We start from the raw sequence: 113,473 nt of genomic DNA on the forward strand, positions 1-113,473 counted from the left end.
CCGCGGGTTCCGCTACCCTCGTCGGAGGACTAGGGGAAAATTATGCTGGAAATCGCACTGACCTGCACAAACGCAACCTTGAGCGTGGACGCGGCGGGCACATTCCATCTGAGGTGGATGCCGGGTTCCACGGTCTCGGCAGCCGACGCCGATGCCGTCGTTGCGGCCGTGCAGGGGGTGACCGGAACCGGTTTGCAGCCGATGCTCGTCGAGGTTGTCGACGTGTGTATGAGTCCCGGGGCGAGAGCGACGCTGTTGGGGAAGCGCTTTGTTTCGGCCGTGGCGCTGGTCGGGTCCACGGTCGTGGACCGGGTGGTGGCCGCGTCTCTCCTGCGGGAGCAGGATTGTCCGCACGGATATTTCACCTCCGTGAGTGCGGCCAGGGAATGGCTGAGTCAGCTGCCTGCTGCCCATGCGTTGGCAGGATCCTCCATTTAGCTGCGTCCAATCGCCGGTGCAGCAGGTCCCAGCTGTTAAGCACCACGCGCCTGCCTGAGAAGGATCGGCGCTGGTCGGTCGCCGCAACCGTACAGTGAACATATTTCGTCCACCGTCGCCTGCGCCTCAGAGGGACGCCGCGGCGCCCGATCTACGATTGCGGCGTGCACTCAGCGATGGAAGAGCCCATGAATGAGCCCGCCCGGGGCACGCGGCCCGGAGCCGGAGATGCTGTCTTTGTGCCGCGGCGGGTCACCGGGGCGGTCCTGGCAGGCGTCGTGCCCGGGCAACCACCGGCGGTCGTGCACCGCGCCGCGGAACTTGCGTTGACTCTGAACGTCAAGCTGATCTGTGCTTACGTGGACATTACGACTTATCTTGCCGGGGAGCCGGAGAATGGGCTGGTTGACGACGTTGAAGCCACGAGTGCCGGCATCCGGGAACGTCTCCGGAAAACCCTGGATGGCACCGGAGTCCGTTGGTCCTTCCTGACGCTCACGGGGGAACCGGCCCGGGCACTGGGCCAGTTTGCGGAATCTGTGGACGCATCCGTCATCATCGTGGGGACCCGCGAACGCAGTCTGGGAATCCGGCTGGAACAGCTGCTCGTCAGTTCGGTCGCGGTCGAGCTCACCCACCGCCAGCACCGGCCGGTTCTGGTCGTCCCGCTCCCCCGGCAGGTCCCCCCGGGTACTCTCACTGGCTAACTACCCCTGTTTCGGCCGCCACCCTTGTGAAGGGACGGCTGAGGGGACGGCGACTGGGGGCGCCCAGGTCTCAGAAGGCGGATCGGCGCCCCGTCGATTCGGCGGCTCGCTTTGAGCGGGACAGGGTCCGGCGTTCCTCCCGCCGGGGCGGCACAGACGCCCTATCGTCTGCGTTGGCGGCAGGCGTAGTCTGTACGGAATTCACCTTCATGAAGCCAGACAGGAAGGGGGGCCTGCAGAGCATGAGCATCAAAGACGAGTGGGACCTGCTCGATTCGGAGACCCGGACCTGGCTCCTGGAAAATCCGGGATGCCTGATCCTGCCACGTACTATGTCGACCAAAATGACCAAGGAAGCCGCCGGGGACCTCGAGAGTGACCCGCACGGACAGATCGTACTGTCCCAGGCTGACCACGAATTCATCCGGGAAAAAGCGGAGGCTGCCGGAACAATCCGCGTCCACCCAACGGAATACCAGTTCTTTGACACAGCACCCTTACCTGATACCAGCCGAGCGTCGGCTGGAAGGCATGCCGCAGCTTCCCCCGATGGAGGCTCGAACGGTCATGGTTAAAGGCGGCAGGGCCGGCACGTGAGTGCCGGCCCTGCCTGGTTTTCCCTTGGGCAAAGGAAATCTGTGCTCAAGTCTATAAAAGTTTGGCGACCGGATCAGCGCGGCACTTGGTGGACGCCCGGATGGTCGCGTTCAACGGCGGTCCGTCGCTGGTGAGTGGCTGCGGTGGTTCGCCCTGGGCGGCGGACCGCCCGCGTTACGGGAGGTTCCTGGCCCTTCACGGGGTGAGTGGCCGGGCGGCTGCATTGGGGGATCCAGCCGCCCGGACTCACTGTCACATTACTCGGTTTCGGCGGAGTGCTTGTCGATGATGATCTGCTCGACGGCGCTGGCGGTGTAGCCCCAGGGGACGAGCTGGTTCAGGTAGTGGAAGTGCCGCTTTTCGGCGCTCCGCCATGAGTCTTTCTGGATGGTCTTTTCATAGCCTGCGCAGATCAGGGCGATGAGGGAGAACTCGGGCCGGGCGGTGGTTTTGGCAATGTGGTCCCGCATCGGGTTCCAGCCCCACCGGTCGGTGTCCTCTCCGGTCTTGGCTCCGATCATCTCGGTAGCGACCTTGCCGTCGTAGCCGCTGGCGGTTTCGGGGTCGTGGGTGATGGCGTGGACGGTGAAGTACTGCCAGCCCTTCGGCGCGGTCTTGCGGGAGAGCAGGGTCTTCACGAACTCACGCCTGACCTGGGTCGCGGATTCCATCTCGCGGTTGTTCGCGATCAGGGTCTTCCGCTCGGCTTTCTGCTCGTCGGTCATCGGGCCTTTCTGGGCCTGCGTGCCGCCGTCGTAGCGTTCGTACCTCGGGGTGAAGCCCAGATCCTGCCAGCCGGTGATGACGGGCTTGGCATTGTGCTGGCCCCGGTAGTCGGTGCTGATCAGGTAGGCGTTGGCGTCCTCGTCGGTGGCCGGTTCCCCGTCGGCCCGCTTCGCGGCCGAGACGTACAGGTTCTCTTCGTTGGCGTAGTGCCCGGCGTCCTCGACGATGGTCTTGCCCTCCGCCTCGAGCTCGGCGATGAGTGCGGCGAGGGCTGCGGCGCGGTCGCGGCGGTCCCGGAGCATCTGGGCGACGTGGAGGAGCTGATCGGGTTCGTCCGCGATCACGGACTCCAGTTCCTCGGTCGCGTCCTGGTCCCCGTCAATTATGTGGACAAAATTATTCAGTCAAGACTGAGACGACATTCTCTAGAAGGCCTTGCCACAGAACTTGGACCATGACCTGATTCGCCCGGTGCATGACAGAGCGCCTGGCTGGATTTTGGGATTCAGTCAGTCGTGTGAGTGTCAGTGGTGTGTCATCGCGGGGCTTCGCATTCCGCTGTAGGCTGCCACGACCCCTACCAGGAAAATGAGGACGGCGAGGTAGATCAGGCCGAGGTGCCCAAGCGTGGCCAGACCCCATGGGTAGTGCGCGGGGAGGGCCACGGCGAGTCCGACGACCGGGACGATAACGGCTGTGGCGAAGGCCCACCGTTCTCCGCGGCGCACCCCATACCAGGACAGGCCTGCGACGGCCAGCCCGGTCGCAGCGATGAAGCCGCTGACCGCGATGTGCAGATGGCTGATGTAGTGATACAGCTGCGGGCTGAACGCCTCGATCTCCGCCTTCCCCTTGTCCACTTGATCGGGGCCGATGCCCAGCTCGAGGAAGGCGTCCGTGAAGTTGAGTACCAGGAAGATCACGGCGTACCCCACGAAGGCCAGCCCGGCCAGCGTCATGAGAGCGGCTCCTGTCCGGAGGCGGGACTGTTTCCCTTGGGGAGTTTGGATGGTGGACACGGCCACCACCCCCTTTCTTATTTAAGTAGGTACTTGAATAAGAATCCCCTGACGGTAGGCTTGTCAAGAGAACTCTTGAATAGGAGGCGCGAGTGGGCGACCAGCAGGAAAAGGATGCGCTCTTCGACGCCCTCGCAGAAGCTGCCAAGGCGTTGGGGAACGGCAGGAGGGCGCAGCTGATCGATATCCTTGGGCAGGGCGAGCGGTCGGTTGACGAGCTGGCCGCCGAGATCCACCAGAGTATGGCCAACACATCCCAGCATCTGCAGCGCTTGCTGCGAGCCGGCCTCGCCTGCTCCCGACGCTCGGGGACGCGGATCTACTACTCCCTTGCCAGCCCGGCAGTGGAGCGGCTATGGCGGGCACTTCGGGAGACAGCCGAAGCGCACTCGGGCGAGCTGGGCGATCTCGTCCGTGCCTACGTCGGCGACCGCGACGGGCTGAGCATGATCACGCGCGACGAACTGCTGCTGCGGCTGCGGCAGGGCGACGTCGTTGTGCTGGACGTGCGGCCGCAGCCAGAGTACGAAGCCGGACATATCCCGGGTGCGCTTTCCGTGCCCTTCTCGGACGTTAAGTCTCGACTGCGCGAGGTTCCCCAGGGGAGCGAAATCGTCGCCTACTGCCGCGGACCATACTGCCTATATGCGGACGAGGCCGTGCGGCTGCTCACGGACGAAGGGCGCCTCGCCACAAGGCTTGAGGAGGGCTTCCCCGAGTGGAAGGCGGCAGGGCTCCCGATAGAACACTCGGCCACGTGAGCGGCTTCCATCCAAGACTGAGAACTGCGCATTGTCCACTGGAGAGGCCACTGCACTGGCCACCAAGATCAAAGCTGCCCAGACGCCCGAAATCGAGCAGATGACGGGCTGTGGCTCAAGAACTGGAACGAACCAACCCAGATGGCGGCCGGCCATGGCATGGGTGACGGGATGATGGGCGATGACGACCTTAGACAACCGTCACCGTCGCCGGCCTCATACTTCCCTCGCCGCGGCCGGGCTCTATCCCGCCAAACGGGACTGTCTCAAATGGAATCGGGCTGTTCATCAAGGTCGCTGAGAAGCTGAATAATGCGGCGTTGTGTTGCCTGGTGCCGTTCGACTTCGCGGGGCCAGCCGCGGATCTGGGCGTCGGTGATGAGTTCTTCCTCGCGCTGCAGCCGTATCCGGAGTTTCGGGGCGTATTCGCTGGTCGTGAGGAACTTCGGGCACGAGAGCATCAGTTCGCATTCACAGGGCCCTTCCGCCGGCAGCCGGAGGCAGTGGCCGAGTTCGAGTTCGGTTTTGAGGAAGTTGCTTTGCAGCCAGTGGATGGCCTGGTCATCGAGGCGGCCGCTCAGGAGAGCTTCGGCTGCCGGGCCGGCGATGCGGTTTCCCGACGCCAGTGCGTCTTCATACTGCCGCCGGACTTCGGGGTCGGAAATCCGGCTGTAGATCATCGACATGGACGCGCTCTTGTGCCCCAGGATCGTCATGATGGTCTGGATTCTCGCTCCTCCTTCGGCGAGCTGGGTGCCGAGGGTGTGGCGGAGCCTGTGCGCGCTGACGGTCCGGGTCCCCTTGGAATCGACGAGCCCGGCGGCTGTGCAGGCTTTTTCGAAGGCGTCATCGAAAAGCGTGGCTGAGGACAGGAGCCGGCCTTTGCGGATGAAGACGTAGTCCTCGAGCCGCCCGGTGGTGGGGTCGTGCCGGGGTGCCGCTTTCCTGGTTTTGGCGTGGTTGATTGCTTCCTGCAGTGCGGCGGCCGCGTCGGGGTGCAGCGGGATCAGGCGTTCGGTGTGGCCTTTGCCGACGGGGATCCGCAGCCTGGGGTGGCCGCTGGCGTAGGTGTCCAGGCAGTCACAGGTCAGCCGCCGGATCTCGTCCCTTCGGGCGCCGGACCATCGTAGGAGCAGCAACGCGGTCCGCTGCAGCGGATCGGTGAGTGCACCGATCGCGGCCATCAGGGCGTCCAGCTCGTGTTGGGGCAGGTAGCGGGGAACGGTCTCCGGTCTGCGGGGCGCGTCTCGTGCCGTTAACAGCGGCCTGCCAGGAACGTCGTCCCAACCCCAAATTCCGGTGTCGCGGCAAAACGTGCCGATGGTATTGATTTCGTGTTTGCGGGTCGTTGCCTGCAAGGGTTGGCCGGTGGTCTGACTCAGGTAGGAGGGCAGCCAGCGTAAGTAGTCTTCGATCAGTGCCCGGTCCAGCTGTGCAAGGGAGGTGACGTGCGGGTGTTCGCGTCCCAGCCAGTTCACGAGCCGGCGCAGTCCCTCCCGGGCTATCCGGACGGTTTGCGGACGGTCAAACTGCGCCTCGAGCCGGACAGTGAGGTAGCGTTCGACCACGGCCCGGATCAGGGGCGGGCAGGGTTCGGGCAGCAGGTTCTGCTCCCAACCGACGCGGCGTATCGTCCCTGTCATTGGTGGATCCTTGACCTGACTGATGTTGAACAGCAGGACGTGCAGGGAATGGACCTTCGCCAGATGCGCTCTGATGAAACGTGCGCCGGCGTCCTCTCCGGTCATTTGCCAGGGCGACTTCCGGTAAAGCGCAGCGCGCAACTGTTCAAAGTCCTCCCGCTCACCAAAGACGCGGATCCGCTCAGCAAGATCGAACAAGTCCCCGGCTGTAATGGCTGTGATGTCAGGGTCGCCACGGGACAAGACCAACCGTCCAATGGCCCAAGTGAGGTTGGAGCGGGAAGACTCGGCGCTGTACCCCAATTCCAACAGTCGGGTTGCATGACCGTCAATCAGATCCAGATCCACGCCCAGTCCCCGTCCGCCGCCCTCGACGCTGAAGAGCCGCGCATACTTGCGGACGAACAAGAAGTCATGATCCATGGCGATGCCGCGCACCAGGGCCAGATACACGAGATAGCCGCTGGCACTGAACGTACCAGTACGCCCGGTCGCACGAAGAGGGCCACCTGTAAAGCCAGCCCTGACAAGGAGGGGCGCCTGGAACCACGCATCTAAGTCGGGCCATGCCCGGACGAATCTGCGGTAGGCGGCGATCCGCTCATACCGGGCGGCCTGGTTAGGAACGAACGCGTTGACCCACGCACCGTACTCCGCCTCTGACGCGTGCCTGCGGGGTAACGGAAGAGGAGACCGCTCCAGTGCGCCGGCTTCAGAATTCACTTAAGGCTCCCAGCGCGGTGCGGTACTCGTCACGGACCTGGGCGTCCGAGACTCTGGTATAGATTCGCGTGGACTCCGGTGATGCGTGGCCCAGACGTCTTTGGAGCGCCAGCTCCCGCATGCCGGCCTCCCACATCAGACTCGCATGGGTATGGCGCAGCGCATGCGGTGTTTTATCCGGTGTCCGAAGGCCGAGCCCATCCAGGCGGCGGGAGAACATCCTCACCAACGCGGCGTAGGACAGCGATTCACAGGCCCTGGACCCGTGCCCGCCCACCAGGAACACAAAGGGGCTCACGGACCTGGACGGGCGTTCCCGCAGGACATATCTGTTGACAGCATCGAGGGTTCGGGGCTCCAGCACATCGACGACGCGCTCCTGCCGGGACTTTCCTCTCGTCCCGCCAGGGTGGTCATCGCGTTTGCGGACCGTCACCCGCCGGCGGCCATAGGAAATGTCTTGAAGGTGCAGACCCAGAACTTCGCCGGGACGCAGACCGCCGTCGAGCATCAGCAGCACCATGGCCAGATCCCGCAGGCAGGTCATGCTCTCCAACAGCGCCTCGACAACGGGTTCGGCAAGCGGCCGCGGTAGCCGCAGCGGCAGCTTGACCCTGATTTGCCTCCGGACCGGCTGCTGTCTGCTCGCACCGCCCGTGAACGGGCGGTGGCGCTCAGCCACCCTGGCCAATGCCTGGTCGGGCTGCCGGCGCATCGGGTTCTCCGCATCGAACAATTCGGCGACAATGGCCCACTCATAAAAGCTCGACACAGCCGCCAACACGCGGGCAGCGGTGGCCGCCGCCAGGACCCGCCCCTCAGATCCGGTCACTGCCAGACCCAGCCGCTGCGCCGGCCGCCGACTCGGACGCTTCCTCAACCACCCCAGGAAATTCAAGGCAACGGCAGGCCGGAAGTCCTGCCAGTCCGTGCCGGTCTCGTCCAGGAACTCGAACAAATTCTTCAAATCGAACCCGTAGGCAGAAGCGGTATTCGGGCTCCCGCCGGAGTCCAGGATGTGCTGCAGAAACCTGCACACAGGCGCCACCACTGCCCCGTCCCGGCCATGAAGCGCCACCGAGGAAATCACCCCGGATGATCTGGTCGTTACAACCCGCATCTGCGTCACCTTTCCAGTGCAACATTCGCGAGCCTCACCTGCGGTGAGGCTCGCAGTGTCCACATAACTTCAAATTCGGCCATGATGAGCGCTTCATCGATGGTGTATCCCTTGCCCAGGGCGGCGGCCCCGGCGTCGGAGGATTTGGCCTTCAGCGCGCTCTCGACCGTTGTTTTGGTCCGTCCGGTCTTCTTGGCGATCGCGGCGGCTGAGACGCCGATCAGGGACAGCTGGTGGTAGGCGTCGGCTTCGTCCGCTTCGGTCAGTTCCGCGCGCTGGATGTTCTCCACGACCTGGGTCACGATGCGTTCGGCTTCCTCGGGGGACTCGATGATCATCACAGGGATGCTGGTGCGCCCGGCTTCGACGGCGGCGCGGGTGCGGCGCTGTCCCATCAGGACATGCACGGCCCCGTCGTCCTTGCGGTGGGCGATGACGGGTTCCATCACGCCGTGTTCCTTGATGCTGGCAATGAAATCCGGGGTCAGGGCGGCGTCTTTGCGGACGTTGATGTCCACGGTCAGGGTGGCCGGATCGAGCATTTCAAGGGTGGGTGTGGTGTTCATGGTGTTGCTCCTTTTGCAGAGGATTTCGGTGGGTGGGCGGCTCAGGTGACCGGCCAGCTTCCCCTCTCCCCCAGACGCTTCTATGTCTGTCAAGCGGGTGGAAACGGGTGCGGGCGCGGACCTAGTCGCTTTGCCGGTGGCGGGGCGGTTTAGGTGACCGGCCAGCGTCCCCTCTCCCCCAGTTGTTTTGGCTGCTGGCGAAGCTTGCGGAGCTGTGCCCGACGGAGGCCTGTCTACCCTTGGGCAAGGGCCGGGAAATTCCCGGAGGAAATCAGCGACGCAGGAGCGCCGGAGGGAAATTCCCGGCATGCAGGCCCCGGAGTTCACGGAGGGGCTAGACGGGCCGGAGCGGACACGTACAATCCGTCAGGACAGCAGCCAAAAACAGAAAAACGCTTTTACAGCCCGAGCGGAGCGAGGACCGTTACACAGCGCGCAGCGCTGTGCGCCACCGGAGTCCGCGGGCGCTCTCCATCCAGTCAAGGACACCAGCATTTTGAGGCACTGCTCTTTCACAGCACCCACCGCTCCCACTCCCGCAACCCATTCGGGCGTCAACGCTGGCGCGATATGGCGTCCTTTGTGGGGCTAAATGGCATCCTGCTGGCCGGCAAGGGCTCGTGACCGCCTATAGAAAGTTGCTCGGGACATTCCTAGGTCCCTGGCAACCTGCGCCGCGGGCTCTCCATCTTTGACCAATCGGACAGCATTCTGAATTTGGCTGTCGGTGACCCGGCGGGGCCGGCCACCAAGACCGAGACCCGCCTGGCGACGCTTGTTGATGGAATCCGTGACGCGTTCGCGCTTGATCTCATGTTCCATCTGCGCGAGGGCAGCCATAATCGTGAACAACATGGACCCCATCGGTGTCGCCGTGTCGACATCGCCTCCGCCCAGGTTCAGGACGCGCAGGCCCGCGCCCCTGCTGCGGAGTTCATCGGCGAAGGAGAGCATGTTCTGGGTGGATCGCCCAAGCCTGTCCAGAGTTGTGATGACGAGGGTGTCGCCCTCCATTAGTGCGTCGAGCGCTCGATCGAACTGTGGCCGTGACGCGCGCGCTCCGGAGACGCCCTGGTCGATGTACAGGTCATCGCGTCGGACGCCGGCGGCCAATAGGTCCGCCTGCTGCCGCGCTCGGCGTGGCTCCGCCCACTTGTAGCAGAATCGGGGGTTTGTGGTACGTCCGGAAGACAGAGCTCTCCCTACCGATGGAGGGGTGCGATTTTTGAGCGCTACTTCTTGGAAGCAGCCTTCGCCCGCTGCATGCGAACGACGCGGCGCGCAGCCTTGTCGCTCAGCACCGGCAGCACGTGTCGGATCGCGATCGCGAGGATGTTCATCGCGAGAGCGAAGCCGACCGCGTACGCGGCGACAGCGGGAATCTCAATCGACAGCTGGGGCATGAAACCTCCACCGTTCGATCTGTCAGCATTCAGCTGACTCTCGGCACGCGCAGGGTGCGCGTGTCGAGGACTATGGGCCTCGGGCTCGAGGCGGAGCTGCCGCTACCGGCATGCTCGTTTCCAGAAGCGCGCCGGAGGCGACAGGACATCTGGGCATAAAAAAACCGGCCCGAAGGCCGGCGAATTTTCGCGCACAATGAACGCAGGTCGATCCTGGCACATGTTCCCGCTCACGGCAAGGCCTCGCCGGGGTGTGAATGAGACAATCCCACCCCGGCGAAGCAGCTACGGCCGGTTGACCCCCGAGAACGTCTCGACAACTTCCTCCGCGTGGGCGGCGGCGTCGTAGGGCATGTCGCCGATCCCCTTGACGGCCGGCACCGTGGTGACGGGCTCCCACAGTGCACCGGTGTCCCCGGACGCGAGTGCGAGCAGCGCGTCACGGACGAAGTTGTCGCGGACGATCTGCGCGTCGCTGGCGCCGGGCCGGGTCTGGCCAACGATGCCGTACATCTCGATGCCGTGCACGGCGGGCGCTCCCTCGACGGGGCCGACCGACAGCAGGTGCGCGTTTCCGCCGGCGGCGGCGTGCGCGAGCGCGCCGCGGGTCTGCGGCAACGTGAAGGAGAAGTCGGTGAGCAGCGCACCGCGGACCTCGACGGGTGTGCGTCCGTCGACGTCGTAGACGGCGATGATCTGGCGGGCGCGGCTGCGCGGGATGCGGTTCCGGTTGGCGAACTCCGCAACAAGGGCGTCGATGCTTCCGGGGTCGAAGTCTTCGGTCCTGTGGAGGACCCAGTAGTCGGTCTCGTGGGTGGCGCTGCTGAAGAGGATGTCGACGTCCCGGTGCTGACCGGACTCGAGGACGTGCATGGGATGGTCCGTGAGGACACCATTCGGCTGGGACCGGTCATCCACGATGGCGATAACGTCGTTGTCGACGCCGTGCGCGGCACCAGGGTCTGAGGACTGCGACTTGGCCATTGCCTCGACAAGCAGGTTCGCGTCCACGGTGAGGAGCTGCTCGGGGTCGTCCTGCAGGCCGAGTGCGGTGAGGATGGTGTGGGCGCGTTCCTCTGCGCCCCACGCCGGCACCTGGCGTGATGGCATACCGGAGAACGCGGCCAGGCGATGGTAGAGGCCCTCGGCGGATGGGGCGGCGAGGAGGCTGAGGGCGGAGAACGCGCCGGCGCTGTGGCCGGTGACCGTGACGTTGTTCGGGTCGCCGCCGAATTGGGCGATGTTGTCCTGTACCCACTGCAGCGCGGCGATGATGTCCTTCAGGCCCAGGTTGGTCGCTTCTGCGAGTGCGCCGCCGTATTGGGACAGCGACAGCCACCCGAACGGACCGAGTCGGTAGTTGAGGGAAACGCTGATCGCACGTCCGGTAGCGGCGAGACCCGATGCGTTGGAGGTGGTCTGGGTGTTCGCGCCGAGCATCCACCCACCGCCGAAGATATACACGATGACCGGGAGAGGCTTGTCGCTGGCGTCGACGGGTGCCCAGACGTTGAGGTTCAGGCAGTCCTCGCTAAACCCATTGTCGGCCTCGAGCCAGCTGGTGTCCCCGGCCTGGAGCGGCGCAGGTCCCTTCTGGTCGTAGGGCAGGTCAGGGTCGAAGGGCCTGACCTTCGGGCTGCGGAAGCGGTCGGCAGTGGCGTACGGGATGCCGAGCCACGAGCGCACTGCTGCGCCCTGTTCGGCGGTGTCGGTGTTGGTCATGCGAGAGGGTCCCTTCTGGTCAGGCGTCGTCTGCGGCTGTTGAGTCGTCAGCAGTGGTCGAGTCATTGGCGGCCTCGCGGTCGGATCGCAGCTGCGCCCAGTGGCGGAGCCGCTCCGTGATCGCTCGTTCGTAGCCGCCGGTGGTGGGTTCGTAGAACGTTTCCCGGGGCATGCCTTCGGGGAAGTAGTTCGCGCCGGAGAACCCGGTGTCGGCGTCGGGGTCGTATTGGTACCCCTTGCCGTAGCCGAGGTCCTTCATCAGCCGGGTCGGAGCGTTGAGAATGTGCGCCGGCGGCATCAAGGAGCCGGTGCGTCTCGCGGCTGCGTGAGCTTTGTTGAAGCCGCGGTACACGCCGATCGATTTCGGTGCGGTCGCCAAGTAGAGCACCGCCTGCGCAATCGCGAGTTCACCCTCGGGTGAACCGAGGCGTTGGTACACGTCCCACGCGGCGAGGGCCTGCTGCACAGCTCCTGGGTCTGCCATGCCGATGTCTTCCGTGGCGAACCGGGTGATGCGGCGGGCGATGAACAGCGGGTCCTCGCCACCGTCGAGCATGCGGGCCAACCAGTACAGGGCTGCGTCGGGGTCGGAGCCGCGCATTGACTTATGAAGGGCGGAGATGAGGTTGTAGTGACCCTCCTGTGCCTTGTCGTACAGCGGCGCCCGCTTCTGCACCGCCGCGGCGAGAGCAGCCGAGTCGACGGGCGCGGGCAATGTCTGCACCTGCTCGATCATGTTCAGCAGGTACCGCCCATCCCCGTCCGCCATCGCGAGGACAGCCCGGCGGGCATCGTCGTCAAGGGGCGATGGTGCACCCAGGAGTGTCTCGGCGCGTCCGACGAGCGTGCCGAGAGCCGCGGTGTCGAGGCGATTCAGGACGAACACCTGACAGCGGGACAGCAGGGCGCCGTTGAGCTCGAAGCTGGGATTCTCCGTAGTCGCGCCGACGAGGACGATCGTGCCGTCCTCGACGTAGGGCAGGAACGAGTCCTGCTGGGCCCGGTTGAACCGATGGATCTCGTCGACGAACAGCAGCGTGCCCTGCCCGAGCTCTCGACGTCGCTGCGCTACCTGGAAGACCTTGCGGAGGTCTGCGACGCCGGAGAACGTCGCCGACAAGGGCTCGAAGGCGAGGTTGGTTTGCTCGGCGAGGAGCCTTGCGACGGTGGTCTTCCCACAGCCCGGAGGCCCCCAGAGAACCATCGAGACCAGCCGTTGCGCAGCCACCATGCGCCCGATCGGAGCGTCTTCTGCGAGCAGGTGGTCTTGCCCGACGACATCAGCAAGTGTGCGGGGACGCAACCGGTCGGCCAAGGGCCGGGAAGCGTCGTCCACCTCGAACAGGGACGGCGGCTCGTTCACGAGTCCGCGTCCGGGTGGTGTCCGTCAGCGAGGTCGTAGGAGCCGTGCACCAGATTTTCGATCAGTCGCTTCGTCACCCCGGGTCCCGGACCGACGGAGATCCAGTGGCGCTTATCGAGGTAGCGACCGGGCGTGATCGAGTCGTGGTCGCGTCGGAGCGCGTCAGCGTGAAGCGGGTCCGCCTTCACGGTGATGATTTGCAGGTCCGGGTCGTCCTGGGTGACGATCAGGAACACTTTTTCCCGCACCTTCCACACCTCCAGGTGTGGCGTGAACGGCCGACTGGTGCTGACGTGCTCGAGCGCTGCGGCCGCATCCCGGGCGGTTTGCTGGATCTGCTCACCGGAGAGGATCACTGGTCGTGCCTGCCGAAAGTCGCCGGGTCCACAGGGCGCTTAGCGTGCGGCAGGCCCTCCACGACGAGGAGATAAGACTCGGTTATCAGGTCGTCGACGAGCTGCTTTCGAAGGTCCCCTCCGGGATGCAACGTGATCCAGTGCTGCTTGTTCATGTGATAGCCGGGGGTGATGTCCTTTTGCTGCTCTCGAAGAGCCTCCCCATCCTCCGGTGCAGCCTTGATGATGACGATGGGTTCGCCGGTGACTTCGGTCAGCAGCATGAACACCTTGTCGCGGACCTTGAACACTTCCCACTCCGGGCCGAAGGGATGCTCGAGTCCGGCACCGGGAAGCTCCTGCGCCCGTGCTCGAGCCTGCTCCTGCAGTTTGTCGTCGTTCACGCGGGTTCCTTCCTTGGACTAATCTGGATTCAGTACGTACCAGTGTACGCACTTAATCAGACATCGGAGGAAGCATGCGCCGCGGGAAACCGAATGACCCAGGACGCCGGTCGCGAATCTTGGAGTCCACCCTCGACGTGATCAAGACCGACGGGATCAGTGCGGTGTCGTATCGGGGTGTTGCCGCGCATGCCGAGGTGCCGCTCGGGTCGATGACGTACTACTTCCCCACCCTCGAGGGCCTCATCTTGAGCGCTTTGGACTCGACCCGCAGCGAGCTCGAGCCCCGGTATGCCGCCCCGCTTCGTGATGCTCGCAGCCCCGCCGACGTCGTCGACGCTCTCGTTGACGCGACGATCGGCTCGACCAGCCCGAGCCTTGCCGACATCCGCCTCTACGAGGAGATTCGTCACTACGGCGCGCGGGACCCGAAAGTGGCTGCCGTGCTCCAGGCAGTCGAGGACGATTCCCTCGTGATGCTCCAGCCCGTCGTTCCCACCAGCATCGCCCTCGCCATCAACGCGCTGCTGTGGGGCTGGTGGAGTCACCGCCTGGCGCACCCCGACACGTCGCTCGACGAGGCAACAGTGCGCAGACCCTACGAGGCGATCGTTGGACTCGCCGCACCCGATCACCCATTCCACACGAAAGAGCAAAACCATGCCTAAGACAATGCGAGCCGTCCGGCTGACCGGTCCCGTCGCTCCCCAGGAGCTCACCGTGACGGAGGTGCCGCTTCCAGCGGTCACCGCGGGACAAGTCCGCATCCGCGTGCGAGCGTTCGGCATCAACGAGTCCGAAGTCACCAGCCGCAAGGGGGAGTCCGGCCCCGACTTCTCCTTCCCCCGCATCCTCGGCATCGAAGCCGTCGGCGTCGTTGATGCCGTCGGCGACGGCGTCAACCTGGTTCCAGGGCAGAAGGTCGCCACGATGATGGGTGGCCTCGGCCGCACCATCGACGGCAGCTACGCCGAATACACCGTCGTCGACGCGGCGAACACGATCCCCTTCGAAACCGACCTCGGGTGGGACATCGTTGGTGCGCTCCCAGAGATGCTGCAAACCGCCCACGGGTCGCTAACAGCCGGCCTCCACCTGCAAGCCGGCCAGCAGGTGCTCATTCACGGCGGCACCTCTACCGTCGCTCGAGCGGACCTGCTGCACCACGTTGGCGCCGACCATGTCGTGACCGATGATGACACCCTCCCGGGCGCTGTTCGCGCGATCGCGACGGAAGGTCTTGACGCCGTCCTCGAGTTCGTCAGTGCGGCGGCGCTCCCGGACATGCTGGCCCTGGCGCGTTCCGGCGGCGTCGTCTGCTTCGTCGGCGCTCTCAGCAGTGAATGGACCATCCCGGACTTCTCACCGTTCACGATCCCCAACGGCGTCCACCTCACCAGCTACGCAGGTGAAGCAGCCGACCTCTCCGCTGACGCTCTGAGCAGGTACCTCGGCGCCATCGAAGCCGACACTATGCGCATCATCATCTCCGACACTTACACCGGACTCGACCAAGTCGCTGCAGCCCACCAAGACTTCGACTCGACCCACCGCGTCGGCAAACGAGTCGTCGTCATCCCGGGACGGTGAACCCACCACAAGCATTCGCGAGCCGCTGTTCTCGAGCGTGGCGTGCGACGTCACGTCCTACGCGTCGGAACCAACCCGTCAGCGTCCTGACGACACGCAGCGAGGCCAGAAAGGCGACACCGAACGGCGCTGCTCACAAGTCAGGATCCTACGGAACAGAGCCAGTGAGACGTCTCGTATGCCAAGCGTTTCGAGACAGATAGGTTTCGAGACACCAACTCGGACTAGGAACGCCCGCAAGGTGATCCTTTACCTGACACCACCTGAACCGTCTGCCCCGGCAACGTGGGACGGGGCCGGTTCCGCGGTGGCGTATAGGGAGTTGAGTTGGCGGTAGAGGATTCGGGCGATGTAGCGCTTGAGGGATCTGCGGATTTCGCGGTAGCTGCGGCCTTCTTGAGTGCGCTTGGCGACGTAGTCCCGTGTTCCGGGGTCGTGGACCATCCGGGTCATGGTGATGGTGTGCAAGGCTCGGTTGAGGCGCCTATCACCACCCCGGTTGAGCCTGTGCCGGACAGTGTTACCGCTTGAGGCCGGCAAGGGATTCACCCCTGCCAGCGAGGCGAAGGCAGCTTCGCTGCGAACCCTTCCTGGATGCGACCAAGCTGTCAGGACAGCAGCGACCGTGACAGCCCCGACGCCCACCATCTCCAACAGCGGCGCGGCGGGGCTTTGCTGGATCAGCTCTGTCATGCGCTTCTGGTTCGCCGTCAGCTGAGTGGTCACTTCGAGAACGCGGCGCGCCAACCGAACCGCTTCCTCCCGCGCGATCGATAGTTCGATCTGCTCTTGTCGTTCCCGCCATCTGGTGATCGTGGCAATCTGGGCGGGAACCAATGGTTTACGAGCGTCGATTCCAAGATCATGTGCCCGGAGTAAGGCGATGAGTGCATTGACATTCACCGTTCGTTCCCGGGTCAACTGATCCCGGGCAGCGCTCAAGATCCTGAGTCCGGCACGAGTTCCTTCATCCCGACGCGGAGCTCGGAGCTGGGACTCCTCTAAGCCGATGACAGCGGTTCCGATGGCGGCGGCGTCCAGCGGGTCAGATTTGCCGATCGCCCGGCGCCCGCGGGCGTTCATCCGTGGAGCTTCGGCGACGTCATAGCCGGCGTCGGCTACTGCCCTGGCCAGACCTGCCCCATAAGAGCCGATACCCTCAACGGCCCATAGACAGGCCATATCGCCGTCTGTCCGTCGGCCTACCCAGGCAAGTGCGCGGGAAATCCCTGCCGAGGTGGTCGGGAACTGCTCGCACGCGACCCGTCGCTTGGTATTGGCCTCGATGATGGCGTGCGTGTGTGTGCGGACGTGGCAGTCCACGCCGATGACGAATGGGCGGGTCTGCGCAACGATGGTCAACGCGGCCACCCTCCTTCCTTTCGAACGGGCAAGACTGGTCGCATCACGACCGGCACTGACCTGGGAAGAGTCACTTCGAGGCAATACTGTGATGAGCCACAACCGCAGGGGCTGGGCAAGCTTCTAATCAAGCCACCGACGTGGGACAGGTCAACGCCGGCCGCTCCACCCAGCGCGGACAAGTCGGGGGAAACGCACCCTCAAGGGGCAATTGTTTTTTCGAGTCACGCGCCAGCAGAACAACCGGCATCAACACTGCCAGCTAGTCCCAGACCGGCCACCGCAAGACTCACAGTTGTTTTTTGGATTGCTGGCAAGCTCGCTTGCTCGGCGGCCGACCGAGCCCTGTCTACCCGCAGGGCAAAGGGCAGGAAATTCGTGGAGGAAATCAGCGACGCAGGAGTGCCGGAGGGACATTTCCTGCACCGCAGGCCCCGGAGGAACGGAGGGGCTAGACGGGGTGGAGCGGACGCCTAGAATCCGGAGGAATCTCAATGATGTTGTCAACGGATATTGGTGTGCCGCTCCGGCGTCCCCGCCGGTGGCTGGGAGGTTGTCCGGGCCGTCGGAAGGCGCCCTGGGCATCGCCATGTCCGCGGCAAGGTCCATCGGCACCTACTTCTCCGCCAGATACCGGCGCATCGCTTCCCGACGCGGACCCGTCAAGGCATCTTTATTAGCTTCCTTGGAATTAGGTTCCATGGAAACAAAGTGCTAGGCTCCTTTTATGAACAAGGGCGTCGAAACCTGGTCTCTATACCCTCTCTTCAGCGAACTGACTCGATTGGAAACCGAGCTGTGGGACGCACTCGATAGCAGTCTGCGCAAAGAACATGGCCTCCCGATGAGCAGATTTGAACCGATGGCCGTCGTCGATCGCCTAGGTGCGTGCCGGGTTTTCGATGTGGCTTCGGCTCTTGCGATTACCATCGGAGGCACGAGCAAGCTCATTGACCGGATTGAAGAGGCCGGATATTGCCGTCGGAGAAATAACCCAGTCGATCGCCGGTCCTCCCTCATCGAGCTAACGGCGGACGGGCGCATTCTGCTGGAACGGGCCAGGAAGACGGTTGAAGCCGAGCTGGATCTGCGGCTGAATCCTGTGCTTACCGAGCAGAAAACGGATGATCTCGTGGAACTGCTAGGCCGGCTGCGAAATGCCAGTCGCTCGGCAGGGGCTGCAGAGCGACCGAGCTGATGTGCTTGCGCGGGCCTGAGGTCATCATCCAATAGCCACTAACCAGCGGTGTATGCCGTAGCCAACTAGAGATGTAAAGGAAGCAGCAAATGACTGAAGAACTACGTGGACGCATGGACCGTTTCGTTGAATTCATCAATTCAGCCGACGAGAAGATTGGTGAGGAGATCATCTCACCGTCGGCCACGTTCCACGTGCCCTTTCTGCCCGAGCCGGTGCAGGGTCCAAGCGGCTATCTCGAAATCATCGGGATAATGCGACAGGCGTTTCCCGACGTCCAGTGGTCACTGGAGGAAACCATCATTCAAGGAAACGCGGTAGCCGCACGGTTCATCCTGCGTGGCACACACCGAGGGGACTTCCTCGGCGTATCTGCAACAGGCAAACCGATCCAGACGCAGGCAATGAACATCTATCGATTCACAAACGGTCAAATCATCGAAGAGCACGGTCTCCCGGACCTCTTCGGACTAATGATGCAGATTCGGCCGATCGACGCCTAGAGGACCCCTGCAGTCATTGGAGATCGGTTCTCCTGAAGAACCTGGTCCGCGCTCCGCATGTCTGGGGTACTCGATGCGATCTCCAACTGATTGCACTGCGGAGCAGATAACACCACACGACAAGGCCTTGTCCCAAGTCCCCGTTGCCAACTTCCGCTGCTGACTAACCGAACCGGGAACGATAGCCAACGATCATGAACGATGTGGCAGTTGGACGCTTAGCCGTCGGTGGCTTAAGGCGGCATGTCAGACGCCACTCCATCAGGCCGCCAGAGGGTCAGACCGACAGGCTGCAGGGGTATAGGTTGTGCCGTCGCGGAGCATGGCCCACGGGACGTTGAGCCGGCGGCGGGCCAGGGAGAGCATAGCCTGAATGTGGGTTTTGCCTTCGGTGCGTTTTCGGTCGTAGTATCTCCGGGAGGCGGGGCAGCTCTTCAGCGCCGAAAGCCCCGACAGATAGAAGACGCGGAGCAGCCGGCGGTCGTAGCGCCGGGGGCGGTGGTGGTTTCCGCTGATCCTTCCGGAGTCCCGGGGCGCCGGGGCCAGTCCGACAACGCCCGCGAACCGGTCCGCGGTCTGGAAGACTGTGAGGTCCCCGCCGGTGGCTCCGAGGAATTCCGCGGCCAGGACTGGTCCGAAGCCGGGCATGCTGAGCAGCACCCGGGTGTGCCGGTGTTCGGTGACCTTCTCGCTGATCAGCGCATCGAGCTCGGCGAGTTCTTGATCGAGGGTGATGATTTCCTGTGCGAGTGCTGCGACGATCAGTTCCCCGAGGTGCTGGGCCGGGACGGTCGTGTGCTGGGATTTCGCAGCATCGACGGCGGCCTGGGCGACCGCGGCGGACGAGCGGGTGCCGTGTTTCTTTAGCCACGCGTGGAGCCTGGCCTGCCCGGTGCGGCGGATCCCGTCCGGGGTCCGGTGCTTGGTCAGCAGCAACAGGGCCGCCTTGGAACGGCTGTAGTCAAAGGCCCGCTCCAGTGCCGGGAAGTATTCGAGGAGCTGGGCCTGCAGTCGGTTGATCGCCCGTACCCTGTCCGCGGACTTAGGTCCGAGCGAGACCGGCCGCACGAGAAGGGCCTCGCTCCAGCCCACAGCTGTACTCTGGACGCTTCTGCCGCCATCCACGCAGTCCGTGGCCGGCGGCCCCCATGACCCTAAGGCAGGACTCAAGAAGACAGCCCGAAAGTCAGGTCACTCAGAACTCGTGGCTGCATGAACTCGTGTCAGTGGAAAGTGGCAAGGAGCGAGTCACCGATGAGCCACGGCATACCCGCGTACGTGTGCGGACAATGTGCCCCCCCTTCGGTCGGACATGAAGCCCCAACCGTCTCTCCCAGATCAACACGACGGACCAAAGGGGGTCCAAGAATCTTCAAGAAAACTTCCGTCAGGTCATGTCATCACCACAACCACACGGCATGAATAAGTGAGCGGCCAACCACCGTCACCAAAGCAACCCAGAAAGGAGACCCACGTGACCCGACATCCCAGCAGGCGGAGGGCCCACTAGCCAAGGCTCTGACCCCGCCACCCACAACCGAACAGGCCACCGCGGCGCCAGGCACAGACCGCGGCCAGAGTCAGAGGGACCCGTGGAGGGTCAATGTCAACACCTTAAAAGCAAAAACCCCTCTGACGAGGGGGAATGCTGTGCCCGAGGTGGGACTCGAACTGCATTCCAGCCCTGAAAACACTGGGCCCCCGCGGAAACATGCGGAATCCGGCCCAATCCGACCGATGTACGGCCCAGTCCGAAGCTAAAAGTGTGGACATTGTCCACACTCTCTTTTTGCCATATTCCAGCTCCAAAAAGCGGGCGTCAGGAGGGGCTTCCCCGTTGTGACAAAACGTCGGTTATCGGCGTTTTACGGCGACTTCGGTCTGGGACGGCAACACCACGCTCGGCTATTCGTGTGGAGGCGCATCGCGATCCAGTGGGCGACGAATCAGCAGATATGCTCTAACGCTGGGAACACGGGAACGAGCCGACCACACGACGTGCTGGGAGCCGACGCGGCGGTGTTCAGTCTTGGGTTCCGAACTGGCGAAGCAGTGCTGCCGTGGTGGCTAGGAGCGCTACGATGGCCCCGTACCAACATACGGTGGCAAAGAGGCCGAAAGGAGGCACAAGTAGCCCTGCCACCACGGCCGGCACGCTGAAGGCTGTGTAACAGACTACGAACACCGCTGCCAATACCTCGGCCCGCTCGCCGGGCTGAATGAGCGGCAGGAGAGACTGCAGGGCTCCTGAAAAGGCGGTGCCGAAGCCGGTTCCCGTTATCATCACCGCGACGTAATACATCCACAGCGATCCCACAGCGATCGCCCCAATCGCCAGGGCACTTCCAATGGCAATTGAAGTCGTGCCGTACAGGGAGATGGAGCGCGCCGTGCGGCGGCGCATCAAGAATCCTGCTACGGCACCTGACCCGGCCAGCAGTGCCACCACCAGGCCGCGGGCAAGGTGAGAGTTTTCGTGGAATTGCGTTGCTATGATGACCGGCCCTAGTGAGAGGTACAAGCCGCCTGTCGCCCATCCGGCGAAGATGGCCGGTGCGGCATATAGAAACGCTTTCCGCATACTGTTAGGCAGGGAAGCGCGTGGCCGCAATGACGCCCACACTCCATCATGCCGCGGGGATGTCTCGGGAAGGCACCAGATGGCACCTGCAATCAGCAGGTACGTCACTAAGAGGGTGCCGAATACCATCGTTGCCCCGCGATCTTCGAAGACAAATAGGACGAATCCGGCAACCAGCCCGCCAACCGCCAAGCCGGCCATTGCCGACACCGAGTTCCAAGCAGCGGCGGATCCGGGCTTATGACTGGGTTCCAAATCGACCACCGTGGCCGAAAGGGCAGAAAGCAGCAGTCCACTGGCACCTCCCTGCACGATACGGGAGGCGATGAATGCTTGGGCAGTGTCTGCATGCCAGAACAGAAACACGCTGATGGCCAAGAGCCCGAAGCCTGCCGATAGGACGGGGCGCCGGCCCACGTGGTCAGACAACGATCCGCCGACGAGCAGCAGCGCAAGAAGCGCTACTGCGTAGACGGCGAACACCATCGTGACCGTGACCGGCGCGAATCCGAACTTGGCCTGAAGGACCGGGTAGAAAGGCGATGGAGCGCTGGCGCCGGCCATCATCGCTGTGGTGGCGAACAGTGCGAGACGAAAGCCCCAGCGCTTACGCGGTCCGCTGGTGTCAGTAGGTGTCGAACGCTCGACACCTACAGCGCGGCCAACTTCCAGAACGTTCGAATTATTTGGAACCATCACAGGAGCGTACAACACGTGCTCCCTATGGTTCAACTATTATCGAACTATGATCGAGTCTACAAAGCTACCCCACCCGGCCCGTGAGGACATCGAGCTGACGTTCGTACTCTTCGCTCTCAGCGATGAGGCGCGACTGGCTTTGGTACGTCAGCTGTCGGGGGGACCACTGGACATGGTCGACTGCTCGTCGCTGGGTGCCAACGTCCCCAAGTCCACCCGCTCGCATCAGGTGAAAGTGCTGCGGGAAGCCGGCGTCATCACCAGCGAGTTGCGTGGGCGCAACCGCCAGTTGACGCTCCGACGCTCGGACCTGGACGCTCGATTCCCCGGGTTGCTGGAGGCTGTGCTCGGAGCATAGGGTCGAAGCAAGCGGTGGGTCACGACATCAGTTGCAACCGACGCTCTAGGAGGATTGCCGGAGCAAGAAGGGAATCCCTGCAGGACAGCGGACGCGGAAGCGCATCCATCGTGCGCGAGGGACCTTGCGAATCTGCGCCTTAAGGAACCTGGCCACAGATGAGCGGAAAGCCGGACCCGGTGCGGCGCCGCCCGGCCGCCTGGTCCGAGACCTCGACTGAGGCTCATCGTGCGGCCGAAACCTCACTCCGAACTGAATTCGATCCCCTCGGGTATGATAACTATCAACTCAGGAGTTAGTTCGCTAGATCAGTGATTGAGTCGACCCTAGAAAGGCGTGGGACAATGCGCAGCCGAAGCAGCTTTGACGGAATGAAATGCAACGTCGCCCATGCTCTCGAAGCCATCGGTGACGAATGGAGCGTGCTGATCATCCGGGACGCCGTCTTCAGGGGCAAGAGCCGCTACGACGAATTCCTGGAAAGCCTCTCCATCTCGCCTACGGTTTTGTCTAAGAGGCTGGCCACTCTGGTGGACTCGGGCATTTTCGAGCGCTCCCTGTACAACGAAAAGCCTCCGCGGTTCGAGTACAAGCTGACCTCCGCCGGCAAGGAGCTCGAGGTGCTGATCAAGGTTTTGGATAACTGGGGATACGAACACGCCCCCAGGCCCGAGGCCGCTGACCCCATCACGGTCTCAGGCTATGCCCGGAGCGTCGTATCCCGCTGGTTCAGCGAGCCCGTAGCCGCCGCGCCAGGCGCCTCCAGCCGGTAGCCGGTAGCCGGCGCATCGCACCCGAACAGCATCTACGGCCGGACATTGCAGGACGAAAAAACAGGCGTGGCCGAGCACAAACGACTCATCGAGCGGCGCGACCCGCCATCAGCACCGCCATGCCGACAATGAGCGCCCTCGCTACCTGCACTCAATGACCGGCAGAGAGCTGGCGCCTCCGCCCATGTGCGAACAGCTGAAGGTGACACTGGTCGAGGCGGCAGCGGGCAAGGTCGCCTTCACTTGCCACCCCGTTGAATCCCACTACCACCCCATCGGCGCCGTTCACAGTGGTCTGGTCTGCACCTTGCTGGACTCGTCCTTCGGCTGTGCAGACCACACCCCAAGGCCGGGGCTACACCACCATCTAATTCAAGGTAAACTAACTCGCCCCGTGCGCGTGGGCAGCGGCGTGCTGACATGTGTCATCATCCAAGCCGGGAAGCCGCTAAACCTTCGCGGAGATGCTGAATCTAACCGTTGACAGCCGCGCGGCGACGGAATATCATTGCATGCATCACCATTGACTACTGAAAACGTAGTAACCCTCGAAGTAACTAGCGAAAATGTAGCCATGGCGATCTGCCTGGCATCGCCCGTGCATTCCCAATCACGATATTTGGCAGCGGTGGCGCCCTCAAGGCCATGTTCCCGGCGATTGTTAATTCGCCAGAAGTTCCACCGTCGACGCTATTCAAGCTGAACAACTACAAAGGAAAAATTTATGCCCATATTCCACGCATATATTCCCGCTCAAAAATTCTCAAGCGAGGAGAAGCGAGCTCTTGCCGATGCCTTGAATCTTGCGCTTCATGAAGCGATGGAAACGCCCATGGATGATCGTTTTGTCATCATCAGCGAGCATCGCGAGGATGAGCTCTTCATCCACCCGACGTTCCCGGCCCAAAAGAGATCCGACCGGAGCCTGATCGTGACCGTGACCTTCGGCGACAGCAGGACGATCGAGCAGAAGCGCAAGCTCGCCGAGTTGGTCACGCGCTACGCAGTGGAACGGGCCGGTGTCGACCAAGACGATATAACTTTGCTTATGTATGCCATTCCGTTGGAGAACATGAGCTTCGGCGGCGGTAACCTGGTTTCTGATATCGACCTTTCGATGCCTTGGGTGGAAAAGTAGGAAAGTTCGCGGATGCAGCGGCGCGGTCTCGTCAATTTGGTGCTGGCCGGCAGCGCCTGCGGGATACGGCCGCTGGCTCCGCCACCGAGGTATCGCTAGGGCCTGCGAGGGCTCCTGCCGCGCAACAACGCGCTATTGAGGATGTTGGCGCTTGGCGGCGTGTGGCCCGCCGTTGCCACCGCACCGGCTCCCCCTTGGTTTTCCACTCCACTAAGCACCGAAAGCCAACCTGCGGAATGCTGAATCTAACCGTTGACAGCCGCGCTGCGACGGAATATTGTGGCATGCATCACCATTGACTACTGAAAACGTAGTAACCATTCGAGTAACTATCGAAAATGTAGCCACGGCGATCTGCCGGGCACCCCCCATGCATTCCCAATCTGAAAGGAAAGACATGTCTTCTCTGTACGCTGCCACCCCTGTGAACTCCGTCGACGTTGACGGCACACAGCTGGCATACCGCGAATTCGGAGACCAGTCGGGCGTTCCGCTGGTTTTGTTCAGCCGGTTCCGCGGAAGCATCGACGACTGGGATCCTGCTGTCATCGAACTGCTCTCCCAGGAGCGCCACGTGGTCACCTTCGACAACGCCGGCGTGGGATTCAGCGACGGTGAGGTTGGGGCCAACATTACCGAGATGGCCAAGACCGCCGTCGAGTTCATCAAGACGCTTGGTATTGAGAAGGCTGACCTGCTGGGCTTCTCAATGGGCGGATACATCGCCCAGCGCATCGCCCTGACCGAGCCGGAGCTGGTCCGGAACGTCATCCTCGTAGGTACCGGTCCTGGCGGCGGCGAAGGAGCCACCTACCCCGGGCTGGACGTCGAACACTGGGTGAATGCAATACGTGACCCGGAACTCACCTTCCAGGCCTTGTGGTTCAACGGGAAGCCGACCGGCAAAGCCGCAACCCGCGCCTACATGGAACGCATATACACCCCCGAGCGTCCCGAACGCGCCAACGTCACTGCCGAGGCCGGCGCGAAACTGCGCGCCGCCATCGTTGACTGGTGGGAAGGCAACGGCTCCACCTTGCCGGAGCTGGAAAACATCCAGCACCCGGTCCTGGTCGTCAATGGTTCCAACGACGTCATGGTGCCCACCCCGAACTCCTTCCTAATGGCCCAGCGCATTCCCAATGCCCAGCTGATCATCTACCCCGACTCCGGACACGCCTCACTGTTCCAGTACCCGGAAACCTTCAGCGAACATGTCCTAAAGTTTCTCCGGGACCAGGAAAACGGCGGCCTGAAGTGACCCGATCCCCCTTCGACATGTCGGGGAAAACAGTTTTGGTCACCGGATCCACGCTGGGAATGGGACTGACCATCGCCAAGGGCTTTCATGCCTGCGGCGCCCGCACGATCATCTCCAGCAACATCCAGCAACATCCAGCAGGACCTTGACTCCGCGGTCGGGGAACTGGGCAGCCAAGACACCGCCGTCGAAGGCATCAACCTGTGACCTATGGGATACAGAACACTTTGGACCTGACAAGTGGATTCCTGCCTGGAATGGCGAGTAACGGCGACGGCAGCATCGTTGTCACCTCCAGCATGGCCTCCATCGAAGCCAACCCGCTGCTGGGAGCGTACGGAGCAGCCAAGGCCGCCCCGAACTCCATCGTGCGGAACATTGCCGCCGAACGGGGACCGCACAACATCCGCGCTAACACCATCGCCCCAGGGATCGTCCGTACTGGATTCTCCCAGGCGCTTTGGCAAGACGGGGAGAACGAGGGCCGGCTCAGCGCAAAGATCCCACTCGGACGCATTGCCGAACCCGACGAAGTCGTCGGGGCCGCCCCGCTGTTCGGTACACCAGCAGGAGCCTACATCTCCGGCACCACCCTGATGATCGACGGCGGTCGCCAGGTCATCTAGGACCCCGGGTTCCCGACCGGCCGCCCGGTCGAAACCCCCTTTTATCACTTCTCCTCCATTTAGACAGGACTGGAATTCAATGGAGACTTCCACCTCACCTACAACATCCACCGGCAATGGATACTCAGCCATCGCGAGCGGCCACAAGCCCGCTCTATTCCCTCAACGACGACAGGAACTCTCCGTGCCAATGCGCTCACTGAACCAGGGGGCCATTGCGTCCGGCAGCCCCTTTGAACTCCGCGGCAAGCGCGCCGTGATCACCGGAGCAACCTCCGGTATGGGACTTGCTATCGCTCGAGCCTTTGCGCTGCACGGGGCAGACACCATCATCTCGAGCTTCGACGCCGGAGATGTTCGTAGCACGGTCGAGACGCTGGCCAGCGACGGTATCGAGGTCTCGGGCACAATATGCGACCTCTCAAGTTCGGATAACGTGCGCTCGTTCCCAGCCGCCGTCACCGACGAATTCGGGCCCATCGACATCCTGATTGCGCATGCCACGCCATTTGCGCCAATGGGCCCGATCGAACAAACTACCCGCGACGAACTCGACCGCCTCTTCAGCGGCGTCCTCAACAACTTCGAGCTGATGCGCGGCTTCCTGCCGATGATGTCGAACAACGGCGGCGGTTCCATAGTCACAACTTCAAGCATTGCCTCAGTTCGCGCCAGCATTTCGCTCGGCGCGTACGGCGCAGGCAAGGCGGCCACGGACGCCTTCGTTCGAAGCATTGCGGCGGAGTGGGGCAGTCGCGGCATCCGAATCAACAGCATTGCGCCCTCGATCGTGCGCACACCATTCTCCGCTGCCGTCTGGGACGACGACAAAGGAAGCGAGGCGGCAGCGGGCAAGACCGCCCTCGGGCGCATCGCAGAACCTGAAGAGGTGGTGGGTGCTGTCCTGCTGTTCGCCTCGCCGGCTGGCTCCTACATCACCGGTCAAACACTCGTGATCGACGGCGGCCGTTCCATCCTCTAACGGATCCGCAGTGCACGTCACCTTAGTTAGACGTTCCCTCACACACATCTACCGGGTCAATGTTGATCCCAAGAAAGGCCGATCATGGCTACCGCTGATACAATCTCCGCGAAGACGAACATCCAGGGCTTCCTCGACTCGCAACCCGTCGGAAGAAGACGCTGGTCCATCGTGGTCCTGGCGTTCCTGGTGATCACCCTCGACGGCATCGACGTCCAGGCGTGGAGTTTCGTCTATCCGCAGATTGTGGCCAAGTGGGGGACGCCCCTTGCCGCGATTACCGCAGTGGTTACCTTCGGTGTGGTGGGTATGGCCATTGGCGCGATTCTCGGTGGCCCCCTCGCCGACCGCTTCGGACGACGGACAATCATCTTGGTGGGGACCGCATGGTTCACGGTCTTAACGCTTCTCGGTGCCACCTCGCAGACTGTTGAGATGGTTGGCGCAGCCCGCTTGTTGGCCTGCCTGGGCCTCGGCGCCGTCCTGCCTACAATCGTCACTCTGGTCGCCGAGTTTATGCCGGCCGCGCGACGTTCCACTCTCATTACCATCGCCTTCTCCGGATTCACCTTCGGTGTGATCCTGTGCGGCTACTTGGCAGCCGCAATCATTCCGACCCTCGGATGGCAGGCGCTCCTGGTCACTGCCGGGATACTCTCGCTCGCGATCATCCCCTTCCTCGCGTGGAAAATCCCGGAGTCGGTTACCTTCCTGGCGCTCAAGGAACGCTCCCCCGAGACGGTCAAGCGCACTCTCCAGGCAATTTCGCCATCCGCTGACGTTGAGAACATTAACCTCGGCATCGATCGCACCGAGCCTGTAAGGGAGGGCGGCGTCCGAGTCGTGCTCTCCAAGCAGTTCCTGGCTTCGAGCATCCTGCTATGGGTCTGCTACTTCATTGGGCTTTCGGTCACCTACCTCCTCGTCAACTACTTGCCCCTAATTATCAATGCCTATGGGCTGACCGCCGCTGACGCGGGGGTGATCGTCGCAATGTACGGCTGGGGCGGCACGGTCGGCTCGCTGCTCGTCGGTTTCGCCATGGGCAAGCTCGGCAGTTTCCGAGTGCTCGGTGTCATGTTTAGCCTCGGTTCCCTCTCAATCTGGGCTGTCGCGGCGTTCACACTCGGGTTATCCGGCCTCTTGGCGGCCGCCTTCGCGTGGGGACTGTTCCTCCCCGCGACGAACACGGGCGTCAACGCGCTTGCCGCGCTTGTCTACCCAACAAGGGCCCGAGGTACGGGCGTTTCGTGGATGCACGGCTTCGGTCGCATCGGCACCATTGTCAGCGGCATTGTCGGCGGCGTCATGCTCTCCCTCGGCTGGAGCACCGGGCAGATCTTCTTCGCAATCGGCTTCCCGCTCCTCATAGGAACGATCGCAATGATCCTGCTCGGGGTCGCGTCACGTCGCCGGGAGGCGCGCGCTGGCCGACAACACCCTCAACTAATTCGCGTCGATAAGGAAATTACACCATGAACGAGACAACCGATCGCTTCCGCCTTGACGGCGACGTCGTCGTCGTCACAGGCGGCGGGAGCGGCATCGGCAAAACGTTGGCCGCGGCATATGCCGATGTCGGCGCGACCGTCATCATCACCGACGCCAACGAGGAGGCCGCCGAATCGGCCGCCGCCGAAGTCGGTCATGGCGCAACTGCGGTCGCTATCGATGTCACGAACGAGGCATCCGTAACCGACGGTTTCGCTCGGATCGCCGACGAGCACGGCAAACTCGACGTGCTCTTCAACAACGCCGGCGTCAACCGGCGCGTGAAGACCACTGAGCTCACCATGGCGGACTGGCAGTTGGTGATCGCGGTGAACATGACTGGATCGATGCTCGCCGCCCGAGCCGCGGCCGCGATTATGTTCACCGGTGGCGGTGGCAGGATCGTCAATACTGCCTCGGCGCTGGGGCTGTCTGGCGGGTGGTACCCGAACCTGGCTTACCAGGCCACCAAGGGTGCTGTCGTAAACATGACGCGGTCGCTGGCGGTTGAATGGGGGCCGCAGAACATCCGCGTCAACGCTATCGCACCGTCCCTGGTGCGCACACCGTTCATCAAAGCAATAACGGATCAACCGGACCAGGTGAAGTTCTTCGAGGGACTCTCTCCGCTCGGGCGCATCGGTGATGTCGAGGACATGATCGGGCCCGTGATTTTCCTGTCATCGCGCGCCTCCGATTTTGTGACCGGACACATCCTGCTCGTCGACGGCGGCCTGATGGCCTCGTAGTGATGATGGTCGATAGCGCAGCGGCCGATTCCCCCACCACTGGGCCTTCGAACGATACAGACAGAGCATCGATACGATTTGCGGCGTTGTCTTAAGGAGCAGAATATGACAAGGCTCAGAATATGACCGGACTTCTCGACAGCGCCATCGAGGCACATGGCGGAGGAATAAGAGACAAAGACAAACCAAATCAAACGCGAAGTTTCTGAGAAAAGCTGGACCGGCGCGTTCCCGGCCAAGTCCTAGTCTTTCGGAGAAGCATTTTCGCAGGACGTTGTACTCGAGGCGACGGCCCTCCTGGTCCCAGTCCAAGGGCCGCGCCTATGTACGGAGCGCCACCTCGACAGCCAGCAACTACTACAAAGCCCTTCAGTTCACCCATGAAGCCACGAACGGTCCCCGGACCTATGTCGCTAACTACGCAGGAAGCGGAGACCGCCAGAAATGACTGAGCGTATAAAGATCGCGATTCTCGACGACTATCAGAATGTCGCAACTGGCCTAGCTGATTGGGGGTCGCTTTCCGCTGAAGTGCGTGTCTTCACCAAGCCGTTCGCCGACGCCGACGATGCGGTCCGTAGCCTCGCCGGGTTCGATGTGCTCGTGGCCATGCGGGAACGGACAGGATTCGCGGCCGAGGTCCTGGAGCGCTTGACCGACCTTCGACTCCTCGTGAGTACCGGCCCGGCTAACTCCGTCATCGACGTTGCTGCCGCGCGAAAACTTGGCATCACTGTTTGCGGGACGGGGTACGAGTCGCACCCCACCATCGAGCACACATGGGCATTGATCCTCGCTGCCGCAAGAAATCTGTCCGACGAGGTGGAGTCCATGCGCAAAGGAGGCTGGCAGGTATCGGTCGGTGACGGCTTGTACGGCAAGACCCTCGGCATCCTAGGTCTGGGCCGCGTCGGTTCCGAAGTGGCACGGGTGGGACGGGCCTTTGGGATGAACACCATCGCATGGAGTCAGAACTTAACCGCTGAAACCGCCGCCGAGCACGGCGTCCGAGCAGTAACTAAGGAACAATTGTTCACGGAGAGCGACGTACTGACGATCCACGTGGTTCTGAGCGGTCGCACGCGTGGGCTAGTCACTGCAGCGGAACTGGGGGCCATGAAGACTTCAGCGATCCTGGTCAACACCTCGCGCGGACCGGTGGTCGATGAGGTCGCGCTCGTTGATACTTTGCTCCACGGCCGGATCCGAGCGGCCGCGATCGACGTCTTCGACACCGAGCCGCTGCCCGCAGACCATCAGTTACGGTCGCTACCCAATGCACTGCTCACAGGACACATCGGATACGTCACGCGCGACCTTTACAAGATCTTCTACCAGGACGCGGTCGAGGACATCGCCGCATTCCAGGCAGGTGCTCCGATCCGGCTGATCGACTAGATCACCAAGCGCAAGGGACCTGCTGCCCATTCGGGGAGACCCCAAGCAACTCCACGGACGTCCTGGTCCGCGTGCAGGACGCGCTCGCTCAGGAAATCGGACTCATCCTGGAAGACAACGTGGTCCTAACCGCGGAGGACATCGACCTCTGCATGATCACAGGCGCCGGCTGGCCCATGCACATCGGAGGCATCACCCCCTACCTGGATAGGGTGGGCGCCGCACAACGGGTCAACGGCAAGGCATTCCACCGCGCATCCTGAACGCCAGAACCGGACTCTGTGTCAGGTTTTCTTCCGGACGGTTCTCCCGCAAGGGGCCGCCGACCGGAGACGCCTTGAGGGTGACCGTTCCTGAACAGGTCCTCACAAGGCGGAGGAAATCGTCCTCAAAGACTTGTGTAATAGGCATCACCTATGTGATTATTACAACATCGAGTTAGTGCCCTGATCCAGAGAAGGTCACTAATGAATCTTCAGAGTTTTGGAAAGTAGTAGTAGTAGTAGTCAAGAAACCGTCCGCCGCTTCTATGGGCGCGGATGAAGCCATTTTGTGCAAGGGAGCCCAAAACAAATGACTGAGCAGACTTTGATTGATAACGACATCGCAGCTGTTGAATCTGAATGGGATAACGACACCACCAGGAGCGGGATATCCGCTGACCGAACGGTTGCCGAGCATGCGAAGCTGCAGGGTCGAGGCCAGGAGAACAGAGCACTCGTCGAGGGTGATAAGAAGTGGCAACAAATGCCTGCAGACGCAACTGCTCTGTTCACGCCTGTGACTATTCCGACCCGGTCCGGCTCCGGCTTGACACTGCGTAACCGTGTCGTCTTGGCCCCCATGTGCCAGTACGCCGTCGACAAGACTGACGGTGTGCCGACTGACTGGCACCTTGTCCACCTTGGCTCGATGGCGAATGGCGGGTTTTCCCTGATCGTTACCGAAGCCGCTGCAGTCACGGCTGAAGGTCGGATCTCCGACAGGGACGCCGGTATCTGGAACGACGAACAGGCTACCGGCTGGAAGCGCATCACCGACTACGTGCACTCGCACGGTGCGGCTATGGCTATCCAGTTGGCCCACGCTGGTGCGAAAGCCTCGACCTACGGCTGGCTAAAGGACCTCGAAACCGAGGGCAAAGTCGGAAGCATCCCGGAAAACGTGGGCGGTTGGCCAACTGTCACTTCCACACCCAGTGACATCTACGGTTTGGAACCAGCCGTTGAAATGACCAAAGAGCAAATTGCCCTTTCCGTTCAGTCCTGGGCTGAGGCCGCCAAACGAGCCGATGCAGCAGGCTTTGACATGATTCAAATCCACGCCGCCCATGGATACCTGATCCACCAGTTCCTTTCCCCATTGTCGAACAAACGCACCGATCAGTATGGTGGCAGCTGGGAAAACCGCACCCGCTACCTGCGCGAAATCGTGCAGGCCGTTGCAGCAGTGTGGCCGGACGACAAGGCGCTGGGCATCAGGTTCTCCGGTGAAGACTGGGTCGAGGACGGGTGGCGTACCGCGGACACCATCAAATTGGCCCAAGAACTCTACTCCCATGGCATGCGCGCCTTTGACCTGTCCAGTGCTGGTATCGGCCCTTATTACGGCCCGAACGGGTTTGGCTATCAGGTTCCACTGGCCCAGGCCGTCAAGCAGTCGCTGCCTGACGATGCCTTTGTGACCGCTGTGGGCAAGATCACCGAAGCGGGCCAGGCCGAACAGATACTCGTAACCGGTCAAGCTGACGGGGTCTCCATTGCGCGGGCCGCCCTAGGTGATCCGCAGTGGCCAAACCGGGCAGCGCAAAAGCTTGGCGCCACCAAGGCGCACCCTGCACATTACTGGCAAGGACGCTGGTAAACACAGAAAAGCATTTAGGAGTATTTGGATGATCTCCACAAGCGAATTGGCATCGCCGCAAACCCTGCCTGATAGGGACCTGCTCAAGGAGCTCTACACCGACTGGTCGGAAATCATGGCGACCACGCCCGGCATGACAACCCGACTACTGCGCAGCATCTTCGACGAATTGCACCAGGCCACCAAGGAACCCGAAGACGTTAGTTACAAAGAGGAGGCAGTGGGAGCGGTGGCGGGCATCTGGGCCCTGCCCAAGGATGCGGACACCTCACGGGTCCTGCTCTATACACATGGAGGCGGATTTGCGGTCGGTTCCGCCGCCAGCTACCGAAAAGTGGCAGGCCACGTGGCCAAGGCACTCGGTGTGACTGCCCTTGTCCCCGACTACCGTCTGGCTCCGGAGAACCCGCACCCCGCGGGCCTCGAAGATAGCGTAGCGGTCTACGAAGCCCTGCTGGAACGGGGCGTCCGGTCTGATGACATCACGTCCATCGGAGATTCAGCCGGCGGGAACCTGGCGATCGCAACCTCGTTGGCCCTTCGGGACAAAGGACTCCCGCTTCCCGGCCGCGTCATCGTTTTCTCTCCGTGGCTGGATATGGAGAACAGCGGTGAAACTATCATTACCAACGATGCAACTGATGCCCTGTTCTCGCTCCCACTGCTGCAAGGCATGGTTGCAGGAGTCCTCGGCGAGACGGTGGACCCGAAAAACCCGTTGGCGAATCCGCTGCACGCCGATTTCGACGGCTTCCCCAAGCTGTACATCACCGCTGGATCAGACGAAATGCTCCTTGACAATGCCACCAGGCTGAACGACGTAGCTAAGTCAGCCGGTGTGGACGTCACCCTTTCCGTTGCCCATGGGCAGCAGCACATCTTTCCAATGTCGGCCGGACGTTCCGCAGTAGCAGACGAGACTATCCGCAAAATCGCCGATTGGTACCGCAGCTAGACAGGCACATATCAATGCGAAGGAATCGAACCCAAAGCCTTGTGTAATAGGCATAGCCTGTGTGATTATTACAACATCGAGTTAGTGCCCTGATACGGAACGGAACAACAACACATGACGACTCTGTCCTATGAAGTTTTGGTGCTCGACGGCACTCCGCGTGCCGGAGACCAAAGGCTTCCCAGCGGCGAGGCGATAGTCTCCTCACCCTTGTCGATCACATTGATTTCCGGAGAAAATGACGCCGTACTGGTTGACGTCCCCTATACCTTCGGGCAGATCGAGCGCGTACGGAACTGGATTCAGGACTCGGGTAAGACACTTCGGTACGTCTACATCACCCACGCTCACGGCGATCACTGGTTGGGCGTTGGAGAGCTGCTTTCCAGCTTCCCCGGCGTGACAGTGTACGCAACACCGGGCACCCTCGGCCGCATGGAGCACGAAGCGACCGTCGGTCGCGAGAAGCTCTGGGATGCAGTCTTCCCGGGGCTCGTCCCGCCGTCACCCCTGATCGCCGAGGCGGTTCCCGCTGACGGCTTCGAAATTGAGGGGAACCGGCTGGTTCCGATCGAGCTCGGGCACACCGACACCGACGACACAACAGCCCTGTGGGTTCCGTCGCTGGAGCTCGTCGTAGCAGGCGATTCGGTCTACAACGGGGTTCACCAGTATGTGCTCGAATCATCCGAAGAAGGATTCGCCTCCTGGCTCGCGGCGCTTGACACCATTGCAGCGCTGAAGCCCAAGTTCGTCGTCGCGGGACATAAGGCCCCCGGCGCATCGGATGACCCCGCCAGCATCGAAGAAACGCGCGCCTACCTCAAGGACGCGCAGCACCTTCTCGCGACGGCATCCAGCCCGGAGGAGTACTACAACACCATCATGCGCCGTCACCCCTTCCGCATGAATCCGGGGCCCGTTTGGTATGGCGCAGTAGGACTTTTGAGCCGCACGCTTTAGAACCGGTTTCAAGCACTTTCCTGGACGCTTTTCCCAACCCAATAACTGCACACCTGATGACAAAGGAGTCACTACGCATGTCCAATGACCAGAACCAAGCGCCGCGGGCCAAGGTCGTCCTCGTTCACGGATTCCTCGATGACCGGACCGCCTGGGACGACGTTCGGTCCCTCCTCGGAGAAGACTTCGAAGCGGTTGCCCTTGACCTGCCCGGTTCCGGCGCGCACTTGAACGATGAAGGACCCTTCACGCTCCATCGACTTGCCGAGTCGGTGATCGCCGAGATCGACCGCTCCGACAATCCGGTGGTCCTCGTGGGGCAAAGCATGGGGGCCCAACTGAGCGAACTCGCAGCCGCCGCCCGCCCCGGAAGGGTGGCAGGACTGGTGTTGCTTACGCCGGTCCCCCTCGCGGGCGTCCACCTCGCAGGGGACGCGGCCAACTCCTTCCGCTCCCTGGGAGGCGACGCCGACGCGCAACGGCAGGGACGACTTGGCGTCTCGGTCTCCCTCACCCCGCGTGCTCTTGAAACCTTGCTTGCCTCCGGAATTGCAGTTCGCCCCGCCGTGGTCGCTGAGGTGTTCGATGCCTGGAACAACGGCGATACCGCCGGGGCCACTTCCTCAGCTTATGCCGGCCCCACCCTCATCGTACGAGGTGTTGGGGATCCTTTCGTCACCGAAGAGGTCATCGACGCTGGTGTGCTTCCACGCTTCGCAAACGCCCGGTTGGTCGGCATCGCCGACGCCGGACACTTCCCACACCTCGAGAAGCCCGAAGAGGTTACGCGGATCGTGGGAGACTTCGCCCGCTCCTTTGACCGGGTGAAGGCCTAGGAATCAGCCACGCAACGCACCTAAGAAAAAGGCATCACAGACAATGAACCCGACAAACAGCATCAAAACAAACGAAGTCGCCGAGGAAAGCTGGACCGGCGCATTCGCAGCCAAATCCGAGGAAGCCTTCGGAGGAGCGTTCGCGGATGACGTTGCGCTTGAGGCAGCGGCCCTTCTGGTCCCTGTCAAAGGCCGCTCCGACGTACACACCGTGATGTCGACGGCCAGCAACTACTACAAAGAAGTTCGGTTCACCCATAAAGCCACCAACGGTCCCCGGACCTACGTGGAATGGGAAGCCACAGGCGCCTCCGGAGTCCAATTCTCCGGCGTGACGGTACTCACTCGGAACGAGGAAGGACTCATCCAGCACATCTCAATCAGCCACCGCCCCCTCGCAGCCATCCTGGAGTTCTCCGGTGAAATGAACCGCCGCACTCAAGGCAAACTAGAATCAGGACACTTCCGCGCAAATGACTAAAATCCAGGATAAGTACACGATCGAACGGGTCGGCTTTCGTGCCGACGGCAACGTTGAGCTCCGGGGCAACCTTTACATTCCCACGTCAGGTGATGGCCCGCATCCGGCACTGACACTTTCCATGGGGTACGGAGGGGTCAAGGAACAGGGCGCCCTGCCTTATGCTGAAGCCTTTGCCAGCGCCGGTTTCGTGGTGCTCTTCCACGATCACCGGGGATTCGGAGAAAGCGGGGGAACACCCCGTCAGGACATCAATCCCTGGCAGCAGATCGAAGATTGGCGCAGGGCCATCACTTACCTCCAATCACGGCCGGAAGTCGATCAGGAACGGATCGGCCTGTGGGGCTCGAGCTACTCGGGAGGCCATGCACTCGTCCTCGGCGCCACCGAACCCCGGCTAAAGGCAGTCGTCTCGCAGGTGCCTACCATCAGTGGGTATCAGCAAGGACTCCGGCGGGTGACCCCGGAAAAACTGGCAGCATTGGAGGCCTCGTTCGCGGCCGATGACCAGGCACAGCTCGCGGGTGAGGAACCGCACCGTATTGCCTTGGTCTCTGACGGGACCGTCCCGGCAAGCTACACCGATCCGGAAGCCGTATCGTTCTACCTGCAACCCATCCCCGACGGGCTCTGGGAGAACAACGTCACCGTACGTTCAACAAGGGCGGCACGTGCATATGAGCCTGGGATTTTCATCGGACGCGTCTCACCGACGCCTCTTCTGATGATCGTCGGGGACAACGACCGCGTGACCCCCACTGACCTGGCACTGGAGGCCTACCAGCGCGCACTCCCACCCAAAGAGCTGCTGGTCTTCCCCGGAGGACACTTTGACGCCTACCTCGGGGAATTCGAAGCGACCTCCGGTGCAGCCCTGCAATGGTTCACCAAGCACCTAATGCAGGACAAGTAGACTAAGGAGAACTGCTCAACATGCCCAAAGGATCCGGACGCTACATGGCTTGGCCCGCTACAACCCGATACGGGCTGTCTGTCGCGCCCGGAAACCTCGGTCTCGTTCAGGACTTCCTCAACACCATCACGGAGGGAACCTTAGCTCCCCCTGACCTGCTCGCCACCTTGGAATCCGCGCAGGAATGGGCCGACCAGGTGCTTGAACAATGGAGCTCCATCGACGAACTGGGCTGGGCCAAAATCCTGCCAAGGTTGACCGAAAATGACAGGGAAGCTCTGGTGGCCTTCAGGGACCAGCTGTTCGAAGGCCTCTTTGGTCACTCCTACTCTGAACCCGCCAGCGGACCCGGCCGGGACAACCCCACCTATCGTCCCCTGATGACAGTTTCCACTCGAGGTCTCGAGCTCCGGCCCGACGGGGAGGGCTGGAAGTACTTCGAAACGGCGCTGCTGCTCATCTGCCACCAAGGCCAGCTCGAAGGCGTCCTGCGGCGCATGAAGTCATGCAAGAGCGAGACGTGTGACGTCGTCTTCTACGACCGCTCCAACAACAACAGCGGTGTCTGGCACGACGTAAAGCTCTGCGGAAACCGCGCCAACGTACGGGCCTACAGAGAACGCTCAGCAGCCAACTGAAGCTCAGCCGGGCGAGCCTTAATCTCCCTGCCTCCGTTGCGTCCAGTTACGCTGGAGCGCACCGCTTCTACCCGAAACCATACGGAATCGCGGGAGTGGCCGGTTATCGGCGGGGCGGCGGTATCGAAGTCCGTCGAATTCGCACCAGATGCGATTCGCCGGATTCAGGCGGGAACTGCACTTATCCGGCTGAGTCCTAATCTCAACGCTCGGCCAGCCAAATTAGCTAAGGCGACCCGACCGTTTTTCAGGGGTGAACTATCGAGGAGTCGAACCAGACGTCCTCGTGTCCGGGGCGAGCAGGAACCGCCAGCCAGGAGGCAATGCAAGGTAGGACAGGAAGTTAGGGCACCAATCGCTTATATGGGATACATGTACGGGGACGAAGAAGTCGGGGTCATCGGATAGTTCTTCGTCGGAAGACCCACCCCTACAGCGCCTCTCCCCCAGCTCAGGCTGACGAAAGGGTTCTTATCGGCTTGCGGAGGGGCCTCGGGTCGCGTGCTCGCGCCCGGCACGCGGACCTGACACCGCCCCTCCACTGAGACCACCTCGGCGTCTCACCATTCCGTCATGTAGTCATCCAACATACAGGCAATGAATGGACATGACGACCCAGCCACGTACCCGGTACCACTGGACATCTCGCTCCAAATCCACAACGTTTATGTCGTGGAGGCCTGAGAAAACCATGAAGAGTAACTAGCCCCGAACCCGGCCGCCGCACTTCAGGAAGGAGGTAGTAGTCGGCAACAGTAACTGCCACCAAAAAAGGCCCCCGAAGGGGTGCTCATGTGAACACTTTGTACACACTCAGAGGCCCACAAGCCCCTGAACAGGAAAAACACGTGCCCGAGGTGGGACTCGAACCCACACACCTTTCGATACCGCATTTTGAGTGCGGCGCGTCTGCCAATTCCGCCACTCGGGCGCGGAGTACACCGGTGTAACAATCAGCCTGCCACAGTGCTGTGAGCAACGCGATCGCTTCCAGTGCGCGAAATTACTCTACATGCAGATAGGCTGAATTCCAGAATCGCGCCAGTGACGCCGCATCGAACCAAACCGGTCCAAGTACATGGCGGACAAAACCTATGATGGTGTAGTCCCCGCCGTACCTTTCCAAGGAGTTCCCGTGTCAGAACAGACGGAGTCATCCCCCACTTCCCAGCCGGCGCGCCGTGTTATTGTCGCCGAGGATGAGACCCTCATTCGCCTGGACATTATCGAGATCCTGCGCGGTGAAGGCTACGACGTCGTCGGCGAGGCGGACAACGGCGAGAAGGCCGTGCAGCTTGCCGAGGAGCTGAAGCCCGACCTGGTCCTGATGGACGTCAAGATGCCCGTCATGGACGGCATCTCGGCCGCTGAGAAGATCGTCAAGGCTCGGATCGCCCCCGTGGTGCTGCTGACGGCCTTCAGCCAGAAGGAACTCGTGGAGCGCGCCCGCGACGCCGGCGCCATGGCGTACGTAGTCAAGCCGTTCACCCCGGCGGACCTAATCCCGGCTTTGGAGATCGCGCTGTCCCGCCACGAGGAAATCAAGGCCCTCGAGAGCGAGGTCACCGACCTGCAGGAGCAGTTCGCCACCCGCAAGCTCGTGGAGCGCGCCAAGAGCCTCCTGACCACCAAGATGGGCCTGACGGAGCCGGAAGCCTTCCGCTGGATCCAGAAGACCTCGATGGACCGCCGCCTCAGCATGCGCGAGGTCGCCGAAACCATCATCAACCAGGTCAACTAGCCGCACCCCGGGCCCGCAGCAACAAGCGGCAAGCCACAAAGCACCAAAAAAGGAGGATCCCCGCCAACCGGCGGGGATCCTCCCTTTTGCGTTCAAGCGTTCAGAACTAGGCCTGGGCCCGGTTCTTCTTCTTCTTTTCCGGCCACGGGCCGAGCTTGTCCTTGGCCACGGCTGCTTCGCCCTGGCCGCCGAAGTCCGCGAGGTCGCCCACCTTGTGGACCTTCAGCAGGTTCGTCGAACCGGCCTTTCCAGGAGGCGAACCGGCGGCGATGACCACCAGGTCGCCGTCCTCGACGACGTCCAACTCCAGCAGGCTGCGGTCAACCTGGGCCGTCATCTCGTCGGTGTGGCCCACCATCGGGACCAGGACCGGCTGGATGCCCCACGTCAGCGCGAGCTGGTTCCAGACGTGCTCCACCGGGGTGAAGGCGAAGACCGGCTTGATGGGGCGCAAACGCGAGAGGCGGCGTGCCGAGTCACCGGACTGGGTGAAGGTACAGATGTACTTCGCTTCCAGCTGGTCGGCGATCTCGACGGCGGCCCGGGTGATGGCACCGCCGCGGGTCTTGGGCTTGGTGCCCAGCGGGGGAACGCGCTCCAGGCCGTGCTCTTCGGTGGACTCGATGATCCGGGCCATGGTCTTGACCGTCTCGATCGGGTACTTGCCCACGCTGGTCTCGCCGGAGAGCATGACCGCGTCGGCACCGTCCAGCACGGCGTTGGCGCAGTCGGAGGCCTCGGCGCGCGTGGGGCGCGGGTTCTCGATCATGGACTCGAGGACCTGGGTGGCCACGATGACGGGCTTGGCCCAACGGCGTGCCAGTTCGATGGCGCGTTTCTGCACGATCGGCACTTCCTCGAGGGGAAGTTCCACACCGAGGTCGCCACGGGCCACCATGATGGCGTCGAAGGCGTCGATGATCTCGTGCAGCTGCTCCACGGCCTGCGGCTTCTCGATCTTGGCGATCACCGGCACGCGGCGGCCTTCTTCGTCCATGATCTCGTGCACGCGGACGATGTCCGAAGCGTCGCGGACGAAGGACAGGGCAACCATGTCCACACCGCGGCGCATGGCCCAGCGAAGATCGTCCTCGTCCTTTTCGCTCAGCGCCGGCACGTTGACGGCCACGCCGGGCAGGTTGATGCCCTTGTTGTTCGAGACCCAGCCGCCGACGATCACCTGGGCGACCACCTTGACGGAGTCGACGTCGATCGCGCGGAGGGCGACCTTGCCGTCGTCGATGAGCAGGGCATCGCCCGGGTTGACGTCCTCGGTGAGGGACTTGAGCGTCGTGGAGCAGATGTCCTTGGTGCCGGGAACGTCCTCGGTGGTGATCGTGAACGTGTCACCGACCTCCAAGAGGTGCGGTCCGTCGACGAAGCGTCCCAGGCGGATCTTCGGCCCCTGCAGGTCGGCCATGATGGCCACGGCCTTGCCGAGCTGTGCCGCTGCCTTGCGGACGTTCTCGTAAGTGGTGTCGTGCACGGAATAATCGCCGTGGCTCATGTTCATGCGGGCCACGTCGACGCCGGCTTCCAGCACTGCAAGCGTGTTGTCAAAGCTTGCGATTGCCGGTCCGAAAGTGGCCACGATTTTAGCGCGTCTCATATACCTACCCTAGTGGTCTGTTGCATGGATGAAGTTGAAGCGAGGATGAATCCTGGGCGAGCTGGCTGGACTCGAGCTGTTGGACTACAGAACAGCCATCGCACGGTCGGTCGGCGCCACGGGTGCCGGCAGGATGGTGCTGCCCATCAGGAACTTGTCCACCGCGGCCGCGCAGGCGCGCCCTTCGGCGATGGCCCAGACGATCAGTGACTGGCCTCGGCCGGCGTCGCCGGCGACGAAGATGCCCTCGGTGTTGGTCATGTAGTAACCGTCCCGGGCCACGTTGCCGCGGCCGTCGAAGTCGGCCTGGACCTGGGCGGTGATCCCGGCCGGCTCGGGGCCGGTGAAGCCCAGGGACAGCAGGACGAGGTCCGCGGGGATGATCCGCTCGGTGCCGGCCTTCGGGAGGCGCTTGCCGTCGACGAATTCCGTCTCCGCCACCTTGACGCCGGTGACTTTGCCGTTTTCCCCGACGAACTCCACGGTGGAGGCGAGATAGGTGCGTTCGCCGCCTTCCTCGTGCGCGCTGGCGACCTCGAACAAGGTGGGGAACGTCGGCCACGGCTGGTGGCCTGCACGCTCGACGGGCGGCTGCTTGCCGATCGCGAGGGTGGTCACGGATGCGGCCTGGTGCCGGTGTGCCGTGCCGAGGCAGTCGGCGCCGGTGTCGCCGCCGCCGAGGATGACGACGTGCTTGCCCGCGGCGTTAATCTGGTTCTCCACGGTCTCCCCCGCCACCACCCGGTTGGCCGGCACGAGGTAGTCCATGGCGAAGTGGACGCCCTCGAGCTCGCGGCCCGGAATCGGCAGGTCACGCGGGACGGTGGCGCCGGTGGCGATCACGACGGCGTCGTACCGGCGGCGCAGCTGCTCCCACGTCACGTCGGTGCCGACGGCCACGCCGGTGCGGAACCGGGTGCCCTCGGCCTTCATCTGCTCGAGCCGGCGGTCCACCTGCTCTTTTTCCATCTTGAAGTCGGGGATCCCGTAGCGCAGGAGCCCGCCAATCTTGTCGTCGCGCTCGTAAACAGCCACGGTGTGGCCCACCCGGGTCAGCTGCTGGGCGACGGCGAGCCCGGCGGGGCCGGAACCGACGACGGCGACCGTCTTGCCGGTCAGTCGCGCCGGCGGCAGGGGGTTGACCCAGCCGTTCTCGAACGCCTGGTCCACGATGGACACCTCAACCTGCTTGATGGTCACCGCGGGCTGGTTGATGCCCAGCACGCAGGACGCCTCGCAAGGGGCCGGGCACAGCCGGCCCGTGAACTCGGGGAAGTTGTTGGTGGCGTGCAGCCGCTCCATCGCTTCCTCGCCCTTGTCCCGCCAGATGAGGTCGTTCCATTCCGGAATGAGGTTGCCCAGCGGGCAGCCCTGGTGGCAGAACGGGATGCCGCAATCCATGCAGCGGCCCGCCTGGCTTTTCAGGACACCCTTTTCCTGGGCCTCGTAGACCTCTTTCCAGTCCATGATGCGGACCGGAACGGGACGGCGGGGCTGGGTTTCGCGCTGACGTACTTTCAGAAATCCGCGTGGATCAGCCACCGGTCACCTCCAGGATTCGAGACCAAACTTCTTCGCCGTCGGGGTCCAGGCCCTCTTCGATGGCGTCAAGACGGGTTTGCAGGACGGCCGCGTAGTCGCGCGGCAGCACCTTGGTTATGCGGGCTGCGGTGTCATCGAAGTTCTCGAGCAGCCGGGCCCCGAGCAGCGACTCGGTTTCCTCGAGGTGCTTGACGAGCAGCCCGTGGACGATGTCGCGGTCCTCGGCGTCGAGCTCGAGCAACTGCAGCTCGCCGGACTCGAGGGCCTGCTTGTTGACGCGTTCGGTCTGCAGGTCCAGCACATAGGCCGTGCCACCGGACATGCCGGCACCGAAGTTGCGGCCGGTGCGGCCGATGATGAGCGTCTGGCCGCCGGTCATGTACTCGCAGCCGTGGTCGCCGATGCCTTCGGCCACCGCGGTGGCGCCCGAGTTGCGGACCAGGAAGCGTTCGCCCACCTGGCCGCGCAGGAACATTTCACCGCTCGTGGCGCCGTAGCCGATCACATTCCCGGCGATCACGTTCCGCTCGGCCGGGAACACGTTGGTGCGGTCCGGCCGGACAATGATGCGGCCGCCGGACAGTCCCTTGCCGACGTAGTCGTTCGAGTCGCCGAACATGCGCAACGTGATGCCGGCCGGCAAGAACGCCCCGAGTGACTGGCCCGCGGTGCCACTGAGCGTGATGTCAATGGTGTCCGTGGCCAGAACGTCGGTGCTGAAGGTCTTCGTGACCACGTGGCCGAGCATGGTGCCGACGGAGCGGTCCGTGTTGATGACGTTCACGGAGATCTTCACCGGTGTGCGGTCACTGAGCGCTTCGGCTGCCATGGCGATCAGGCGCTGGTCGAAGTGCTTGTCGAGTTCGTGGTTCTGGCCGGTGAGGTTGCGCAGCGGCGCATCGTTGTCGAACTCGAGGCCGTGCAGGATCGGATCCAGGTCCAGCCCTTCGGCCTTCCAGTGGTTGATCGCGTCGCGGGAGTCGAGCATCTCGGCATGGCCGATCGCCTCCTCGATGCTGCGGAAACCCAGTTCCGCGAGGATTTCGCGGACTTCCTCGGCAAGGAATTCGAAGAAGTTCACCACGAACTCGGGCTTGCCGTTGAACCTGGAGCGCAGCTCGGGGTTCTGGGTCGCGACGCCCACCGGGCAGGTGTCCAGGTGGCAGACCCGCATCATGATGCAGCCGGAGACCACCAGCGGAGCGGTGGCAAAACCAAATTCCTCGCCGCCAAGCAGCGCGGCAATCACGACGTCGCGGCCGGTCTTGAGCTGGCCATCGACCTGCACCACCACACGGTCGCGCAGGCCGTTGAGCATGAGCGTCTGCTGGGTCTCTGCGAGGCCGAGTTCCCACGGGACACCGGCGTGCTTGAGCGAGTTCAGCGGCGAGGCGCCGGTACCGCCGTCGTGGCCGGAAACCAGCACGACGTCGGCCTTCGCCTTGGTGACGCCGGCCGCCACGGTGCCGATCCCGACTTCGGAGACGAGCTTGACGTGCACCCGGGCCGAGGGGTTGGCGCGCTTGGCGTCGTAGATCAGCTGCGCGAGGTCCTCGATCGAGTAGATGTCGTGGTGCGGGGGCGGCGAAATGAGGCCGACGCCGGGGGTGGAGTGCCGCGTGCGGGCCACCCAGGGGTAGACCTTCTGCGCCATCAGCTGGCCGCCTTCGCCGGGCTTGGCACCCTGCGCCATCTTGATCTGGATGTCGTCCGCGTTGGACAGGTACAGGCTGGTGACGCCGAAGCGGCCGGAGGCGATCTGCTTGACCGCGGAACGGCGGGTGGGATCGAGCAGGCGGTCCACGTCCTCGCCGCCTTCACCGGTGTTGGACTTGCCGCCCAGCCGGTTCATGGCGATCGCGAGGGTCTCGTGGGCTTCCTTGGAGATGGAGCCATAGCTCATGGCGCCGGTGGAGAACCGCTTGACGATGCTGGAAACCGGTTCCACTTCCTCAAGCGGCACCGCGGGACGCGAGCCGGCCTTGAACTTCAGCAGCCCGCGCAGGGTCATGAGGTTCTCGGACTGGTCGTCGACGCCGCGGGTGTAGGCCTTGAAGATGTCGTAGCGGCGTTCACGGGTGGCGTGCTGGAGCCGGAACACGGTCTCGGGGTTGAACAGGTGGGGCTCGCCGTCGCGGCGCCACTGGTATTCGCCGCCGCCGAGCAGGGGCTGGTGCGGCAGTTCGATGCCGTTCTCGGGGTAGGCCATGCGGTGGCGGGCCAGGACTTCGGCGGCAATGACTTCGAGGCCGACGCCGCCGAGCTGGGAATGCGTGCCGGAGAAGTACTCGTCCACCAGGTCCTGGCCGAGGCCCAGGGCTTCAAAAGTCTGGGCGCCCGTGTAGGAGGCCACGGTGGAGATGCCCATCTTGGACATGATCTTCAGGACGCCCTTGCCGAGGCCCTTGATCAGGTTGTAGACGCCGTCCTGCGGCGTGACCCCGACGACGTCGCCGGAGGCGATGAGCTGCTCCACGGATTCCATGGCCAGGTACGGGTTCACGGCGGAGGCGCCGTAGCCGATGAGTACGGCGACGTGGTGCGTCTCGCGGACGTCGCCGGCCTCCACCACGAGGGCGGTCTTGGTGCGGTTGGCGCTGCGCAGCAGGTGGTGGTGCACGGCGCTGACGAGCAGCAGGGACGGGATCGGGGCCCACTGGGCGTTGGAGTCGCGGTCCGAGAGCACCACGTACTGGACGCCGCGGTTGATCGCTCCGGAGACCTGCTCGCAGATTTCGGTGAGCCGGGCGCGGAGGGCGTTCTCGCCGCCTTCCGGGCGGTACAGTCCGCGGACCTTCATGGCGACCTTGCCGCCGTCGGCGCTCTCGATGTTCGCGATCTTGGCGAGCTGGTCGTTGTTGATCACGGGAAACGGCAGCGAGACCTGCGGCTGCCGGACCTGATTGGTGTCCAGCAGGTTGCCGTTCGGGCCGATCGCGCACATCAGGGACGTGACAAGCTCTTCACGGATGGCATCCAGCGGCGGATTGGTGACCTGCGCGAAGGACTGCACGAAGTAATCGAAGAGCAGCCGCGGCCGCTTGGACAGCACGGCCACCGGAGTGTCGGAGCCCATGGCACCGAGCGGCTCGGCGCCAGTGCGGGCCATCGGGCCCAGCAGGATTTTCAGTTCCTCGGTGGTGTAACCAAAGGTCCGCTGGCGGATGTTGACCGAGGCGGCAGTGTGGACCACGTGCTCGCGTTCGGGCAGGTGGTTGAGGTCGATCAGGTTGTCCTTGACCCACTCGGCCCAGGGGTTCGCGGCGGCGACCTCGGCCTTGACCTCGGCGTCGTCGATGATCCGGCCTGCCTCAGTGTCCACCAGGAACATCTTGCCGGGCGAGACGCGTCCCTTCTTGACCACCTTGGAGGGTTCGACGTCGATCACGCCGACCTCCGAGGCGAAGATGATGAGGCCTTCCTCGGTGATCCAGTACCGGCCCGGGCGCAGCCCGTTGCGGTCCAGCGTGGCGCCGACCAGGTTGCCGTCCGTGAAGGAGACAGCCGCCGGGCCGTCCCACGGCTCCATGAGCATCGAGTGGTACTCGTAGAAGGCGCGGCGCGCCGGATCCATGGTGGCGTGATTTTCCCACGCCTCCGGGATCATCATCATGATCGAGTGCGTGATGGGCCGGCCGGAGAGCCAGAGCAGTTCCGCAACTTCATCGAACGAGGCCGAGTCCGAGGCGCCCGGGGTGCAAATCGGGAACAGCTCTTCGGGTGAGTCCCCCAGCAGCGGGCTGGAGAGCTGCGATTGGCGTGCCCGCATCCAGTTCCGGTTGCCCTTGACCGTGTTGATCTCGCCGTTGTGCGCGATGGTGCGGAACGGCTGGGCCAGGGGCCAGGACGGGAAGGTGTTGGTGGAGAAGCGCGAGTGGACGATCGCGAGCTTGGTCTTGAAGCGCTTGTCCGAAAGGTCCGGGTAGAACGGCTCCAGCTGCGCGGTGGTGAGCATGCCCTTGTAGACGATGGTCCGGGAGGACAGCGACGGGAAGTACACGCCGAACTTGTTCTGGGCGCGCTTGCGGATCCGCCAGGCGCGGGAATCGAGCTCGTTGCGCTCGAGGGTTTCGCCGGCGCTGGAGGCGAAGAAGGGCTGCGAGAAGTGCGGCATGCAGGCCCGGGCCATGGCCCCGACCAGGTCGGCCACGATCGGGACGTCGCGCCAGCCCAGGACGGTCAGGCCCTCGTCCGCGGCGAGGCCCTCGATGCCGGAGCGGGCGGCGTCGGATTCGCGCTGCTCGGCGGGCAGGAACGCGGTTCCCACGATGTACTGGCCGGGGGCCGGAAGTTCGAAGTCCGTGACCGCGCGGAAGAATTCGTCCGGCACCTGCATGAGGAGGCCGGCGCCGTCACCGGTACCTTCATCGGCGCCCACGGCACCGCGGTGCTCAAGGTTGCGCAGGGCGGTCAGGGCGGCGTCGACGATGTCATAGCCAGGCTCGCCGCGGAGCGTGGCGATAATGGCCAGGCCGCAGGCGTCCTTCTCGTTCTCCGGGTTGTAGAGACCGGCAGCGGCCGGAATCGCCGCGAACCGGCTGAAGGGTGACTCGGCAGCCGAGGTCGGGTCCGGATCGGACCAGCTGGGGCTGTGAAGAGTTTGGGTCATTGGAGACGTCCTTCCTCCTGATCGTGCGTATGGGAGGGACAACATTGGCCCCACTCAGCCCCGCCGGTGTGATGGGCGCAACAGAGTGTTTTTCTAACTGGAATTGTAGGCCAGCCCGGCCTCCTGTACTAACAGTTACGCAGGTGCAGGCCCAGGCTTGCACGGACAGCGTCGATCTGCTGTCCGGGGCAAGCCCTCTTGCCACGACGCTGTGGGGGTTCGGGTCCTGCGAGCGGTGGCTCCGCAACCCGAGATACCGGTGCTGAGCTACTTGGTGCCCTCAGCCTCCGGCGCGCTTCCAGTTCCCTGGCGTCCGGATACTCCGGCCGCCGGAGCTCCTGTGGCGGGCGCGGTGCCGCCGGTGGAGTCCTTGTCCGCATCCTCGGATGCGCGAACTGGTCCGCTTTGGTTATTCCGGAGATTAGCACGGGATTCACTATCTGAGACAGCAGAGTCCGCATGGCGGATGGTTGTTGCCTCCGCCGGAACGGTGGTGCGCTCCCCCTCAGCGGCATTCGCCCGCACTTCGTTCGTCCCGACGACGGCGGCAGCCGGCGCGGCGGCGGCCCCCGTCGCACCGGTGGTGCGATCGGCGCCGGTTGTGCGGTCGGCGCCGGTGGCGCGGTCGGCGTCGACCGCTTCAGCGTCTGTCTCTGACTCGGCCGTCTTGGACTCTGCCGACGTCGTCTCTACCGTCTTCGTCTCCGGGTCGCGGCCCGGGAGGAACACGGTGTCCGGCTCGGAGCGTTTGCGCAGGCCGAGGAGGATGAAGGCGAGCAGCGCACCGGCAAAGACAATGATGCTGGTCCAGACATTGAGCCTAGTGGTGATCCCGAAGAGGCTGATCTGTTCGGCGTCGTCGATCCGCATGGCCTCGATCCAGACACGGCCAAGGGTGTAGTACATGGCGTAGACGCAGAAGAGGCGGCCGCGGCGGAAGCTGAATCTCCGGTCCAGGGCCAGCAGGATCAGCACGCCGGCCAGGTTCCACAGCGACTCGTAGAGGAACGTCGGGTGGAAGAGCGTCTCTGCCGGCATGCCCGCCGGGAAGTTCGGGTTGTTGGGATCGATCTGCAGCCCCCACGGAAGCGTGGTGGGCCCGCCGAAGAGCTCCTGGTTGAAGTAGTTGCCCCACCGGCCAATCGCCTGGGCCAGCAGCAGTCCGGGGGCCGCCGCGTCCATAAAAGCACTCAGCTTCACCCCGGCCCGCCGGCACCCGATCCAGGCGCCCACGGCGCCCAGCAGGACGGCGCCCCAGATGCCCAGGCCGCCGCGCTGGATCTGCGGAATCAGGGACAGGTCGCCCGTGCCATCGAATCCGGGACCAAAGTAGGCATCCGGCGAGGAGAACACGTGGTAGAGCCGTCCGCCGATGATGCCGAACGGGATGGCCCAGATGGCGATGTCCCAGACGCTGCCCTCAGGTGCGCCGCGGCGCGCCCAGCGGACGGACGTGAGCCACAGGCCGGCAATGATGCCGGCAAGGATGCACAGGGCGTAGGCGTGGATGCGCAAGGCCCCCCACGGCAGCGGGATGTCGAATCCGGACCAGCTGGGGCTCGGAATGCTCGCGGGAATCATCGCCGCCGCGTGGAGGACTGACTGCATTGCTTACGCTTCTTCCTTGGTAAGGCCGGTGCTGAGGTCTTTCGTCAGCGAGGCTACCGCATCCACGCCGCCGTCCCGGATGGCTGCGACGAGGGCGGTGCCCACAATCACGCCGTCTGCATACTCGGCGATCTCGCGGACGTGGCCGGCGTTGGAGACGCCCAGGCCCACGCAGACGCGTTCGGCGCCGGCAGCGTGCGCGGCGGCCACAACGCTCTTGGCCGCCGAACTGACCGAGGCCCGGGCGCCGGTGACGCCCATGATGGAGACGGCGTACACGAAGCCGCGGCTCGCGTCGACAGTGCGCTTCATGCGTTCCGGGGAAGACGAGGGAGCCACCAGGAACACCCGGTCCAGTCCGTACTTGTCGGAGGCTGCCATCCATTCGGCGGCCTCGTCGGGGATGAGGTCGGGCGTGATCAGCCCGGCTCCCCCGGCCTCGGCCAGACGGCGGGAGAACTCGTCCACGCCCATCCGGACCACGGGGTTCCAGTAGGTCATGACCAGCACGGCGGCGTCGGTCTTGCTCGTGATGCCGCGGACCACGTCGAAGACCTCCGGGACCCGGAAGCCCTTCGCCAGGGCCTCCGTCGTGGCCGCCTGGATGACCTGGCCGTCCATGACCGGATCGGAGTACGGGATGCCGATCTCGATGAGGTCCGCGCCGTTCTCGGCCAAGGCGATGCCGGCGGCAATGGTGTCTGCAACGCTCGGGTAGCCGGCGGGCAGGTAGCCGATCAGGGCCGCCCGGCCCTGGGCGCGGGCGCGGTCAATGGCCGCGGCCGATTTGCTGGCGTGCTGCGCGGCGTTCTGGGTGCCGTCCTGGCTGGTACTCACAGCTGTTCCCCCTCTTTGGCGATTTCGGCTTCAGGTGAGTCCTCGTCCAGCAGGTCGAACCATTCCGCGGCGGTGGCCACGTCCTTATCGCCGCGGCCGGAAAGGTTCACGATCACGATCTTCTCGGACGCCGCGCCCGCGTCCTCCGCGGCGAGCCGCTGGCCCACCTTGATGGCGCCGGCGAGGGCGTGGGCAGACTCGATGGCGGGGATAATGCCCTCGGTGCGGCACAGGAGCCGGAAGGCCTCCATGGCTTCGCTGTCCGTGATGGGCTCGTACCTGACCCGGCCGATGTCGGCGAGGTAGGAGTGCTCGGGGCCGACCCCGGGGTAGTCCAGGCCCGCCGAGATGGAGTGCGACTCGATGGTCTGGCCGTCGTCGTCCTGCATGAGGTAGGAGCGCGCGCCGTGCAGCACGCCGGGCTTGCCGAGCGTGATGGTGGCGGCGTGGCGTCCGGTTTCAACGCCCTCGCCGCCGGCTTCGAAGCCGTAGATCTTGACCGAGGCGTCATCGAGGAAGCCGTGGAAGATGCCGATCGCGTTGGAGCCGCCGCCGATGCAGGCACAGACGGCGTCCGGAAGCCGGCCCGTCTGATCCAGGATCTGGGCCCGGGCTTCCTCGCCGATGACTTCGTGGAAGTAGCGGACCATCGCCGGGAACGGGTGCGCGCCGGCGGCGGTGCCCAGCAGGTAGTGCGTGTTGCCCACGTTCGCGACCCAGTCGCGCAGAGCTTCGTTGATGGCGTCCTTGAGCGTCTGGGATCCGTTGGTCACCGGGATGACTGTGGCGCCGAGGAGCTCCATCCGGGCCACGTTGAGGGACTGCCGGCGGCAGTCCTCGGCGCCCATGTAGACCACGCATTCCAGGCCCAGCAGGGCCGCCGCCGTGGCGCTGGCAACACCGTGCTGACCGGCGCCGGTCTCGGCGATGACACGGGTCTTGCCCATCCGCTTGGCGAGCAGCGCCTGGCCCAGGACGTTGTTGATCTTGTGCGAGCCGGTGTGGTTGAGGTCTTCGCGCTTGAGGAAGATCCGCACCCCGCCGGCGTGCTCGGCGAAGCGCTTGGCCTCGGTCAGCAGCGACGGCCGGCCCGAGTAGTTCTTGTTCAGGTCGGCGATCTGGGCCGTGAACTCGGGATCGGCCTTGGCCTTCTCGAAGGTGTCCTCGAGCTCGTCCAGGGCCGCGATGAGCGACTCGGGCATCCAGCGCCCGCCGTAGCCTCCGAAGTAGGGCCCCGGGGCGTGCCGCAGGGACGGTCCGCCCTGCGCCGTAGGCTCCTGGGGGCGGCCGCCCTGCAGGAACGCGTCCACGGCACTTTCGTCAGAGCCGGCTGCTGGCGCATCGACCATCAGTCTCACCATCCTGTTCCACTGCTAGCTTTGCGGATCTGCAGACGAGATCCGCTCATTGTCCGGGCAAATTGCGGGCCCGGTACCGCTTACGGTCCGGACGGAGGCGCCAGGACCGGCCGGCTCAGGCGCGGGCGGCGATTGCCGTTGCGCCGGCAGCCATGAATTCGGCGATCCGCTCGCGGGGCGTCGCGTCACTGACCAGCGCTTCGCCGACCAGGACCGCGTTGGCGCCGCGGGCCGCGTAGTGCTTGACGTCCTCAACGTCGCGCACGCCGGATTCGGCCACCACGAGGGCACCGGCGGGAATGCCGCCGGCCAGCTCCGCGAACACGGAACGGTCGACGTCGAGCGTCTTGAGGTTGCGCACGTTGACGCCGATGATCCGGGCCTCCGCGGCTACCGCGCGCTCGATTTCCTCGGCGGTGTGCGTCTCGACCAGCACGTTCATGCCGAGCTCGCGGCTGAGGGCCGTGAATTCACGCAGCTGGGCGTCCGAGAGCGAGGCCACGATCAGCAGGATCAGGTCGGCACCGTGGGCCCGGGCCTCCCAGATCTGGTACTCGTCAACCATGAAGTCCTTGCGCAGCAGCGGAATGTCCACTGCGGCGCGGACGGCGTCGAGGTCGGCGAGGGAGCCGCCGAATCGGCGCTCCTCGGTCAGGACGCTGATCACGGCGGCCCCGCCGTCGGCGTACTGCGCGGCGAGGGACGCGGGATCGGCGATGTCCGCGAGCCGGCCTTTGGACGGGCTGCGGCGCTTGACCTCGGCAATGACCTTGAGCTGGTCTCGGGTGCTGGAGGTCCCGCCCAGGGCGGCCCAGGCGTCACGGGCGGGCGCCGCCTCGGCGGCGCGCTCCTTCAGTTCGGCGAGCGTGACCAGACGCTGGCGTGCCTGCATATCCTCCAGGACACCGGCGTTGATGTCGTCGAGAACGCTCACGCTCAGTGGCCGGAGTTCTTCAGCTTGCTGCCGCCGACGCCGTAGCCGGCCTTGCGCATGGCCCAGCCGGCGAGCAGGCCGATCACCATGATTGCCGCACCCGCGACGAAGATCGGGGTGTTGGCGATGACGAAGGCGATGGACGCAACGAGGGCGCCGACCAGCATCACGATCACGCACGTCCATGCGGCCGGGCTGTTGCCGTGACCCGGCGCTTCGCTGTGATCGACGTCGTCGTAGACGCCCTTCGGCGCAGCGGACGTGGATGCGGAAACAGTGGCTTTGCTCATTGAAATCTCCTCAGGATGAATACTGCTTACATTCTGCCATTTTTTGGCAGTGTTGTTGCCCGCGTTGCTGGTACCGTTGCTGGCCGCGGCATCGGCTCAGGTGGGGTCGTCACCACGGGACAACCGGTCCCAGCTGTCAATCTCGTCCGCGGGGGCGGCCGGGGCAGTACCACCAACTGCAGTCCCGCCGGCGGCGGGCCTAGCGGCTGCCGCGTCATATTTGGTGCGGCTCTTCCAGTAACGGCCGGCCGGCACGATCGCCAGGGCGCTAATTCCCAGCAGGGCGCCAGCGACGACGGCGAGAACGGGGAACACTGTCACGTCCACCTGCACGCTGCTGCCACTGATCCCGGTGGCGGCCGCGATCGATCCCTGCGCGGCGGACAGCGGGTCCGCCAGCACGACGGCTGCCGCGGCAACGATCCCCGCGGCCGCAAGGAGGATGATCGCCGTGACGACCCAGCGGGCCACGCGGCCGGCGATCGAGGCCGCGAGTCCGCCGGCGAGGGCGACAAGCGCCAGGGCCGTCACAGTGGTCGCAGCCTTGCTGCCCTGGACCTGCAGCCCGTCCTGGTTGGCCACGGCCGCGCCGAGCTGCGCGGGGTCGAGGTGCACGGTGAGCCAGGTCTGGGTGGTAGTCCCGAACACGGCCAGCGACAGGGCGGCGATAACCAGGACCAGGGTGGACTTGCGGGCCCAGCCGGGGACGGCGGGCCGTGTGGTGGTCTTCACGGTTCCTTCCGGGTGCCCCATCAGGAATCCGCCCCGGCGTCGGGCACCGTATCAGCGGTGATGTTGTGCAGCGAACTGGCCGTGTGCACGGCGCGGAGCGGGGCGGCGGCCTTGTTGACTGTTTCCTGGGCCTCGGTGGGGTTGACCGAATCTGCCACGATCCCGCCTCCGGCCTGGACGTAAGCGCGTCCTTCCCGGAGCAGGGCCGAACGGATCGCGATCGCCATGTCCATGTCCCCGGCGAAGTCTAGGTAGCCCACCACGCCGCCGTAGATGCCGCGCCGGTGCGGTTCAAGTTCGTCCAGGAGGCGCAGGGCCCTCGGCTTCGGGGCACCGGAGAGGGTGCCGGCCGGGAACGTGGCCTTGAGGACGTCGTAGGCCTTGGCGGCCGGGGCAAGCTCGCCCACCACCGTGGACACCAGATGCATGATGTGGCTGAAGCGTTCCACTTCCATGAATTGGGTGACGTCAACGGATCCTGCGACGCAGACCTTGGAGAGGTCGTTGCGGGACAGGTCGACCAGCATCAGGTGCTCGGCGCGTTCTTTCTCGTCCGCCAGCAGTTCCTCGGCCAGGGCCTTGTCCGCCTCCACCGTCTTGCCGCGCGGCCGTGAGCCGGCGATGGGGTGGGTGATGACTTCATCCCCGGTCACGGTGACGAGGGCCTCCGGCGAGGAGCCGACGATCGTGTATTCGCGGCCCGCGGCGTCCTCGAAGCTGAAGAGGTACATGTAGGGGCTGGGGTTGGTGTTCCGCAGGACCCGGTAGACGTCGAGGGGGTCGGCGCCGCACTCCATTTCGAAGCGGCGGGAGATCACCACCTGGAAGACCTCGCCGTCCACGATCGCCTCCTTGCCGCGGTCCAGGGCGGCCAGGTATTCGGATTCGTCCCAGCGTTCCTGCACGCTCGACGCGAAATCCAAGGCGGCCGTTTCGAGCACGGAGACAGGCTGCTCCACGGGGCGGCTGATCTTTTCCAGCAGGGCTTTGACGCGTGCGACGGCGTCGTGCCAGGCGTCGTCGACGCGTTCGGTGCTGTTGTCGAAGTTGATGGCGTTGGCGATCAACAGGACGGTGCCGTCCATGTTGTCGTGGACCGCCATGTCCGTGACGAGGTTGAGGGCCATTTCCGGCAGCTGGAGGTCATCCTCCGGCGGGCTGGTCAACTTCTCCCAGTGCCGGACGGTTTCCCAGCCGAGGAATCCGACCAGGCCGGACGTGAACGGCGGCAGGCCGTCGAAGCGTTCGGTGCGGAGCGCCGCGACGGTGTCGCGGATGGCGTCCACCGGGTTGCCGTCCAGCGGCACACCGACCGGGGGCTCGCCCAGCCAGTGCGCGCTGCCGTCCTTGGTGGTCAGGGTGGCCCGGGAGCGGGAGCCGATGAAGGAATAGCGGGACCAGGCGCCGCCGACCGCCGCCGATTCCATCAGGAACGTGCCGGGCTGGCCCTGGGCGAGCTTGCGGTAGAGCCCGATCGGGGTTTCGGCGTCAGCCAGCACCTTGAGCCGGACGGGGATGACGCGGCTGTGGCCTGCGAGTTCACGGAACTCTTCGAGGCCGGGGCTGATGATTCCAAGGTCCTGCATGGCTGTGCTTTCCGCCTGTTCTATAGGTGGACCGGCCACCGGATCCGGTCATGGATCTGTGTGGGTCCGGTTCGTGAAGCTGTGTGTCCTGTTGCGGGTCTGCTACTGCAGGGGCGCTTAGCCTCCGTGGCCGACGACGGCGTCCAGCTCGCGGCCATCGAAGCAGGTCCGGGTTCCGGTGTGGCACGCTGCGCCGACCTGGTCGACCCGGACCAGCAGGGCATCGCCGTCGCAGTCCATGGCGAGCGACTTGACCCATTGCACATGCCCGGAGGTGTCGCCCTTGCGCCAGTACTCCTGCCGGGACCGCGAAAAGAAGGTCACGCGTCCGCTCGTCATGGTGCGGTGCAGCGCCTCGTCATCCATCCAGCCCAGCATCAGTACCTCGTGGGTATCGAACTGTTGGACGATCGCGGCCACCAGGCCTGCGCTGTCCCGTTTGAGGGCGTCCGCCAGTCCGGCCGGCAGGGGGCTGCCGTTGACGGGACTGCCATCGACGGCGCTGGTGACGGGGCCGGCGCTGTCATTGACGGGGCTGGGGGCGGGGGCGGGCTGCTCAGACATCAGATCAAGTCTAGTGCCTCCGGGCTGGCCGCCGGCCTGCGGGCCGTCCCGCCGCTTAACACTGTAGCCCGATCGGGGCGCCGGCCGTGGTCCCCCGCCGGTTGATGCCGCCAGGCACGGTTGCGGCGGCGATTCCTGTGCCCACGCACGGCCGTCTCGTGCTAGTTTCACAAGTGATGCATTTCGTCGAACCGTCCCGAGAAGTCCTGGCCGAAACCCTGCTTGCGGCCGGCCCTGATGCCGCCACGCTCTGCACAGGTTGGCTCACCCGCGACCTCGCCGCGCACCTGTACCTGCGCGAGCGGAAAATCGCCGTCGGACTGGGCCTGCTGATCAAGCGCCTCTCCAAGGCCTCAGACCAGGCGACTGCCGAACTGGCGCGCACGCTGAAGACCCCCGAGGACTACGCCAGGCTCATCAACGACTTCCGCGGCGGTCCCCCGGCGCTGTCCCCGCTGCGGATCAAGGCCCTGGACGAGAGCTCCAACCTGATCGAGTACTTTGTGCACACCGAGGACGTGCGCCGCGCCGTGGACCGCTGGGCCCCGCGGGCCCTGGACCAGGCCTACTCGGACGCCCTGTGGGATGAGCTCGTCAAGCGGGCCGCGATCCTGTACCGCGGCGTGGATCTGGGCATTGTGCTGGTGAGCCCCTCCGGGCCGCGGCACGTGGCCAAACGCGCCCCCGTCTCGGTGGCCATCGTCGGCGAGCCGGGCGAACTGCTCATGCACGCCCACGGCCGCACCCGCCACGCCCTCGTGACGTTCGAAGGCCAGCCGGACGCCGTCGCGCTCCTGCAGTCCGCCGAAGTCGGCCTCTAACTCCCCCTCCGCAAAACCAAACAACGCGGGGTCTCCGACTGCCCGTATCCCCTCCGGGATGGGCGGTCAGTGACCCCGCGCTACTACATGAAGGTGAATCAGCGGACTTCGAAGCCTGCCTCGCGGATCGCGGCCTTGACCTGCGCGATCATGTCCAGCGGGCCGAAGTGGAAGACGGAGGCCGCCAGGACAGCGTCGGCGCCCGCTGCCACGGCCGGCGGGAAGTGCTCCGGTTTGCCGGCGCCGCCGGAGGCGATGAGCGGGACCTTGACCCCGGCCCGCGCCAGGCGGATCAGTTCCAGGTCGAAGCCGTCCTTGGTGCCGTCGGCGTCGATCGAGTTCAGCAGGATTTCACCCACGCCGCGGTCGGCCGCTTCCCGTGCCCAGGCGATGGCATCGATTCCGGTCCCCTGCCGTCCGCCGTGGGTGGTGACCTCGAAGCCGGACGCTGTGGGCTGCGAGCCCGGACGGGTGCGCCTGGCGTCGAGGGAGAGCACCAGGACCTGGGAACCAAAGTGCCGGGTGATCTCGTCGATCACGTCCGGCCGGGCCACGGCCGCGGTGTTGATGGCGGCCTTGTCCGCGCCGCAGCGCAGGAGTTTGTCCACCTCAGCCACGCCGCGGACGCCGCCGCCCACCGTCAGCGGAATGAAGACTTCCTCGGCGGTGCGGCGGACGACGTCGAACGTGGTCTCCCGGTTGCCGGAGGACGCCGTGACGTCAAGGAAGGTCAGCTCGTCGGCGCCGCTGTTGTCGTAACGGTGCGCCAGTTCCACCGGGTCCCCGGCGTCGCGGAGGCCCTCAAAGTTGATGCCCTTGACCACACGGCCGGCATCGACGTCGAGGCACGGGATGACGCGCACGGCAACAGTCATGACTTCTCCTGATGTTTGCTGGAGGGTAATTGCGGCAGGGGTGATTGCTGGAGGTATTCGCTGGCCAGGCCCGGCGGGTGGGCGCCTAGATGCGGCAGGCGTGGATGCTGCTGACCAGGATGGCGCGGGCGCCGAGGTCATAGAGCTCGTCCATGATCCGGTTGGTTTCCCGCTTGGGCACCATCGAGCGGACGGCAACCCAGTCCGAATCGCGCAGCGGCGAGACGGTGGGCGATTCCAGCCCCGGGGTGAGTGCGGCGGCCTGCTCCACGAGTTCCTTGCGGATGTCGTAGTCCATCATCACGTACTGCCGGGCCACGAGGACGCCCTGGAGCCTGCGGATCAGCACCTCAGTGGCCGGGTTCTGCTCGCCCTTGCGGCCGATCAGCACTGACTCGGAATTGAGGATCGGCTCGCCGAAGATCTCCATGCCGGCGGCCTTGAGCGTGGTGCCGGTCTCGACGACGTCGGCGATCGCGTCCGCGACGCCGAGGCGGACGGAGGATTCCACGGCGCCATCGAGGCGGACCACTTTGGCGTTGATGCCCCGCTCGGCCAGGTAGCCGCGCAGCAGTCCGTCGTAGCTCGTGGCCAGGCGCTTGCCTTCGAGCTGGGCGACGTTGCTGAAGTCGCCGATCGGGCCGGCGAAGCGGAAGGTGGAAGCGGCAAAGCCCAGCGGCAGCAGCTCCTCAGCCTCGACCTCTGCGTCCAGCAGCAGGTCGCGGCCGGTGATGCCGACGTCGAGCGTTCCCTGGCCCACGTACACGGCAATGTCGCGGGGGCGGAGGAAGAAGAATTCAATATCGTTGTCCGGGTCCACCATGACCAGCTCGCGGGTATCGCGGCGCTGGCGGTAGCCGGCCTCAGCCAGCATGGCCGCGGCAGCTTCGGACAGGGATCCCTTGTTCGGGACGGCAACTCTCAGCATGGGAAAAGTCTTTCTTGGGTTCGGAAGGATCTGTGGGGGCACATCGGCCACGCGGTGCACGGGATCCGCCAGCGAAGTCATAGCGGTTTCCGGTGCGGGCGCGGCTAAAGATGCTTGTAGACGTCTTCCAGGGTGAGTCCTTTGGCGAGCATCAGAACCTGCAGGTGGTACAGCAGCTGCGAAATTTCCTCGGCCGCGGCTTCATCGGACTCATACTCGGCAGCCATCCAAACCTCGGCTGCTTCCTCCACGACCTTCTTGCCGATGCCATGGACTCCGGAATCCAGTTCGGCGACGGTGCGGGAGCCCTCCGGGCGGACGGCTGCCTTTTCACTCAGTTCTGCGAACAGCGACTCGAAATTCTTCACGCCCCCAAGCCTACTTGCTCCCGGCGCGGGAACGCCCGCCGGGCCGTTGCATGACGGAGGGGATGTGAGGCGACACACATGCAACACGGCCAACACGGCCGGCGCGGGCGGCCAGGGTGGCGCCCGCGCCGGCCGCGGCTGCAGCTTAAGGGCTCAGCTCGAGGGTTTAGCCGAACTGCTTGAGGGTCACGGCGGTGGCCAGGGCGGCGGTAACTGCCTCGTGCCCCTTGTCCTCGGTGGATCCCGGCAGGCCGGCCCGGTCGATCCCCTGCTGCTCGGTGTCGCACGTCAGCACGCCGAAGCCCACGGGAACGCCGGTGCGGACGCTGACCTCGGTCAGGCCCAGGGTGGCTGCCTCGCAGACATATTCGAAGTGCGGCGTACCGCCCCGGATGACGACCCCGAGCGCGACGACGGCGTCGAAGTGCGGTGCCAGCCGGGCCGCAGCGACAGGGAGCTCAAACGTGCCGGGCACGCGCAGGACCGTCGGCTCATTGATCCCGGCGTCCTTTGCGGCGCGCAGGGCGCCGTCGAGCAGTCCGTCCATGATCTGGGTATGCCAGCTCGCGGCCACAATGGCCAGTTTGAGCCGTGAGGTTTCCTCCGGCTTGAACGTGCTGAGGTCGATCTGGGGGGCGCCGTGGCCGCTCATAGGGTATTCCTTGCTGTTGAGTCTGGTGGTTGGGCCGCTGGCCTGCCAGCCGCGCTGCCGGCCGTCCTGGGCAGGACGGCCGGACAGGCTGGCAGGGAACGCGGGGCGAAGCGGGTTGGGGCGGCCTGCAGGGCCTCCCGGTCAATCCTGGTCGGGCTCGAATCCGGGCAGGCTGGCGGCCGGCGCGGGTTCACCGTCCAGGACCAGGAGATGGTCCATCCGGTCCTTCTTGGTCTGCAGGTAGCGGATGTTCTGCTCCCGGGAGGGAACCTCCGTGGGGACCATCTCCACCACCTTGACGCCTGCCTGGGCGAGCCGGTCCTGCTTGTCCGGGTTGTTGCTCAGGAGCCTGATCTCGTGGAGTCCCATCTCCGCGAGGATCTGGGCGGCGGCCTTGTAGCAGCGCGCGTCAACCGGCAGCCCGAGCTGCTCGTTGGCCTCCACGGTGTCAAACCCGGCCTCCTGCAGGGCGTAGGCCTTCATCTTGTTCGCCAGGCCGATCCCTCGGCCCTCCTGGCCGCGCAGGTAGAGCAGGGTGCCGCCGAGTTCGTTGATCAGCTCAAGGGCATAGGCCAGCTGTTCGCCGCAGTCGCAGCGGTAGGAACCAAACACATCGCCGGTAAGGCACTCCGAATGGAGGCGGACTAGCGGGGCCTGGCCGTCCACCGGCGCCATCGGTGAACTGACCGCCAGGTGCTCGGCGCCGGTGGCCAGATCGGTCCAGGCCTGCGCCACGAAATCGCCAAAGGCGGTAGGCAGCTGGACGATGGGTCCTGCGCTGACCGGGTGCGGCTGGCGCGCCATGGCCATCTCTTCTCGGGTCTCCGAAGTCGTCACTATTTCTCCTCCATCAGACGGGGTCCGTTGCGTGGTTACCGTGCTGTTCAGCTTCAAGGTACGCCACCAGATCCGCAATCGAAATCAGGGGGCAACCATGCTCAAGGGCGAAGCCGCGCAATCCGTCCAGCCGCATCATTTCTCCGTTGTCGTACACAACCTCTGCTATCACTCCCACGGGCTCCAGTCCGGCCAGCCGGCACAGGTCCACGGCCGCTTCGGTGTGGCCGGGACGTTCCCGCACTCCCCCCTTAACGGCGCGGAGCGGAAAAACATGCCCGGGACGGGTCAATGAATTTGGCTGACTTTGCGGGTCCGCCAGGATCCGGGCCGTCAGGGCGCGGTCCGTGGCGGAAATTCCGGTGCTGATACCCACCGCGGCATCGCAGGACACGGTGTAGGCGGTGCCCTTGGCGTCTTCGTTGATGGCCACCATCGGCGGCAGGGCCAGGGCGTCGGCCCGGTCGGCGTCGAGCGGTACGCAGATCACTCCGGAGCTGTAGCGGACTGTCCAGCCCATCAGCGCCGGGGTCGCGTGCTCGGCGGCGAAAATGATGTCGCCTTCGTTCTCGCGGTCCTCGTTATCCACCACCAGGACGGGGCGCCCGGCTGCCATGGCGCTGATGGCGTCCTCGATCGGATCGAGGCCCACCCGGCCCGTGCCGGCAGCGGCGGAGCGGAGCGCCTCTGCCGGGCCGGGCTGGTCTTTGACATGGTCTTTGAGTCGGCTCATTTCGCGGCCTCTTCCGTGGATGCGGATTCTCCGGCGGCAACTTCGGGGGCCCTGTGCGCTGCGGGCGACGTTCCGCCGGCAAAGGACAGCAGGCGCTCGGTGTACTTCGCCAGGACGTCGACCTCAAGGTTTACGTGGCCGCCGAGGGGTTTCTGGCCCAGGCCTGTCTCGGCCAGGGTGGTGGGGATCAGCCCCACTTCAAACCAGGGGGCCGGTTCGCTGGCCGGGCTGACGGCCGCGACGGTGAGGGAGACGCCGTCAACGGCGATGGATCCCTTTTCGGCGATGTATCTGGCCAGTCCGGCCGGCACTGCGAACCGGAGCCGGTCCCAGTTGCCAAGCCCTTCACGCTCCAGGAGCTGGCCGACGCCGTCGACGTGTCCCTGCACCACGTGACCGTCCAGCCGGCCCCCGGCGGGTACGCAGCGTTCCAGATTGACGGGATCGCCCGCAGTGAGTTCTCCGATGGTGCTGCGGTCAAGGGTCTCGCCCATGACGTCGACGCTGAAGTCCCTGCCGTCGATCTGCGTCGCTGTGAGGCAGACGCCGTTGACAGCTATGGAACCACCGAGGGCGAGGCCGTCCGTGGTGCCGGGCGCGTGGAGCCGAACGGTGGCACTGCTGTCTCCGTTGCGCTCAACGGACAGCACCTTCCCCTGCTCGGCGATAATTCCGGTAAACATCAATTGCCTCCTGCGGCGGTGTCCGCGCCGTTGCGGTGCGGGGTTGTATCGGATGAAGTAGGGGTGGCGGCCTGATCGGCCGGAGTGGCCGGCCCGGCCGAAGCAGCCGGGGTAGCCGGGCGGAGATGGAGCCGGAGGTCGCGGCCGAGGACCTGGACGGCGCCCCCGGATGCCGGGTCCCATTCCCACTGCTGGGCATCGGCCAAGGTGGAGATGCCGAGGCCTTCCAGGGCGGCCGTGCCGGAACCGAGCAGTGTCGGCGCCAGGTAGACGATGAGTTCGTCCACCAGGCCGGCAGCAAGGAAAGCGCTCAGGATCCGGGAGCCCCCTTCCACCATGAGGTGCCGGACGCCGCTTGCGAACAGCTGGTCCAGGGCCTCGCGCGGATCGCGGGTGGGAAGGTGCAGGACATTGCCGTCCGCTCCGTGGATGGCGGCGTCGTCGGGAATGCCCCGGTACCCCATGACCGCGCGTAGGGGCTGTTTGCCGTCTGCTTCGCCGTCGGCATTCCGGGCGGTAAGCCGGGGGTTGTCGATCAGCACCGTCTGGGTGCCCACCAGGATGGCATCAATCCGGCCCCGCAGGGCGTGGTTGTCGGCGAGCGACTCCGGGCTGGAAATCCACTGGCTGGTGCCGTCGCTGGCAGCGATGCGGCTGTCGAGGGTCTGCGCGATATGCAGGGTGACGAAGGGTCGTTTGGCGGCGACGGCGTCGAACCAGCGTCGGTTCAGGTCCAGCGCCGCGCCGGCCGCCAGCCCGGAACGGACCCGGACGCCCGCGGCGCGGAGCGTCAGGGCCCCGCCGGCGGCCGGATCGTGGGGATCGTCAATGGCGTAGATGACGTCGGTGATCCCGGCGTCGATGATCGCCTGGGCACAGGGGCCGGTGCGCCCGCAGTGGTTGCAGGGCTCCAGGGTCACCACGATCGCAGCGCCGCGGAGGTCCAGGCCCGCCGCCTTCGCCTGGGCGATGGCGTCAGCTTCGGCGTGGGCTGTCCCGGCTCCGCGGTGGTATCCGGTGGCGAGGACCGTGCCGTCGGTCCCAACGACGACGGCGCCCACGAGCGGGTTGGCGCCCCGCGGGCCCTGCGCCGCGGCGGCGAGGGCAGCCTGCATTGCGGCATCCTCGGCAGCGCTGAATGGGGCTGAGTTGAGAAGGGCAGGGTTAGGCGGGGATGGGTTAGGCGGGGCAGCGCTGAATCCGGTGCCCAAGCCGGCGCTGTTGGGGGCGCTCACTTGGCCACCAGCGGGTCGGGGAAGGCGGTTTCGACCGTGACCGGCCGGTTCGCCAGCTTCGAGGCACGCCACCAGACGAAGAATCCGGTGAGCGTGAAGAAACCGTAGAAGAGGTACATGACGGCGCTGGCGTAGTAGCCTGCGCTGAACAGCAGCGGCACGCCGACGATGTCCACCGCCACCCAGATGAGCCAGAACTCCGTCCAGCCGCGGGCCATGCCGTATGTCGCCAGCAGCGAGCCCATGAACGTCCAGGCATCGGCCCAGACCGGCGGGTAGGACCCCAGCGAGTCGAAGAGAGGCGTCAGCGCGGCGGTCCCGGCCACGAGGCTGAGACCCAGGATGATCCGGGTCTTGTTGCTGGCCCAGCGGGGCGCGACGGCTGCCCCGCCGCCGGCGGACTGCCTGCCCTGCTGCCAGCGGTACCAGCCGTAGAGGGCGACGCCGATGAACATGACCTGGCGTCCGGCCTGGCCCCACAGCGTGGCGGGCGTGGCGGAGCCGAAGACGTTGCCCAGGAAGACCGTCAGGAGCAGTAAGTTGCCGGCGATGCCGACCGGCCATGCCCACACCCGGCGGCGCATGCCGCCGACGGCGCTGGCGAGGCCAAAGATGTTGCCTAGCACTTCACGAAGAATCAGGACAGATCCGCCTACCGGGATCTGCGCTTCGAAGAGCCATCGCAAGGGGTCCATGTGTGTGTCGTTCCTTCCCTCAAGAACCGCGATGGCTCCGGGGGTATACGACAGCACAATTATGCGGCGCCTTCTGGGCGCCGCAGTAACAGCTGTACGTGCTTCTCTCATCCAGACTTTAACTGTCGGTACCGGAATTTCACCGATTCAACCGTTTGCCGGCATCTCCCGAAGGAAGGCGCTGGCGCGCGGGTCGCGGACTGTAACCGCCGGTTCGGACTTACACCGACCCCGGAGCACGTATGTGTGTTGTTATTGTGACACAACTGCCGGCCTGCTCGGGCTATTCCCGGCCGTGCAGGTTACGGTCTGAGTCATCTTGGCGGCAGTTCCCTGCCGGGACCGTCATGGTCTCAGCGGTTGGCGGCCGCCCGGAGCCTTTCGATGGCTTCCGCCGGATCCGCGGCGCCGTAGACGGCGGAGCCCGCCACAAAGACGTTCGCTCCCGCCTCGGCGGCACGCACGATCGTCTCCTCGGTGATGCCGCCGTCGACTTGCAGCGCCACGTTGACGCCGGAGCCGTCAATGGCCGCGCGGGCCCGGCGGATCTTGGGCAGCGTCAGGTCCAGAAAGGACTGCCCGCCGAAGCCTGGCTCCACCGTCATGATCAGCAGCAGGTCCAGTTCCGGGAGCATGTCCAGGTAGGGCTCCACGGGTGTGCCCGGGCGCAGCGCCATGCCGGCCTTGGCGCCGCGGGCGCGCAGTTCCCGCGCGAGTTTGATCGGCGCGATCGAGGCTTCGGCGTGGAACGTCACAGAGGCCACCCCGGCGTCGGCGAAGCCCGGCGCCCAGCGGTCAGCGTCGGCGATCATCAGGTGGGCGTCCAGCGGCACGGGGCTGACGGCCTGGATGCGCTGCACCACGGGCAGCCCGATGGTCAGGTTGGGAACGAAGTGGTTGTCCATGACGTCCACGTGCACCGCATCGGCATTGCTGATGCGGCGCAGTTCGGCCTCAAGATTGACGAAGTCAGCCGAAAGGATGCTCGGGTTGATGCAGCACTGGGCCATGGATGTCCTTCTCGTTCGTACTTAGTTGTTCGTACTTTGCTGGTTCGTTCTTAGGTCACAGTGCCCCAGTATCAGTGAAACTCAGGCCTTCTTGTGAATCAGGGCCAGGAACATGGCGTCCGTCTGGTGCACGTGCGGCCAGAGCTGGGCGGTGAGTTCGTGCCCGGCCTCGAGGTGGCCGGTGAGGCTGACGCTGTCCAGCACGGCGCCGGCGTCGAGGAGCTCGAGGTCCTCGCGCTTGCGCAGCACATCGCTGACGACGGCGGTGGTCTCTGCCGGGTGCGGCGAGCAGGTCACGTAGGCCACCACGCCGCCGGGCTTGACGGCGTCGATCGCTGAGTTGAGCAGCTGGCGCTGCAGCGGACCAAGGTCCACGAGGTCCTTGGGCGTGCGGCGCCAGCGGGACTCCGGCCGCCGGCGCAGGGCGCCCAGGCCGGTGCATGGGACATCGACGAGGACACGGTCGAAGGATTCCGGCTGCTCGGCGCCGATGTCGCGGCCGTCGCCGGTCCTGACCTCCCAGGCGTCCCGCGGGACCGCCGACAGGGCTTGGCGAACGAGTTTGGCTCGGTGCGGGGCGAATTCGTTGGCCAGCAGGTGGGCGCCCTGCTGGCGGGCGAGGGCAGCGAGCAAGGCAGCCTTGCCGCCGGGGCCGGCGCAGAGGTCCAGCCAGCGCTCCCCCGCACTCTCGCTGTCCGTCCCGGTTTCCCCGTCGAGGGCAGCGCTGGTCTTTGTGCTAGGGCCCGTGCTGGGGCCTGCATTGGGGTTTGTGCCGAGACCGACGGCGGCCATGGCCCGGGCCACGAGCTGCGAGCCGACGTCCTGGACCCGGATGCTTCCGTCCCGGACCGAGGCGAGCCGGCCGAGGTCGCCGCCGCTGGAGAGCGCGGACCCCTCGACGAGTTCACCAGGGGTGGCCCCAATTTCGAGGGCCTCGTCCAGGCTGCCGATGCCGGGTAGTGCGACGAGGTTCACCACGGGCGCGGCGTTGTCGGCTTCGAGGAGCCCTTCAATCTCAGCGGCCGGGCGGCCGTGGGCCACGAGCGACTGGCGGAGCGCACGGACAATCCACTCGGGGTGGGCGTAGCGGATGGAGGCGATTGTGGTGGCATCGGTCTCGGTGCTGAGCAGCAGGTCGAGCCACTCGTCGAGGGTGCGGGCGGAGACTTTGCGCAGCACGGCATTGATCAGGGCCGAGGGACCGGCCCCGATCACGGCGCGGGCCAGCCCCACAGTCTGGTCCAGTGCGGCGTGGGCGGGCACGCGCATGGCGAGCAGCTGGTGCGCGCCGATCCGCAGGGCGTCCAGGATCGCGGGATCCAGCTGGTCCAGCGGGCGGTCGACGCAGCGCGCCAGAATGGCGTCGTACGTGCCCTGGCCGCGGAGGGCGCCGTAGCTGAGCTCGGTGGCGAATCCGGCGTCGCGCTTGTCCAGCCCGTGATGCCGGATCCGGGCAGGCAGCACCAGGTTCGCGTAGGCGTCCTCGGCCTCCACGGCGCGGAGCACCTCAAAGGCGACCAGCCGAGCGGGATCGGCGCGGCGGGTCCGCTGGGACGGGGCGCTCTCGGTGAAGCCGCGCTGCGGGCCGCGGTTCCGTTCCCTGCCCTGGGCGTTGCGCCGGCTGCCGCCGCGGGCGCCCTGGCCACTGCCTCGGCTGCTGCCGCTGGTCCCGGACTCGCTCATTCGAATACCACGCTTTCAAGTGTTGCCTGCCCACGCGCCCAATCAGCGGCGGCCATCATTTTCTTGCCCGCGGGCTGGACCCGCGTCAATTCCACCGGGTGCGAACCCGTCCCTACGAGGACCCGTTTCCCGTCCATGGCCAGCTGTCCGGGCCGAAGCGCGGCGGACTCCGGGGCCGGCAGCACCGGCTCCAGCTTGATCCGCTGGCCATCGAGCATGGTCCAGGCGCCGGGCTCTGGCGTGACTCCGCGGGCCCGGCGGCCGATGGCCAGTGCGGGCTGCTGCCAGTCGAGCCGGCCGTCCTCGAGGCTGAGTTTGGGGGCCAGGCTGACCTCGCCCTGTTGCGGCAGCGCGACGGCGTTGCCGGCGTCGATGGCGGACAGCGTCTGGGCCAGCAGGACCGCCCCGCTGCGGGAAAGCCGCTCGAGCAGGGCCCCGGCGGTATCGCCGGCGTGCACGGTCTCGGTAAGCGTGCCGAATACCGGACCGGTGTCCAGCCCCTCCTCGAGACGGAAGGTGACGGCGCCGGTGACGTCGTCGCCTGCGATGACGGCACGCTGCACGGGGGCGGCGCCGCGCCAGGCCGGCAGCAGGGAGAAGTGCAGGTTCACCCAACCGTGGCGGGGAACAGCGAGGGCTGAGCGGGGAATCAGGCCGCCGTAGGCAACGATCGCCGCGACGTCCGGTGCAACGGCGGCAATGCGGTCAGTGACCCCGGCATCGACTTTGGCGGCGTGGATGATCTCGATGCCGAGCTCGGCGGCCCGGGCAGCCACGGGCGACGGCGTCAGGACCCGCTTGCGTCCCAGCGGCGCGTCCGGGCGGGTGAGGACCGCGACGACGTCGAACCCGGCGTCGATCAGGGCGTCCAGGGACGGCACGGCGACGGCCGGGGTCCCCGCGAAAAGGACCCTCACGGGTTGATTCCGAAGCTGGACCCGCCAAAGCTCGTCCCGACGCTCTTCGCACGCTTGCTTGTTGTCTGTTCCGTAATGGCGTCGTAGTTGGCATTGCGGATGGCTCGCAGGGCGGCCTTGCGGTCATCGCCCTCGAGCCGGTCGGTGTACAGGATGCCATCGAGGTGGTCGGTCTCGTGCTGGAAGCAGCGGGCCAGCATGGCCTCGCCCTCAACGGCGACGGGGTTGCCATGGAGGTCCACTCCGGTCACCCGGGTATGGCGGTAGCGGCGGACCGGGAAGCCGAGGCCCGGGATGGACAGGCATCCCTCGACCTGGTCCGGCTGGAAGTCCTCGCTGTTTTCCAGCACGGGGTTGATGATGTGACCCTCGACGCCGCCGATCCGGTAGGTGAAGACGCGCAGGCTGACTCCGACCTGGGGTGCGGCCAGGCCTGCGCCCTCCACGTCCTCCATGGTTTCGGTCATATCGGCGACGAGCTTTGCCAGTTCAGGCCCGAATTCCGTCACGGGATCGGCGACTGTGCGCAGCACAGGATCCCCGATGATGCGGATATTCAAAATGGCCATGTGCAGTCTGTCCTCACGGTGAGCGGCTAGGGATCCAGTCCAGTTTAGTTGCAGCTGCCGGGCTCCTGCTCTGCGACGCCGGTTCAGGGACGCCTGTTCAGGGATGCCTGTTCAGTGCTGCCGTGCAGCGCTACCGGCTCAGCGCTTCACGGGCGGGGCCAGCGGAAGCAGTGCTGCTCCGGCGGTCGCCGTGTCGGCTGACATCTCCCACACGCGGCGCAGCGCACAGAATTTCCACCAGTGGTGTTTCAGGACCTCGGGGTTGGCCCGCTGCGGACGGACTTCGGTCTCGCCCACCGCCACGGCCAGGAGGATGGGCGACTCGCCGTGCTGCCACGCCTCCCACTCCCCCGCCACGGGATCCACGAGGCTTTCCTCTGCCTTCATGCCGGCGACGAGCTGCATGACCACCTTGTCATCCAGCGGCTTGACGGTGCCGTCCCGGCTGGTGCCCTTGGTCTTGTAGTCGATAAGGCAGGTCCTGCCATTGATCCGTGCCACGAGGTCCAGGGTGCCGGCGTAGCCGACTGTCTTGTTCCACACCGTGATCTCCGGGGCGATGGGTTCGACGTCAAACAGCTCCCACCATTCGTCGAAGCGTGCCGCGAAGGCTTCCTCACCGTTGGCGGCCAGGGCCTCGCGTGTTTCCTTCATCTGGTGCGGCCGGCCGAGCGCGCGCAGCGCAACCTGCTCGCAGTAGTTGTGGACCCGGTCGCCGCGCTTGGCGGCATCGTCCCGGTATGACTCCGCAGCCTTGGCAGCCCGGCTGACCGCCTGCCGCAGCTTGGCGGGGCTCCCCAGGATGCCGGGAAGCCCGGGATCCTGGGCCAGGCTGTTCGCACCCATGTATCCGAACCAGCCATCCAGGCCGTGCGGCTGCTGGCCGATCACCGTGGTGATGGAGGGGACGGAGAACTGTGCCGATGTGGAGCGGGCGTACATGCGGCCATAGTCCGTGGCGTGGGCGAGGAGTGGAGCGGTCATGGAAAGACTCTTTCACGGGGGTCAGACAACGGTGAAAAGCAAAATGGCCCGCCCCGCTGAGTCAGCGGAACGGACCATTTCGTTAGTGGGCGATACTGGGTTCGAACCAGTGACCTCTTCGGTGTGAACGAAGCGCGCTACCACTGCGCCAATCGCCCTAACGACATTGAATGCTAGCCCACCCGGGCGGATTTTAGAAATCGGTCCGGGGAACCCGGCTCCGCCGCTGGTGCGTACGCCGATCTTCCCCGCAGCAGTCCCTCGCAACAGACCTGCACTGGTCCTATCCAGCAGCGCTCTCCCCCGCCCCGCGCAATAGTCCGGACACCGCTGCGAGCCCCGGCTTGATACGGACTCTAATTACAGCGCTGTAATTAGCAAAATCCCCTACAACTCAAGGAAGTAGGGCCATGGAAAGGGGGTCAATGCGCCTCGATTTGTAGATTCCCGGAACCTCCTATAGAGTTCTTACTCGTTGGAACGCGAGGAAATGCCGAATGCGGCACGGAAACGCACGCCAACATTGCGGACGTAGCTCAGCTGGTAGAGCACCACCTTGCCAAGGTGGATGTCGCGAGTTCGAATCTCGTCGTCCGCTCGCAGGACACTGTCACGGCAAGGGTTCTTCGGAATCCTGTCTACACGGTGGGTTGGCCGAGAGGCGAGGCAGCGGCCTGCAAAGCCGTATACACGGGTTCGAATCCCGTACCCACCTCGGTGAAAACCCTGGTTTCCGGTTCCGGCCGGATGCAAGGGGCGATTGGCGCAGCGGTAGCGCGCTTCCCTGACACGGAAGAGGTCACTGGTTCGATCCCAGTATCGCCCACCAAAGCAAGGCAACTTGCTTGATGCAGTACCACCGGCCCAGCCGGCATGGACTAAAAATGCGGACGTAGCTCAGCTGGTAGAGCACCACCTTGCCAAGGTGGATGTCGCGAGTTCGAATCTCGTCGTCCGCTCTCTTTCATTAAAACTCCACTCCGGATCCTTCCGGTTGCGGGCGATTGGCGCAGCGGTAGCGCGCTTCCCTGACACGGAAGAGGTCACTGGTTCGATCCCAGTATCGCCCACTCACTAGAGCAGCTCCCCCGGAGCTGCTCTTTTTTGTGCATTTCAGGTCCTTCTACCCTGTGCATCCGGCCCTGGCGTCTTTTATCCTCTGGGCGGACACCCTTGGCACCCCCGCCGACGCCCGCTAGGGTAGAAAACGCTAGGAGCGATCTGGCTCCGCGACCGAAGGGAGGTGCCCGTGGGTTTACTTGACGATCTAAAGGGCAAGGCTCAGCAAGTAATTGGTGGCAACGAACAAGCCATCAAGGACGGCATCGAAAAGGCCGGCGACTTCGTCGACACTAAGACCGGCGGAAAGCACGCCGACAAGATCGATGCCGTGCAGCGGGGCGCTTCCGACTTCGTGGACAAGGCGAACGACCGGCCGGAGACGGCCCCCGTCGCCGATCAGCCTCCCGTAGCCGGCGAGCCCCGCGCAGCCGGGGAACCCCCCGTAACCGGGGAACCCCGCCAGCCAGGCCTCTGACCCAGATACGTCAGCGAGGTGCCGGTCCCGCCGAGAGGCGGCGCCGGCACCTCCGGCATTTAACGGCGATACCGGCGTAATGGAAGGGGCTCGGCGCTAGGACGGCTCGTGGTTTTGGCCCTCGCGGGCCAGCGCGGTGAGCCGGGAGACGGCGCGGAAGTACTTCTTCATGTACCCGCCGGTCATCATTTCCTCGGTGAAGAGTTGGTCGAACGGCACACCGCTGGCAAGGATGGGCACGTCTTTGTCGTACAGCCGGTCCGCCAGCACCACGAAGCGCAACGCAACGGCCTGCTCGGTAATCGTGTGCACGTTCTTCCAGACGACGCCTTCGATCCCCTCCAGCAGCTGGCGGTAACGGCTCGGGTGCACGCCGGCCAGGTGGTTGATCAAGGTGCTGAACTCATCGCGGGCCACAGTCTTGCCGTCGAATTCGGCATGCATGTGGTGGGTCAGGTCATCATTGCGCAGCGGCGCGGGCGCGGCCGGCAGGCCACGGTGGCGGAAGTCCTCGCCGTCGATCCGTACGACGTCGAACTGGTCGGCCAGCACCTGGATTTCACGGGCAAAGTCGACGGCGGCGAAGCGTCCGTCGCCGAGGGAGCCCGGCAGCGTGTTGGACGTTGCGGCAAGTTTCACACCGGCGTCGGCAAGCTCGCGCATGAGCCGGGACATGAGCACGGTGTCGCCGGGGTCATCGAGCTCAAATTCATCGATGCATACGAGCTTGTAGTGGCTCAGGGCCTCGACGGTCTTGCGGAAGGACAGGGCACCGACGAGGTTGGTGTATTCGACGAACGTGCCGAACGCCTTCGGCCCCGGGGCGGCGTGCCACAGCGACGCCAGCAGGTGGGTCTTGCCCACACCGAATCCGCCATCGAGGTAGATCCCGGCCCGGGACGTATCCTTTTTGCCGAAGAGCCGCTTGAACAGGCCGTCGCCGTCACGGGCACCCACGCCCGCCGCGAAATGCTCCAGGGCATGGACCGCACGGGCCTGGCTGGGCTGGGAGGGATCGGGCCGGTAGCTGGAAAACGACACCTCACCGAACCGCGGCGATGGATAGAACCCCTTGAGGAGTTCGTCCACGGAAACTGCCGGCGTACGGGCGGCGAGCTGTTCGATCTGTACCAAGGTGGTCCGTTCTGCTGGTCTCTTGTCCCCAGCAAGAATACCGGCAAAGCACGCCAGGCCCGCCTGCCCGCTTGCGGACCCGCGGCCGGCGTGAGAAAGACCACATTTCCCCGTGTGAACCCTGTGGAGCATTCCCGCCGGCCCGTGACTAGTGTTGTAACAGGCCCGGCGCCGCGCACGCTTTCCGCGCCCGGCCCCCTGACCGTTCCAGTGAAAGGCCATCGCAATGTCCTACCCCGTTGAAGAGAACGAGAAATTCGCCGCCTACGCCCACCCGGACCGTCTGGTGTCCACGGAATGGCTGGCCACGGCAATCGAGGAGGGGGCCCTCGACGGCGGCAACCTGGTGGTGGTGGAATCCGACGAAGACGTCCTGCTGTACGAGACCGGCCACATCCCCGGGGCCGTCAAAATCGACTGGCACACGGATCTGAACGACGAAGTGACCCGCGACTACATTTACGGCGAAGCCTTCGCCGCGCTGGCCGGCGCCAAGGGCATTTCCCGGGACAGCACCGTGGTGATTTACGGCGACAAGTCGAACTGGTGGGCCGCGTACGCCCTGTGGGTCTTCACGCTCTTCGGCCACGAGGACGTCCGGCTCCTGGACGGGGGCCGGGACAAGTGGATCGCGGAGGGCCGGGCGCTCTCCACCGAGACGACAGTCGCCTCCCCCGCTGACTACCCCGTCGTGGAGCGGACCGACACCCCGATCCGCGCCTTCAAGGATGACGTCCTGGCCCACTTCGGCAAGCCGCTGATCGACGTCCGTTCGACCGAGGAATACACGGGCCAGCGGACCCACATGCCCGCTTATCCGGAGGAGGGCGCGCTGCGCGGCGGCCACATCCCCACCGCGGCCTCCATCCCCTGGGCCCGCGCGGCGGCCGGTGACGGTACCTACCGGAACCGCGGCGAACTCGAGGCCCTGTACCTTGGCGAGGCCGGCCTGAAGGCAGGCGACGACGTCGTGGCGTACTGCCGGATCGGCGAGCGGTCCAGCCACACCTGGTTTGCCCTGAAGTACCTGCTCGGTTTCGAGACGGTCCGGAACTACGACGGATCCTGGACCGAATGGGGCAACGCCGTGCGCGTCCCGATCGTCAAGGGTGCCGAGCGCGGCGCGGTTCCGGCCGGCCGTTAGTGACGGGCTGCATGGACCGGAACCGTCAGCGACAGGGACGGCGACAGGGACAGCGACCGGGACACAATGGGCGCGCGTGCGTAAGCTGGGAATGATGAATACTTCAGCCCTCCCCGCCGCGCTGGCGGACATTGTCGATGATTTCCAGGCCCTGACCGAAGCAGAGCGCCTGCAGTTGCTGCTCGAGTTCTCGCAGGGACTGCCGGAACTTCCGGAGCGGCTCTTGGACCACCCGGAGCTGCTGGAGCAGGTAGTGGAATGCCAGACGCCGCTCTTCCTCGCCGTCGAGACGGAACAGACCGACGGCGGCGCGCCGGAACGCGTCCGGCTCTACTTCAAGGCACCCAGGGAGGCCCCGACCACCCGAGGCTTCGCCGGCGTGCTCCATGAAGGACTCGACGGGCTCAGCGCCGCGGAAATCCTGGCCGTCCCGGACGACATGCCCGATCTGCTGGGCCTCACCCGGGCCATCACTCCGCTGCGCATGCGCGGGATGACGGCCATGCTGGGCCGGATCAAGCGCAAAGTGGTCGCGTCCGGAACCCGGCCGTCGCCGGCGCAGTCCTGACCTCACGCCCGGACAGCCAGAGGACATGGCCCGCAAACACGTGTCGCAGGGAACTCCGGCCACCGCAGCACTTGCGGCCGCCGGGGTTCCCTTTGTCGCCCACCCCTACGCACATGACCCCGCGGCGGCCAGCTATGGCCTGGAAGCGGCGGAAGTGCTCGGCGTCGATCCCGCCCGGGTCTTCAAGACCCTGATGGTCGACGTCGACGGCAGGCTCGCCGTCGGCGTCGTGCCCGTGAGCGGAAGCCTGGACCTCAAGGCGATGGCCGCAGCCTTGGGCGGCAAGAAAGCAGAGATGGCCGACCCGGCGGCGGCGCAGCGACGGACCGGCTACGTGCTCGGGGGCATCTCACCGCTCGGGCAGCGCCAGTCCTCCCCCACGGTGGTGGATGACAGCGCCCTGGAGCTGGAAACCATCCTCATTTCGGGCGGACGGCGTGGCCTGGACATCGAGCTGGATCCTGCCGAGCTCATTCGGCTCACGGCTGCCCGCACCGCCAGGATCGGGACCCGGCGCGACTGACCGGTCTCAGACTACTGTCCCAGACGTGCTGTCCCTGTCGAGACGACAGATCACGGCAGTGTTCGCGCGAAACATTGCCGTGAACTGCTAGTTGGGTGTGGCGTTCCCAGCCGCCGGCTCCTGGTCGCCGGGGTTGGCACGCGGCGCCAGCTGCTGCCGGAGCCAGGCCGCGACCTGCCGCTCCCAGCGCTCCGGATCCACATTCCATTCCTTGGTGTGCAGGGCCCTGTCGAAGGGCTCGAACGTGACCATCTCCGGGTTCTTCTCGGCCAGCGCAGCGGACGGCCCAAAAGGCACGTATTCGTCGTCCACGCTGTGCACAATGAGGGTGGGCGTCCGCAGCTCCACGGCACGCGAAACCCAATCCATCGCCTTGAAGTCAACGGGGGCGGCCAGCCCGGTCAGCCGCCGGCCCAGGCGGTGGCTGAGCATCAGCTGGCCGTAGCGGCCCACGGACGACGGGATCCGGTTCAGCTCCGCATGGTGGGCCAGCACGTTGACCCAGCTGATCACCGGTGCGTCCAGGACCATTGCCCGGATCAGGTGGCGATGCCGGGACAGGTCAGCCGTCTGCAGGCAGATGGCGCCGCCCATCGACCAGCCGAACAGGACCACCTCGCGGGCGCCCTGTTCCAGGGCATAGCCGACCGCGGCCTCGACGTCGCGCCATTCGGTGGAGCCCAGACCGTAGCGCCCGTCGCTCGCCGACGGTGCCAGCCCGTCGTTTCGGTAGGAGATCAGCAGGCTGGACATGCCCAGTTCCCCGGCGGTCCGGAGGGCCCGCAAGCCCTCCTGCCGGGTGGCACCGCGCCCGTGCACCATGATCGCCCAGACGTCCGGGGCCAGATCCTCCGCCGCCGACGTGGCACGGACCAGCCAGGCCGGCGCGGTCCCGGCATCGACGTCGATCAGCACGTCCTCCACTGGAAGCCCCAGCGCGGCCGGATCCGGATAGGCCGCCCCGCTCCACCAGCCGCGCCGGGCGGTCGCAATGTCCCCGCTGTAGACGTGCTCAACCTCGCGCAGCACCGTGCGTTCGGCCGGCGAGTAGGACAGGATACGGCCGATCCGCGCATGGCCGCGGCCGCCGTCGAAGAAGAAACCGTAGACCCCGTCCACCGTGGAATCCGGGGTGGCGGCGAGAATGACCTGCAGCGCCCGCCCCTCCCGGATGACGGCCAGTACTTCCTGGTCCTCTGCGCGGAACCTGGCCGGGGTGATGACCCGGCGGGCGAAATAAAGCGCGAGGGCGGAGGACCCGGCGGCGAGCACGCCCGCAGCGGCGCTCCCGCCAATGATGCCGCCCAGCGCCCACTTGGCGCTTCCGGACGGGGCGGCGCCAGTCCCCGCCGCAACTGGGACTGTCCGGCGGTCAGGGCGGAGGCGCAAGGTGGATGCCATGGCACCATTCTTACTGAACCGCAGCCCAACCATTGCATTGCCGTGGCTAAGTCGGCATGAACACGCAAGGCTGCCGCGGGACACAACCATGCGGGGCAACACCAGCGCGACTAGGCTGGGGTCATGAGTGATCCAATCGTCATTTTGACAGAAGAGCCCCTCGGTGCGGATGACCGCGTCAACATTGAAACCCTGATTGCCGGCGGTGATGCCCCCGTGCTGGTCCTGGTGCCGGCCAACACCGAGCGGCACCTGGTGGTGGATTTCCTGGAGAACCTTTCCTTGCTTGAAATCGCCAAAGCCTTCCGTGAACTGACGGCACACTCCGACCCCGCCGTGGAGCGGGCCGAAGCCGCGGACACTCTGGCCGCCTCGCTGGCCGCACTGGCTGGATTGGGCGGCGGCGTCTCAGGCGAAGTCGTCGAGGGCAAGGCCGTGGACGGCCTGGTTGCCAAGGTCAAGGAACTCAGCGCCGGACAGGCTGTGGTCATCACGCGCCCGCACGCTGTTGCAGACACCTTCCACACCGACTGGGCCACCAAGGCACAGGACAAGCTGGGTCTGCCCGTCCTGCATCTCTACGCCGGTTCGGGATTTATCGGGGACTCCTGAGCGTTATTGAGGCTATGAGCATATTTAACAGGTCCAAATCCATGCCCTCGGCAGTCCCTGCCCCCGAGTCCGCCGCCACGCCGGAGCAGCCGGCGGGCGGACAGACGCCGGCCCAACAGCCGGTCGAAAAGGCCGATGCCCAGTGGCGCGAGGAACTGACCCCGGAAGAGTACCGCGTGCTCCGCCAGGCCGGCACCGAGCGGCCGTACACCGGCGAATACTGGGACACCCACACGCGGGGCGTCTACCAGTGCCGGGCCTGCGGCACCGAACTCTTCACCAGCAACGAAAAGTTCGACTCGCACTGCGGCTGGCCGTCCTTCTGGGCGCCTCTCGCCGAGGGCACCGTGCGCTACATCCACGACCGCACCATGGGCATGGACCGGGTGGAAGTCCGCTGCGGCACGTGCGATTCCCACCTGGGACACGTGTTCGACGGCGAGGGCTACGGCACCCCCACGGACCAGCGGTTCTGCATCAATTCGGTCTCCCTGAAGCTCGTTCCCGCGGACGACGCCGGGCAGTAGCCCGCAGCCCTTCCCCTGCTTCCGCTGGAACGGCTTTTCAGAATCACTTGCCACAGACTTTCTTATGCTCAAGGCAATTTTGCATTAGAGCATCTGTTTGCTTGCTACGCTCGGTTTAGATCCAGCGACACGCTCCACAGCAACCAGAAAGGCGACGATGACCACCACCGCCCTCACCGCCCCCGCCCCGATCACTGCCGGCAACCAGGAATGGCTGCGGCTCAAGGCTGCCGCCACGGCCCTGCAGGCCCTCCAGGTCAAGGACGGATCCGTGCCGGATGCCGAAGCCCACGAAACCGCGGCCGGCCACGTTGAAACCATCATCGCGGCGGTTACGGCCCTGGCCCCGTCCTTCCCGCACGACGCCCGTTACCTTGACCTGCTCGTCACCGACTTCGGCCGGTGGGCCGACGGCGGCTTTGGCGTCCCGGATTTCCTGGATTCACTGCAGGCCTTCCAGCCGCAGCAGCACCGGGTCAACGGACTCCAGCACCTCGTCGTGTTCCCGATGTACACCCAGAACGGCAGCAGCAGCCGCCTCGTCGAGGCCGTGCTGATCGAGGTCATCTGGCCCGAGTTCATCGGCGGCCTGGAAACGGGCGAATACTCCAACAAGCTGTTCGTCCCGATCCGTTTCCTCGACTTCACCCCGGGCTACAACACCAACTCCGCAGTCCTCTTCCCGGAGACCGTCGCTGTCCGCGAGACGCCGACGTTCACGTGGGGCGCGATCTTCGCCGACCGCGAGGCCGCCCGCTTCCGCCGCGTCCTGCGCGCCGCCGCCGAGATCACTTCCCTGCAGCTGCCCGAGGACGCCGCCGGGCTGCTGGAGGACCAGGAGCTGACGCAGGAAACATTCGTCATGTGGGACCTCATCCACGACCGCACCCACATGCGCGGGGACCTGCCCTTCGACCCGTTCATGATCAAGCAGCGCATGCCGTTCTTCCTGTACTCGCTGGAGGAACTGCGCTGCGACCTCACCGCCTTCCGCGAATCGGTGAAGATCGAGAAGGACGAGGACGCCGACCCGGAGGCACGCCGGCACGCCAAGCTGGTCCAGTACGCCGTGATCTTCGACCGGATCTTCCGCTTCGCCATCACCGGCACCCGCGTCCGCAACTACGACGGCCTCGGCGGCCAGCTGCTCTTCGCCTGGATGCACCAGCACCACGTCCTGCACTGGACCGACAGCAAACTCAGCATCGACTGGGACGAGGCTGCCGGCGTCGTGGTTGAACTCGGCGCCAAGATCGAGGAACTGTACTGGCGCTCGATCGACCGTCCCAAGATGGCCCACTGGCTCGCCGCCTACGAGCTCATCTCCGGCACGGTCACGCCCAACCCGGCCTCAGTCTGGGCCAAGGGCCCGGACGCCCTGCCCCTGGACGGCCCGCCCCGCGGCCTCACGGACCAGGTCCTCGACGACGAGTTCCCGCTCTCCATGTTCTACGAGGCGCTGGAGAAGAAGATGCGGCCCGTCATCGAATCCACCGCCGGCATCACGGGTTCCTCGGATACGGGCACGGTCACCGGCGGGGCCAGCGGCGTCCAGGCCCTGAACGCCGGATGAGCAACGGACGCACCTTGAACGTGCTGGTCACGGGCGGCAGCGGGCCGTCCGGGATCGCCACGGCGAAGGCCCTGCGGGACGCCGGCCACAGGGTCTTCACCGTCGGTTCTGATGCTGGCCGCATCGAGGCCGCCGCCGCCGAAGCCGGTGGCGGCGTCACCGCGCTTGTTTGCGACCTCGCGAACCTGGCGGACGTAAAGGCCTTGCGGGCGAGCGTTGCCGGCATGGCCGGAAACGTCGACGGCGTCATCCACTTAGTGGGCGGCTGGCGCGGTGCGAAAGGCATCACGGACCAGAGCGACGACGACTGGGACTTCCTGGAACGCAATGCCGTCACCACGTTGCGGAACGTCTCGAGGGTCTTCTTCGACGACCTCGCCGCGTCGGACGCCGGACGCTTTGCCATGGTGTCCTCCACGGCCGTGAGCGCCCCGACGGCGGGCGGGGCCAGCTACGCCGCGGCCAAGGCCGCCGCGGAAGCCTGGACGCTGGCGGTCGCTGACGGCTTCCGGCGGGCCCACGCCGCGACCGCCGGCGCCGGCACTGCCGCCGGCACAACCGAACAGGGAAGCGCGGAGCAGGAAAGCGCTCAGCAGGAAAAACCGGAGCTGGGCAGCGCCGCCGCCATCTTCGTGGTGAAGGCCCTCGTTGATGCGGGAATGCGGGCGAAGGCCCCGGAACGGTCGTTCCCGGGTTTCACGGACGTCGCCGACCTGGCGGCTGCCGCCGCCGGGCTCTTCAGCACCCCTGCCGGCGAGCTCAATGGCCAGCGGCTGCTGCTCAGCCGCTGAGCTGTCCCTGATACTGCGGCCCACACCCCCGGCTTCGCCGACTGGCTTAGCCGCCGGACTTAGCCCCCTGACTTAGCCGCTGGGGCCCGACCTCTTAGACTGAAAGCGTGAGCAAAACGATGACCAGCACAGTTGAAACTGTCCCTGCCAGCACCGCGGTGCGGCTCCACGATCCTTCCGTCCGCGGCTTCGCCTCGGACAACTATTCCGGCGTGCACCCGGAGGTTCTCGCGGCCCTGGCCGCCGCCAACGAAGGCCACCAGGTCTCTTACGGCGAGGACGACTACACCGCGCGCCTGCAGCAGCTGATGGAAGGGCACTTCGGTGAAGGCATCGAGTGCTTCCCGGTGTTCAACGGCACCGGCGCCAACGTCCTGTCCCTGCAGTCGCTGCTGCCGCGCTGGGGTGCCGTCATTTGCGCCTCCACCGCCCACATCAACATGGACGAGAACGGCGCACCGGAGCGGATCGGCGGCATCAAGCTGCTGCAGGTCCCTACCCATGACGGCAAGCTCACGCCTGCACTGATTGACCAGGAAGCCTGGGGCTGGGGCGATGAGCACCGCGCCCAGCCGCTGGCCGTATCCATCACCCAGACCACCGAGCTCGGTACCTGCTACACCCCGGACGAGGTCCGGGCCATCGCGGAGCATGTTCACGCAAAGGGCATGAAACTGCACATGGACGGCGCCCGGCTGGCCAACGCCGCCGCGCACCTGGGCGTCCCGCTGCGGGCCTTCACCCGCGACGCCGGCGTGGACATCCTCTCCTTCGGGGGAACCAAGAACGGCCTGCTGTTCGGCGAAGTTGTGGTCGCCTTGAACCCCGAAGCCGCCCACGGCCTGGTCTACCTGCGCAAGATGAACATGCAGCTGGCGTCCAAGATGCGGTTCATGTCCGCCCAGTTCATTGCCCTCCTCGAGGGTGACCTATGGCTGCGGTCGGCCTCGCACGCCAATGCCATGGCCGCCCGGCTGCGCGCCGGCGTCGAGGGCATCCCCGGCGTCGAACTGAGCCAGAAGACCGAGTCCAACGGCGTCTTCGCCGTCCTGCCTGCCGGTGTCGCGGACCGGCTGCGCAATTCCTTCCGCTTCTACGACTGGAACGAGGCGGCCCGCGAGGTCCGCTGGATGTGTTCCTTCGACACCACCGAGGAAGACGTTGATTCCTTTATTGCGGCCATCAAGCGCGAGCTCGCTGCCGCCTGAGCCCGGCACGGCTTCCCCTGCCCGGCGGCGAGCCTGCCGAGCAGGGGCCTGGCCGTTGCATAACCTTCCAAGGTGAGCTCCCTCGATCAGGTTCCGGCAGATTTCCTCTTCGCCTTGGGGACCCTTCGACAGGCACGCTGCCGCAGCGAGCTGCACCTGGACGAAATCCCGGCCCCGTCACGGCTGGCGCCGTTCGCGGTGGCCCTCGGGGCCGAGGTGATCGGACCGGGTGAGTCCCCCGCCGGCGGGGCGGTCCACGGCCCGGCCGCCGCTGCATTGGCACGGGCGTCCGGCAGTGACGACGTCGAACTGGCCACCGGCCGCTTTATTCTGCTCCACGATCCCGACGGCTCTGCCGTGTGGGACGGGGAGTTTCGGATCGTCACCTACATCCGTGCGCAGCTGGAGCCAGAGATGGGCAACGACGAACTCCTGGGGTCCGTTGCGTGGACATGGCTGGTCGAGGCGCTGGATAACCATCAGGCCCCGTACCGTTCCGCCGGCGGCACCGCCACCAGGGTGCTCTCGGAGAGCTTTGGAACACTGTCCGACCGGCCGAATTCAATCGACATTGAGCTCCGGGCCTCTTGGACCCCGGCCACCCCGGACATCACATCCCACCTGGAGGCGTGGTCGGACATGGTCTGCACCTTCGCGGGACTGCCGCCGTTGCCCGAGGGCGTGACACCCCTTCCCCGGCGCCCGCGCGGACACGCATGAGGCGCCTGTTCGGCCACGGTCACGGCATTAGGCGCCATGTTGTCGGTAAACTGTAGAGACCATGACCCCTCAGAATCCGGAAATCAGCACGGCCGGCGCCACTCGCAATACGGCCGAGGCTGCTGACACCACAGCCCACATCACCGTTGAAGGCTTTGACAGCCTGGTCCCTGAAGTGATCGACCTCGACGTTCCCCGCGACGGCGTGCCGCTGGTCATTGAAACCCAGTCCGGACTCGAACGCTGCGCCGCAGCCCTTGCAGCCGGCCACGGCCCTGCGGGCGTGGACGCGGAGCGGGCCTCAGGTTTCCGCTACGGCCAGCGCGCCTTCCTGGTCCAGATCCGGCGCGAAGGCTCCGGGACCTGGCTGATCGATCCAGAACCCTTCGGGGACCTGAGCATCATCAATGACGCATTGCGCGGCGTCGAATGGATCCTGCACGCCGCCAGCCAGGACCTGCCCTGCTTGTCCGAACTCGGCATGTGGCCGGACAAGCTCTTCGACACCGAGCTCGCCGCGCGCCTGGCCGGGCTGCCCCGGGTGGGCCTCGCCGCCGTCATCGAACAGCTCCTGGGCTTCGGCTTGGCGAAGGAACACTCCGCCGCCGATTGGTCCACCCGCCCCCTGCCGGAACCGTGGCTGCGCTATGCGGCGCTCGACGTCGAAGTCCTCACCGAACTGCGCGAGGAATTGATCGAACTCCTCGTGGCGGACGAAAAGCTGGAATACGCCGAGCAGGAATTTGCCGCCATCCTCGAGGCAGGACAGGCCCCGCCGCGCGTTGATCCGTGGCGCAAGACGTCCGGACTTCACCAGATCCGGGACCGCCGCCAACTGGCCGCAGTCCGGGAGTTGTGGCTAGAACGCGATTCCCTGGCCCAGAAGCGCGACGTCGCCCCCGGCCGGCTGATCCCCGACTCCGCGCTCGTCGCCGCCGCCAAGGCTATGCCCTCCACGGTCCCCCAACTCCTCGGCACCAAGGGCTTCCACGGCCGCGCCGCCCAACGCGAGGCGCCCCGCTGGCTGCGCTGCATCGGCATGGCCAGGGCACTCGAGGACCTGCCGCCCCTGCACCTGGCCACCAACGCTCCCCCGCCGCCGCGCGTCTGGGCGGACCGGGACCCGGAGGCAGCCGCCAGACTCGCCACCGCCCGTCCGAAACTCCAGGCCAGGGCCGAGGAACTGAACCTGCCGGTGGAAAACCTGCTGACTCCGGACTACCTTCGGCGGGTCGCGTGGCGTCCGCCGGCAGAGCTCAGCGAGGAAGGCGTGGCCGAGGAACTGGCGAACCTCGGGGCGCGCCAGTGGCAGATCGAAATTACTGCCCCGCTCATTACCCAGGCCTTCCTGCACCCCGCGCCGCTGCCCGCGAAGGAGCCCAAGGCCCCCGCCGAGGCGCCAACGGGTTCCACGGTCTAGCAGGTCTCTCCCGGGCCTCCCCTCTCCTCCTTGCCAGCTATGTTACTGGCGAGTAACATTATTCGTGATGTCGTTCGGATCCCACCTGCCTGTGGCAAGCCCTGCCACTGCCGGTTCCGGCAACCATGTCTCAATGAGGAGAAGCACGTGAGCCCAGCCCACAGCACCAGCAGCGCGAGTCCCCGCACCGCGGGGCCCCGCGCCGTCCGCGACGTCGTCTTTGTCGACGGCGTCCGCACCCCCTTCGGCCGCGCGGGCGAAAAAGGCATCTACGCCGGCACCCGCGCCGACGACCTCGTGGTCAAGTGCATCCGCGAACTGATGCGCCGCAATCCCTCGCTTCCTGCCGACCGGATCGACGAGGTCGCGATCGCTGCCACCACCCAGACCGGCGACCAGGGCCTGACGATCGGCCGCACCGCCGCGCTCCTGGCCGGACTCCCCCGGACCGTGCCCGGCTTCGCGATCGACCGCATGTGCGCCGGCGCCATGACCGCTGTGACCACGACGGCGAGCGGCATCGGCTTCGGTGCATACGACGTCGTGATCGCCGGCGGCGTGGAACACATGGGGAACCACCCGATGGGCGGCGGCGCAGACCCCAACCCGCGCTTCATGTCCGAACGGATCGTGGACCCTGCCGCCCTCAACATGGGCAACACGGCCGAGAACCTGCACGACCGCTTCCCGGCCATCACCAAGGATCGCACCGACGCCTACGCCGTCGCCTCGCAGGACAAGCTCGCCGCCGCCTACGCCAACGGCCAGATCCAGCCCGACCTCGTCCCCGTCGCCACAATGAAGCCGGGCCAGGGCTGGACCGTCAACACCGTGGACGAACCCCCGCGCCCCGGAACCTCACTCGGGGACCTGGCCGCCCTCAAGACCCCGTTCCGCGCCCACGGCCGGGTCACGGCGGGCAACGCCGCCGGCCTGAACGATGGCGCAACGGCCGCCCTGCTGGCCTCCGCCGAGGCCGCCGAGGAACTCGGACTGCCGGTCAGGATGCGCCTGGTCTCCTACGCCTTTGCCGGCGTGGAGCCCGAGGTCATGGGCATCGGCCCGCTCCCGGCGACCGAGAAGGCCCTGAAGAACGCCGGACTCGGCATCGGGGACATCGGCCTCTTCGAAATCAACGAGGCCTTCGCCGTCCAGGTCCTCAGCTTCCTTGACCACTTCGGGATCGCCGACGACGACCCGCGCGTCAACCGCTACGGCGGCGCGATCGCCGTCGGGCACCCCCTGGCGTCCTCGGGGGTCCGGCTGATGAACCAGCTGGCCCGGCAGTTCGAGGAGGACCCCTCGGCCCGTTTCGGCATGACCACGATGTGCATCGGCCTGGGCATGGGGGCCACCGTAATCTGGGAGAACCCGCATCACGCGGGCTACGGCACCGAAACACCCACAGAAGCACCCGGCACAGAAGCACCCGGCACTGAAACACACGGCACCGAAACACACGGCACCGACGCCCGCCAGACCACGACCACCGAGACTGGAGCAACAGCATGAGCGCCGCTGATTTCCGCAAGCTTGCCGATCTCTTCCCGAACGAGACGGTCACCCACTCCTATGTACAGGACATCGAGCTGCCGGCCGTCGACGGCAAAAGCCCCGGCACCTTCGCACTGGTCACCCTCGACAACGGCCTGGACCACTCCAAGCCCACCACGCTCGGACCCAACACCCTGATCGAGCTCGGCACTGTCCTGGAAGGGCTGAAGGAACGCGCCGCCCGCGGCGAGATTGCCGGCGTCGGCGTCACCGGCAAGCCGTACTTCCTCGTGGCCGGTGCCGACCTGTCCACGGTCAAGTCGGTCAGCGGACGCGAGCAGGGGCTGTGGATGGCCCAGCTCGGCCACGACGTCTACTCCACCCTGGCCAACCTGGGTGTGCCCAGCTTCGCGTTCATCAACGGCCTGGCCCTGGGCGGCGGCCTGGAGATCGCGCTGCAGTCCACTTACCGTACGGTCTCCACCGGCGCCGGCGCGCTGGCCCTTCCCGAGGCCTTCATCGGGCTTATCCCGGGCTGGGGCGGGGTCTACATCCTGCCGCGGCTGATCGGGCCGGAGAACGCCCTCAAGGTCATGATCGAAAACCCGCTGACCAACAACCGCACCCTCACCGGGCCGCAGGCCTACGAACTCGGCATGGCGGACGCGATGTTTGAGCCGGCCGACTTTGTGGAACAGTCCCTGGCGTGGGCCGCGAAGGTCATTGCCGGCGCCGTGGCGCCGGAGCGGGCGAACGCCGTGGATCCGTCCGCTCCGGAGGTCGCCGCACGCTGGGCGGCCGCCGTCGCCAAGGGCCGGGAGTTTGTGGAGGCCAAGACCTCCAACGCCTCGCCGGCACCGGCCAAGGTCCTCGAAGTCATGGACGCCAACCGCACCCTGACCCAGGCGCAATCCGCCGAGCTCGAATGCGAGACGCTGGCTGACCTCATGCAGACCGACGAGTTCCGCTCCACCGTCTACGCCTTCCTGGACCTCGTGCAGCGGCGCGCCAAGCGTCCCGCCGGCGCCCCGGACCGCAAGCTCGCCCGCCCGGTGACGAAGATCGGCGTCGTGGGCGCCGGGCTGATGGCGAGCCAACTGGCCCTGCTCTTCGCCCGCCAACTCCAGGTTCCGGTGGTGCTGACGGACATTGACCATGCCCGCGTGGACAAGGGTGTGGGCTACGTCCACGCCGAGGTAGACAAGCTCCTGGCCAAGGGGCGGATCAGCCCCGACGCCGCCAACCGCACCCGCGCGCTCGTCACGGGATCTGTTGCCAAGGAGGCCTTCGCCGACGCCGACTTCGTCATCGAGGCGGTCTTCGAGGAACTCAACGTCAAGAAGCAGGTCTTCAAGGAAGTCGAGGCCATTGTCTCGGCAGAGTGCATCCTCGCGACCAACACCTCTTCGCTGTCCGTTACGGCGATGGCGGAGGACCTGGAGCACCCGGAGCGCCTGGTCGGCTTCCACTTCTTCAACCCGGTGGCCGTGATGCCGCTGCTGGAGATCGTGCGCGCGCCGAAGACCGACGACTCCGTGCTGGCCACCGCGTTCGAGCTCGCCAAGGGGCTCAAGAAGTCTGCCGTGCTGGTCAAGGACGCCCCGGCGTTCGTGGTCAACCGCGTCCTGCTGCGCCTCATGGGTGAAGTCACCGCGGCCTTCGACGAGGGCACGCCCGCCGACGTGGCGGATAACGCGCTGCGACCGATGGGCCTGCCCATGACCCCCTTCGTGCTCGGTGCCATGGTGGGCCTGCCCGTGGCCCAGCACGTCCAGGAATCGCTGCACGCGGCGTTCGGGGACCGCTTCAAGGTCTCGAAGAACCTGCAGGCGCTGATCGACAACGGAGTGACGTCCATCTGGGCCGCGCAAAATGGGACACCGACGCCAAGCCCGGACGGCAAGCCATTTGTCCCGGCCGAAACCCTGGCGCTGATGTCCTTCGGCAGCACACCGTCCACCGGCGAGGAGGTGCTGCGCCGGACGCAGGACGCGCTGGCGGAGGAAATCGGTCTCATGCTCGAGGAGGGCGTTGTAGCCGGCCCCGAGGACATCGACCTCTGCATGATCCTCGGCGCGGGCTGGCCGATGTTCCTGGGCGGCATTACCCCGTACCTGGACCGGGTAGGCGCCTCGGAGCGGGTCAACGGGAAGAAATTCCTGGCACCAGGCGTGGCGTCCGAACCGGCCTAAATCGTGCCTGCGGCCTCTCGCCGGCCCGCACAGGCGGAGGCCCGCCTACCGGCCCTGTGGCGCCGCCGCCTGGACCTTGGTCCAGGCGGCGGCGCCGCTTTCGTTGGTGCCGCGCGTGTTCAAGCCGCGCGTGCCTGTGCCGCGCGTTCTCGTGCCGCCTGATTGTGCCGCGCGTGTTCAGGGCGCGTTCTCGTGCCGCCTGATTGTGCCGTGTGTCAGTCAGGCACGGCGATCACTTTCCGGGCGCCAGCGCCGCCTCGAGGACCACCCGCTGCAGCCACGCGAGGTAGCGCTGCGGCGTCCACCCGGCCTGCACCACGAGGTGCTCATATTGGTGCGGGGAAGTCAGGAGCCACAGCGTCAGGGCCACCTCTTCCAGCGGAACATCCGATCGCAGCCCGCCGCGCTGCTGCAGCAATCCGGCGACCTTCAGGAAGTCCGTCCGGATACGCTCCTGCAAGTCGGCATGCGCCGAGGCGATCTCAGGGTCGCCTTGCGCCGCTGCCGCCATGGCCTGCCACAACCGCCCAATCCTGCCGTTGAGTTCCGCCGCGAAGGAGGCCAGGCCAAGCAGTCCGGCCCGGGCGTCCTCCTGGGCCAGCACGGCTTGTGCCTCCGGCACTTCAAGGATGGACCGCCCGCCTTCCTCACCGGCTGACGCTGTTTCCAGGGCAGCCAGCAGCAGCCGCTTCTTGGGCCCGTGGGCCTGGACCGTTTCAACGGACACACCGGCGTCGGCCGCGATGGCACTGAGTGTCGTGCCTGTGAAGCCCTTCGCCGCAAAGCAGCGGCCGGCCGACTCGAGCACGCGTTGGCGCGTGGCGTAGGCCTGCTCTTCGCGCAATGCGGACCGGTAGCGCCTCGGGCGGGAAGTTTCCATTGCCATATTGACTACTGTCTCACAGTAATGAAAACTGATGCAACGCACTCATCCAATAAGGAGACACAATGGCATCGGTACTCGTCTGCTCCAGCCCTTTGGTCGGCCATGTCACACCGATGCTTGCGGTCGCCGCCGGCCTCGTTGAACACGGGCACGATGTCCGATTCCTCACCGGCAAGCGCTTCGAACGCCAGGTGTCCCGGACCGGCGCCTCGTTCATCCCACTGCCCCCGGAAGCAGATTTCGATGACACCAGCCTGGATGCCGCCTTCCCGGGCCGCGTTGGCCTGAAGGGGCCAAAGGGGATCCGCTTCGATATCCAAGAGATCTTCATGCGCCCGGGGAAGGCCCAATACGAGGCGATCCTGGCGGCATCGGCGGAACGCCGCGTCGATGCCGTCCTGGCCGAATCATTGTTCATGGGTGCCGCGCTGCTGCTGGCCGGGCCGGCCGGCGACCGCCCGGCGGTCATCAACTGCGGAATTGTTCCGCTCAGCCTCGCCAGCCGGGACACCGCCCCGTACGGGCTGGGCATCGGGCCGATGCCGGGGTTGCCCGGCCGGGTGCGGAATTGGGCCATGCAGGCCCTGACCGAAAAAGTGGTCTTCGGGCCGGTGCAGAAGTACGCCGATGCCGTCTCCCGGGATGTCACCGGTTCCCCCTTCCCGACCTTCTTCATGGAGTGGCCGCGCGCCGCGGACCATATCGCCCAGTTCACCGTTGCGGACTTTGAATACCCGCGCTCCGACCTCCCGGGGACGGTCCACTTTGTGGGCCCGGTGTCCCAGGGCGGGAAGAGCACCAGAGACGCGACGGGCAGTGCCGGCGGGACGCCAGAGGCCGAGCTTCCGGCGTGGTGGGCCGACCTCGACGCCGGCCGGCCCGTTGTCCATGTCACCCAAGGCACCGTGGCCAACAGAGATTTTGATGACCTGGTCCGCCCCACCATCGAAGGCCTGGCGCAGGACGACGTCCTGGTGGTGGTCACCACCGGCGGCCGCCCGGTGGACGCGCTCTCCGGCCCGCTGCCCGAGAACGTCCGCGTCGCCTCCTACCTGCCGTACGACGAGCTGCTCCCCAAGACCGACGTCCTGGTTAGCAACGGCGGATACGGCGGGGTGCAGTTCGCGCTGCGCCACGGCGTGCCGCTCGTCGTAGCTGGCCAGACAGAGGAGAAGGCCGAAGTGTCCGCCCGCGTGGCCTGGTCCGGCACCGGTATCAACCTCCGTACCAACCGGGCCACGCCAGAGGCCGTCGCCAAGGCTGTCCGCACCGTCCTGTCCAACAGCTCCTACCGGGAAGCAAGCGGCCGGATCGGCACCGCGATACGCGCCTCCCGCGGCGTCGATGAGCTGGCGGACCTTGTGGCGGGCGTGTGCAGCGATCGCTCCCTCGAGCGGGAGTAGCGGAAACCCCGCCGGAGTCAGATCCTGCTCAGTTGGCCGTCCTTGAGTTCCAGGACCCGGTGCGCGTTCATCCGGGCGTAGGCCAGGTCATGAGTGACCATGACGACGGCGGTGCCCGTTGCGGCGGCTCGGACGACGGCGGACTGCAGCGCTGCGAGGCCGTGCTGGTCCAGCCCCACGGTGGGCTCGTCCAAAGCCAACACTGCCGGTTCGCGGGCCAGGACCGTGGCCAGGGCGAGCAGGCGTTGCCGGGAAGCAGAGAGATCGGCTGGGTGGGCCGCCTCCGTGCCGGACAGTCCCACGGCGGCCAACGCCGCCCGGGCCTTGCCCTCGGCTTCGGCTTTCCCGAACAGCTGCCGGAGGCCGAACGCGGCTTCCCGCAGGACAGTCCGTTCGAACAGCTGGTCCCGGGGGTGCTGGAATAACAGACCTATGGAGGCCGCGACGGTGCCCACCGGCACGCCGGCAATGCTGCGCCCGCAGACCCGCACGTCCCCCTCCGACGGCCGGAGCAGTCCGTTGAAGTGGCGCAGCAGTGTCGATTTGCCGGCGCCGTTGGGCCCGGTCACGGCGATGATCTCGCCCGGGTTCACGGCCAAGTCCACGTCCCGGAGGACCCGGGCCTGCGCGGGGACGCCTCGCCGCCGCGCGTCCGCGCCGTAGCCGAACCCAACCCCGCGCAATTCCAGCGACCCCGGCCCGGGGCCGGGCGCCGGGACAGGAACCGGACCGGGACTCCGGGCTCCGGCGGCAGGGTTGGGTCCAACAACACTGGTTCGGATTGCACTGGGTCGGATTGCACTGGGTCGGATTGCACTGGGTCGGATTGCACTGGGTCGGATTGAACTGGGCCCAACAACACTCGGCCCAACAACGCCGGGGCCAGTTGCCGCAGGGCTAACATCACCCGGCCCAACAACCCCGGGGCCGCGTATCCCAATCACACCGGCGCGCTGCAGCTCGGCCGAGCCGGCCAGCTGCGCCGGCGTTCCCGCGGCGGTGACCGTCCCGCCGTCGAGTCCTGTCCCGCGCACTGTCCTGCCGCCGTCGAGCACTATCCAGTGTGTGGCTTCGGCGGCGAGGCCGTCCGCCGCCTGGCTCAGCAGGACGACCCCGGTCCCGGCGCCGCGGAGGCTGCGGATCAGATCCTCAACCTGGGCGGCTCCAGCCGCGTCCAGGGATGCCAGCGGCTCATCCAGGATGAGTATGTCCGGTTCCGTGATGACGGCACAGCCCATGGCGAGCCGGCGCAGCTCTCCTCCGGAGAGCGTGGCCGGATCCCGGTCCAGTAGGTCCGAGAGTCCCGTGCGCGCGGCGGTGCGCTCCACCGCGCGGAGCATGTCATCCCGCGGCGTCGCACGGTTCTCCAATCCGAACGCGAGCTCTTCGGCGACGGTGGCGCGTACGGAGGAGAGCATCGCGGCCGCGTCCTGCGGGACGAAGGCTACCCGCCGCGACCATTCGGCGGGGTTGATCCGGGGATCGTCGGGCGCACCGCGGAATTCCAGCAAAGTGTCGCCGAGCTCCAGGCTACCGCGGAATTCTCCCGCGTGACCGGCCCAGAGCCAGCCGGCCATGAGTTTGCCCAGCGTGGATTTTCCGCTTCCGGAGCCGCCCAGGACGGCGGTCAGGGAGCCGGGCGCGACCGAGACCGTTGCACCGCTCAGCACCGGGGTGTTCTCGCCGTGGAACGTGAAGGCCTCGATCCGGATCTGCAGCGCCGTCCGGGTGGTCGCCGTCATGACGGCACTCCCACAGGCCAGGAGGCCACAATCCGCCAGACGACGGCGGCCGCTGCGAACAGCAGGGCGGCTGCCCGGAAGCGCCGCTGGGCGGGCGGGTCGGCGACTTCGCGGTAACTGGTGCGGGGCCCCCGGCTGCCGAAGCCGCGAGCGTCGAGCGCCTGGGCGCGGCTGCCGGCGTCGTCGATCAGGGCCAAGACCAGAGGCACCATCTGCAGGCGGAGGGCGCCGAGCCGGGACAGCAGGCCGCGCCGGACCACCATCCCGCGCGTTTCCTGGGCCTGCCGGATCCGGTCCAGGCGGACCGCGACGGCGGGCACGAGGGTGAGGGTGGAGGCCAGGACGAAGCCGAACTGCGGCGGGATCCTGCGCCCGGCGAGGGCGGAGACGAGGTCGGGAACGCTGACAGTGAAGGAAAAGAGCAGGAATACCAGGACGCAGGCGGTGTTCCGCGTTCCGAGCTCCAGCGCGAAGCCAAGGCCCTCGGCCGTGACCCTGGCCGGCCCCCACTGGGCCAGCACGGTCTGGCCTTCGGGGAAGAACAAGCCGTGCAGTACCAGCAGGGACAGGCACAGGGGCGCCAGGATTACCGCCGCGGCAGGCAGGACACGCCCCGCAACTCCACGGCGCACCGCGAGGAACACCGCGGCGAGTGCCACGGCGACAGACAGCGGCGAGTATGCAGCCGCCGTCGTTACGACGGCGGCGCAGGCGGCGGCGGTCAGCGCGGTGAAGGGGTGGAGAGGCGGTCTCATGTCATAGTCGCGGTGTCCGAGTGTCACTGCCGCAAGCTCGTCACAACAGTCACAGCAGTCAGAGGGGTCAGGCGTCCGGCGCTGCCGGTGCCTTGCCGGCGAGCACCCGGTAGCGCCGCACGAAGGGGAACTGGAAGGTGGTGCGGCGGGGCAGTGCGTAGGCGAGCAGCGCCGCGATCGCGAAGACGATCGCTTTGTCCATGGGATCGGAAATCAGTGCCTGCTTGGTGATAGCGGCCAAGAGCGTGTCCCCCATGGCACGGAAGGCGCTGACGATCGCCCCGGTGCCCAGGCCTGATGTGCCGCCAAAGACGAACGCGGCGATCGGGGCGGAGACGACGCCGGCCAGGATGCCGGTGACGAAGCCCGCGATGGGGGCGAAGTAGAAGCGGCGGAACAGGCCGCCGCGGGCGGCCATGCCGGCGAGGAACCCGATCAGGGCAGCACCGGCGGCGAAGGGCAGGACGGTGGGGTTGAAGAAGGACCAGACGATGCTGCTGAGCGCGCCCGTGGCGGCACCGGCGGCGGGCCCGGCGAGAACGGCGATCAGCACGGTGCCAATCGCGTCGATGTAGAACGGCAGGCCCGTGCCGCCCATCAGCTGTCCGAGGACCACGTTCAGGACCAGCGCCACGGGGATGAGGACCACGGTGGAAGTGGGGAGAACGGGCAGGACGGCCACAATCAGCAGCACCGCGCCGAGCAGGAAGCCGCCGAGGGCCACGAGGGCCGAGAAACTGGCCGGGCCGTTAGCAATGTCAGCGGGCTGGGTGAGCACCAGGAAGATGTACGTGGCGGCGATGGCGGCGGCGCCTGCGATTTCGAGCAGGCGGCGCCTGCGGCCGGCCGCCTGTCCAGGGGCAGTGATCGTGAGGGCTGGCTGTGACATGAGGGTTGATCCTTTGACTGGGTGCAACAAGTTCCGCCTCATGTCACCTCGGCGCAGCTACCATCCTAGCGAGCAGCTACCCTTTCTGGCGATCTGCGGACCCGCCCGGGAACTCCCTGCGTCCGGCCCGGCGTCAGGGCGTCGAGGACCCGTGGCCCACAGCGCGGGCGAGGGCGCCGACCGAGGAAATCAGTTCGTCAAAGCAGTGCTCGGGGTTGTTGTCCGAGACAATCCTTGCGTTCGGCGCCAGCCCCCACAGCCCGCGGAAGTCGGCCACCGTGGTGCCCATCAGCAGCGGGGAGTCCGTTTCGACGTCGACCGTGGCCAGCCGGGTGGTGAACGGTGTGCGTCCCGCGGCAGCGCAGGCCGCGAAGGCGTCATGCACGTGCGCCACATAGCCCTGGTCGTAGAGCCGGTGAAACTCCATATAGAAGCGCAGGGCGTCGGAGAGGCAGGCGACGAGGGGGTTGCCCGACTGGCTGCGCTGGCCTTCGGGCTGCTCCGGGAGGACGAGTTCCGGCTCCGGCGCGCCCGCGGCCTCGCCGAGACGGCGCAGGTGCTCCGGGTGCATCTCGATCCGCTCGGTCATTTCCAGGGCGCACAGCACCGGCAGTTTGTCCTCTGGCATCCCCCGGTAGGCGGCAAACACTTCCTTGGCGGCATGCGGGTCCACAGAGGTATTCCATTCGGCGGTCGGGGTCGTATTGCCCTGGTAATAGAAGCTGCCGCCCATGATGACGAGTCCCTTGAGCAGCCGGGGCAGCTCCGGCTCGCGGCGCAGGGCCAGCGCGAAATTGGTCAGCGGACCGGTGACTAGCCCGGTAATCTCCCCAGGGTGCGCCCGGACCTCCTCCACCCAGACGTCGACGGCGTGCCGCGCCGAGATCTGCTGGTGCGGCGGCGGCAACTCGGCGTAGCCGATCCCCTGCGGCCCGTGGGTCTCCTCGGTAGTGACCAGCGGGATCTCCAGCGGGACCTCGGCGCCAATGGCCACCTCGATGCCCTCGCGGCCGCACAGCTGAAGCAAGGCCAGGTTGTTCAGCGCCACCTGCCGGGCCCCGATGTTCCCGGCAGTGCACGTGATTGCCTGGAGGTGCACCTCGGGCCGGGACAGCAGGTAGACCAGCGCCAGGGCATCGTCGATCCCGGTGTCAACGTCCATCAGGATCGAATGTGTGACGGCCGGGCCGGCCGCGGGGGCGCCCACAGCCGGATCGTTCAGGGCCGAATCGTTCAGGGCCGGATCGTTCAGAACAATGCCACCTTGGGCGTGCGCGGGAAGAGATCGTTCAGCTCGGCGAGGTCGGCGGGGCTGGGGATCCAGGCCACGGCAGCGGCATTCTGGCGCACCTGCTCCGGCGTGGTGGCACCGGCGATGACGCTGCTGACGGACGGCTGGGCGGCAAGCCAGGAGAACGCCACCTGGACTTCGTTGAGCCCCCGTGCGGCGGCGAACTTACCGAAGGCACCCAACTGCTCCCAGTCGGCGTCGTGGACCAGGTTGGTACGGGTGTGGCTGAGCCGGGATCCCTCAGGGGCTTGGCCGGCCGAGTATTTGCCGGTCAGCAGGCCGTTGGCGAGCGGGAAGTACGGCAGGACGCCCAGGCCGTAGGCCTCGGCCGCCGGAGTCACCTCGAGCTCGGCGCGCCGGTCCAGCAGGTTGTAGTGGTTCTGGCTGGAGATGAAGCGGGCTCCCCCGCGGGCGCGGGCCACGTACTCGGCGTCGGCGATCTGCCAGCCGGCCCGGTTGGAGTGGCCGATGTAGCGGACCTTGCCGCTGGTGACGAGGTCGTCGAGGGCCGAGAGCGTCTCGTCGATGGGCGTGAGCGGGTCCGGGGTGTGGAACTGGTAGAGGTCGATCCAGTCCGTGCCGAGGCGGCGCAGCGAGGCTTCCGCGGCCTTGATGATGTAGCGGCGGGATCCGCGCGCCCCGAAGTCCTCGCCATTGGCGCCGCGCATGTCCATGCCGAACTTCGTGCCGATGACGGCGTCGTCCCGGCGGGCGCCCAGGGCCCTGCCGAGCATGGTCTCGCTGAGGCCCGGCTCCCGGCCGTAGGTGTCCGCGACGTCAAAGAAGGTGATCCCGGCGTCGAGGGCCGCATGGACGACGGCGTCGGTGCCTTCCTGCGATTCAGTCACGGTCCCGGAACGGCCCAGGTTGTTGCACCCAAGTCCCACAACCGAGACGGACAGTCCGGAATTTCCTACGCGGCGGTATTCAGTCATGGATTTAGCCTATATCGCCCCCGCGGACGTCCCGTCCAAGCCTGCGTGGGTGTCCCGTTCAAGCCTGCCCCGGGGCACTGCAGCTACCCTGCGGGCAGTTCCAGCCCGTGCTCGTCCATGGCGTCCTGGAGTTGCGCCATGGTGCGCGGGCAGACGCCCGGCATTCCGGCAACCCGGCGCCGGCCAAGCTGCACGAGGTGTTCGAGGGTTTCGACCCCCGCGTGTGCAAGCGACTTGCGCGCGGGCGCCGCCAGTCCTGCGGGAAGTGGAGTGCTGCCTGGTCGAGAGGATTTTCGCGTCACTGCGTTGCCTTCCAGTCGGATTCCCCAAACTGATGTGAGCCGCCCCCCGGCTCCTTGCCGGTGTTGCCTAGAGCGTGAAGCTGTTGGCCGGTTTCGATGAGTGCTTGAGCTTAAAAGTGTCCTCGCCAAACGGCGCTGCGCCAATGCTCAGCTTGGTAAAGTCCAGGTCCTCGCCGCGGATGCAGACCTTGATGGCGCTGACCGTCTTGTTGACGTCCGGGGTGAGGCAGAAGATATTGAGCTTGGAGTCGGAAAACTCGCTGCGGTCCACAATCCCCAGGCCACGCCAGGCGAGGTGACTGATCAGGGCGTCCTTGGCTTTTTCCTCGAGGTACCGGTCCCGGCTGGTCCCGTCCTTGGTCTTCAGCGCATACTGGGCCACCACCCAGAACTGTTCCTGCTCGGGGATTTCAGCGTAACCGTCCTCGGCGCACTGCACCGCGAACGCGTCCATGAGGCGCTCCGCGGCTTCAGCGTTTTCGACGTCGGTCTCGTCGGTGGTGCTCTGGTGTCCGACGACGCCGTGGTTCATCACGAACTGGCTGTAGTCCTCATCAAACCAGGCCTCCCTAAACTGCAGGGTGCCCTCTTCGTCGCGCTTGTAAACCCGGATAATTCCACTCATATGCCAGTTCCTTCCTGGGCCGTCCGGCGCCCAAAGAGCGGCGCAGTACGGGGTAGTGCTCAACAGATGTGCTGGCTACAGCAGCGGCAGGCTGCCGGTGCTGGGGTGTTCCTGGCCGGGCAAGGGGCGCGCAAACGGCACCTTGGTGCCCAGAACCTGGGCGACGACGTCGTGGGTGACCTGCTGTGCGGTCAGTCCGACGCGTTCGAGCACCTGGTTGCGGGTGCCGTGATCGAGGAACTCCACCGGGAGGCCGACCTCGTTGAGGGCGGTGTCCACGCCGGCGGCCCGCATCTCCTGGCGGATCCGGGAGCCGACGCCGCCGGCCCGCACACCGTCCTCGATGCAGATGACCAAGCGGTGGCGTGCGGCGAGATCGATGATGGACCGCCGGACCGGGAGGACCCAGCGGGGATCCACCACCGTGGAACTGATGCCTTGGGCACCGAGCCGGTTGGAGACGTCCAGCGCGAGTTCGGACATGGCGCCCACGCTGACGATCAGGACGTCGTTCTCGCTGGAGCCCGCGGGTCGGCGGGCCAGCACGTCCACGCCGTCGTCGAGGCGTTCGACCGCCTCAACTTCGGCACCGACGCTGCCCTTGGAGTAGCGGATCACGCTGGGGGCGCCTTCGATGGCCACAGCCTCGCGCAGTTCTTCCCGCAGCCGGGTGGCGTCGCGCGGTGCCGCGAGGTGCAGCCCGGGGACGATCTGGACCATGGCCATGTCCCACATGCCGTGGTGGCTGGCGCCGTCGGGTCCGGTGACGCCCGCCCGGTCTAGCACGATCGTGACGCCGGCTTTGTGCAGGGCCACATCCATCAGCAACTGGTCGAAGGCACGGTTCAGGAACGTCGCGTAGACCGCGACCACCGGGTGCAGTCCCCCGAACGCCATGCCGGCAGCCGAGGTGAGGGCGTGCTGCTCGGCGATGCCGACGTCGAACACGCGCTCCGGGTGCCGGGCGGCGAACTTGTGCAGCCCCACCGGAATCAGCATGGCCCCGGTGATGCCGACGATGTCCTTGCGTTCGTCGGCGATGTCGGCGATCTCGTCGGCGAACACGGCGGTCCAGGATTTGGCGCCGCCGGCCTCGGTGGGTGCGCCGGTCTCCGGATCGATGATCCCGACGGCGTGGAACTGGTCCGCCTCATGGGCGCGGGCCGGGGCGTAGCCGTGGCCCTTTTCCGTCATGGCGTGCACGATCACCGGGCCGGCGTAGTTCCTGGCCGTGGAGAGTGCGTTTTCCATGGCCTGGAGGTCATGGCCGTCGACGGGACCGATGTACTTCATGCCGAGGTCCTCGAACATGCCCTGAGGGGCCCACCAGTCCTTGATGCCCCTCTTCATGGCGTGCAGGCTCTTGTAAGTGAACCGGCCCGCATGGCCGCCGTTCTGCAGTTTGCGCTTCCACCATTCGAGCGTGCCCTCGTAGGAGGGGGCGGCGCGGAGGGAATCGATCGTGGGTCGCAGGGACGCGAGGTAGTCGGCGAACCCGCCGACGGTGGCGGCGTAAGAGCGGCCGTTGTCGTTGACCACAATCACGACGCGGCGCTTCTTGTCCGCCGCGATGTTGTTGATGGCTTCCCAGGCCATGCCGCCGGTCAGGGCGCCGTCGCCCACCACGGCGACGACGAAGCGGTCGCCGTCGCCGGTCAGCTGCCGGGCACGGGAGATGCCGTCGGCCCAGGACAGCGACGAGGACGCGTGAGAGCTTTCGACGATGTCGTGCTCGGATTCGCCGCGGTCGGGGTAGCCGGACAGGCCGCCCTGCTGGCGGAGGGTGCTGAAGTCCTGCCGTCCGGTGAGGAGCTTGTGCACGTAGGACTGGTGCCCTGTGTCGAAGACGATGCTGTCGCGGGGGGAATCGAAGATCCGGTGCACCGCGATGGTGAGTTCGACGACGCCGAGGTTAGGGCCCAGGTGTCCTCCCGTCTGGGAGACGTTGCCGATCAGGAAATCCCTGACCTCGGCTGCCAGCTGATCCAGCTGCGCCCCTGACAACTTACTCAGGTCCTGCGGATTCCGGATGGTGTCCAAGATTCCCAACGGCCCCTCCTTCGGGTGGTAGACATCCTTTTAACTCTAACGCCTCCGGGCGGGCAGCCGCGCCGGAGCCCTGCGCCGGTCCCCGCCCCGACCCGGGACCGGTCCCGGACCCTGCGCCGGTCCCCCCGCCCCGTCCCGGAACCTGTTCCGTAACCGGGAACGCGAAGGCCCCGGCCGGTCAGTGACCGGCCGGGGCCTTCGCATGCTTTGCCGGACATTGCCGGCAGCTCCGCTAGTGCGCGGAGATCTGGCGCAGGACGTACTGCAGGATGCCGCCGTTGCGGTAGTAGTCCGCCTCGCCCGGGGTATCGATGCGCAGCACGGCGTCGAAGGACGTGACGGTACCGTCCTCGGCCGTGGCTGTGACCTTGAGGGTCTTCGGCGTGGTGCCGTCGTTCAGGGCGGTGACGCCCTCAACTGCGTAGGTTTCCGTGCCGGTCAGGCCCAGGCTGGCAGCGTTCTGGCCGGCCGGGTACTGCAGCGGCAGGACGCCCATGCCGATCAGGTTGGAGCGGTGGATACGCTCGTAGCTCTCGGCCACAACAGCCTTGACGCCCAGGAGCGCCGTGCCCTTGGCGGCCCAGTCACGGGACGAACCGGAGCCGTACTCCTTGCCTGCCAGGACCACCAGCGGGGTGCCGGCGCTCTGGTAGTTCTGCGCGGCGTCGTAGACGTAGGCCTGCGGGCCGTCAGCCTGGCTGAAGTCGCGGGTGAAGCCGCCCTCTACGCCGTCCAGGAGCTGGTTCTTGATACGGATGTTCGCGAACGTGCCGCGGATCATGACCTCGTGGTTGCCACGTCGTGAGCCGTAGGAGTTGAAGTCCTTGCGCTCCACACCGTTGGCCAGCAGGTACTGGCCGGCGGGGGTGTCCGACTTGAAGGAACCGGCCGGGGAGATGTGGTCCGTGGTGACGGAGTCGCCGAGCTTGAGCAGCACGCGCGCGCCGGTGATGTCCTGGACCGGCTCCGGCTGGGCCTTCATGCCCTCGAAGTACGGGGGCTTACGCACGTACGTGGACTTCTCGTCCCAGGCGAAGGTGTCGCCGGCCGGGGTGTCGAGCGCCTTCCAGCGATCGTCACCCTCAAAGACGCCTTCGTAGCCGCGGGCAAACATTTCCTTGTCGATCGAGGAATCGATGACCTGCTGGACCTCGACCGGGTTCGGCCAGATGTCCTTCAGGAAGACGTCGTTGCCGGACTCGTCCTGGCCCAGGGCGTCGTTGTCGAAGTCGAAGTCCATGGTGCCGGCCAGGGCGTAGGCGATGACCAGCGGCGGGGAGGCCAGGTAGTTCATCTTCACGTCCGGGTTGATCCGGCCTTCGAAGTTGCGGTTACCGGAGAGCACGGCTGTGACGGAGAGATCGTTGGCCTGGATGGCCTCGGAGATCTCGGCGTCGAGCGGACCGGAGTTGCCGATGCAGGTGGCGCAGCCGTAGCCCACGATGTAGAAGCCGAGCTTCTCCAGGTAGGGGGTCAGGCCCGACTTGTTGTAGTAGTCGGTGACCACCTTGGAACCGGGAGCCACGGAGGTCTTGACCCACGGCTTGGACGTCAGGCCCTTGTCGACGGCGTTGCGGGCCAGCAGTGCGGCGGCCAGCATCACGGACGGGTTGGACGTGTTGGTGCAGGAGGTGATCGAGGCGATCGACACTGCGCCGTGGTCCAGCTCGAACTCGCGTCCGTCCGCGGTCTTGACGCTGACCGTGTTGGACGGGCGGCCGTTGGACTTCGGGCCATGGGCGTGCGGGGCCACGTCACTCAGGTGCGACGCTGAGGCGGTGAACGAGGGCGAGTCCGAAGCCGGGAAGCTTTCGTCGATCGCTTCGTCCAGGCTTCCGTCGGCCAGGTCTTCCTTCACGTAGTTGCGCAGGTCCTCGCGGAACTGGGCCTTGGACTCGGTGAGGATGATGCGGTCCTGCGGGCGCTTCGGGCCGGAGATCGACGGAACAACCGTGGACAGGTCCAGCTCGAGGTACTCGGAGAACTTGATCTCGCGGGAGGGATCGTGCCAGAGGCCCTGTTCCTTCGCGTAGGACTCCACGAGGGCGACGTTCTCGTCGGACCGGCCGGTGAGGCGCAGGTAGTCGAGGGTGACGTCGTCGATCGGGAACATCGCGGCAGTGGAGCCGAACTCCGGGCTCATGTTGCCGATCGTTGCACGGTTGGCCAGCGGCACGGCCGCGACGCCTTCACCGTAGAACTCGACGAACTTACCGACCACACCGTGCTTGCGCAGCTGCTCGGTGATGGTCAGGACGACGTCGGTGGCGGTGGCGCCGGCCGGGATGGAGCCGGTGAGCTTGAAGCCCACGACGCGCGGGATCAGCATGGAGACGGGCTGGCCGAGCATGGCAGCCTCGGCCTCGATGCCGCCAACGCCCCAGCCCAGCACGCCCAGGCCGTTGACCATGGTGGTGTGCGAGTCGGTGCCGACGCAGGTGTCCGGGTAGGCCCGGACGATGCCGTCAATTTCGCGGGTCATGACGGTGCGGGCCAAGTACTCAATGTTGACCTGGTGCACGATGCCGGTGCCCGGCGGGACGACCTTGAAGTCATCGAATGCCGTCTGGCCCCAGCGCAGGAACTGGTAACGCTCACCATTGCGCTGGTATTCGATCTCCATGTTGCGCTCCAGTGCGCCGGAGTTGCCGAAAGCGTCAATCTGGACCGAGTGGTCAATGACCATTTCGGCCGGTGCCAGCGGGTTGACCCGCTTCGGGTCGCCGCCGAGCTCCTTGACGGCCTCACGCATGGTGGCGAGGTCAACGACGCAGGGCACGCCGGTGAAGTCCTGCATGATCACACGCGCCGGCGTGAACTGGATCTCGGTGTCGGGCTCGGCGCTGGGATCCCAGCCTGCCAGCGCACGGACGTGGTCGGCCGTGATGTTGGCACCGTCCTCGGTCCTCAACAGGTTTTCAAGCAATACCTTGAGGCTGAACGGAAGGTTCTCTGCACCTTCGACGGAGTTCAACCGGAAAATTTCATATTCGGTTCCGGCTACATTAAGTTTGCCTTTTGAACCGAAACTGTCCACAATGCTCATTCGCAGGACTCCTCTCGCAACAGTTTCATCTTTGTCGCGCCGCAGGACCCTTGCTAGTTAGGGCGGCCTAACTAATACAGGCATCAGTACATCGTGGTACGCAATGCAGGTAAGAAACGCAGGGAACGGCCGTTGAATTAACGCCAAATCATTAACAGCAACGATGATTTAACGGCTGTGGTGATGGAGCGCGACGACGGACTACTACGCCCATCCTAGTGGCATCACGGTTGGGGAGTCAGTAACGCCACAGTCTCCATGTGATGCGTGTGCGGGTACAGGTCGAAGGCGCGCAGCCCGGCCATCCCCCAGCCGCCCTGCCGGAAGTAGCCGAGGTCGCGGGCGAACGACGCCGGATCGCAGGAGACATACGCGACGGCCCGGGGACCGGCGTCGATCAGCTGTTTGACTACCGCCTTGCCGGCTCCGGCGCGCGGCGGGTCCAGGACCAGGGCGTCGAAATTGCGCGGTTTCTGCCGCAGCACCCGTTCCACGCGGCCCTGGACGATCTCCACCTGGGCGGTGTCGTGCAGGTTCTTGCGTGCGTCACGGCTGGTTCCGGGCGCCCCCTCCACCGAGAGCACGGATCCGGTCACGCCCACGGCATCGGCCAGCGGTGCCGTGAACAGCCCGGCACCGGCGTACAGGTCCGCCACCACCGAGCCCGGGGCGAGGAAGCCGCCGTCGTGCAGGAAGCCGGTAACGGCCCCGACGAGCGTCTCCGGGCCATCCCGGTGGATCTGCCAGAAGCCGTCGCCGGTAACCCGGTAGTCGTGGCCCGCCGCAGACTCCTGGACATAGGTGCGGCCGCGCAACTGCAGCACCTCGCCGGTGGCCGGGTCCAGGCTGGCCACCGAGACGTCGTCCGGCAGTTGGGCCAGGATGCCGCTGAGCCGCTTGGACCGGGTTCCCGGCGAGGGCACCAGCAGCACCAGCGGCCGGGAGCCGTTCGCCGGGGCGGCGACCTCAACGCGGTCGATGCCCTGCAGGTCGATTTCCCAGAGCCGGAGCGCGTTGATGCCCGCCACGGCCAGCGGCATTTCGCGTACGGGCAGGATGGCGTCGGAGCGGTGGGCGTGCATGCCGAGCTTGCCGGCCGGCGTCACGGCGAAGCCGGCGCGTGTCCGCCAGCCCAGGCCGGACACGGCGGCGCCATCAGACTCACCGTCAGTTGCGCCTTCAGTTGTTCCGTCGCCGGCCGCCAGGCCGACGGCTTCGACGGTGATCTGCCCTGCGGGCGCAAATTCGACGCCGGCCAGCCGCTTGAGCTGTTCGGCCAGGACGTCGGCCTTGAGGCTGCGCTGGCGGGCCAGCGAAATGTGGCCGAGTTCGGCACCGCCGACGGGTGGATGCCGGTGCGACCAGGAGCGCGCGGAATCGGCGATGTCCCAGAAGTGCGGCACCCGGTCCGGTGAGGGCTCCAGGACCTCCACCACATCGGCGCGCCAGAACTTGGCGTCGGGGCCGTCGTCGGTGAGCCTGACCCGGACCTTCTCGCCGGGAATGCCGTGCCGGACGAACACGACGCGTCCCTCATGCCGGGCCACGCAGTGCCCGCCGTGGGCGACGGGTCCGACGTCGAGGACAAGATCGGTGTGGGTGTGCGTCCGGGTGTCGGGGGTCATTGGATATCCTGCAGTTTCTTGGCTTCTTCGGACGATTTCAGCTGCCACGGCACACTGCACACCATGACCCCAGGCTCGAAGTGCAGCCGGGTCTTGATCCGCAGCGCGGTCTGGTTGTGGACCAGTTGCTCCCACCATTTGCCCACGACGTACTCCGGGATGTAAACCACGATCAGGTCGCGGGGCGAATCCCGGCGCATGTTCTTGATGTAGTCCATGATCGGCGTCACCGTTTCGCGGAACGGGCTGGCAAGCACGGTCAGGGGTACCGGGATTTCGAGTTTTTCCCAGTCCGCGACGGTCGCCTCGGTCTCCTCGGAGCTGATGTCCACGGTGATGGCGTCGAGCCGCGACGGGCGGGAGGCGCGGGCGTAGGCGAGGGCGCGCAGGACCGGTTTGCGCACATGCGAGACGAGCAGCACGGCGTGCACGCGGGTGGGCAGGGCGCGCGGCGAGGAGTCCTCGTCGACGGCGAGTTCCTTGGCCACGTTGTCATAGTGCGCCCGGATGCTCCACATGATCAGGAACAGCACGAACATGGCCAGCAGCGCGATCCAGGCTCCCTGGGTGAACTTGGTGATCAGGACGATGACCAGAACCAGGGCGGTCATGCAGAAGCCCACGGTGTTGATGGTCCGGGACTTGATGATGCGCAGCCGCACGGCAGGTTCCTTGGACAGTTTCAGTTCCCGGCCCCAGTGCCGGATCATGCCCAGCTGGCTCATCGTGAAGGAGATGAAGACGCCCACGATGTAGAGCTGGATGAGCTTTGTGACGTCCGCGTTGAAGGCGATGATCAGGACGAGGGCGCCTGCAGCCAGGGCCAGGACGCCGTTGCTGAAGGCGAGCCGGTCGCCACGGGTGCGCAGCTGGCGCGGCAGGTAGCCGTCCTGGGCCAGGATGGAGCCGAGTACTGGGAAGCCGTTGAACGCCGTGTTGGAGGCGAACACCAGGATGACGCCGGTGGCGGCCACCACAATATAGAACGGGATGGAGCCCGCACCGAAGACGGTCTGCGCGATCTGGCTGATGGCCGGGTTCTGGATGTACCCCTCTGGCAGCGGCTGACCGTTCAGGAGGAACTCCGTTGCCGGATCCAGCACGATGTGCACCTTGGTGGCGTTGGCCAGGTAGATGATGCCGGCGAGCATGGCGGAGGCAATCACGCCGAGCAGCAGCAGCGTGGTGGCGGCGTTCTTGCTCTTGGGTTTCTGGAAGTTGGGCACACCGTTGCTGATGGCCTCGACGCCTGTCAGGGCAGCGGCGCCGGAGGAGAAGGCGCGCAGCAGCAGGAACGCGCCGGCCAGCCCGACGAGGCCTTCGTCGAAGCCCGGCTCCGGTACGATCTCGAACGCTGCCGACGGCGCCTGCCCCAACTGGCCGGTTACAGCCTGGAAGACCCCGACGGCGGTCATGCCGAGGATCGAGGCCATGAAGATGTAGGTCGGGACGGCGAAGACGCTGCCGGCCTCCCTGATGCCGCGCAGGTTCACGAGGGCCAGGATCACGACGCCGATCGTGGCAATCGCGGCCTGCCGTCCGTGCAGCGAGGGCACGGCGGTGGTCAGGTACGTCGCGGCCGACGACATGGACACGGCCACGGTCAGCACATAGTCAACCAGCAGCGCCGAGGCTACCGTGAGGCCTGCGTACTTGCCGAGGTTGACGTTGGCGATCTCGTAGTCGCCGCCGCCGGAGGGGTAGGCATGGACGTTCTGGCGGTAGGAGGCCACAACGGTCAGGAGCACCACCATGACGGCGAGGCCAACCCACGGCGCGATGGCCACCGCGCTCACGCCGGCCAAGGCCAGGGTCAGGAGGATTTCATCCGGCGCATAGGCCACCGAAGACAGGGCGTCCGAGGCGAAAATGGGCAGCGCGATCCGCTTCGGCAAGAGCGTGTGGGCCAGACGGTCGTTCCGGAAGGGCTTGCCTACCAGCACCCGCTTCACGGCATTGAAAATTGTCAGCACCAGACAAAACTAGTCTGATTCGGACGCGATGTCATGACGGCGAAGTTGGCGTCCGCAAGCACGCGGCCCGGCGCCCCGTGGCCGTGGCCTCACGGAGCCGCGTGGCCGGTAGAGTTTTACGCAGTATCAGACGCAGAACCAAGAGGAGGCCCATGTGGCGCACTTCGTGATCATGGGTTGTGGCCGTGTCGGGTCAACCCTGGCACACACGCTCGAGGACGCCGGCCATTCGGTGGCCATCATCGACCAGGATGACCGCGCCTTCCGGCGGCTCCGCACAGGGTTTTCCGGACGGAAGGTCACGGGAGTCGGGTTTGACCGCGAGACGATGAAGCGGGCCGGCGTCGAGGAAGCCTATGCCTTCGCCGCCGTTTCCAGCGGCGACAACTCCAACATCCTCGCCACCCGGGTGGCGCGGGAGACCTTCCACGTTCCTCATGTGGTGGCCAGGATCTACGATCCGGGCCGCGCCGAAATCTACCAGCGTCTCGGCATTCCCACGGTCGCAGCGGTCCGCTGGAGCGCCGACCAGGTGCTGCGCCGCATCCTGCCCGAACAGCACATCGCCGGCGACTACCGGGAGCCCTCGGGCCGGCTGGTCCTCGCCGAGGTTGACCTTAACCCCGACTGGATCGGGCACCCGATCTCCTCGATCGAGAAGGCGGCCGGCATCCGGATCGCGTATCTGACCCGCTTCGGCGAGGGCATGCTGCCCGCTGCCGGCACGTCCTATCAGGACGGCGACACCGTCCACGCCATGCTGAACGTGGACCGCAGCTCCGAGATCGGCCATATTCTCGCCAAATCCCCCGCCAAGGAGTCCTGAGTGAAAGTCGTCATCGTCGGTGCCGGAAGCGTCGGTTCCTCGATCGCCCGCGAGCTGCTGGCCCACAAGCACGAAATCCTGCTGATCGACGAGAAGCCGGAGGTTATCGGCCGCAGCGGGCTACGCGGCGCGCACTGGCTGGTCGGTGATGCCTGCGAGCTGAGCACCCTGCAGGACGCCAAACTCGAGGACGCCGACGTCGTGGTCTCCGCCACCGGTGACGACAAGGTCAACCTGGTGGTCTCGCTGCTGGCCAAGACGGAATTCGGCGTCGGGCGCACCGTTGGCCGGGTTAATAACCCCAAGAACGACTGGATGTTTGACGACTCCTGGGGCGTCGACGTCGCGGTCAACACCCCGCAGCTCATGACCGCGCTGGTGGAGGAGGCGGTGGAGATCGGTGACCTTGTCCGGCTGCTGACGCTCCAGACCGGGGTGTCCTCCCTGGTGGAGTTCACGGTTCCGCACGACTCCCACGTGATCGGCCTGACCGTGGGCGATGTCAAGTGGCCCGAGGACTCCACCCTCGTGGCGATCCTGCGGGACCAGGCGCCCATCACGCCGAGCCGCGACGACGTCATCGATGGCGGCGACGAACTGTTCTTTGTCACCACGATCGCGGCCGAAGACGAACTCCGCGCCCTGCTGGCACCCGAATCCTCGCTCGAGGACCAGCACCCGGTAACCTCGGACCAGCACGGCCACGGCACCCAGCCGGCCGGGGACGACGGCTTCGACGGCTAGAGCCGTCCGCTCCCAACAGTTGCTCTATCAGATATGGCCGTTTTCAGAGCTGGGAACGGCCATATCTGATAGGGCAACAGGTCAGTTGGGCTCTTTGGCGCCGGCGGGCACCGGGGCCGGCCGGGTGAGCAGCCAGGCAATCCAGATGCCCAGGATGTAGAGCGGGGCGCCCATAAGGAGCCTTGTGGTGGCGAGGGCGGCAAGGCCCTGCTCCCCCATGAAGTACAGCGGCACCTGCACCACGAGCCGCAGGACCAGCACGACAACTATCACCCAGGTGCCGATGCTGTAGGCCTTGACCCGCTTCGGGTCTTTGCGCCATTCCAGGCCCTCGTTGCGGATGAAGCCGAAGAGCAATCCGGCGATCGGCCAGCGCACAGCCACGGAGATGGACATGGCCAGGATGTAGCCGATGTTGGTGAAGAAGCCCAGCACGTAGAAGTTCTCTGCCTTGCCGGTGGAGGTGGCAAGCCATGCGGAGAGTCCGACGCCGATGAACCCCGCCAGCGCCTGCGTCAGCGGTTTGCGCTGGAGAAGCCGTGCCATGGTGAAGACGGCAGCCACCGTCAGGGAAGCGATGACAGCCAGGGTCAGGTTTTCCCTGTCGATGGTGAAGGCAATCAGGAAGACGAGGCCCGGCAGGATGCTCTCGGCAATGCCCTGGATGCCGCCGGCGCTCTTGAGCACGTCGATGTTGCCGTTGCTCGACCGGTGCAGTCCGGCCTTGGCCGCATAGTCCTCGGCAAGCTGGGCGACGCTGGGCTGCGCGGCGGTGGGCTGCGAAGGCTGCGAAGCACCAGATGGGGACACGTCCCCGTAACCGCCGGTGGTTTCCTCCGGCTCCTGCTGGCCTGTGTTCTGTTCTGTCCGGTCCTGTTGTGGCCGGTCCGGGCGTGCCCGCTCGGGGTGTTCGGGCAAGGTCATTGCTCCTCCTGGCGGGAGAGTATTTCGTAGCGGGGATTGAAGATCGTGGGCAGCCCGTCGCGCATGGTGACCATGCCCTCGAGCCTGAGCTCTGTTCCGGCGTCGACGCCGGGGATCCGGCGCCGGCCCAGCCATACGACGCGCAGCCGCTCCTTGGGGCCGGCGGGCCGCTGGCGCTGTGCGCCCGGACGTACCCGGTGGGTGGAGACCCCGTTCGCGGGCACGCTGCTGCTGGCTGCTGCGGCTCCGGCCTTGGCACCAAGACCAGGGAAGCGGCTGACGGGAGCAGGGGTATCGTGATCGATCAGGATCGCGATGAAGGATGCCACCTGGGTCGCGGGCACGTACGTGACGGACTCGATGAAGCCGTGACACAACACCCGCCCGCGGTCCGGCAGGTCCCGGACCGACATAGCGGCGGCGGCCTTCCTGCCGGCGGCATCAGCCAATCTGGGTTATCTCCGGTCCGCGTTCGGGCTGTTCGAATTCGGGGGCCGCCTGCGGCGACGGGGCGGGCGTGGTGTCCTTGGGCAGGCGCAGCTGCAGCAGATCACGCGGCGGCATGGGGTTCTCGCCGCGGACCACGACGATCTGCCGGAAAAGCCCTTCCAGCCCAGCCGCGGCGTCGCGGTCCAGTGCCGCCTCGCCGCCGAAGACGCCGCGGAGGAACCAGCGCGGGCCGTCGATGCCGATGAAGCGGGCCACGCGGTACCCCTGGCTGCCGTCCCCACCGCCGGCGGGGAGCTTCGCCACGAGCTCGGTGCCGAAGCTGCCTTCGACCTCCTCGACCTGGCCGCCCTGGCTGCCGACCGACTGGCCGATCTGCTCACGGATTTCATCCCACAGGCCCTCGGAACGGGGTGCGGCGAAGGCCTGCAGCTGCAGGCTCGAGCCCTCCAGGTCCATGGTGACGGCGACGACGCGCTGGCTCGCCTCTTCAACTTCCAGGCGGAGCTGGAGTCCCTCACGGGGTGCGATCAGCAGCGCACCGAGGTCCACGTACCCGTCCTGGTCGTCGATTTCCGAGACGTCGAAGGGACCAGTGGCGGCCCGGCCGGAGCTTTTGGCTGCGTTCCCGGCCGGCGTCGCGGCGGCGTCAATGGCAGCTTCCGTGGCCTCGCCCGGCTCCGTCGGCTGCTCCTGCTTGGCTTTCTTGCCGCGCCCAAAAACCATGGGGTGTCTCCTTCAGTTGTGATCCTGTGCCGCCGCCCGGCGCCATCCTGGCGCCTGTCCGCGGGGCCGCCCGCTACCCTGCGGCCGCCTGCTCATTTTTCCCTGCACCGCTGATGTTGCGTCAGCGCCTGTGTTGCTTCCGTGCCCGTGTTGCTTCAGTGCCTAAGTCGCTTCAGTGCCAGTGTTGCTTCAGTGCCCGTGCGGCGCTTCAAAATCCGGAATGGCTCCCGTGGCCAGGCCGGGGCCTGCGCTCAGGCCGGTCCGCCGAAACCGCCGGTAGAGCCGAAGCCGCCCCCGCCGCGAACAGAGCCGTCGAGCTCCTCGACCGGGAGGAACCTCGCGTACTCCACACGCTGAATGACCATTTGTGCAATTCTATCGCCGCGACGGAGCTCGATCGCCTCGTCCCGGTCCGTATTGAGCAGTGTCACCGCGATTTCTCCGCGGTAGCCGGCGTCCACCGTGCCGGGAGCGTTCACAACCGTCAATCCGTGCTTGGTGGCGAGGCCGGACCGGGGGTGGATCAACGCTACGAAGCCATCCGGGAGCGCAATCGATACGCCTGTGGGAACGAGGCGGCGCTCCCCCGGCGCGAGGACGACGTCCTCGCGGGCGCGTAGGTCGGCGCCGGCGTCGCCCGGGTGCGCGTACGACGGCGGCTCGAGCCCGTCGTCGAGCATTTTCAGCTGTACCGTCAAGGTGGGCGTTCCGTAGGCTGCGTCGCTGGCCGTCAATGCGGCACTGGCGACGGCGGTGTTTTCTTCAGTCACAGTCCCTCACTCTAACGCCCGCACGGAACTTCGTCCTAGCCGCCGCTGGCCTGCCCGCGCCCGCCGCCCACGCGATTGCAGTGGGCTCTGATGCGGGATGGTGGGACGTTGGCACCGGACTGGAGCCGAGGTGAAATAGCCAGGGAAAGATGAAAAGCTGTGCTTATGCCCGAATCCAGCGCAGCTGCGCCTGCCCCGAAGAGCGCCCCGAGCGACTCCACTGTCCTCTACGCCGAGAAGCTCTGGCCGAACTTCTGGATCTGGCTGGTGTCGGCATTGTTCTCCAGCGCAGGGATCCTCATGCTGGCGCCCATCAGCATCTGGGCCGGCATTACCGCGGCGATCGTGATCTTCGTCGTCATCTCCGTACTGCTGGTGCTGTCCACGCCGTCAATCACTGTCACCAGGACCACCCTGAAAGTGGGCAGGGCCTCGATTGAACGCGGGTTCCTGGGCAAGGTCACGGCGTTCCGCGGCAAGGAAGCGACGGCGGAACGGGGCACGCGGCTCAATGGACTGGCGTTCCTGTGTATCCGCGGCTGGGTGGATCCGGTGGTTCGGATCGAGATCGAGGACCCCTCGGATCGCACCCCGTATTGGCTCACGTCCACCCGACACCCGGAGCAACTGATCGCCGCGCTCAGCTCCTAGTTCCTGACCGCCGGGCTCCCGGTTCCAGCCGGTTTCCTCGCCGCCTCCAAACCGCCGGGTTTCCCAATCAAGGCTGCCGCCTGCCTAGCCCTCGCAATCCTTGCAGTACTTAAGGCCGTCTTTTTCGCGGGCAATCTGCGAACGGTGGCGGACGAGGAAGCAGGAGGCACATGTGAATTCGTCTGCCTGGGCGGGCATGACCCGGACCAGCAGTTCCTCCCCGGACAGGTCAGCGCCGGGGAGTTCGTAGCCTTCGGCAAGGTCGGACTCATCTTCATCCACCACGGCGGAAGGCTTCTCCGTACGCCGCGCCTTCAGAGCCTCAATCGAATCCTCACTGAGGTCCTCTTCGGTCTTGCGCGGCGCATCGTAATCAGTCGCCATTATTTGTCGCTCACACTCCGCATTCGTTCGGTTGATTCGCCGTTCCAGGAGGCCCGCCGGGCTGGTAACCCTGGGCTCCGGGAGCGGTTCACCGTTGACAACACCGGACTTGCGGTTTTTGTGCCCGGTGTCGGGTCATTTTTGCTTAAGCGGCTCCCGAATGCCAGAGCCCGCCGGTCTCCTCTCCACGACCTCTTCCGCAGACCGACAAAATTCGGCGGAAAGTCGCGGAAAGTCGCGGAAAATCACGGCGCGCCTGCCGTCCTAACCCGAAATGCGTCCCGCTGGTGGCAGAGTTTCGATTGTTAGTAATGCCAGGGTGGAGGATTTGTATGCAGGATCTACGGCTTGTAGGTGTCCACGACGACGGAGAGCATCTCCTGTTGAGTGGCACCGGCGGCGAGATGTTCCAGCTGCCGATCGATGAAGCACTGAGGGTGGCAGCCAGCCGGATGTCGGCGAAGACCGCGTCCAGCGCGGTCCCGCCCCCTATTGCCATGTCTCCGCGCGACATCCAGACCAGGATTCGCAACGGAGCCACCGCCGCCGAGGTGGCGGAGCTGTCCGGAATTCCGCTGGAGAAGGTCCAGCGCTATGAGGGCCCGGTCCTGGCCGAACGCGAGTACATCGCCCAGCAGGCCCGCAAGGTGGAGGTGGCCTCCCCCGCCCCGGGCCACGACGTCTACCGGTCCGTGTTCGGTGAAAACCCGGCGTCCCTCAGCGACATGGTGGAGCACCGCCTCAGGGCTTACGGCGTTGAACCCTCAACACTGGAGTGGGATTCCTGGCGACGTCCCGACGGCAGCTGGAACGTGGTGGCCCGCTTCGAGCCCAAGCCCGGCGGGCCGGCCGGGATCGGCGAGGAGCCGCCGGCCATGTGGACCTTCCATCCCGCCCGGAAGTCCCTGCAGAACGCCAACCGCTGGGCCCAGCAGCTGAGCGAACTTGAGCCGCTTGAAGGCCCCGTGCCGACGCGGCGCCTTACGGCCGTCTCCGACCGGCCCTTCGACTTTGAAACTGACGCTGAGGCCGCGGCCCGCACGGCGACCGGCCAGCACAGCATTATTCACCAGATGCTGCTTCAGCAGGACCGGATCCACCAGGAACAGGACGCCGACGGGCTGCTGGACATGCTGCGGTCCCGCCGCGGACAGCGGATCGGGGTGGACGAGGACGCGGACGACGCCTTGGCCACGCTCCTGACCACCGGTGTCCCCGCGGCCCACCCCCGTCCGGCAGAGGTGCCCGAGGTTCCACATGCGTCGGAACCAGAGTCCTTCTCCGAAGCCGCTGCGGCCGACGATCCCGACTCTGACGAAGCCCACCCCGCCGAATCCGGCCTTGCCAAATCCGACCCCGCCACATCAGATGCAGGGCAGCGGGAGGTTCCGGCCCTCGAGGCCGCAGCCCCGGAAACCGATGCCTTCACGCGACGCCGCGATGGCAGGCCGTCAATGCTTTCCCGGCTGACGCTCGCACCGCGCCTCCCGGAGGAAGACGATGCCCTGAAACTGCACGACGGCGTGAGTACCGAGACCCGGGAAGTCACCATCGCGGCCTCGCAACTGCGCCCGGCGGCCAAATCCCCCACCGCCAGCCCGGGCCTGGATGAATTGATCGGCGGCGGATCGTCCCGGCGACAGCACCGCGAGTCACACGGTGCCAGCCGGAACGACGCTGGCGCCGAGCAGCCGGAGCGCCAGCCCACCAAGCCGAAGCGGTCGAGCGTACCGAGCTGGGACGAAATCGTCTTCGGAACCCGCAACGACCAGTAAGAGCAATAGTAGGGGCGCCAGTACGCACACCCGGGAACGGCGGAGAACAGCCGGGAAAGCGTCCATCCAACCGCGAACCGTTCCAGGGGTTTGAGGCGCCAGTTTCGGCCCGAATTTACGTCATGAATTTCGGGCCCGGTACGTCAGCCGCGGGGCGCTTTCTTGCCATCAGCCTGGAAGTAGAGCAGCGGGACTTCCCGCTCGGCTTTCGTCAGGGACCCGTGTTGGCCCACCACCTCCAAGGCAGTGGGCCGGACCCTGCGCGTATCGTAAAGCGCCAGCGAGTCCCGGGCCGCAATCATGACGTCACCGATCCGCAAGGCGGCCTCGGGCCGCACATCACCGAACAGCCCGCCCGCGATCGCTTCCTCACGGGTGAAAGCCCATATTCTGTCCCCGAAACGGGACCGCCAGTTTGCCAGCAGGCGTGCGCGGGCGGTGTCGTCCCTTCCATCTTCGAGGTACAAATGGACCATCCGCGGCTCGCCGGCGGTGTGCCGGACGCCGGCGAGGAGTGCCGGCTCCGCGGAGTAGTCGATCCGCTGCGACTCGGGCACATCCACCATTCCGTGGTCCGCCGTCAGCAGCACAGTGGTGCCGGCGGGCAGCGTGGCGCTGAGCCGCCGCACCGTGGCATCGAGTTCCTCGAGCTGGTACTCCCACTGGGGTGACTGGCAGCCGTGGCGGTGCCCGGCCTTGTCGAGCTCATTGACGTAGAAGTACATCAGCGAGGGCCCGGCGCCGGCCATGGCCTCGGCGGCCGCTTCGGTCCGGGCGTGCGAGGTGATTCCGGTGATGAAACGGCCTCCGCGGAGCGCGGCCTCGGTCATGGCCGACGTGCTGAACTGAGGGAGGCTGACGGTGGTGACATCGACGTGCTCCGCGGCTCTTTCGAACACGGTGGGGAACGGTTGCCATGTCCGCGGGTCCACGCCGGCGTCCCAGTTGCTCAGCATGTTCACTACCCGGTCCTGATCCGGGTCCAGGACGTCGTAGCCCACCATGCCGTGCTGGCCCGCCGAAAGTCCGGTGCCAAAGCTGGCGAGGGAAGCCGCCGTGGTGGACGGGAACGCCGAGTCCAGCGAGACGGGCACCTGGCCCTGCCCGGCCTGCAGGACCGTTCGCAGGAACGGGGTGTGGGCGATCTTCTGCTTCAACAGATTCCGGCCCAGTCCGTCGGCCAGCACCACGCACACGCGTTTGGCGGGCGGAAGATTCAGTTTGTTCTCGAATCCGGGGACGCCCAGGCTTGCAGCGGCGCTGGTCATTACCTCGGCGATGGACCGGTGTCCGAACGCCGGGGCGGCCGGGAGGGGGGACGGGCCGGCGCCGGAGGCCAGCGGGACAGGCAAGGCGACCCCGGTGGCGGCCGGGGAGGGCCTTAGCGCCGGATCTGGCAGCTGATCTTGGGCGGGTTCAGACTGACGGACGCGAGCCATGTCAGCGTTGGTGGCCGCGGCTGAGGCGGTTTCCAAACACACCCATCCGCGGTCGGGGCGGCAGGCCGGGCCCGTTGTGCGGGACCGGGGCCGCGGAGCCGGTGTTCACGGCACGCAAGGCGCGGGCGAACAGCTTGGCGTCCTGCACGGCCTGCAGGCCGTCCGCTTCGGCGCTGATCCGCAGGACGATGTCTTCCTGCGCGATGGTGCCGCTGTAGCCATGATCGGCCTCGCACTGCGGGTCCCCGCAGCTGGCCGGGCCCATGTCGAGGCGCTGGCCGCCGGACCACGCGATGGACAGCGTCAGCTCCCGGACAGGGTCGGAGGGCTTGTAGTCCTGCGGCTGGGCATAGACATAGCTCAGGACCACCGAGCGGATCTGGGTCACGGGGACGGACTCGGTGGACACCTGGGCGACGGTCTGCTCACCGGCGTCGTCGAGCTGCTGGTCATCGACATGGGTGATGACCAGCATGTCATCGGTCAACACCAGGACAGTGATGTGGCGGCGGACCTCGGCGCGATCAAAGTGGGTCTCGAGATGGACCAGGTGGGCCACGCAGTCGCGGCCGTCCAGGGCATCGGCGACGACGTCAGCCACGAGCCGGGGGTAGAAACCGGCCTGCTGGAGGGACCCTTCCAGGCTCTGGCCCTGCGCACTGTGGTCATGGAGGCCGTGGTGGTGCGCGGTCTGGCGTGCGGGGGCGGTCGCCAGGGGCTTGGGTGTTGGAGGCTGGGAGCTCATAGTCTCCATTTTCACAGATCGGCAGGGGACTTGCTAACTGCCGGCCCCGGACGCCGACGCCGGCTGGGACGGCCGGCAGGGCCGCACCGGCAAGCAGGGGCCTAGCTGCGCATCGCCCGGCGCGCACTGTCCGTCCGCTGGGCGGCGTTCGCGATCCTGACGTCGGCGGCAAGGATCGAGGCGCCGTCGGGCCCGGCGAGGACGGGGTTGAAGTGCACCAGCGCGATCTCCGGATGGTTGTCCTTCAGCCTGGTGAGGCGGGCGGCGAGGTCCTCCAGGGCCGTGACGTCTACGGCGGGCAGGCCCTGATACCCGAAGAGTTTCCGCGACGCCCGGGGCGCCCGGATGAAGTCCTGGACGTCGGAGCCGGAGAGCGGCGGCACGCGGTGGGCCCAGTCATCGAGCAGGTTCACGGCGTCGCCGGCCAGGCCGAAGGAGATCACGGGCCCCAGCAGCGGATCTTCAATGGCACGGAATGTGCAGGCCTGCCCCACGGGCACCATTGTCTGCACTTCGAGGGACGGGGAGCCGTAACGTTCCAGCGACTTGCGCATCTGCAGCACGTTGCGCCGCAGCGAATCAGCGTCCTGGATGTCCAGCCGCACACCTCCCAGGTCCAGCCGGTGCCGCAGCGCGGGATCCGTGGTCTTCAGAGCCACAGGCCAGCCGAGCTGCTCGGCCGCTGCCACGGCCTCCTCCGTCGTCTCGAACCCGACGGACGGAACCAGCCGGATGCCGTAGTGGCCCAGCAGCTGCGCGGCCGTGTCCTGGTCCAGCCGGACGAGCTGCTCGCCGCCCACATTGCCCAGCAGCAGCTCCAGGTCCGCCCGGGCAGCCGCCGGGCGGCAACCTTCGGGTTCCACAAACAGGCCCTGATCCCGGTCCAGCCACTGGGCGTAGCGCACGACGGCGGCCAGGGCCGCCACCGCCGCCCCCGGGTTGGAGTAGCACGGAACAGGTGGAGCAAGCAGGGGCTGGTGTGGCTGCTCCGGTTCCGCTCCGACCATGCCTTCCACGTAAATGGAGGGGTCAAGGATTCCGCTAAAGGCGGCAACCACCGGTTTGCCGGCCGCCGCGGAACATTCGGCCAGGACGCCGGCGATCTTTTCGACAGTGAGACCGCGCGCCGGAAGCAGAGCCACAACCGCCGCATGCACAGTGTCCGGGGTGAGGGTTTCCTGCAGGCTCCGCCGCAGGGCTGGCAGCGCCCGGGACATGCCGGCTTCGAGATCGACGTCGGCAACAATCCGCTCCACCCCGAGCCCCTGGCGGGCGGCACTGTCCGCGACCACCTTGCCCAGGGCGCGCGAGTTGCTGAAAACGGCGATCCCGGCGCCCTTGGGCAGCGGCTGGCTCGACACGATCTGGGCGACGTCCATGAGCTCTTCGATAGTCTCGACCCGGATCACGCCGGCCTGGCGCATCATGGCGTCCAGCGCCTCCGGGGGCGCCAGGGTGGTACGGACGGCGTGCCCGGGCGGCAGGTTCAGGCCCATGGCGTCGGACTTGGCCACAATCACGGGCTTGGTCCGGGCCAGGCGGCGGGCCAGCCGGGAGAACTTGCGCGGATTGCCGATCGATTCCAGGTACAGGCCCACCGCAGTGGTGTCGGCGTCGTCCTCCCAGTACTGCATCATGTCGTTGCCGGAGACGTCCGCCCGGTTGCCCGCGGAGAGGAAGGTCGAGATGCCCACCCGGCGACGACTGGAGGCGGCATAGAGGGAGACGCCGATCGCGGCAGACTGGCTGAACAGCCCCAGGCCGCCGCGGCGGGCCAAGGCGGGCGCCATCGAGGCGTTGAGGGACACGGCCGGGTTGGTGTTGACGATGCCCAGCGACGCCGGGCCGATCACGCGCATCCCGTTGGCGCGGGCCTGCCGCACCAGCTCGCGCTGGCGGGCCAGACCGCGTTCGCCGTCGTCCGCGTACCCGGCGGTGGCCACCACGATCCCCTTGACGCCAGCGGCGGCGCATTCCTCGACCACCTTAGGTACTTCGTCGTACGGGACCGCGATGATGGCGAGGGTGACCGGGCCGGGGACCTCGGAGAGCCGGGCGAAGGAGAGCATGCCGGCGAGTTCCAGGGCCTCCGGGTTGATTGCATAGACCGGGCCGCTGAACCCGCCTTCTATGACGTGCTCGAGGAGCTGGTAGCCCACGGTGCCCCATTTGCGGCTGGCGCCAATCACGGCCACGGAGGACGGGGCGAGCAGTTCCTGGATGCTGCGGGCCTCGGCGCGGTGCTCCCGGGATTCCATCACGGCGCGGGACTTGTCGGTGGGGTCGATGTTGAACTCAAGGCTGATCACGCCGTCGTCGAAGTGCCGTTTGACGTCGTAGCCGGCATCGGAGAAGACCATGAGCATCTTGCGGTTCTCCGGAAGCACTTCAG

At 65.9% G+C, this 113,473-nt stretch carries 102 protein-coding genes, 7 tRNA genes, 5 pseudogenes and 1 riboswitch (1 of these 115 cut by a window edge); of the genes and pseudogenes, 51 read left to right on the forward strand and 63 right to left on the reverse strand.

Features of this window, described 5'->3' with window-relative positions; all coding sequences use genetic code 11:
- The first annotated feature begins 42 nt into the window (after nt 1-42).
- The 3 genes from M2428_RS05295 (at nt 43) to M2428_RS05305 (ending at nt 1,720) form a co-directional block, all read left to right on the forward strand.
- The gene (locus M2428_RS05295) at nt 43-438 is read left to right on the forward strand and encodes an STAS/SEC14 domain-containing protein (RefSeq protein ID WP_277524372.1); all 396 of its coding nucleotides are present in this window, start codon (nt 43-45) and stop codon (nt 436-438) included.
- Nucleotides 439-626: 188 nt separating this feature from the next.
- On the forward strand, nt 627-1,145 hold the full coding sequence (locus M2428_RS05300; RefSeq protein ID WP_277524374.1) for a universal stress protein: 519 nt from the start codon (nt 627-629) through the stop codon (nt 1,143-1,145).
- A gap of 242 nt (nt 1,146-1,387) precedes the next feature.
- Complete coding sequence (locus tag M2428_RS05305; RefSeq protein ID WP_277524376.1) at nt 1,388-1,720, forward strand: hypothetical protein; 333 nt, start codon at nt 1,388-1,390, stop codon at nt 1,718-1,720.
- 279 nt (nt 1,721-1,999) lie between these two features.
- On the opposite strand, the pseudogene M2428_RS05310 reads toward M2428_RS05305, so the two are convergent.
- Together M2428_RS05310 and M2428_RS05315 are read right to left on the reverse strand one after the other, a co-directional pair.
- Nucleotides 2,000-2,848: pseudogene (locus M2428_RS05310) on the reverse strand (chromosome partitioning protein ParB); the annotation flags it as partial.
- A gap of 144 nt (nt 2,849-2,992) precedes the next feature.
- Nucleotides 2,993-3,427, reverse strand: coding sequence for a hypothetical protein (locus M2428_RS05315; RefSeq protein ID WP_277524378.1), 435 nt, complete (start codon nt 3,425-3,427; stop codon nt 2,993-2,995).
- Between the two features lie 152 nt (nt 3,428-3,579).
- Between M2428_RS05315 and M2428_RS05320 the strand changes: the two genes are divergently transcribed.
- The gene (locus M2428_RS05320; RefSeq protein WP_277524380.1) at nt 3,580-4,248 is read left to right on the forward strand and encodes a metalloregulator ArsR/SmtB family transcription factor; all 669 of its coding nucleotides are present in this window, start codon (nt 3,580-3,582) and stop codon (nt 4,246-4,248) included.
- Between the two features lie 266 nt (nt 4,249-4,514).
- On the opposite strand, the gene M2428_RS05330 is transcribed toward M2428_RS05320, so the two are convergent.
- From M2428_RS05330 to M2428_RS05370, 9 genes and pseudogenes are all read right to left on the reverse strand, one after another.
- A complete protein-coding gene (locus M2428_RS05330; protein ID WP_277524382.1) occupies nt 4,515-6,344 on the reverse strand; it encodes a tyrosine-type recombinase/integrase in 1,830 nt (609 codons plus the stop codon).
- 259 nt (nt 6,345-6,603) lie between these two features.
- Nucleotides 6,604-7,734 (reverse strand): tyrosine-type recombinase/integrase, encoded by a 1,131-nt coding sequence (locus M2428_RS05335; protein ID WP_277524383.1) that lies wholly within the window; start codon nt 7,732-7,734, stop codon nt 6,604-6,606.
- Nucleotides 7,735-7,802: 68 nt separating this feature from the next.
- Nucleotides 7,803-8,300 (reverse strand): annotated as a pseudogene (locus tag M2428_RS05340) (ParB/RepB/Spo0J family partition protein); the annotation flags it as partial.
- Nucleotides 8,301-8,888: 588 nt separating this feature from the next.
- Nucleotides 8,889-9,431 (reverse strand): annotated as a pseudogene (locus M2428_RS05345) (recombinase family protein); the annotation flags it as partial.
- A 101-nt stretch (nt 9,432-9,532) separates the two neighbouring features.
- Nucleotides 9,533-9,703 carry a hypothetical protein gene (locus M2428_RS05350; RefSeq protein ID WP_277524385.1) on the reverse strand — a complete coding sequence of 57 codons (171 nt, stop codon included), beginning with the start codon at nt 9,701-9,703 and terminating at the stop codon, nt 9,533-9,535.
- A gap of 285 nt (nt 9,704-9,988) precedes the next feature.
- Nucleotides 9,989-11,425: a carboxylesterase family protein gene (locus M2428_RS05355; protein ID WP_277524387.1), complete on the reverse strand. Its 1,437-nt coding sequence runs from the start codon at nt 11,423-11,425 to the stop codon at nt 9,989-9,991.
- Between the two features lie 19 nt (nt 11,426-11,444).
- A complete protein-coding gene (locus tag M2428_RS05360; protein WP_277524388.1) occupies nt 11,445-12,788 on the reverse strand; it encodes a replication-associated recombination protein A in 1,344 nt (447 codons plus the stop codon).
- Nucleotides 12,785-13,144 (reverse strand): MmcQ/YjbR family DNA-binding protein, encoded by a 360-nt coding sequence (locus tag M2428_RS05365; RefSeq protein ID WP_277524390.1) that lies wholly within the window; start codon nt 13,142-13,144, stop codon nt 12,785-12,787. Before M2428_RS05365 ends, M2428_RS05360 begins: the two co-directional genes overlap by 4 nt.
- Nucleotides 13,141-13,527 carry an MmcQ/YjbR family DNA-binding protein gene (locus tag M2428_RS05370; protein ID WP_277524392.1) on the reverse strand — a complete coding sequence of 129 codons (387 nt, stop codon included), beginning with the start codon at nt 13,525-13,527 and terminating at the stop codon, nt 13,141-13,143. Before M2428_RS05370 ends, M2428_RS05365 begins: the two co-directional genes overlap by 4 nt.
- Nucleotides 13,528-13,601: 74 nt before the next feature.
- On the opposite strand from M2428_RS05370, the gene M2428_RS05375 reads away from it, so the two are divergent.
- Together M2428_RS05375 and M2428_RS05380 are read left to right on the forward strand one after the other, a co-directional pair.
- Nucleotides 13,602-14,195, forward strand: a complete 594-nt coding sequence (locus M2428_RS05375) for a TetR family transcriptional regulator (protein ID WP_277524394.1) — start codon at nt 13,602-13,604, stop codon at nt 14,193-14,195.
- On the forward strand, nt 14,188-15,117 hold the full coding sequence (locus tag M2428_RS05380; protein WP_277524396.1) for a zinc-binding dehydrogenase: 930 nt from the start codon (nt 14,188-14,190) through the stop codon (nt 15,115-15,117). Before M2428_RS05375 ends, M2428_RS05380 begins: the two co-directional genes overlap by 8 nt.
- A gap of 249 nt (nt 15,118-15,366) precedes the next feature.
- Here M2428_RS05380 and M2428_RS05385 read toward each other — a convergent pair whose 3' ends face one another.
- On the reverse strand, nt 15,367-16,479 hold the full coding sequence (locus M2428_RS05385; protein ID WP_277524544.1) for an IS110 family transposase: 1,113 nt from the start codon (nt 16,477-16,479) through the stop codon (nt 15,367-15,369).
- Between the two features lie 727 nt (nt 16,480-17,206).
- Between M2428_RS05385 and M2428_RS05390 the strand changes: the two genes are divergently transcribed.
- Nucleotides 17,207-17,677 (forward strand): MarR family transcriptional regulator, encoded by a 471-nt coding sequence (locus M2428_RS05390; protein ID WP_277524398.1) that lies wholly within the window; start codon nt 17,207-17,209, stop codon nt 17,675-17,677.
- An 89-nt stretch (nt 17,678-17,766) separates the two neighbouring features.
- Entirely contained in the window at nt 17,767-18,180 is a 414-nt protein-coding gene (locus tag M2428_RS05395) for an ester cyclase (RefSeq protein ID WP_277524400.1), read from the forward strand.
- 261 nt (nt 18,181-18,441) lie between these two features.
- On the opposite strand, the pseudogene M2428_RS05400 reads toward M2428_RS05395, so the two are convergent.
- Nucleotides 18,442-19,161 (reverse strand): annotated as a pseudogene (locus M2428_RS05400) (transposase); the annotation flags it as partial.
- A gap of 1,042 nt (nt 19,162-20,203) precedes the next feature.
- Nucleotides 20,204-21,457, reverse strand: a complete 1,254-nt coding sequence (locus tag M2428_RS05405) for an MFS transporter (RefSeq protein WP_277524402.1) — start codon at nt 21,455-21,457, stop codon at nt 20,204-20,206.
- A gap of 49 nt (nt 21,458-21,506) precedes the next feature.
- Here M2428_RS05405 and M2428_RS05410 point away from each other — a divergent pair, with 49 nt between their 5' ends.
- The 18 genes and pseudogenes from M2428_RS05410 to M2428_RS05495 all read left to right on the forward strand — a co-directional run bounded on the left by M2428_RS05410 (nt 21,507) and on the right by M2428_RS05495 (nt 36,885).
- Nucleotides 21,507-21,818, forward strand: a complete 312-nt coding sequence (locus M2428_RS05410; protein ID WP_277524404.1) for an ArsR family transcriptional regulator — start codon at nt 21,507-21,509, stop codon at nt 21,816-21,818.
- A 371-nt stretch (nt 21,819-22,189) separates the two neighbouring features.
- Nucleotides 22,190-22,591, forward strand: a complete 402-nt coding sequence (locus tag M2428_RS05415; protein ID WP_277524406.1) for a helix-turn-helix domain-containing protein — start codon at nt 22,190-22,192, stop codon at nt 22,589-22,591.
- A 724-nt stretch (nt 22,592-23,315) separates the two neighbouring features.
- Entirely contained in the window at nt 23,316-23,729 is a 414-nt protein-coding gene (locus M2428_RS05420; protein WP_277524408.1) for a tautomerase family protein, read from the forward strand.
- Nucleotides 23,730-24,126: 397 nt separating this feature from the next.
- On the forward strand, nt 24,127-24,990 hold the full coding sequence (locus tag M2428_RS05425; protein ID WP_277524410.1) for an alpha/beta hydrolase: 864 nt from the start codon (nt 24,127-24,129) through the stop codon (nt 24,988-24,990).
- Entirely contained in the window at nt 24,987-25,139 is a 153-nt protein-coding gene (locus M2428_RS05430) for a hypothetical protein (protein WP_277524412.1), read from the forward strand. Before M2428_RS05425 ends, M2428_RS05430 begins: the two co-directional genes overlap by 4 nt.
- Before the next feature lie 54 nt (nt 25,140-25,193).
- Nucleotides 25,194-25,616 (forward strand): SDR family oxidoreductase, encoded by a 423-nt coding sequence (locus tag M2428_RS05435; RefSeq protein WP_277524414.1) that lies wholly within the window; start codon nt 25,194-25,196, stop codon nt 25,614-25,616.
- A gap of 190 nt (nt 25,617-25,806) precedes the next feature.
- Complete coding sequence (locus M2428_RS05440; protein ID WP_277524546.1) at nt 25,807-26,598, forward strand: SDR family NAD(P)-dependent oxidoreductase; 792 nt, start codon at nt 25,807-25,809, stop codon at nt 26,596-26,598.
- An 84-nt stretch (nt 26,599-26,682) separates the two neighbouring features.
- The gene (locus M2428_RS05445; protein ID WP_277524416.1) at nt 26,683-28,077 is read left to right on the forward strand and encodes an aromatic acid/H+ symport family MFS transporter; all 1,395 of its coding nucleotides are present in this window, start codon (nt 26,683-26,685) and stop codon (nt 28,075-28,077) included.
- Complete coding sequence (locus tag M2428_RS05450; protein ID WP_277524418.1) at nt 28,074-28,838, forward strand: glucose 1-dehydrogenase; 765 nt, start codon at nt 28,074-28,076, stop codon at nt 28,836-28,838. The genes M2428_RS05445 and M2428_RS05450 overlap by 4 nt, the downstream gene beginning before the upstream one ends.
- Nucleotides 28,839-29,282: 444 nt before the next feature.
- Nucleotides 29,283-30,236 carry a D-2-hydroxyacid dehydrogenase family protein gene (locus tag M2428_RS05455; protein ID WP_277524420.1) on the forward strand — a complete coding sequence of 318 codons (954 nt, stop codon included), beginning with the start codon at nt 29,283-29,285 and terminating at the stop codon, nt 30,234-30,236.
- A gap of 29 nt (nt 30,237-30,265) precedes the next feature.
- Nucleotides 30,266-30,499 (forward strand): annotated as a pseudogene (locus tag M2428_RS05460) (3-hydroxyacyl-CoA dehydrogenase); the annotation flags it as partial.
- Between the two features lie 310 nt (nt 30,500-30,809).
- Entirely contained in the window at nt 30,810-32,099 is a 1,290-nt protein-coding gene (locus M2428_RS05465; protein WP_277524421.1) for an NADH:flavin oxidoreductase/NADH oxidase, read from the forward strand.
- 28 nt (nt 32,100-32,127) lie between these two features.
- Entirely contained in the window at nt 32,128-33,054 is a 927-nt protein-coding gene (locus M2428_RS05470) for an alpha/beta hydrolase (protein ID WP_277524423.1), read from the forward strand.
- 114 nt (nt 33,055-33,168) lie between these two features.
- Nucleotides 33,169-34,017 (forward strand): MBL fold metallo-hydrolase, encoded by an 849-nt coding sequence (locus M2428_RS05475; RefSeq protein WP_277524425.1) that lies wholly within the window; start codon nt 33,169-33,171, stop codon nt 34,015-34,017.
- Nucleotides 34,018-34,094: 77 nt separating this feature from the next.
- Nucleotides 34,095-34,853 (forward strand): alpha/beta hydrolase, encoded by a 759-nt coding sequence (locus M2428_RS05480; protein WP_277524427.1) that lies wholly within the window; start codon nt 34,095-34,097, stop codon nt 34,851-34,853.
- 43 nt (nt 34,854-34,896) lie between these two features.
- On the forward strand, nt 34,897-35,334 hold the full coding sequence (locus M2428_RS05485; protein ID WP_277524429.1) for a nuclear transport factor 2 family protein: 438 nt from the start codon (nt 34,897-34,899) through the stop codon (nt 35,332-35,334).
- Nucleotides 35,327-36,247 (forward strand): alpha/beta hydrolase, encoded by a 921-nt coding sequence (locus M2428_RS05490; protein WP_277524431.1) that lies wholly within the window; start codon nt 35,327-35,329, stop codon nt 36,245-36,247. The genes M2428_RS05485 and M2428_RS05490 overlap by 8 nt, the downstream gene beginning before the upstream one ends.
- Nucleotides 36,248-36,267: 20 nt before the next feature.
- The gene (locus M2428_RS05495; RefSeq protein WP_277524433.1) at nt 36,268-36,885 is read left to right on the forward strand and encodes a CGNR zinc finger domain-containing protein; all 618 of its coding nucleotides are present in this window, start codon (nt 36,268-36,270) and stop codon (nt 36,883-36,885) included.
- An 849-nt stretch (nt 36,886-37,734) separates the two neighbouring features.
- Here M2428_RS05495 and M2428_RS05500 read toward each other — a convergent pair.
- A tRNA-Leu gene (locus M2428_RS05500) sits at nt 37,735-37,816 on the reverse strand.
- 204 nt (nt 37,817-38,020) lie between these two features.
- On the opposite strand from M2428_RS05500, the gene M2428_RS05505 reads away from it, so the two are divergent.
- The gene (locus M2428_RS05505) at nt 38,021-38,626 is read left to right on the forward strand and encodes a response regulator (protein ID WP_223985952.1); all 606 of its coding nucleotides are present in this window, start codon (nt 38,021-38,023) and stop codon (nt 38,624-38,626) included.
- Nucleotides 38,627-38,732: 106 nt separating this feature from the next.
- Here the strand turns inward: M2428_RS05505 and pyk are convergent, their stop codons facing one another.
- From pyk to hisI, 11 genes are all read right to left on the reverse strand, one after another.
- Nucleotides 38,733-40,235: a pyruvate kinase gene (gene pyk / locus M2428_RS05510; RefSeq protein WP_277524436.1), complete on the reverse strand. Its 1,503-nt coding sequence runs from the start codon at nt 40,233-40,235 to the stop codon at nt 38,733-38,735.
- A gap of 84 nt (nt 40,236-40,319) precedes the next feature.
- Entirely contained in the window at nt 40,320-41,777 is a 1,458-nt protein-coding gene (locus M2428_RS05515; protein ID WP_277524439.1) for a glutamate synthase subunit beta, read from the reverse strand.
- The gene (gene gltB, locus M2428_RS05520) at nt 41,770-46,386 is read right to left on the reverse strand and encodes a glutamate synthase large subunit (RefSeq protein ID WP_277524441.1); all 4,617 of its coding nucleotides are present in this window, start codon (nt 46,384-46,386) and stop codon (nt 41,770-41,772) included. Before gltB ends, M2428_RS05515 begins: the two co-directional genes overlap by 8 nt.
- Nucleotides 46,387-46,653: 267 nt before the next feature.
- A complete protein-coding gene (gene lgt, locus M2428_RS05525; RefSeq protein WP_277524443.1) occupies nt 46,654-47,994 on the reverse strand; it encodes a prolipoprotein diacylglyceryl transferase in 1,341 nt (446 codons plus the stop codon).
- A gap of 3 nt (nt 47,995-47,997) precedes the next feature.
- Complete coding sequence (gene trpA, locus M2428_RS05530) at nt 47,998-48,831, reverse strand: tryptophan synthase subunit alpha (RefSeq protein WP_277524445.1); 834 nt, start codon at nt 48,829-48,831, stop codon at nt 47,998-48,000.
- Nucleotides 48,828-50,180 carry a tryptophan synthase subunit beta gene (gene trpB, locus M2428_RS05535; RefSeq protein ID WP_277524447.1) on the reverse strand — a complete coding sequence of 451 codons (1,353 nt, stop codon included), beginning with the start codon at nt 50,178-50,180 and terminating at the stop codon, nt 48,828-48,830. The genes trpA and trpB overlap by 4 nt, the downstream gene beginning before the upstream one ends.
- A 124-nt stretch (nt 50,181-50,304) precedes the next feature.
- Nucleotides 50,305-51,123 carry an indole-3-glycerol phosphate synthase TrpC gene (gene trpC, locus M2428_RS05540; protein ID WP_277524448.1) on the reverse strand — a complete coding sequence of 273 codons (819 nt, stop codon included), beginning with the start codon at nt 51,121-51,123 and terminating at the stop codon, nt 50,305-50,307.
- A 2-nt stretch (nt 51,124-51,125) separates the two neighbouring features.
- Nucleotides 51,126-51,413, reverse strand: coding sequence for an HGxxPAAW family protein (locus M2428_RS05545; RefSeq protein WP_277524450.1), 288 nt, complete (start codon nt 51,411-51,413; stop codon nt 51,126-51,128).
- A 96-nt stretch (nt 51,414-51,509) separates the two neighbouring features.
- Nucleotides 51,510-52,145, reverse strand: a complete 636-nt coding sequence (locus tag M2428_RS05550) for a Trp biosynthesis-associated membrane protein (protein WP_277524452.1) — start codon at nt 52,143-52,145, stop codon at nt 51,510-51,512.
- Between the two features lie 20 nt (nt 52,146-52,165).
- Nucleotides 52,166-53,731 (reverse strand): anthranilate synthase component I, encoded by a 1,566-nt coding sequence (locus M2428_RS05555; protein WP_277524454.1) that lies wholly within the window; start codon nt 53,729-53,731, stop codon nt 52,166-52,168.
- 117 nt (nt 53,732-53,848) lie between these two features.
- The gene (hisI, locus tag M2428_RS05560; RefSeq protein WP_277524455.1) at nt 53,849-54,295 is read right to left on the reverse strand and encodes a phosphoribosyl-AMP cyclohydrolase; all 447 of its coding nucleotides are present in this window, start codon (nt 54,293-54,295) and stop codon (nt 53,849-53,851) included.
- A 176-nt stretch (nt 54,296-54,471) separates the two neighbouring features.
- Here hisI and M2428_RS05565 point away from each other — a divergent pair, with 176 nt between their 5' ends.
- Complete coding sequence (locus tag M2428_RS05565) at nt 54,472-55,116, forward strand: TIGR03085 family metal-binding protein (protein ID WP_277524548.1); 645 nt, start codon at nt 54,472-54,474, stop codon at nt 55,114-55,116.
- Between the two features lie 98 nt (nt 55,117-55,214).
- Here the strand turns inward: M2428_RS05565 and hisF are convergent, their stop codons facing one another.
- From hisF to M2428_RS05640, 15 genes are all read right to left on the reverse strand, one after another.
- A complete protein-coding gene (hisF, locus tag M2428_RS05570; protein ID WP_090581810.1) occupies nt 55,215-55,991 on the reverse strand; it encodes an imidazole glycerol phosphate synthase subunit HisF in 777 nt (258 codons plus the stop codon).
- A gap of 85 nt (nt 55,992-56,076) precedes the next feature.
- The gene (gene hisG / locus M2428_RS05575; protein ID WP_090581988.1) at nt 56,077-56,919 is read right to left on the reverse strand and encodes an ATP phosphoribosyltransferase; all 843 of its coding nucleotides are present in this window, start codon (nt 56,917-56,919) and stop codon (nt 56,077-56,079) included.
- 104 nt (nt 56,920-57,023) lie between these two features.
- Nucleotides 57,024-57,287 (reverse strand): phosphoribosyl-ATP diphosphatase, encoded by a 264-nt coding sequence (locus M2428_RS05580; protein ID WP_018772463.1) that lies wholly within the window; start codon nt 57,285-57,287, stop codon nt 57,024-57,026.
- 166 nt (nt 57,288-57,453) lie between these two features.
- On the reverse strand, nt 57,454-57,939 hold the full coding sequence (ribH, locus tag M2428_RS05585) for a 6,7-dimethyl-8-ribityllumazine synthase (RefSeq protein WP_018772462.1): 486 nt from the start codon (nt 57,937-57,939) through the stop codon (nt 57,454-57,456).
- Nucleotides 57,940-58,080: 141 nt separating this feature from the next.
- Complete coding sequence (gene ribA / locus M2428_RS05590; protein ID WP_277524549.1) at nt 58,081-58,743, reverse strand: GTP cyclohydrolase II; 663 nt, start codon at nt 58,741-58,743, stop codon at nt 58,081-58,083.
- A 46-nt stretch (nt 58,744-58,789) separates the two neighbouring features.
- Nucleotides 58,790-59,509, reverse strand: coding sequence for a 3,4-dihydroxy-2-butanone-4-phosphate synthase (ribB, locus tag M2428_RS05595; protein WP_277524467.1), 720 nt, complete (start codon nt 59,507-59,509; stop codon nt 58,790-58,792).
- Nucleotides 59,506-60,192 carry a riboflavin synthase gene (locus tag M2428_RS05600; protein ID WP_277524469.1) on the reverse strand — a complete coding sequence of 229 codons (687 nt, stop codon included), beginning with the start codon at nt 60,190-60,192 and terminating at the stop codon, nt 59,506-59,508. Before M2428_RS05600 ends, ribB begins: the two co-directional genes overlap by 4 nt.
- Nucleotides 60,192-61,307 carry a bifunctional diaminohydroxyphosphoribosylaminopyrimidine deaminase/5-amino-6-(5-phosphoribosylamino)uracil reductase RibD gene (ribD, locus tag M2428_RS05605; protein ID WP_277524470.1) on the reverse strand — a complete coding sequence of 372 codons (1,116 nt, stop codon included), beginning with the start codon at nt 61,305-61,307 and terminating at the stop codon, nt 60,192-60,194. The genes M2428_RS05600 and ribD overlap by 1 nt, the downstream gene beginning before the upstream one ends.
- Nucleotides 61,308-61,423: 116 nt before the next feature.
- Nucleotides 61,424-62,122, reverse strand: a complete 699-nt coding sequence (gene pnuC / locus M2428_RS05610) for a nicotinamide riboside transporter PnuC (protein ID WP_277524471.1) — start codon at nt 62,120-62,122, stop codon at nt 61,424-61,426.
- Between the two features lie 94 nt (nt 62,123-62,216).
- Nucleotides 62,217-62,366, reverse strand: a riboswitch (FMN riboswitch).
- A 109-nt stretch (nt 62,367-62,475) separates the two neighbouring features.
- Entirely contained in the window at nt 62,476-63,132 is a 657-nt protein-coding gene (rpe, locus tag M2428_RS05615; protein WP_277524472.1) for a ribulose-phosphate 3-epimerase, read from the reverse strand.
- An 81-nt stretch (nt 63,133-63,213) separates the two neighbouring features.
- On the reverse strand, nt 63,214-64,815 hold the full coding sequence (locus M2428_RS05620; protein ID WP_277524473.1) for a transcription antitermination factor NusB: 1,602 nt from the start codon (nt 64,813-64,815) through the stop codon (nt 63,214-63,216).
- Nucleotides 64,812-65,732 carry a methionyl-tRNA formyltransferase gene (fmt, locus tag M2428_RS05625; RefSeq protein ID WP_277524474.1) on the reverse strand — a complete coding sequence of 307 codons (921 nt, stop codon included), beginning with the start codon at nt 65,730-65,732 and terminating at the stop codon, nt 64,812-64,814. The genes M2428_RS05620 and fmt overlap by 4 nt, the downstream gene beginning before the upstream one ends.
- On the reverse strand, nt 65,729-66,301 hold the full coding sequence (def, locus tag M2428_RS05630) for a peptide deformylase (protein ID WP_277524475.1): 573 nt from the start codon (nt 66,299-66,301) through the stop codon (nt 65,729-65,731). The genes fmt and def overlap by 4 nt, the downstream gene beginning before the upstream one ends.
- Nucleotides 66,302-66,439: 138 nt before the next feature.
- Nucleotides 66,440-67,285: a cytochrome gene (locus M2428_RS05635; RefSeq protein WP_277524476.1), complete on the reverse strand. Its 846-nt coding sequence runs from the start codon at nt 67,283-67,285 to the stop codon at nt 66,440-66,442.
- 86 nt (nt 67,286-67,371) lie between these two features.
- A tRNA-Val gene (locus tag M2428_RS05640) sits at nt 67,372-67,443 on the reverse strand.
- Between the two features lie 367 nt (nt 67,444-67,810).
- On the opposite strand from M2428_RS05640, the gene M2428_RS05645 reads away from it, so the two are divergent.
- The 6 genes from M2428_RS05645 (at nt 67,811) to M2428_RS05670 (ending at nt 68,822) form a co-directional block, all read left to right on the forward strand.
- Nucleotides 67,811-67,883, forward strand: a tRNA-Gly gene (locus M2428_RS05645).
- A gap of 46 nt (nt 67,884-67,929) precedes the next feature.
- A tRNA-Cys gene (locus M2428_RS05650) sits at nt 67,930-68,000 on the forward strand.
- Nucleotides 68,001-68,039: 39 nt separating this feature from the next.
- Nucleotides 68,040-68,114, forward strand: a tRNA-Val gene (locus tag M2428_RS05655).
- 57 nt (nt 68,115-68,171) lie between these two features.
- A tRNA-Gly gene (locus M2428_RS05660) sits at nt 68,172-68,244 on the forward strand.
- A 39-nt stretch (nt 68,245-68,283) separates the two neighbouring features.
- Nucleotides 68,284-68,355 (forward strand) — tRNA-Val (locus M2428_RS05665).
- 179 nt (nt 68,356-68,534) lie between these two features.
- Nucleotides 68,535-68,822 (forward strand): antitoxin, encoded by a 288-nt coding sequence (locus M2428_RS05670; RefSeq protein ID WP_277524477.1) that lies wholly within the window; start codon nt 68,535-68,537, stop codon nt 68,820-68,822.
- Nucleotides 68,823-68,918: 96 nt separating this feature from the next.
- Here M2428_RS05670 and zapE read toward each other — a convergent pair whose 3' ends face one another.
- Entirely contained in the window at nt 68,919-69,956 is a 1,038-nt protein-coding gene (zapE, locus tag M2428_RS05675) for a cell division protein ZapE (RefSeq protein ID WP_277524478.1), read from the reverse strand.
- 226 nt (nt 69,957-70,182) lie between these two features.
- On the opposite strand from zapE, the gene M2428_RS05680 reads away from it, so the two are divergent.
- The 3 genes from M2428_RS05680 to ybaK all read left to right on the forward strand — a co-directional run bounded on the left by M2428_RS05680 (nt 70,183) and on the right by ybaK (nt 72,191).
- Nucleotides 70,183-71,100: a sulfurtransferase gene (locus M2428_RS05680; RefSeq protein ID WP_277524479.1), complete on the forward strand. Its 918-nt coding sequence runs from the start codon at nt 70,183-70,185 to the stop codon at nt 71,098-71,100.
- A gap of 94 nt (nt 71,101-71,194) precedes the next feature.
- Nucleotides 71,195-71,668 (forward strand): SufE family protein, encoded by a 474-nt coding sequence (locus M2428_RS05685; RefSeq protein ID WP_277524480.1) that lies wholly within the window; start codon nt 71,195-71,197, stop codon nt 71,666-71,668.
- A gap of 25 nt (nt 71,669-71,693) precedes the next feature.
- The gene (gene ybaK, locus M2428_RS05690) at nt 71,694-72,191 is read left to right on the forward strand and encodes a Cys-tRNA(Pro) deacylase (RefSeq protein ID WP_277524481.1); all 498 of its coding nucleotides are present in this window, start codon (nt 71,694-71,696) and stop codon (nt 72,189-72,191) included.
- A gap of 87 nt (nt 72,192-72,278) precedes the next feature.
- Here the strand turns inward: ybaK and M2428_RS05695 are convergent, their stop codons facing one another.
- A complete protein-coding gene (locus M2428_RS05695; protein WP_277524482.1) occupies nt 72,279-73,592 on the reverse strand; it encodes an alpha/beta fold hydrolase in 1,314 nt (437 codons plus the stop codon).
- A gap of 123 nt (nt 73,593-73,715) precedes the next feature.
- On the opposite strand from M2428_RS05695, the gene M2428_RS05700 reads away from it, so the two are divergent.
- The 9 genes from M2428_RS05700 to M2428_RS05740 all read left to right on the forward strand — a co-directional run bounded on the left by M2428_RS05700 (nt 73,716) and on the right by M2428_RS05740 (nt 84,129).
- Nucleotides 73,716-74,204, forward strand: a complete 489-nt coding sequence (locus M2428_RS05700) for a hypothetical protein (protein WP_277524483.1) — start codon at nt 73,716-73,718, stop codon at nt 74,202-74,204.
- A 14-nt stretch (nt 74,205-74,218) separates the two neighbouring features.
- Complete coding sequence (msrB, locus tag M2428_RS05705; RefSeq protein WP_277524484.1) at nt 74,219-74,731, forward strand: peptide-methionine (R)-S-oxide reductase MsrB; 513 nt, start codon at nt 74,219-74,221, stop codon at nt 74,729-74,731.
- Nucleotides 74,732-74,888: 157 nt separating this feature from the next.
- Nucleotides 74,889-76,304: a DUF6421 family protein gene (locus tag M2428_RS05710; protein ID WP_277524485.1), complete on the forward strand. Its 1,416-nt coding sequence runs from the start codon at nt 74,889-74,891 to the stop codon at nt 76,302-76,304.
- Nucleotides 76,301-77,095 (forward strand): SDR family oxidoreductase, encoded by a 795-nt coding sequence (locus M2428_RS05715; protein ID WP_277524486.1) that lies wholly within the window; start codon nt 76,301-76,303, stop codon nt 77,093-77,095. Before M2428_RS05710 ends, M2428_RS05715 begins: the two co-directional genes overlap by 4 nt.
- Nucleotides 77,096-77,214: 119 nt before the next feature.
- The gene (locus M2428_RS05720) at nt 77,215-78,303 is read left to right on the forward strand and encodes a low specificity L-threonine aldolase (RefSeq protein WP_277524551.1); all 1,089 of its coding nucleotides are present in this window, start codon (nt 77,215-77,217) and stop codon (nt 78,301-78,303) included.
- A 72-nt stretch (nt 78,304-78,375) separates the two neighbouring features.
- On the forward strand, nt 78,376-79,023 hold the full coding sequence (locus M2428_RS05725; RefSeq protein WP_277524487.1) for a DUF3000 domain-containing protein: 648 nt from the start codon (nt 78,376-78,378) through the stop codon (nt 79,021-79,023).
- A 61-nt stretch (nt 79,024-79,084) separates the two neighbouring features.
- Complete coding sequence (locus M2428_RS05730; protein ID WP_277524489.1) at nt 79,085-80,443, forward strand: HRDC domain-containing protein; 1,359 nt, start codon at nt 79,085-79,087, stop codon at nt 80,441-80,443.
- Between the two features lie 147 nt (nt 80,444-80,590).
- Complete coding sequence (locus tag M2428_RS05735; RefSeq protein WP_277524490.1) at nt 80,591-81,955, forward strand: acetyl-CoA C-acyltransferase; 1,365 nt, start codon at nt 80,591-80,593, stop codon at nt 81,953-81,955.
- Complete coding sequence (locus tag M2428_RS05740) at nt 81,952-84,129, forward strand: 3-hydroxyacyl-CoA dehydrogenase NAD-binding domain-containing protein (RefSeq protein WP_277524491.1); 2,178 nt, start codon at nt 81,952-81,954, stop codon at nt 84,127-84,129. The genes M2428_RS05735 and M2428_RS05740 overlap by 4 nt, the downstream gene beginning before the upstream one ends.
- A gap of 232 nt (nt 84,130-84,361) precedes the next feature.
- On the opposite strand, the gene M2428_RS05745 is transcribed toward M2428_RS05740, so the two are convergent.
- Nucleotides 84,362-85,015: a TetR/AcrR family transcriptional regulator gene (locus tag M2428_RS05745; protein ID WP_277524492.1), complete on the reverse strand. Its 654-nt coding sequence runs from the start codon at nt 85,013-85,015 to the stop codon at nt 84,362-84,364.
- 62 nt (nt 85,016-85,077) lie between these two features.
- On the opposite strand from M2428_RS05745, the gene M2428_RS05750 reads away from it, so the two are divergent.
- Nucleotides 85,078-86,418 (forward strand): nucleotide disphospho-sugar-binding domain-containing protein, encoded by a 1,341-nt coding sequence (locus M2428_RS05750; RefSeq protein WP_277524493.1) that lies wholly within the window; start codon nt 85,078-85,080, stop codon nt 86,416-86,418.
- A 17-nt stretch (nt 86,419-86,435) separates the two neighbouring features.
- Here the strand turns inward: M2428_RS05750 and M2428_RS05755 are convergent, their stop codons facing one another.
- The 11 genes from M2428_RS05755 to M2428_RS05805 all read right to left on the reverse strand — a co-directional run bounded on the left by M2428_RS05755 (nt 86,436) and on the right by M2428_RS05805 (nt 101,650).
- Nucleotides 86,436-88,160 (reverse strand): ATP-binding cassette domain-containing protein, encoded by a 1,725-nt coding sequence (locus M2428_RS05755; RefSeq protein WP_277524494.1) that lies wholly within the window; start codon nt 88,158-88,160, stop codon nt 86,436-86,438.
- On the reverse strand, nt 88,157-88,915 hold the full coding sequence (locus M2428_RS05760) for an energy-coupling factor transporter transmembrane component T (protein WP_277524495.1): 759 nt from the start codon (nt 88,913-88,915) through the stop codon (nt 88,157-88,159). The genes M2428_RS05755 and M2428_RS05760 overlap by 4 nt, the downstream gene beginning before the upstream one ends.
- A 67-nt stretch (nt 88,916-88,982) precedes the next feature.
- The gene (locus M2428_RS05765; protein WP_277524496.1) at nt 88,983-89,804 is read right to left on the reverse strand and encodes an ECF transporter S component; all 822 of its coding nucleotides are present in this window, start codon (nt 89,802-89,804) and stop codon (nt 88,983-88,985) included.
- 133 nt (nt 89,805-89,937) lie between these two features.
- Nucleotides 89,938-90,966, reverse strand: a complete 1,029-nt coding sequence (locus tag M2428_RS05770) for a nucleoside hydrolase (RefSeq protein ID WP_277524552.1) — start codon at nt 90,964-90,966, stop codon at nt 89,938-89,940.
- Between the two features lie 86 nt (nt 90,967-91,052).
- Nucleotides 91,053-92,030 carry an aldo/keto reductase gene (locus M2428_RS05775; RefSeq protein WP_277524497.1) on the reverse strand — a complete coding sequence of 326 codons (978 nt, stop codon included), beginning with the start codon at nt 92,028-92,030 and terminating at the stop codon, nt 91,053-91,055.
- 83 nt (nt 92,031-92,113) lie between these two features.
- On the reverse strand, nt 92,114-92,332 hold the full coding sequence (locus M2428_RS05780) for a hypothetical protein (protein ID WP_277524498.1): 219 nt from the start codon (nt 92,330-92,332) through the stop codon (nt 92,114-92,116).
- Between the two features lie 67 nt (nt 92,333-92,399).
- Complete coding sequence (locus M2428_RS05785) at nt 92,400-92,957, reverse strand: hypothetical protein (protein WP_277524499.1); 558 nt, start codon at nt 92,955-92,957, stop codon at nt 92,400-92,402.
- Between the two features lie 75 nt (nt 92,958-93,032).
- On the reverse strand, nt 93,033-95,006 hold the full coding sequence (gene dxs, locus M2428_RS05790; RefSeq protein WP_277524500.1) for a 1-deoxy-D-xylulose-5-phosphate synthase: 1,974 nt from the start codon (nt 95,004-95,006) through the stop codon (nt 93,033-93,035).
- Nucleotides 95,007-95,238: 232 nt separating this feature from the next.
- On the reverse strand, nt 95,239-98,052 hold the full coding sequence (locus M2428_RS05795) for an aconitate hydratase (protein WP_277524501.1): 2,814 nt from the start codon (nt 98,050-98,052) through the stop codon (nt 95,239-95,241).
- 224 nt (nt 98,053-98,276) lie between these two features.
- Nucleotides 98,277-99,677, reverse strand: coding sequence for a class I SAM-dependent RNA methyltransferase (locus M2428_RS05800; protein ID WP_277524502.1), 1,401 nt, complete (start codon nt 99,675-99,677; stop codon nt 98,277-98,279).
- Nucleotides 99,674-101,650, reverse strand: coding sequence for an APC family permease (locus M2428_RS05805; protein WP_277524504.1), 1,977 nt, complete (start codon nt 101,648-101,650; stop codon nt 99,674-99,676). Before M2428_RS05805 ends, M2428_RS05800 begins: the two co-directional genes overlap by 4 nt.
- 154 nt (nt 101,651-101,804) lie before the next feature.
- Between M2428_RS05805 and M2428_RS05810 the strand changes: the two genes are divergently transcribed.
- The gene (locus tag M2428_RS05810; RefSeq protein WP_090581885.1) at nt 101,805-102,476 is read left to right on the forward strand and encodes a TrkA family potassium uptake protein; all 672 of its coding nucleotides are present in this window, start codon (nt 101,805-101,807) and stop codon (nt 102,474-102,476) included.
- On the forward strand, nt 102,477-103,220 hold the full coding sequence (locus tag M2428_RS05815) for a TrkA family potassium uptake protein (RefSeq protein ID WP_277524505.1): 744 nt from the start codon (nt 102,477-102,479) through the stop codon (nt 103,218-103,220).
- A gap of 81 nt (nt 103,221-103,301) precedes the next feature.
- Here the strand turns inward: M2428_RS05815 and M2428_RS05820 are convergent, their stop codons facing one another.
- The 4 genes from M2428_RS05820 to dut all read right to left on the reverse strand — a co-directional run bounded on the left by M2428_RS05820 (nt 103,302) and on the right by dut (nt 106,087).
- On the reverse strand, nt 103,302-104,144 hold the full coding sequence (locus M2428_RS05820) for a DUF3159 domain-containing protein (RefSeq protein ID WP_277524506.1): 843 nt from the start codon (nt 104,142-104,144) through the stop codon (nt 103,302-103,304).
- A complete protein-coding gene (locus tag M2428_RS05825; protein ID WP_277524507.1) occupies nt 104,141-104,557 on the reverse strand; it encodes a hypothetical protein in 417 nt (138 codons plus the stop codon). The genes M2428_RS05820 and M2428_RS05825 overlap by 4 nt, the downstream gene beginning before the upstream one ends.
- Before the next feature lie 28 nt (nt 104,558-104,585).
- Entirely contained in the window at nt 104,586-105,317 is a 732-nt protein-coding gene (locus M2428_RS05830) for a DUF3710 domain-containing protein (protein ID WP_277524508.1), read from the reverse strand.
- A 251-nt stretch (nt 105,318-105,568) separates the two neighbouring features.
- Complete coding sequence (gene dut / locus M2428_RS05835) at nt 105,569-106,087, reverse strand: dUTP diphosphatase (protein WP_223917072.1); 519 nt, start codon at nt 106,085-106,087, stop codon at nt 105,569-105,571.
- A 165-nt stretch (nt 106,088-106,252) separates the two neighbouring features.
- On the opposite strand from dut, the gene M2428_RS05840 reads away from it, so the two are divergent.
- Complete coding sequence (locus M2428_RS05840; protein WP_277524509.1) at nt 106,253-106,738, forward strand: DUF3093 domain-containing protein; 486 nt, start codon at nt 106,253-106,255, stop codon at nt 106,736-106,738.
- 84 nt (nt 106,739-106,822) lie between these two features.
- On the opposite strand, the gene M2428_RS05845 is transcribed toward M2428_RS05840, so the two are convergent.
- Complete coding sequence (locus M2428_RS05845) at nt 106,823-107,122, reverse strand: DUF4193 domain-containing protein (protein ID WP_090581900.1); 300 nt, start codon at nt 107,120-107,122, stop codon at nt 106,823-106,825.
- Between the two features lie 332 nt (nt 107,123-107,454).
- Between M2428_RS05845 and sepH the strand changes: the two genes are divergently transcribed.
- Nucleotides 107,455-108,897, forward strand: coding sequence for a septation protein SepH (gene sepH, locus M2428_RS05850; RefSeq protein WP_277524510.1), 1,443 nt, complete (start codon nt 107,455-107,457; stop codon nt 108,895-108,897).
- A gap of 143 nt (nt 108,898-109,040) precedes the next feature.
- Here the strand turns inward: sepH and M2428_RS05855 are convergent, their stop codons facing one another.
- From M2428_RS05855 to M2428_RS05865, 3 genes are all read right to left on the reverse strand, one after another.
- Nucleotides 109,041-110,336, reverse strand: a complete 1,296-nt coding sequence (locus M2428_RS05855; RefSeq protein WP_277524511.1) for a nucleotide pyrophosphatase/phosphodiesterase family protein — start codon at nt 110,334-110,336, stop codon at nt 109,041-109,043.
- 1 nt (nt 110,337) lies between these two features.
- Nucleotides 110,338-111,081 carry a DUF5998 family protein gene (locus tag M2428_RS05860; protein WP_277524512.1) on the reverse strand — a complete coding sequence of 248 codons (744 nt, stop codon included), beginning with the start codon at nt 111,079-111,081 and terminating at the stop codon, nt 110,338-110,340.
- Nucleotides 111,082-111,182: 101 nt separating this feature from the next.
- Nucleotides 111,183-113,473, reverse strand: the 3' portion of a protein-coding gene (locus M2428_RS05865; RefSeq protein WP_277524513.1) for a GNAT family N-acetyltransferase. It continues 421 nt past the right edge of the window; only the last 2,291 of its 2,712 coding nucleotides appear in the window; its start codon lies beyond the right edge, outside the window — the gene reads right to left on this strand; it ends in the stop codon at nt 111,183-111,185.

The organism is Arthrobacter sp. ES3-54 (assembly GCF_029504395.1).
Taxonomy (GTDB): Bacteria; Actinomycetota; Actinomycetes; order Actinomycetales; family Micrococcaceae; genus Arthrobacter.

What these genes read in the sequence shown, in the direction of transcription:
- M2428_RS05695 (WP_277524482.1), bottom strand. Translation starts at nt 73,592, where the DNA reads ATGGCATCCACCTTGCGCCTCCGCCCTGACCGCCGGACAGTCCCAGTT.
- M2428_RS05855 (WP_277524511.1), bottom strand. Translation starts at nt 110,336, where the DNA reads ATGGCTCGCGTCCGTCAGTCTGAACCCGCCCAAGATCAGCTGCCAGAT.
- ribA (WP_277524549.1), bottom strand. Translation starts at nt 58,743, where the DNA reads ATGGCGCGCCAGCCGCACCCGGTCAGCGCAGGACCCATCGTCCAGCTG.
- M2428_RS05715 (WP_277524486.1), top strand. Translation starts at nt 76,301, where the DNA reads ATGAGCAACGGACGCACCTTGAACGTGCTGGTCACGGGCGGCAGCGGG.
- M2428_RS05825 (WP_277524507.1), bottom strand. Translation starts at nt 104,557, where the DNA reads ATGTCGGTCCGGGACCTGCCGGACCGCGGGCGGGTGTTGTGTCACGGC.
- gltB (WP_277524441.1), bottom strand. Translation starts at nt 46,386, where the DNA reads ATGACCCAAACTCTTCACAGCCCCAGCTGGTCCGATCCGGACCCGACC.
- M2428_RS05700 (WP_277524483.1), top strand. Translation starts at nt 73,716, where the DNA reads ATGAGTGATCCAATCGTCATTTTGACAGAAGAGCCCCTCGGTGCGGAT.
- M2428_RS05860 (WP_277524512.1), bottom strand. Translation starts at nt 111,081, where the DNA reads ATGAGCTCCCAGCCTCCAACACCCAAGCCCCTGGCGACCGCCCCCGCA.
- M2428_RS05395 (WP_277524400.1), top strand. Translation starts at nt 17,767, where the DNA reads ATGACTGAAGAACTACGTGGACGCATGGACCGTTTCGTTGAATTCATC.
- M2428_RS05840 (WP_277524509.1), top strand. Translation starts at nt 106,253, where the DNA reads ATGCCCGAATCCAGCGCAGCTGCGCCTGCCCCGAAGAGCGCCCCGAGC.
- M2428_RS05845 (WP_090581900.1), bottom strand. Translation starts at nt 107,122, where the DNA reads ATGGCGACTGATTACGATGCGCCGCGCAAGACCGAAGAGGACCTCAGT.
- pyk (WP_277524436.1), bottom strand. Translation starts at nt 40,235, where the DNA reads ATGAGACGCGCTAAAATCGTGGCCACTTTCGGACCGGCAATCGCAAGC.
- M2428_RS05765 (WP_277524496.1), bottom strand. Translation starts at nt 89,804, where the DNA reads ATGTCACAGCCAGCCCTCACGATCACTGCCCCTGGACAGGCGGCCGGC.
- M2428_RS05440 (WP_277524546.1), top strand. Translation starts at nt 25,807, where the DNA reads ATGCGCTCACTGAACCAGGGGGCCATTGCGTCCGGCAGCCCCTTTGAA.
- M2428_RS05750 (WP_277524493.1), top strand. Translation starts at nt 85,078, where the DNA reads ATGGCATCGGTACTCGTCTGCTCCAGCCCTTTGGTCGGCCATGTCACA.
- M2428_RS05485 (WP_277524429.1), top strand. Translation starts at nt 34,897, where the DNA reads ATGAACCCGACAAACAGCATCAAAACAAACGAAGTCGCCGAGGAAAGC.
- M2428_RS05775 (WP_277524497.1), bottom strand. Translation starts at nt 92,030, where the DNA reads ATGACTGAATACCGCCGCGTAGGAAATTCCGGACTGTCCGTCTCGGTT.
- M2428_RS05800 (WP_277524502.1), bottom strand. Translation starts at nt 99,677, where the DNA reads ATGACCCCCGACACCCGGACGCACACCCACACCGATCTTGTCCTCGAC.
- M2428_RS05405 (WP_277524402.1), bottom strand. Translation starts at nt 21,457, where the DNA reads ATGGTTCCAAATAATTCGAACGTTCTGGAAGTTGGCCGCGCTGTAGGT.
- M2428_RS05720 (WP_277524551.1), top strand. Translation starts at nt 77,215, where the DNA reads ATGACCAGCACAGTTGAAACTGTCCCTGCCAGCACCGCGGTGCGGCTC.
- M2428_RS05410 (WP_277524404.1), top strand. Translation starts at nt 21,507, where the DNA reads ATGATCGAGTCTACAAAGCTACCCCACCCGGCCCGTGAGGACATCGAG.
- M2428_RS05760 (WP_277524495.1), bottom strand. Translation starts at nt 88,915, where the DNA reads ATGAGACCGCCTCTCCACCCCTTCACCGCGCTGACCGCCGCCGCCTGC.
- M2428_RS05710 (WP_277524485.1), top strand. Translation starts at nt 74,889, where the DNA reads ATGACCACCACCGCCCTCACCGCCCCCGCCCCGATCACTGCCGGCAAC.
- ribD (WP_277524470.1), bottom strand. Translation starts at nt 61,307, where the DNA reads ATGCAGGCTGCCCTCGCCGCCGCGGCGCAGGGCCCGCGGGGCGCCAAC.
- M2428_RS05475 (WP_277524425.1), top strand. Translation starts at nt 33,169, where the DNA reads ATGACGACTCTGTCCTATGAAGTTTTGGTGCTCGACGGCACTCCGCGT.
- M2428_RS05375 (WP_277524394.1), top strand. Translation starts at nt 13,602, where the DNA reads ATGCGCCGCGGGAAACCGAATGACCCAGGACGCCGGTCGCGAATCTTG.
- M2428_RS05480 (WP_277524427.1), top strand. Translation starts at nt 34,095, where the DNA reads ATGTCCAATGACCAGAACCAAGCGCCGCGGGCCAAGGTCGTCCTCGTT.
- M2428_RS05555 (WP_277524454.1), bottom strand. Translation starts at nt 53,731, where the DNA reads ATGCAGGACCTTGGAATCATCAGCCCCGGCCTCGAAGAGTTCCGTGAA.
- M2428_RS05300 (WP_277524374.1), top strand. Translation starts at nt 627, where the DNA reads ATGAATGAGCCCGCCCGGGGCACGCGGCCCGGAGCCGGAGATGCTGTC.
- def (WP_277524475.1), bottom strand. Translation starts at nt 66,301, where the DNA reads ATGGCCATTTTGAATATCCGCATCATCGGGGATCCTGTGCTGCGCACA.
- M2428_RS05820 (WP_277524506.1), bottom strand. Translation starts at nt 104,144, where the DNA reads ATGACCTTGCCCGAACACCCCGAGCGGGCACGCCCGGACCGGCCACAA.
- msrB (WP_277524484.1), top strand. Translation starts at nt 74,219, where the DNA reads ATGAGCATATTTAACAGGTCCAAATCCATGCCCTCGGCAGTCCCTGCC.
- M2428_RS05465 (WP_277524421.1), top strand. Translation starts at nt 30,810, where the DNA reads ATGACTGAGCAGACTTTGATTGATAACGACATCGCAGCTGTTGAATCT.
- M2428_RS05565 (WP_277524548.1), top strand. Translation starts at nt 54,472, where the DNA reads ATGCATTTCGTCGAACCGTCCCGAGAAGTCCTGGCCGAAACCCTGCTT.
- M2428_RS05730 (WP_277524489.1), top strand. Translation starts at nt 79,085, where the DNA reads ATGACCCCTCAGAATCCGGAAATCAGCACGGCCGGCGCCACTCGCAAT.
- M2428_RS05295 (WP_277524372.1), top strand. Translation starts at nt 43, where the DNA reads ATGCTGGAAATCGCACTGACCTGCACAAACGCAACCTTGAGCGTGGAC.
- M2428_RS05600 (WP_277524469.1), bottom strand. Translation starts at nt 60,192, where the DNA reads ATGTTTACCGGAATTATCGCCGAGCAGGGGAAGGTGCTGTCCGTTGAG.
- M2428_RS05315 (WP_277524378.1), bottom strand. Translation starts at nt 3,427, where the DNA reads ATGACGCTGGCCGGGCTGGCCTTCGTGGGGTACGCCGTGATCTTCCTG.
- pnuC (WP_277524471.1), bottom strand. Translation starts at nt 62,122, where the DNA reads ATGGACCCCTTGCGATGGCTCTTCGAAGCGCAGATCCCGGTAGGCGGA.
- M2428_RS05425 (WP_277524410.1), top strand. Translation starts at nt 24,127, where the DNA reads ATGTCTTCTCTGTACGCTGCCACCCCTGTGAACTCCGTCGACGTTGAC.
- M2428_RS05740 (WP_277524491.1), top strand. Translation starts at nt 81,952, where the DNA reads ATGAGCGCCGCTGATTTCCGCAAGCTTGCCGATCTCTTCCCGAACGAG.
- hisF (WP_090581810.1), bottom strand. Translation starts at nt 55,991, where the DNA reads ATGACTGTTGCCGTGCGCGTCATCCCGTGCCTCGACGTCGATGCCGGC.
- rpe (WP_277524472.1), bottom strand. Translation starts at nt 63,132, where the DNA reads ATGGCCCAGTGCTGCATCAACCCGAGCATCCTTTCGGCTGACTTCGTC.
- M2428_RS05305 (WP_277524376.1), top strand. Translation starts at nt 1,388, where the DNA reads ATGAGCATCAAAGACGAGTGGGACCTGCTCGATTCGGAGACCCGGACC.
- M2428_RS05390 (WP_277524398.1), top strand. Translation starts at nt 17,207, where the DNA reads ATGAACAAGGGCGTCGAAACCTGGTCTCTATACCCTCTCTTCAGCGAA.
- M2428_RS05495 (WP_277524433.1), top strand. Translation starts at nt 36,268, where the DNA reads ATGCCCAAAGGATCCGGACGCTACATGGCTTGGCCCGCTACAACCCGA.
- ribH (WP_018772462.1), bottom strand. Translation starts at nt 57,939, where the DNA reads ATGAGCGGCCACGGCGCCCCCCAGATCGACCTCAGCACGTTCAAGCCG.
- M2428_RS05335 (WP_277524383.1), bottom strand. Translation starts at nt 7,734, where the DNA reads ATGCGGGTTGTAACGACCAGATCATCCGGGGTGATTTCCTCGGTGGCG.
- M2428_RS05445 (WP_277524416.1), top strand. Translation starts at nt 26,683, where the DNA reads ATGGCTACCGCTGATACAATCTCCGCGAAGACGAACATCCAGGGCTTC.
- M2428_RS05450 (WP_277524418.1), top strand. Translation starts at nt 28,074, where the DNA reads ATGAACGAGACAACCGATCGCTTCCGCCTTGACGGCGACGTCGTCGTC.
- M2428_RS05755 (WP_277524494.1), bottom strand. Translation starts at nt 88,160, where the DNA reads ATGACGGCGACCACCCGGACGGCGCTGCAGATCCGGATCGAGGCCTTC.
- hisG (WP_090581988.1), bottom strand. Translation starts at nt 56,919, where the DNA reads ATGCTGAGAGTTGCCGTCCCGAACAAGGGATCCCTGTCCGAAGCTGCC.
- M2428_RS05420 (WP_277524408.1), top strand. Translation starts at nt 23,316, where the DNA reads ATGCCCATATTCCACGCATATATTCCCGCTCAAAAATTCTCAAGCGAG.
- M2428_RS05795 (WP_277524501.1), bottom strand. Translation starts at nt 98,052, where the DNA reads ATGAGCATTGTGGACAGTTTCGGTTCAAAAGGCAAACTTAATGTAGCC.
- M2428_RS05685 (WP_277524480.1), top strand. Translation starts at nt 71,195, where the DNA reads ATGAATACTTCAGCCCTCCCCGCCGCGCTGGCGGACATTGTCGATGAT.
- M2428_RS05470 (WP_277524423.1), top strand. Translation starts at nt 32,128, where the DNA reads ATGATCTCCACAAGCGAATTGGCATCGCCGCAAACCCTGCCTGATAGG.
- M2428_RS05355 (WP_277524387.1), bottom strand. Translation starts at nt 11,425, where the DNA reads ATGACCAACACCGACACCGCCGAACAGGGCGCAGCAGTGCGCTCGTGG.
- sepH (WP_277524510.1), top strand. Translation starts at nt 107,455, where the DNA reads ATGCAGGATCTACGGCTTGTAGGTGTCCACGACGACGGAGAGCATCTC.
- ybaK (WP_277524481.1), top strand. Translation starts at nt 71,694, where the DNA reads ATGGCCCGCAAACACGTGTCGCAGGGAACTCCGGCCACCGCAGCACTT.
- M2428_RS05545 (WP_277524450.1), bottom strand. Translation starts at nt 51,413, where the DNA reads ATGAGCAAAGCCACTGTTTCCGCATCCACGTCCGCTGCGCCGAAGGGC.
- M2428_RS05415 (WP_277524406.1), top strand. Translation starts at nt 22,190, where the DNA reads ATGAAATGCAACGTCGCCCATGCTCTCGAAGCCATCGGTGACGAATGG.
- M2428_RS05680 (WP_277524479.1), top strand. Translation starts at nt 70,183, where the DNA reads ATGTCCTACCCCGTTGAAGAGAACGAGAAATTCGCCGCCTACGCCCAC.
- M2428_RS05635 (WP_277524476.1), bottom strand. Translation starts at nt 67,285, where the DNA reads ATGACCGCTCCACTCCTCGCCCACGCCACGGACTATGGCCGCATGTAC.
- hisI (WP_277524455.1), bottom strand. Translation starts at nt 54,295, where the DNA reads ATGTCTGAGCAGCCCGCCCCCGCCCCCAGCCCCGTCAATGACAGCGCC.
- M2428_RS05770 (WP_277524552.1), bottom strand. Translation starts at nt 90,966, where the DNA reads ATGGACGTTGACACCGGGATCGACGATGCCCTGGCGCTGGTCTACCTG.
- M2428_RS05350 (WP_277524385.1), bottom strand. Translation starts at nt 9,703, where the DNA reads ATGCCCCAGCTGTCGATTGAGATTCCCGCTGTCGCCGCGTACGCGGTC.
- M2428_RS05620 (WP_277524473.1), bottom strand. Translation starts at nt 64,815, where the DNA reads ATGAGCGAGTCCGGGACCAGCGGCAGCAGCCGAGGCAGTGGCCAGGGC.
- M2428_RS05745 (WP_277524492.1), bottom strand. Translation starts at nt 85,015, where the DNA reads ATGGCAATGGAAACTTCCCGCCCGAGGCGCTACCGGTCCGCATTGCGC.
- M2428_RS05830 (WP_277524508.1), bottom strand. Translation starts at nt 105,317, where the DNA reads ATGGTTTTTGGGCGCGGCAAGAAAGCCAAGCAGGAGCAGCCGACGGAG.
- M2428_RS05490 (WP_277524431.1), top strand. Translation starts at nt 35,327, where the DNA reads ATGACTAAAATCCAGGATAAGTACACGATCGAACGGGTCGGCTTTCGT.
- trpB (WP_277524447.1), bottom strand. Translation starts at nt 50,180, where the DNA reads ATGGTCGATGCGCCAGCAGCCGGCTCTGACGAAAGTGCCGTGGACGCG.
- lgt (WP_277524443.1), bottom strand. Translation starts at nt 47,994, where the DNA reads ATGCAGTCAGTCCTCCACGCGGCGGCGATGATTCCCGCGAGCATTCCG.
- M2428_RS05380 (WP_277524396.1), top strand. Translation starts at nt 14,188, where the DNA reads ATGCCTAAGACAATGCGAGCCGTCCGGCTGACCGGTCCCGTCGCTCCC.
- M2428_RS05785 (WP_277524499.1), bottom strand. Translation starts at nt 92,957, where the DNA reads ATGAGTGGAATTATCCGGGTTTACAAGCGCGACGAAGAGGGCACCCTG.
- M2428_RS05455 (WP_277524420.1), top strand. Translation starts at nt 29,283, where the DNA reads ATGACTGAGCGTATAAAGATCGCGATTCTCGACGACTATCAGAATGTC.
- ribB (WP_277524467.1), bottom strand. Translation starts at nt 59,509, where the DNA reads ATGAGCCGACTCAAAGACCATGTCAAAGACCAGCCCGGCCCGGCAGAG.